Annotated in this window: 84 protein-coding genes and 2 pseudogenes (2 of these 86 cut by a window edge); 58 read left to right on the plus strand and 28 right to left on the minus strand. The window is 46.4% G+C overall.

Going from position 1 to position 115,343, the window contains the following annotated elements:
- On the plus strand, positions 1-485 hold the 3' portion of the coding sequence (locus tag BTJ40_RS04165) for a hypothetical protein (RefSeq protein ID WP_108731913.1). 403 nt of this gene lie to the left of the window's left edge; the window shows 485 of its 888 coding nt (coding positions 404-888); the start codon falls outside the window, past its left edge; the stop codon is at positions 483-485.
- A gap of 66 nt (positions 486-551) precedes the next feature.
- Here the strand turns inward: BTJ40_RS04165 and BTJ40_RS04170 are convergent, their stop codons facing one another.
- The 6 genes from BTJ40_RS04170 to BTJ40_RS04195 all read right to left on the minus strand — a co-directional run bounded on the left by BTJ40_RS04170 (position 552) and on the right by BTJ40_RS04195 (position 2,740).
- Positions 552-806, minus strand: coding sequence for a tyrosine-type recombinase/integrase (locus tag BTJ40_RS04170; protein ID WP_108731914.1), 255 nt, complete (start codon positions 804-806; stop codon positions 552-554).
- A 163-nt stretch (positions 807-969) separates the two neighbouring features.
- Positions 970-1,272 (minus strand): hypothetical protein, encoded by a 303-nt coding sequence (locus tag BTJ40_RS04175; RefSeq protein WP_157953874.1) that lies wholly within the window; start codon positions 1,270-1,272, stop codon positions 970-972.
- A gap of 90 nt (positions 1,273-1,362) precedes the next feature.
- On the minus strand, positions 1,363-1,755 hold the full coding sequence (locus tag BTJ40_RS04180) for a phage integrase Arm DNA-binding domain-containing protein (RefSeq protein WP_108731916.1): 393 nt from the start codon (positions 1,753-1,755) through the stop codon (positions 1,363-1,365).
- A gap of 32 nt (positions 1,756-1,787) precedes the next feature.
- Positions 1,788-2,033, minus strand: coding sequence for a hypothetical protein (locus BTJ40_RS04185; RefSeq protein ID WP_108731917.1), 246 nt, complete (start codon positions 2,031-2,033; stop codon positions 1,788-1,790).
- On the minus strand, positions 2,026-2,262 hold the full coding sequence (locus BTJ40_RS04190) for a hypothetical protein (protein ID WP_108731918.1): 237 nt from the start codon (positions 2,260-2,262) through the stop codon (positions 2,026-2,028). The genes BTJ40_RS04185 and BTJ40_RS04190 overlap by 8 nt, the downstream gene beginning before the upstream one ends.
- A 4-nt stretch (positions 2,263-2,266) precedes the next feature.
- On the minus strand, positions 2,267-2,740 hold the full coding sequence (locus BTJ40_RS04195; RefSeq protein ID WP_108731919.1) for a hypothetical protein: 474 nt from the start codon (positions 2,738-2,740) through the stop codon (positions 2,267-2,269).
- Positions 2,741-3,053: 313 nt separating this feature from the next.
- Here BTJ40_RS04195 and BTJ40_RS22105 point away from each other — a divergent pair, with 313 nt between their 5' ends.
- From BTJ40_RS22105 to BTJ40_RS04225, 9 genes are all read left to right on the plus strand, one after another.
- Positions 3,054-3,197, plus strand: coding sequence for a hypothetical protein (locus tag BTJ40_RS22105; protein ID WP_157953875.1), 144 nt, complete (start codon positions 3,054-3,056; stop codon positions 3,195-3,197).
- A 23-nt stretch (positions 3,198-3,220) separates the two neighbouring features.
- Positions 3,221-3,343 (plus strand): hypothetical protein, encoded by a 123-nt coding sequence (locus BTJ40_RS22885; protein WP_255422850.1) that lies wholly within the window; start codon positions 3,221-3,223, stop codon positions 3,341-3,343.
- Positions 3,344-3,369: 26 nt separating this feature from the next.
- A complete protein-coding gene (locus tag BTJ40_RS04200) occupies positions 3,370-3,615 on the plus strand; it encodes a hypothetical protein (protein ID WP_108731920.1) in 246 nt (81 codons plus the stop codon).
- A 1,086-nt stretch (positions 3,616-4,701) separates the two neighbouring features.
- Positions 4,702-5,529, plus strand: coding sequence for a hypothetical protein (locus tag BTJ40_RS04210; protein WP_108731921.1), 828 nt, complete (start codon positions 4,702-4,704; stop codon positions 5,527-5,529).
- 116 nt (positions 5,530-5,645) lie between these two features.
- On the plus strand, positions 5,646-6,230 hold the full coding sequence (locus BTJ40_RS04215) for an ATP-dependent Clp protease proteolytic subunit (RefSeq protein ID WP_108731922.1): 585 nt from the start codon (positions 5,646-5,648) through the stop codon (positions 6,228-6,230).
- Positions 6,211-6,366 (plus strand): hypothetical protein, encoded by a 156-nt coding sequence (locus BTJ40_RS22110; protein ID WP_157953876.1) that lies wholly within the window; start codon positions 6,211-6,213, stop codon positions 6,364-6,366. Before BTJ40_RS04215 ends, BTJ40_RS22110 begins: the two co-directional genes overlap by 20 nt.
- Before the next feature lie 53 nt (positions 6,367-6,419).
- Entirely contained in the window at positions 6,420-6,752 is a 333-nt protein-coding gene (locus tag BTJ40_RS04220) for a hypothetical protein (RefSeq protein ID WP_108731923.1), read from the plus strand.
- A 16-nt stretch (positions 6,753-6,768) separates the two neighbouring features.
- Positions 6,769-6,906, plus strand: coding sequence for a DUF2190 family protein (locus tag BTJ40_RS22665; protein WP_238152128.1), 138 nt, complete (start codon positions 6,769-6,771; stop codon positions 6,904-6,906).
- Positions 6,907-7,281: a DUF2190 family protein gene (locus BTJ40_RS04225; protein WP_255422851.1), complete on the plus strand. Its 375-nt coding sequence runs from the start codon at positions 6,907-6,909 to the stop codon at positions 7,279-7,281.
- A gap of 138 nt (positions 7,282-7,419) precedes the next feature.
- Here BTJ40_RS04225 and BTJ40_RS04230 read toward each other — a convergent pair whose 3' ends face one another.
- A complete protein-coding gene (locus tag BTJ40_RS04230; RefSeq protein ID WP_108731924.1) occupies positions 7,420-7,779 on the minus strand; it encodes a hypothetical protein in 360 nt (119 codons plus the stop codon).
- Positions 7,780-7,983: 204 nt separating this feature from the next.
- Between BTJ40_RS04230 and BTJ40_RS23010 the strand changes: the two are divergent.
- The 6 genes and pseudogenes from BTJ40_RS23010 to BTJ40_RS04260 form a co-directional block, all read left to right on the plus strand.
- A pseudogene (locus BTJ40_RS23010) lies at positions 7,984-8,214 on the plus strand (phage tail assembly chaperone family protein, TAC); the annotation flags it as partial.
- Positions 8,130-8,588: a hypothetical protein gene (locus BTJ40_RS04240; RefSeq protein WP_238152130.1), complete on the plus strand. Its 459-nt coding sequence runs from the start codon at positions 8,130-8,132 to the stop codon at positions 8,586-8,588. The pseudogene BTJ40_RS23010 and the gene BTJ40_RS04240, both read left to right, overlap by 85 nt.
- 34 nt (positions 8,589-8,622) lie before the next feature.
- Positions 8,623-8,751 carry a hypothetical protein gene (locus BTJ40_RS22890; protein ID WP_255422852.1) on the plus strand — a complete coding sequence of 43 codons (129 nt, stop codon included), beginning with the start codon at positions 8,623-8,625 and terminating at the stop codon, positions 8,749-8,751.
- A gap of 2 nt (positions 8,752-8,753) precedes the next feature.
- Complete coding sequence (locus BTJ40_RS04245; protein WP_108731927.1) at positions 8,754-9,152, plus strand: DUF2460 domain-containing protein; 399 nt, start codon at positions 8,754-8,756, stop codon at positions 9,150-9,152.
- 504 nt (positions 9,153-9,656) lie between these two features.
- Complete coding sequence (locus BTJ40_RS04250) at positions 9,657-10,277, plus strand: Type 1 glutamine amidotransferase-like domain-containing protein (RefSeq protein ID WP_108731928.1); 621 nt, start codon at positions 9,657-9,659, stop codon at positions 10,275-10,277.
- Between the two features lie 2,025 nt (positions 10,278-12,302).
- Positions 12,303-12,593, plus strand: a complete 291-nt coding sequence (locus tag BTJ40_RS04260) for a YciI family protein (protein ID WP_108731930.1) — start codon at positions 12,303-12,305, stop codon at positions 12,591-12,593.
- A 335-nt stretch (positions 12,594-12,928) separates the two neighbouring features.
- On the opposite strand, the pseudogene BTJ40_RS04265 reads toward BTJ40_RS04260, so the two are convergent.
- Positions 12,929-13,991, minus strand: a pseudogene (locus tag BTJ40_RS04265) (IS3 family transposase); the annotation flags it as partial.
- Positions 13,992-14,988: 997 nt separating this feature from the next.
- Here BTJ40_RS04265 and BTJ40_RS04270 point away from each other — a divergent pair.
- The 22 genes from BTJ40_RS04270 (at position 14,989) to BTJ40_RS04375 (ending at position 44,445) form a co-directional block, all read left to right on the plus strand.
- Entirely contained in the window at positions 14,989-15,780 is a 792-nt protein-coding gene (locus tag BTJ40_RS04270; protein WP_108731931.1) for an ABC transporter permease, read from the plus strand.
- Entirely contained in the window at positions 15,777-16,502 is a 726-nt protein-coding gene (locus BTJ40_RS04275) for an ABC transporter ATP-binding protein (RefSeq protein ID WP_108731932.1), read from the plus strand. Before BTJ40_RS04270 ends, BTJ40_RS04275 begins: the two co-directional genes overlap by 4 nt.
- A gap of 9 nt (positions 16,503-16,511) precedes the next feature.
- Positions 16,512-17,756, plus strand: a complete 1,245-nt coding sequence (locus BTJ40_RS04280) for a hypothetical protein (protein WP_108731933.1) — start codon at positions 16,512-16,514, stop codon at positions 17,754-17,756.
- A 57-nt stretch (positions 17,757-17,813) separates the two neighbouring features.
- Positions 17,814-19,481, plus strand: a complete 1,668-nt coding sequence (locus BTJ40_RS04285) for a polysaccharide biosynthesis/export family protein (protein ID WP_157953879.1) — start codon at positions 17,814-17,816, stop codon at positions 19,479-19,481.
- A 288-nt stretch (positions 19,482-19,769) separates the two neighbouring features.
- A complete protein-coding gene (gene rfbA, locus BTJ40_RS04290; RefSeq protein WP_108731935.1) occupies positions 19,770-20,708 on the plus strand; it encodes a glucose-1-phosphate thymidylyltransferase RfbA in 939 nt (312 codons plus the stop codon).
- Between the two features lie 138 nt (positions 20,709-20,846).
- Positions 20,847-21,395, plus strand: coding sequence for a dTDP-4-dehydrorhamnose 3,5-epimerase (gene rfbC / locus BTJ40_RS04295; RefSeq protein ID WP_108731936.1), 549 nt, complete (start codon positions 20,847-20,849; stop codon positions 21,393-21,395).
- Positions 21,396-21,533: 138 nt separating this feature from the next.
- Positions 21,534-22,418: a dTDP-4-dehydrorhamnose reductase gene (gene rfbD, locus BTJ40_RS04300; RefSeq protein ID WP_238152131.1), complete on the plus strand. Its 885-nt coding sequence runs from the start codon at positions 21,534-21,536 to the stop codon at positions 22,416-22,418.
- A 67-nt stretch (positions 22,419-22,485) separates the two neighbouring features.
- Positions 22,486-23,601 (plus strand): dTDP-glucose 4,6-dehydratase, encoded by a 1,116-nt coding sequence (rfbB, locus tag BTJ40_RS04305; protein WP_108731937.1) that lies wholly within the window; start codon positions 22,486-22,488, stop codon positions 23,599-23,601.
- 8 nt (positions 23,602-23,609) lie between these two features.
- On the plus strand, positions 23,610-25,451 hold the full coding sequence (locus BTJ40_RS04310; protein WP_108731938.1) for a glycosyltransferase family 2 protein: 1,842 nt from the start codon (positions 23,610-23,612) through the stop codon (positions 25,449-25,451).
- Between the two features lie 10 nt (positions 25,452-25,461).
- Positions 25,462-26,694 carry a glycosyltransferase family 4 protein gene (locus BTJ40_RS04315; protein WP_108731939.1) on the plus strand — a complete coding sequence of 411 codons (1,233 nt, stop codon included), beginning with the start codon at positions 25,462-25,464 and terminating at the stop codon, positions 26,692-26,694.
- A gap of 27 nt (positions 26,695-26,721) precedes the next feature.
- Positions 26,722-27,579, plus strand: a complete 858-nt coding sequence (locus tag BTJ40_RS04320) for a sulfotransferase (RefSeq protein ID WP_108731940.1) — start codon at positions 26,722-26,724, stop codon at positions 27,577-27,579.
- Complete coding sequence (locus BTJ40_RS04325) at positions 27,576-28,541, plus strand: hypothetical protein (protein WP_108731941.1); 966 nt, start codon at positions 27,576-27,578, stop codon at positions 28,539-28,541. Before BTJ40_RS04320 ends, BTJ40_RS04325 begins: the two co-directional genes overlap by 4 nt.
- A 185-nt stretch (positions 28,542-28,726) precedes the next feature.
- A complete protein-coding gene (locus tag BTJ40_RS04330) occupies positions 28,727-29,509 on the plus strand; it encodes a hypothetical protein (RefSeq protein WP_108731942.1) in 783 nt (260 codons plus the stop codon).
- 735 nt (positions 29,510-30,244) lie between these two features.
- Entirely contained in the window at positions 30,245-30,805 is a 561-nt protein-coding gene (locus BTJ40_RS04335) for a sulfotransferase (RefSeq protein ID WP_108731943.1), read from the plus strand.
- Between the two features lie 153 nt (positions 30,806-30,958).
- Positions 30,959-32,101, plus strand: coding sequence for a glycosyltransferase family 2 protein (locus BTJ40_RS04340; protein ID WP_157953880.1), 1,143 nt, complete (start codon positions 30,959-30,961; stop codon positions 32,099-32,101).
- Between the two features lie 120 nt (positions 32,102-32,221).
- Positions 32,222-34,489: a glycosyltransferase family 2 protein gene (locus BTJ40_RS04345; RefSeq protein WP_108731945.1), complete on the plus strand. Its 2,268-nt coding sequence runs from the start codon at positions 32,222-32,224 to the stop codon at positions 34,487-34,489.
- 225 nt (positions 34,490-34,714) lie between these two features.
- Positions 34,715-36,448 (plus strand): SLC13 family permease, encoded by a 1,734-nt coding sequence (locus tag BTJ40_RS04350; RefSeq protein WP_108731946.1) that lies wholly within the window; start codon positions 34,715-34,717, stop codon positions 36,446-36,448.
- Positions 36,449-36,453: 5 nt separating this feature from the next.
- Positions 36,454-37,386, plus strand: coding sequence for a glycosyltransferase family 1 protein (locus BTJ40_RS04355; RefSeq protein WP_238152132.1), 933 nt, complete (start codon positions 36,454-36,456; stop codon positions 37,384-37,386).
- Positions 37,377-39,419, plus strand: coding sequence for a capsular polysaccharide biosynthesis protein (locus BTJ40_RS04360; protein ID WP_108731947.1), 2,043 nt, complete (start codon positions 37,377-37,379; stop codon positions 39,417-39,419). Before BTJ40_RS04355 ends, BTJ40_RS04360 begins: the two co-directional genes overlap by 10 nt.
- Positions 39,420-39,517: 98 nt before the next feature.
- Complete coding sequence (locus tag BTJ40_RS04365; RefSeq protein WP_108731948.1) at positions 39,518-40,579, plus strand: phytanoyl-CoA dioxygenase family protein; 1,062 nt, start codon at positions 39,518-39,520, stop codon at positions 40,577-40,579.
- 651 nt (positions 40,580-41,230) lie between these two features.
- The gene (locus BTJ40_RS04370) at positions 41,231-42,475 is read left to right on the plus strand and encodes a capsule biosynthesis protein (protein WP_108731949.1); all 1,245 of its coding nucleotides are present in this window, start codon (positions 41,231-41,233) and stop codon (positions 42,473-42,475) included.
- 203 nt (positions 42,476-42,678) lie between these two features.
- The gene (locus tag BTJ40_RS04375) at positions 42,679-44,445 is read left to right on the plus strand and encodes a DEAD/DEAH box helicase (RefSeq protein ID WP_108731950.1); all 1,767 of its coding nucleotides are present in this window, start codon (positions 42,679-42,681) and stop codon (positions 44,443-44,445) included.
- Between the two features lie 91 nt (positions 44,446-44,536).
- On the opposite strand, the gene BTJ40_RS04380 is transcribed toward BTJ40_RS04375, so the two are convergent.
- From BTJ40_RS04380 to BTJ40_RS04385, 3 genes are all read right to left on the minus strand, one after another.
- Positions 44,537-45,076 carry a cytochrome b gene (locus BTJ40_RS04380; RefSeq protein ID WP_108731951.1) on the minus strand — a complete coding sequence of 180 codons (540 nt, stop codon included), beginning with the start codon at positions 45,074-45,076 and terminating at the stop codon, positions 44,537-44,539.
- 19 nt (positions 45,077-45,095) lie between these two features.
- Positions 45,096-45,314: a hypothetical protein gene (locus BTJ40_RS22115; protein WP_157953881.1), complete on the minus strand. Its 219-nt coding sequence runs from the start codon at positions 45,312-45,314 to the stop codon at positions 45,096-45,098.
- Positions 45,315-45,553: 239 nt separating this feature from the next.
- The gene (locus BTJ40_RS04385) at positions 45,554-46,510 is read right to left on the minus strand and encodes a LysR family transcriptional regulator (protein WP_108735167.1); all 957 of its coding nucleotides are present in this window, start codon (positions 46,508-46,510) and stop codon (positions 45,554-45,556) included.
- A gap of 175 nt (positions 46,511-46,685) precedes the next feature.
- Between BTJ40_RS04385 and metE the strand changes: the two genes are divergently transcribed.
- Positions 46,686-48,920 carry a 5-methyltetrahydropteroyltriglutamate--homocysteine S-methyltransferase gene (gene metE / locus BTJ40_RS04390; RefSeq protein WP_108731952.1) on the plus strand — a complete coding sequence of 745 codons (2,235 nt, stop codon included), beginning with the start codon at positions 46,686-46,688 and terminating at the stop codon, positions 48,918-48,920.
- Between the two features lie 81 nt (positions 48,921-49,001).
- Here metE and BTJ40_RS04395 read toward each other — a convergent pair whose 3' ends face one another.
- Both BTJ40_RS04395 and pepQ read right to left on the minus strand, forming a co-directional pair.
- Positions 49,002-51,053, minus strand: coding sequence for an amidohydrolase family protein (locus BTJ40_RS04395; RefSeq protein WP_108731953.1), 2,052 nt, complete (start codon positions 51,051-51,053; stop codon positions 49,002-49,004).
- 205 nt (positions 51,054-51,258) lie between these two features.
- Positions 51,259-52,560, minus strand: a complete 1,302-nt coding sequence (pepQ, locus tag BTJ40_RS04400; protein WP_108731954.1) for a Xaa-Pro dipeptidase — start codon at positions 52,558-52,560, stop codon at positions 51,259-51,261.
- Between the two features lie 83 nt (positions 52,561-52,643).
- Between pepQ and purU the strand changes: the two genes are divergently transcribed.
- The 5 genes from purU to BTJ40_RS04425 all read left to right on the plus strand — a co-directional run bounded on the left by purU (position 52,644) and on the right by BTJ40_RS04425 (position 59,407).
- A complete protein-coding gene (gene purU, locus BTJ40_RS04405; RefSeq protein WP_108731955.1) occupies positions 52,644-53,483 on the plus strand; it encodes a formyltetrahydrofolate deformylase in 840 nt (279 codons plus the stop codon).
- A 70-nt stretch (positions 53,484-53,553) separates the two neighbouring features.
- A complete protein-coding gene (locus tag BTJ40_RS04410) occupies positions 53,554-53,970 on the plus strand; it encodes a hypothetical protein (protein ID WP_108731956.1) in 417 nt (138 codons plus the stop codon).
- 84 nt (positions 53,971-54,054) lie between these two features.
- Positions 54,055-54,786 carry a helix-turn-helix domain-containing protein gene (locus BTJ40_RS04415; protein WP_108731957.1) on the plus strand — a complete coding sequence of 244 codons (732 nt, stop codon included), beginning with the start codon at positions 54,055-54,057 and terminating at the stop codon, positions 54,784-54,786.
- Positions 54,787-55,166: 380 nt separating this feature from the next.
- Positions 55,167-57,974, plus strand: coding sequence for a TonB-dependent receptor (locus BTJ40_RS04420; protein ID WP_108731958.1), 2,808 nt, complete (start codon positions 55,167-55,169; stop codon positions 57,972-57,974).
- A 113-nt stretch (positions 57,975-58,087) separates the two neighbouring features.
- Positions 58,088-59,407: a glycosyl hydrolase family 18 protein gene (locus tag BTJ40_RS04425; RefSeq protein WP_157953882.1), complete on the plus strand. Its 1,320-nt coding sequence runs from the start codon at positions 58,088-58,090 to the stop codon at positions 59,405-59,407.
- A 251-nt stretch (positions 59,408-59,658) separates the two neighbouring features.
- Here the strand turns inward: BTJ40_RS04425 and BTJ40_RS04430 are convergent, their stop codons facing one another.
- The 9 genes from BTJ40_RS04430 to argS form a co-directional block, all read right to left on the minus strand.
- Positions 59,659-60,009, minus strand: a complete 351-nt coding sequence (locus tag BTJ40_RS04430; RefSeq protein ID WP_157953883.1) for a hypothetical protein — start codon at positions 60,007-60,009, stop codon at positions 59,659-59,661.
- A gap of 159 nt (positions 60,010-60,168) precedes the next feature.
- Positions 60,169-63,060, minus strand: a complete 2,892-nt coding sequence (gcvP, locus tag BTJ40_RS04435) for an aminomethyl-transferring glycine dehydrogenase (protein ID WP_108731961.1) — start codon at positions 63,058-63,060, stop codon at positions 60,169-60,171.
- 742 nt (positions 63,061-63,802) lie between these two features.
- On the minus strand, positions 63,803-65,065 hold the full coding sequence (locus BTJ40_RS04445) for an MFS transporter (RefSeq protein ID WP_108731963.1): 1,263 nt from the start codon (positions 65,063-65,065) through the stop codon (positions 63,803-63,805).
- 239 nt (positions 65,066-65,304) lie between these two features.
- Positions 65,305-69,576, minus strand: a complete 4,272-nt coding sequence (locus BTJ40_RS04450) for a non-ribosomal peptide synthetase (protein ID WP_108731964.1) — start codon at positions 69,574-69,576, stop codon at positions 65,305-65,307.
- A 10-nt stretch (positions 69,577-69,586) separates the two neighbouring features.
- The gene (locus BTJ40_RS04455; protein ID WP_108731965.1) at positions 69,587-79,324 is read right to left on the minus strand and encodes a non-ribosomal peptide synthetase; all 9,738 of its coding nucleotides are present in this window, start codon (positions 79,322-79,324) and stop codon (positions 69,587-69,589) included.
- Between the two features lie 3 nt (positions 79,325-79,327).
- Positions 79,328-84,412, minus strand: coding sequence for a non-ribosomal peptide synthetase (locus BTJ40_RS04460; protein WP_108731966.1), 5,085 nt, complete (start codon positions 84,410-84,412; stop codon positions 79,328-79,330).
- A gap of 1,245 nt (positions 84,413-85,657) precedes the next feature.
- Entirely contained in the window at positions 85,658-87,136 is a 1,479-nt protein-coding gene (locus BTJ40_RS04465) for a nucleoside hydrolase (RefSeq protein WP_108731967.1), read from the minus strand.
- A gap of 176 nt (positions 87,137-87,312) precedes the next feature.
- Positions 87,313-88,197 (minus strand): SDR family oxidoreductase, encoded by an 885-nt coding sequence (locus BTJ40_RS04470; protein WP_157953884.1) that lies wholly within the window; start codon positions 88,195-88,197, stop codon positions 87,313-87,315.
- Between the two features lie 162 nt (positions 88,198-88,359).
- On the minus strand, positions 88,360-90,096 hold the full coding sequence (gene argS, locus BTJ40_RS04475) for an arginine--tRNA ligase (RefSeq protein ID WP_108731969.1): 1,737 nt from the start codon (positions 90,094-90,096) through the stop codon (positions 88,360-88,362).
- A 145-nt stretch (positions 90,097-90,241) separates the two neighbouring features.
- Between argS and sbcB the strand changes: the two genes are divergently transcribed.
- The 4 genes from sbcB (at position 90,242) to BTJ40_RS04495 (ending at position 95,248) form a co-directional block, all read left to right on the plus strand.
- A complete protein-coding gene (sbcB, locus tag BTJ40_RS04480) occupies positions 90,242-91,693 on the plus strand; it encodes an exodeoxyribonuclease I (RefSeq protein WP_192879411.1) in 1,452 nt (483 codons plus the stop codon).
- A gap of 111 nt (positions 91,694-91,804) precedes the next feature.
- Entirely contained in the window at positions 91,805-92,821 is a 1,017-nt protein-coding gene (locus BTJ40_RS04485; protein WP_108731970.1) for an aspartate carbamoyltransferase, read from the plus strand.
- Between the two features lie 195 nt (positions 92,822-93,016).
- Entirely contained in the window at positions 93,017-94,429 is a 1,413-nt protein-coding gene (locus BTJ40_RS04490; protein ID WP_108731971.1) for a nodulation protein NfeD, read from the plus strand.
- Positions 94,430-94,483: 54 nt separating this feature from the next.
- The gene (locus BTJ40_RS04495; RefSeq protein ID WP_238152133.1) at positions 94,484-95,248 is read left to right on the plus strand and encodes a slipin family protein; all 765 of its coding nucleotides are present in this window, start codon (positions 94,484-94,486) and stop codon (positions 95,246-95,248) included.
- A 55-nt stretch (positions 95,249-95,303) separates the two neighbouring features.
- On the opposite strand, the gene pgi is transcribed toward BTJ40_RS04495, so the two are convergent.
- From pgi to nhaC, 4 genes are all read right to left on the minus strand, one after another.
- Positions 95,304-96,929: a glucose-6-phosphate isomerase gene (gene pgi / locus BTJ40_RS04500; RefSeq protein ID WP_108731972.1), complete on the minus strand. Its 1,626-nt coding sequence runs from the start codon at positions 96,927-96,929 to the stop codon at positions 95,304-95,306.
- Between the two features lie 319 nt (positions 96,930-97,248).
- Positions 97,249-97,443, minus strand: coding sequence for a hypothetical protein (locus BTJ40_RS22120; RefSeq protein ID WP_157533369.1), 195 nt, complete (start codon positions 97,441-97,443; stop codon positions 97,249-97,251).
- 476 nt (positions 97,444-97,919) lie between these two features.
- Entirely contained in the window at positions 97,920-98,966 is a 1,047-nt protein-coding gene (locus BTJ40_RS04505; protein ID WP_108731973.1) for a DUF3549 family protein, read from the minus strand.
- A 19-nt stretch (positions 98,967-98,985) separates the two neighbouring features.
- A complete protein-coding gene (nhaC, locus tag BTJ40_RS04510; protein ID WP_108731974.1) occupies positions 98,986-100,452 on the minus strand; it encodes a Na+/H+ antiporter NhaC in 1,467 nt (488 codons plus the stop codon).
- A gap of 313 nt (positions 100,453-100,765) precedes the next feature.
- On the opposite strand from nhaC, the gene BTJ40_RS04515 reads away from it, so the two are divergent.
- The 6 genes from BTJ40_RS04515 (at position 100,766) to BTJ40_RS04540 (ending at position 108,086) form a co-directional block, all read left to right on the plus strand.
- The gene (locus BTJ40_RS04515) at positions 100,766-101,935 is read left to right on the plus strand and encodes a 1-acyl-sn-glycerol-3-phosphate acyltransferase (RefSeq protein ID WP_108731975.1); all 1,170 of its coding nucleotides are present in this window, start codon (positions 100,766-100,768) and stop codon (positions 101,933-101,935) included.
- 92 nt (positions 101,936-102,027) lie between these two features.
- Positions 102,028-104,163, plus strand: a complete 2,136-nt coding sequence (gene dinG, locus BTJ40_RS04520; RefSeq protein ID WP_108731976.1) for an ATP-dependent DNA helicase DinG — start codon at positions 102,028-102,030, stop codon at positions 104,161-104,163.
- A 91-nt stretch (positions 104,164-104,254) separates the two neighbouring features.
- The gene (locus BTJ40_RS04525) at positions 104,255-104,578 is read left to right on the plus strand and encodes a YqcC family protein (RefSeq protein WP_108731977.1); all 324 of its coding nucleotides are present in this window, start codon (positions 104,255-104,257) and stop codon (positions 104,576-104,578) included.
- Between the two features lie 232 nt (positions 104,579-104,810).
- A complete protein-coding gene (locus tag BTJ40_RS04530; RefSeq protein ID WP_108731978.1) occupies positions 104,811-105,494 on the plus strand; it encodes a RimK/LysX family protein in 684 nt (227 codons plus the stop codon).
- Positions 105,495-105,549: 55 nt separating this feature from the next.
- Positions 105,550-107,082 carry an inactive transglutaminase family protein gene (locus BTJ40_RS04535; protein WP_108731979.1) on the plus strand — a complete coding sequence of 511 codons (1,533 nt, stop codon included), beginning with the start codon at positions 105,550-105,552 and terminating at the stop codon, positions 107,080-107,082.
- 8 nt (positions 107,083-107,090) lie between these two features.
- Positions 107,091-108,086 carry an alpha-L-glutamate ligase-like protein gene (locus tag BTJ40_RS04540; RefSeq protein WP_108731980.1) on the plus strand — a complete coding sequence of 332 codons (996 nt, stop codon included), beginning with the start codon at positions 107,091-107,093 and terminating at the stop codon, positions 108,084-108,086.
- 152 nt (positions 108,087-108,238) lie between these two features.
- Here the strand turns inward: BTJ40_RS04540 and BTJ40_RS04545 are convergent, their stop codons facing one another.
- Positions 108,239-109,294 carry a fatty acid desaturase gene (locus BTJ40_RS04545; RefSeq protein WP_238152134.1) on the minus strand — a complete coding sequence of 352 codons (1,056 nt, stop codon included), beginning with the start codon at positions 109,292-109,294 and terminating at the stop codon, positions 108,239-108,241.
- 541 nt (positions 109,295-109,835) lie between these two features.
- Between BTJ40_RS04545 and BTJ40_RS04550 the strand changes: the two genes are divergently transcribed.
- Entirely contained in the window at positions 109,836-111,875 is a 2,040-nt protein-coding gene (locus tag BTJ40_RS04550; protein ID WP_108731981.1) for an ATP-binding protein, read from the plus strand.
- A gap of 39 nt (positions 111,876-111,914) precedes the next feature.
- On the opposite strand, the gene BTJ40_RS04555 is transcribed toward BTJ40_RS04550, so the two are convergent.
- Positions 111,915-112,718 (minus strand): inositol monophosphatase family protein, encoded by an 804-nt coding sequence (locus BTJ40_RS04555; protein WP_108731982.1) that lies wholly within the window; start codon positions 112,716-112,718, stop codon positions 111,915-111,917.
- A gap of 135 nt (positions 112,719-112,853) precedes the next feature.
- Here BTJ40_RS04555 and trmJ point away from each other — a divergent pair, with 135 nt between their 5' ends.
- The 3 genes from trmJ to BTJ40_RS04570 all read left to right on the plus strand — a co-directional run.
- Positions 112,854-113,645 (plus strand): tRNA (cytosine(32)/uridine(32)-2'-O)-methyltransferase TrmJ, encoded by a 792-nt coding sequence (gene trmJ, locus BTJ40_RS04560; RefSeq protein WP_108731983.1) that lies wholly within the window; start codon positions 112,854-112,856, stop codon positions 113,643-113,645.
- Between the two features lie 106 nt (positions 113,646-113,751).
- Positions 113,752-114,228 (plus strand): Fe-S cluster assembly transcriptional regulator IscR, encoded by a 477-nt coding sequence (gene iscR / locus BTJ40_RS04565; RefSeq protein WP_108731984.1) that lies wholly within the window; start codon positions 113,752-113,754, stop codon positions 114,226-114,228.
- Between the two features lie 62 nt (positions 114,229-114,290).
- Positions 114,291-115,343, plus strand: the 5' portion of a protein-coding gene (locus BTJ40_RS04570; RefSeq protein WP_108735170.1) for an IscS subfamily cysteine desulfurase. Its footprint extends 162 nt past the window's final position; 1,053 of the gene's 1,215 nt are visible here — the first part of the coding sequence; its start codon is at positions 114,291-114,293; its stop codon lies off the right edge, out of view.

Consider the following 115,343-nt stretch of genomic DNA (forward strand, 5'->3'; position numbering starts at 1 on the left):
AAGAATTTGAAAAATTGCCGGCGAAGAAAGCAATTTATATATCCTTATTGTTTGCAGTAATTTCTTCTTCTTTAATTACGCTTATTATCTGGATGGTTAATGATGAAAGTGAAGTATTTAAAATACTAATTATTTTTTCCTTATATGTTTTTTTTGTGCTGCTCTCGCTATGGAGGAGATTTGTTATGATTTTGATTTCCTTTGTTACAGCTATTGCGTTCTATTTTTTTACGATATCATTACTATTTAATGGTGAGCAATATTCAAAGTTTCTGAGGGTTACAGGTTTTGGTGGGGAGTTGCCAGTTAGTATTGAGGTGAATGACAGGGACAAACCAATAGGGATGACACTGGTACTGCGTTCTAGGGATTGGTTGATTGGTTATGAGGTTGGCTCTCAAAGAGTTATTGAAGTACCTATATCGAGTGTCAGAAATATTCAATATTTATCTGACTCGAAGAGTAAAGAGTTAACTAGGCCGTAGGAAGTGTGGTTCAAAATGAAGCTAAATAAGAATTAAATGCTACTGTAAAACTATGTGCGCTTTCTATTAAAATTCTCTTCCGATTGCTTTCACATCCAAATAGATACTAATCTCCTTATAATCAAAACCGTGTCCCGCCTGATAAGACTGAGTAACCCGCTCATCAGTATGCGCCATCAACTGCTGCACCGACTTAACGTTATACCCCATCCTCTTGAATCGGTCTGATGCGAGACTGCGCACTTCGTGGAAGCTGGGTGGAGTTTGGCTTTTAGGTAAGCCGATGTAAAGTCCGGTAGCGTTGCGAACTTCGGTAAACATATCGCTCAACCGGTCGGGGATTACCTGGCAAACATGCTCTTTAATTTTTCCCGTTCGCTGTTGCTTAGGTGTGTGGCTCAGTATATAGGGGCTGCGGTAATTTCTTAGGCTGAGTTCTCTTGCGCGGTTTATAAATTTGCCAAGTTGTTGGTGGGTTTTTAAATTAAAAATTTAAGTGGCTGGCGGCGAGGCTATCTCGTTGCGCTTCGGATTTATTAATCGTTTTTCGTAGGTGGTCGCCTTGCAGGTGTTTATCAAAGTTCAGCTCGCAGATATCGGCGCGACGCATGGTGGTTAGCATACTGATACCTATGGCAATCTGGAGCGCTTCATAGCCTAATTCCCCAGCCTTTTTATAGATGGTCCAGTAAGCTTCCAGGGTTAAGCGTTGGCGTTTTTTAATGGGCTTTCCTTTTTCCAGTAGGCGCGGACGGTCATCGGCTGTAGTGAATGGGTTGCTTTCCAATTTGCACAACCCTTCAGCCATTAGGAAATTAAAGAATTTATTAAACTCCGCGCGGCATGCGTGCTGTTGGTGATAGGTGAGGGATTTCCACTACTTGCGCAGATCAGCCAGCTTGGCTTTGTGAATGGGGATCACTTCGAAGTCTTCGCCAAATCGTTTGAGTGCGTTACAGCGATTGCGCCAGCTGGCCTTGCTGGGTAAGCGTGGGTCATTCTCCGCTCGCCAGTCCATATATCGCGCAGCATGGAAAGCAAAGCTCGCTCTATCAGGCGCTTTAGCCGGCTTGCGTTCTACCTTTATACCTCGCTGAGCATTAGCCTGCTCAGCCATGCGAATGGCTTCTTCGAGGGATGCAGAGAATACTTTATCCGTTAGATCGGGGCGACGATAGCGCCAATAGTTTTCCCGCCCGCGTGAATCTGGATATAGGTTATCGGGTAATAAAGTATCACCCACCATACGGGGCTTCTTTGGTCTGGCCATTTCCTTGCTCGATTACTTCTATTTAATTGGGGTTAGCCCGCCAGCAGGTCCATCCTGGTCTTGGTCTGGCCATCGTTGGCGGCGGTGTTCTGGGCGGGGGTTTTGCCGGTGTGGTCGCGTATGGCGAACCTGTCGGCATCCACATAGGGTTCACCGGCGATGATCTGGCCGGGGATATGCTCGGCCTCTATCCACTCCAGGATTTTCTCCTTGCCTGGGCGGGAGCTTTTTTCGAATTGCTCTTTGGCCCAAGTGACCCCTTTAACCAGCTTACCCATTGGGCAGCCCTCCCTGACTCGCGAGGAAGTATCCCCGGCCATTTTTATTAAGTGTTCCTGATTGATGCAGTGCTTTGAAAACAGGGTTAACGGTTTCGTAACGAAGGCGTAGATCCTTGATGATATTGCGCATCACTGGCTTCGGGCCGAACTCCCCGGTGCTGATTCGCTGGGCTAGTTGCTGTTGTCCTTCACTGGGGTGGGCGGTGTGTAACGGTTGCTTATCCAATGTTTCAGGCTGTTGCAGCAGCGTTAAACGCGAGTAACGCTACCAGTCCTACGATGTCTGTAATGATTGCTAGCGCGAGGAAACCGATATGCTGAAGCTTTGCCGGGTCTGTGTTAAGGGTGTTGGCCAAGCTGTTGAATGCGCTCTGCGTGCTGGGTGTCTGCTCGATTGTGGATAGTTTTTCTATTAGCTGCGTGCGCTGATCTTCCAATGTGGATAACTGTGCAGCGGTATCAATGGCACGTTGGCGGTAGCCTTTGTTGGTGTCGGTGTTAATCAAGCTATTTAAGGTGTTGCTCTGATGTTCCAGGCTGTTGAGCTGCTGTTGCAACGCTTGGTATTCCTGGTTGCTGCGAGTTCTGCGCTGTTGCTGTTCGTCGCTGTGGGTGGCGATAAACCCAACGGTTTCAGCAATGCTGATCACTACCAGCAGGGGCCAGAGGAAGAGCAGGGCATAGCCGCAAAGAGAGGAATACATTAGAGAATAATATTATTGGAACAAATCCAGATTTTTCGGAAGTTGATCCTATCGAATCCGAATTTGAGCAGCTCTGGAAATCCTACCCCAAGTGTGCAGGTGGTAATCCAAAAGGGGAGGCCTTGAAGGCTTATCGAAACCAACGAAAACACCATCCTCCTGAAGAATTTCAATCAGGGCTAAATCGCTATCGCAACTTCTGCGAGCAATCCCTAAAGACCGGTACCGAATTCGTAATGAAGGCCAAAAGGTTCTTTGGTCGTGGAAAAATTGGCAGGATGAGTACAGCCTTCTAGTGAGTAACCAGTAGGAAGTGAGCAATGAAAACCGTAACTCAGGCGCTGGCAACCAGCTCCAGCAGCACGTACAACTCAACACGGCATTCGCTAGAGCCACAGCACGGGAAGCTGCCGCTGACCCTATGAAGCGAATGGCCCAGCTGTATGGCCGCAAGTAGACATCACAGCACAGGTTGTTTGAATGAGTGAGGAAAGTGACGAGGGCTCATTGGAGGGTGAGGTTTTGGAGGGGGAATACATCCCCGGTGAACCAGAGCCGCAGCTTGGAAGGTGGGAAGAAATGCTTGCAGACACAAGCTGGTAAACGTGAATGTTTAAGGAGCGATAGTTATGACCGTTGTGACACTTACCGAAACGAAAGGGCGAATTATGACTACTGCGGCCAGTAAGCCGTTATCGGTATTCCGCACGGGCAATCCAGGTCAAGTGGACTTGGTGTTTGCTCATACGGTGGTGACCCAAAATAAAATCCGGCAGGTCCATGAGGATTATTTGGAGACTTTTCACCGGGATAATTTACATGTGGCGAGAAAGGTTTTTCAGAAGCATTTCGATAGTTTTCAGGTGGCTGCATAATTGTTCCAGTTGAAGTTACCGTTGTGGGGGAGTGACATGAGATTTGATTCTGCTAGTCAGGCTTGGCACGATGCCTTCGGTGATTCTGCGGCGGCGTTTGATTATGAAGTCATGGGTGGTAGGAGTACGGCTACTTTGAGCACGTGTCGTGAGCGGAAAGTATTAATTCGGGGTGAAGTGCAGAGTAAGGTAGATCAGGTAATTTTCTGGATTGATACGCCGTGAGTGAGTGGTGCTGAAACTGTCGTTGGGAAAGGGAGCGGTAATCGGGCAATAGATTCCTGTGAGAAGGGATTAATCCAGAGTGTAGTTGCCGAGTTGAAGTGTAGTGATCCGTTGGCTTATGCTGGAGTATGGCTGTCTATGCGCCCCCGGCCGTGAGATTTAAAGAGCGGGCGGCACTGTTGCGTCTGAGTTTGATCAGTAGGGTGAGCCGCACCCCAGAGACAAGATGAGTTAGTTAGCGCTGTATTGTATTAATGCGTGTGGGTTGCGCGATGTGAATGGTCGATCTATTGATTTGGCTTATGCATGTAAAATTTTAGGGTGTGATAAAAAAGAGTGAGATAGGGAGTGGGTGAAGATTTGGAAACGCTTGCACCGGCGTTTGGGCTCTTTGACTGCAAGAGCTTTAGGCCCTGTGTCTGAATTGGTGCGGGAGTACAAAAAAACGGTTTAAGATCGCTTGTTGACAGCTTTGTCTTGAGGAGGTACAAATTCCCTAGCATGCAGTTTTTCTGCTTTGTAAAAAAACCGGCCGCTGGGCTGGTTTTTTTGTGATTATAAGTTAATGAGCTTTACTGCCATTGATAAACTTCTGCAGGTCTTTGCCGCACTGAATGTCTTTTTTGAATGGCTATTCCACAAAGTGTGATTAGGTGCTGGGTTTTTGTGCATGCTATTTATATTAATATCCTGTGAGTGAGAAAAGTTCTATTCGTAAAATTTTGAGTTTCTTTACTTGGTAAGATCGTGCCTGGAAAGGATGATAAATTAAATACAGTATAATTTACTTGGTTTAAGGTGTGCTATAAGCTTCACTTTCTCTTTCGCTAGTTAATTCAATATATTTTTTAGTGAGTTTTTATGTTTTTTAGAAATACCGTCAAAACAGTAGCTGTTTCTGTGGCCCTATTAGCCTTCGGCGCGCAAGCTAAAACGTTCAAGTATGAACTCCAAGATCTGCATTCTTCTAACGCTGAAATACAGTATCCTGGCCTAGATTTAAATGATGCTAGCTCTGTGATTTTGACTATCGATCAGGCAGATCACTCAGAACCAGCAATACTTACTTCGTTAGAAATTAATTTTCCTTATGCACCTAGTCTGTCAGTAAGTAATTTCAGAGAAGATGATCAAGATTTGAGGTTTTATGCAACGGTCGATGATGCTTGGGTGTATCGTCAGCTTGATATCACAATAGACGGTTTGGATATTGAAAGCCCAAATAATACAATGGTTCACATTGAGGGTTTTGTCTCTGAAACTGAAAATTTTATTGGGGAAGAGAGTTCACTAAATTTTGACCAAAGACTATTTACTGCTGATGGGAAATTGGTTGATGCGACTCCAAGCAATATTGTTGATGTCAAATCGTTCACAGTTGACGGTAGTCAAGTTGAGTTATCTCTAAGAGATAATCCAACTGTTGATCCAGATTCAGAAAATGGGGATATGGCATTTGTTGTCGAATTACTGTGGTTTGGAGAGGGGAAAGAGGTTTTTTACTTTCACGCACCCTTCGGCGATGAATCTAAGTTTTTTGAGGCATACAAGCTAGAAGTTTCAACAATGTCTGGACCTGATGGAGATGAAACAGCCATAAGCATTCTAGCTAAAGACATGCAAGATAATGAATCTGAAACACATCATATTTATCTGGAAGATATGCTGAGGGATGCTTACGACCTTTAAGCGAATCCATATTTTTGATTTAAGGTTAAAGATGCGCTGATTTTTTAAATCAGTTAAAACGCTTAGCAAAGTCGCTCTGTAGTCATACTCTTTCCATAATATTTAACCCGCCCTGTGTGGGTTTTTTAATTTCTGGCGTTCCCATATTTGATAACGATTATTTGACGAAAGCGGAGTTGTCTTGTAGCTGTTGTGAGAAAAATTATTTCAACGACGAAATGCTCAGATGCTTGATTCGAGTCATAGAGCGTTATCGCAATCCGATGGTTATTAATTCCGGTTACCGTTGTCCAAATCACAACACCAGATTAAATGCGACCATGACCCATGCCACCGGGGATACCGTTCATATTGCTGAAAATACCTATTACATGGTGCACAACCCAAGTGCTGGTGTTCATGGTGATGAACGCGCTCTGGAAAAAACCAAGAACATGTTGGCAAAAGTGAAAACTACTATGATTGGCTTGTATTCCTCGCGCACCGGAATGTCGGATGAGGAAACCAGCCAAGTATTGATGGGCAACCAAAAGGACGGTGATGCAGCAGTGCTTAACATCCGGCCCAAGTTCCTGCTTTGTGATATTGCTGATGAGGGTAGCGCAAAGGTTACTCTGGAACCCGAATTCGAAGTGGGCGAATCCACCAAAAACAACACTACTCCGAATAGCGTGAGCAATATTGCTGAAGCGCATCTCTGATGCCCATCTCAGTGGTCATAACGGCTGGTACCTTAATACAGATCCGGTAATACATGACACTATCAAAGTGCTCTATCTGGATAACGCCGCTAAAGCCTGGGATACTAAGGGAATGGTTAAGACACCAAAGGCCTAAAAAATTGGTGCTCTAGCCCTAGTTATTAAAGTTAATGTTGGTCTGAGGAGACTATGAAAAAATTACCAATCTTCCTTTTATTGTTCCTGGTTTCAAATTTTGTATTCGCTGGGTCCTGTGGTGCTAACTCTTGTTCTGCAAATATCACGACTCTTTATCCACATGGTGGTACAGAGAATATTCATATTGAGCTGGACGCTGATATGTCATCGCTGAACTGCACCCTAAATGAGGGTAAATTTATTACTTTGACAAAAGGTAACGGTCTACACTCAGAGATCTATTCAATGATCTTGTCAGCCGCTATTGCTCAAAAATCCTTAAAATTTAGAATTGAAGAAAATTCCTCTAACTGTGAGGTAGTTTATACGCAGCTTATTTACTAAATTGTAATTAAGTTTCTTGAAGAAGGCCGCACTGCGCGGCCTTCTTTATTTCTACTTCTTTATCGAGAGAAAGAATATGGCTACTAATTTTGTACAAGACGGGCGCATGCTGGATTACACCAATAGCACCAGCGCAGATATTACCTCTGGCTAGGTGGTACCAGTCGGTGTAGTACTGGGTATAGCAATGGATGATATCGCCGTGGGTGAGTTCGGTGTGATTGCAATTGATGGCGTATTCACTGTGCCCAAGGTATCCGCTGCAGAGATCAATCAGGGGGAAACCCTAACCTGGGTGGTTGCCTCCGGCTCATTCGATAACAACGCAGCGACCGCAGTTACTGACGATATCACCGGCGCGACAGCCTTTGCCGATGAGGATGCGGGTTCCAGCGTTACCAGCCTCGCGGTCAAATTCACCGACGTACCATGTACTGTTAAATCCTATGTGAACCATGGATCTGGACCAAAGAGCTGTAGAGCGCGCATTTCGCAAATGGGGCAAGTCCGCTACCTATACAGACGGTAGCGATGCTGAGTCTATCGATTGCCATGTGATAAAAGATTAGGAGGTTAATGAGTTTGAGGAAGATGAGCGTATGCGGGTGCTGCTATTCTCCACTAAAACCCGTGTAGTGGGTTTTAGTGGAGGTTTCGGTGCAGCTATTTAAAAACTTTCTAAATGAGAAATTTGTAAATTGTTACCGTTTCTTTGTCCTTGAACGGTTACTGTGTAGTTATTGGCTAGTTGATTATTTATAACGCCATGGTTTCTAGTGGAAATTAAGGCGTTCTGATCAATCACTACTTGAACATCAACTGCGGATATATCACCACGCTGGGCCACAACGTTGAGTATCGTGGCGCTTAAATTATTAACTGTGTCAATCAGTATTGTTTGTTGACTTCCTATATTTTCGCCACTGTTCCATCGATCTGTAGCTTTTTGCGCCGCCTGGGGTTGGTCATCAGCTTGGTGCCTATTAAGAAAGTTTTGGGTAAAAGTGACTGTATGAATTACGGGCATCGTTTGGTCTCCTTTTGGATTACGATCAAGGACACCTTACGTCCGTATTGGCAACTAATTAATCGAGAATTTTTTCCCCATATAAAGTATCCATAGCCTGGATTCACGAGTTTATTTTCCCAAAATTCATCTTGAGAACTACCAATGAAGAGCGAATTTACATGTGTGATGCGATGCTGAGCACGCTTTTTAGAGCAGGGTGCTTTCTTTGGGGCTCCAGTTAAGCGCAGCATTACTTGGAAACAGGGCAAAGAAGAATTCACGGCAACCGTCCATATACGCCGCCTTTCCTACTTTATCGCCGTCAATGATGTCGCGGCGATGCGCAGTGAGGGGAATGCTTTTCCGGATTGGAAGGTGAAGAGGCGGCCTATATGCGCGCGGCGCTCGCAATCGGTCAGACCTTGCTGGATGAGAAAAAGCGCAATGCTTTAACCAGCATTATCGCCAATACCAATGATGCGGACATGGGCGCATACGGTGTGGTGTATATCACTGGTGGTCTGGCTGCGGCAAAGCTAACTGGTATGGCCCATGACGCTCTTGATGCCGTGCCTGAAACCGGCAATTGGTTGTTGGAAAAAGGTGAGCAGATAACCACTTCTGAAACCAGTGCAAAACTGGATCGAAGACTCAGCATGATTCAAGCTGATATGCACGACGGTGGCCGTGGTGGCTCTTTGGGTGGGGCTGCACCATTTACACAGAATATTAGCTTTACTGATAAGTTGGATAATCGTACCACGAGTCAATTGGCTCGCGAGAGTACTAGCCAGCAACGTATTAACTGCAAGAGGCTTGGTTCTTAAGTTTAATGAGAGTCGCCTGTTAGAGGCGTGGCCTATGACCCCGAATATGGCCACCGCTACCAAACGGATTTATAGAATGGAGCGCCGCAATGCGGAGAGGGAGCGCCCACTGGGTCAATATTCGGGGATGTTCAAAAATCTGGATATGAAGATCACTAGGTAGTCATCGCTGGACACCACGCCTGTGTCGGGAGCCTGGTGGGTTTTCAGTTTAAAGACGCCAGTGAATTTTTTGCCGATGGTGAGGTCATCGGTTACGGTAGTGGCAGTACAGTAACGTACCAGTTGGTAAAAAGCTATGTGTTTGGATCACTGTCTTATCAGCGCGAGATTTATAAACCGGTAAGTGGGGCGGTAAAGATTTTTGCTGATGGTCAGGAGGTAGCTGCCGCTATTGATTACACCACCGGTCAAGTGGAACTCAGTGCGACTTCCGATACAGAAATTACCAAGGAAGGTAAGTTCGATGTGCCGGTGCCCTTTGAGGATGATGTCAGCTTCAGTATTGATAATCGCCATAGGGTTTGTAGTGGGAGTGCCGAACTGATGGAGATTCGCCTGTGAGATATATCGCAGGAGACCTGCAAACTCACTATGACAACGGCGCTGCCGAAGCTGTGTGCGATATAGTTCTTCCATTTTGCTGAAAAGAGTTATTGCTCTTGCTTGTACTTTAGTCTCAATGGAGAGTGCCAGGATAGTGAATTATAAAAAATGATTCTAGTTGCCTGTTATCTCCACCTAACACCAAGATTTATCATTGGCTGTAGTGGCAACTAATATTGAAGCACTTCATAGCCAAGCCCCCTGTTATAAATACTCCTGTAGAAATCAGGGGGGAAGCTTTACCATCTCCTGTTGGATTTACATTTTGCAGTGACGAAGTCGGTTATTCTCAATGTGGAATAGGTTATTAATGAATCTTTCACTAGATAATTAAAAAAATATTGAGCTCTCCATACATTATCCGGTAATGTGATGCACCGCTATTGATGCGATTTTCATTGCGGGTAGACTATATCGATATCAAGTAATTGATTAGCTAGATAGTTTAAAGGATTAAAACATATGACCAAGCTATTCTTGACTTCATATTTTGCTGAGGTTGCTGGCGTAATCGGGGATTTTGATGAGCGGATTGAAGGGAAGAGGGTTACATTTATCCCTACTGCAAGCCTTCCCGAAGAGATTACTTTTTATGTGGAAGATGCCAAGAAGGCACTCGAGCAGTTAGGTCTTATTGTAGATAAATTAGAAGTGTCTACGGCTTCAACGGGTGAGATTGAAGATAAGCTTAAAAACAATGAGTATATCTACGTAACAGGTGGTAATACCTATTTCCTGCTTCAAGAGCTTAGGCGAAGTGGGGCCGACAAAATCCTGCTGGAGCAGATTAGGTTGGGTAAGCCCTATATAGGTGAGTCGGCAGGCACTGTAGTCCTGTCACCGAATATCGCATATATTCAGGAGATGGATAACCCCGATGCAGCGAAGAATCTAGAGTCTTATGAAGGGTTAAACCTTGTGAACTTCTATCCTCTGCCTCACTATGGAAATCAACCGTTTAAGGATTCTGCTGAGCTTGTTATTTCCAAATATTCAAACGAGATAGAATTATCTCCATTCAGTAACAATCAGTTGATCGCTGTAATCGATGGAGAAGTGGAGACCTGGAGTGCAGTGTCTTAGCAAGTTTATGCCCATTGTCTGATATGTATACCTAAAACATACGATCTATATTTCTTCAAGATTATCGCAATTATCTATTGGTGGGAGAAAAGAGAAATCCTAGGAGTTTGTTTCTATAATTGGCGGATAGGAGCAAGGTCTAGAGGTTCTCTCTTCTCCGGAAACCCCCTTTTGGGGAATAGCACAGAAAAATCGCTACTCTAGAAACTGCTCAAAATTGGGATAAACTAGAAATTATAGCTCCATTTGAGCGAAATGATAAAGAAGACCAGCAGAGAGCAAGTAGTAATATTGCTTGCTCTCTGCCGGTGTTAGTGCTTCTTCACTTTTAGCAGCATAGTTATAGGCCTTTGATGTGATTTACGTGCCTGTAACAATCTTAGCCGCCGACACTCCGTTAGGAATATATATCACCAAATTGTGCCATTGAAGCATCCTCACTAACATGGGCTCCTCCTATTCGCACAGTCCTTTTTTGTAATCAATGAGTACAAATATCTCTTTGTTTAATCCTGGTTATTTTGCATGTTACTTCCTCTGCTAGTTCGCATACTTCTAAAGCCTCAGCGTAAGAGAATGCTATTTTTTAATAGACTATATTTCTGGTACTATGCAACAGCAGTTGTAGATATCTCGGGTATTATTAGAAAATACTTTAGGCTAAGTCTTTGGGTTGTATGAGCTAGTTGGAAAAATTTCTCGGGTCGCTTTTCCTAACTTATTTTTTGAATCAATAGGATTATAAAAATTAGCATCTTACATCTATTTTATTCTCTATCAATATTTAGACCATTTATTTTCAGAAAAAATGGCTCAATCTAAACCAAATGATGGAATATTTATTGACTTTTTAGCGGGCTATATAATCCTGTTGCAAAGAGCGAATAAATAATAAATTTAAGATTTAGTACTAAAAAGAAAGTAAATGAAAAGCACAATAGTTTATTTTCTGGATTATTTGGAGTGGTAGTTTCTCTTGGATCCCTAACTGCTTTAGCTGAAGCTGATTCTGAGGGGAATAAAGAGCTATCAGATGATCAGTTAAACGAGTACTTTGCTGCTACTTTATGGCATGTATCTGGAAGGCCATTAAACAAGGGGGAATTCCAGAGAAAACTGTCAGAGTACCCGAGGGGTGGGAAATCGTAGGCGGGGGTGTTGGTAGAACAAGAGGTGAAGCTTTTATGATTCTTTGCCGATAATATTTATTCGCATAATATCATGTTTAGTAATGGGTGAATGCTCTGGCTGATTTATATCAGTATACACAATGTATGCTGACGATTAACTGGCTAATAGAGCAGGTGGAATCAAAGTCTATATCTTCACTATGAAATTACTACCATGGTTAGCTTATATGATTGATTTAACTATTAAGAGTTATCAGATGTCACAGGAATACCAGCGAACAAAGTTGTTTATGAAGAAGTATATAATGGATTTTTGTGCATTTGTGCTTGGTTTTGTTATTTCCAGTTTTTTAAATGCGGAGCACAATTTTTGGAGAATATGGATAGATATAATAGAGAAGCCATATTTATTGATGGCTATTAAAGATTTACACTAACACCTGTAATAGATTTGAGTATGGGCAGAATTATGCTTTTCAAGACCATGTCTTGCAAGATATGGGTTTATTATATCAAATAAAAGTGATTTTCCCTATTATTTGGATCCGAATATTTTAAATCTTCATTATGATGCAAGTATTTACTATCGTGAAAATTGGATTTCAACTAATAAAAAAATAGAAAGCTGTCAATTAATACCTTATTAATACCCGGTCTTATTGTATCTTTATTCGGATTTTGTGCTTAAAGCAATGTTATCTAGAGAGACCCTTCTTTATTAGGCATCAATACTGAGTTATTTGTCTCAATTTGCAGATTACCTGTAGGTACAATAGTCGTCTAAATAAGGTCCAGAGTTATAAATTGACAATCTACGTTTACAAGAGAGTGAATGAAAGATAAATATCCCTTCTCTTTTTTTGATATATTGAGTTGAAAATAGAGGATGATCACTATGTTCATAGTATCTCTAACCTACATAAAGCCCCCTGAAGAGGTGGATAAGTTTAATTTAGAGCATGTTGAATTCTTGAATAAATACTACGAGCTTGGATATTTCCAGCTTTCTGGCCGTAAGGAGCCTCGCACAGGTGGGGTTATCCTGGTGACCATAGATAGTCGGGCCGTGTTAGACCAGATACTTAAACAAGATCCATTCTACCGTGAAGGGTTGGCTAATTATGAAGTGACACAAATTTTACCGACGAAATCCTCACAAGAGCTGGAATTTTTGATTGAGATTTAATCGAAAAAATTAAAAAAGTGATAGTTTTTCGATTACACAGGCCTTCGAGGCTAGTGGGTTATGTTGAATATAATTGAGCTAGTAGGTAAAGTAAGGTGACAGGGAATATGTAGTTGAGGGGCGACCAATGAATCACCTGAAAGTCAAACTACTTTAAGCTGGCGTAGGAACGCTATTATTTTTGGGACTGTATCCTACCGTATGCCTTTTTTCTTTGGCTTTGGTAGAAATGATCGAACTGAGAATAATTTTACCTATGGGTTTGACCAATCGGGTATAAGGGGGGGAATACTGGGAGTTTGGCTATTTCTTAGTTTGCCAAAGAACGGAAATGGTCAACTATTTCCGGACAATAAGATAAGTTTTTCTTCTGCTGTTGCAGGCGGTACTCCGTCATTTTGTTGGTTGATACATTTTCAAGTAATAGCTGATGTATCGCCTTGCTTTTGTGATGGAGGTATAACCAAGAGAGGGTATCCATTCACTTCTCAGGCTCCGAAACAGTCTTTCCATTCTAGCAATTTCCACATCGACTCACGCTCTGGGACGTTCGGTAGCGCCACAGCCGTTGGCAGAATTGATGACGGGTGTACTGACTCCCTTGATCCGAGTAAAACATAACTCCATCGGGTTTTCCTTACTGCTCCCAAGCCATTCCCATCGCTTTATCGTTAATGTGGCATCTGGTTTCCCTGAAGAGGCCGATTCAACTATACGACAGGCGTGAAAACCTATAACGTTAGCTAAGTAACACCAGCTTGAACCAGCCCAGATATAGGTGATATCACCGCTCTAAACTTGATTGGGTTTTTCTATATTGAATCGACAATCGAGTTCATTCGGCATATCTAAGTGCTCAACTATTGCTCGCTTTTACTTTTGAGGACCAGGTTGTTTATACGCCAAGCCCGTCTCACACATTAGCCTTCGGACTTTAAAGCGTCAGACTGATATCCCCTGCTCATAAAGCAAACCTACGATTGTACGGCTCCGTGCAGAGCTACGGCTGTGCTCGAAGAGCTCAATGACTTTGGAGTGATGCTGCACTCCGGATACATCAACGGAGCTCTTCTTTTTCCCGTAAATAACCGCGTTATCTCAAACGCTTTGCAGACCTGTTCTACTGATTCCTGCTCAATCAATCGGTCTATATCAGCGCGTACGATTTATCTCGTTGGACATCAAGAGAGCGGTAGCCTTTGAGTATCTCTTTCTCCCTTTCCGGGCGATTGATACGGGCTTCAAGCTCTTGAATTTTCTTTTGCTCAGTGGTAAGTGTTTTACTTGCAGGCGTCTTTCCACCCCGCTCTGCCTCTAGTTGCCTCACCCAACAGTGGATCGATGTTGACCAGCATCCCGTGACTTGGCTGCCTCTAATTTAAATTTGGGAGAAAAAGATCATCGCTGTCTAATTATTGAACACTTCTATTTTCGGTGGCAAGTTTACCTCCTAAATTGGTAGCCGGGTTTAGTAAGCCTCTACAATTTTCCTGAGGTTCGCGTCTAATTGATCCAGGTTTTAAGTAAGTTTATTGGCCTCTAAAGTGGAAAGTGGTCACTAACCTACTAAGTATTTCTGTGGTTGCCATAACTACTTGCTAAGGCTAATGAGGAGCCATCTGGTGATAAGTATATCTTTTTGATATTAGGTGACACCAAAAGCTCCTATCGGAATGGGTTACCAGGGGAAGTATTGTGGAAGTTGATTATGGCAAGATTTAAGGCACCAGCAAACATGAACGATAATCTTTACTACGAAGCAGGCTTTCGCAGATAAAAACTTGCTTGGATAGTAAGTTATTGCTTACAATTTAAAAGGTAGCACTGTTTTCTGGAGTTGCCATCGTCATCTTTCTTCTTAAGGAAGTCTGGTCAACTACTTTGTATATATCATCTTAAGTTAGGTGGCTAAAATCCGCTCAAAGAGCGGATTTTTTCGTCACTGCCTTAATATATATGTTTGACGCGCGCTATGAGTGTAGAGTGCTAGTATTGGGGTACAAACTGTGGGTCAGGGAAATGTTGGTCCCTGGCAATCTACTTGAGTAATAAAAACTTTTTTCGCTAAATGATGCCTTCTCAAAAAGTATTCTATGAGATAGGTCAGGGGGTAGCGTTGTCCTGCTTCTTTTGAGGGGAGGCGTAATGGCGCGTGATTGATTTGAAAGCGAGCTGAGCTAGGATGCTGCGCCTGTTGTTGTGAGGGGAGTCGCTGATAGTGGTTTTCTTTGCTGCAGGGAAAATCAAGATTAGTTCTCAGGAAGTGGCAGGGTTTGTACGGTAGAGTTCATCATCGCTTGTTCGTTAGCAGTTTACAAATGACCAAATTAATTATCTCAGACACATCATTGGTTCTGTAGTCGACTGGTTCACATATTACAAAAAGTAGATTTTTATGGAGTCCTCTGCCCAACGCTCGGTCTGGCAAATTCAGCGAGACGTGATTTATGCACTGTTAGTGCGTGAGATGAAAACTCGCTTCGGCAAGTGGCGACTGGGATATGCCTGGGTACTGATTGAGCCATCTCTGCACGTGCTGGTGTTGGTTGCTGTGTTTAGTCTAGCTGGGCGAGAATTCTACCCGGGTGTTCCAACAGAACTGTTTATGCTTGGAGGAATAGCCCCATTTCTATATTTCAGTCATTGTTTTAGTAAAGGTTTAGCTGCGGTTGAGTCGAATCGGGGGTTGTTTAACTATCGACAGCTCAGGCCCTTTGATGCGGTATTGAGTCGCGTTTTCCTTGAATTTGTTATCTTCCTGACGACCCTTACCGTATTAATAGTTATCTTTGCATGGTTTGGAGTTTCTACAGAGTTTAATAATTTTTTACTTTTGGTGGCTGTAAATTTACTGTTTTTTTGCTTTTGCCTCGGCCTCAGTTTGGTACTCTGTGTTGTAGGCGTTAAGTTTCCTGAACTGGCAAAGTTGTCCCCAGTAATTGTTCGCCCTTTATATTTCCTGTCCGGAGTATTCTTCTCACTAGAGCAGATCCCAAAAGAGTATCATTCTTATTTGGTATGGAACCCTTTGCTACACGTTATTGAGTTGACTCGAGAGGGCTTGTTTGCCAATTACCAGGGAATGTTTGGCAGCTTGGGATACTTAGGGCTGTCTTCAGTAACGATGTTGGCCTTTGGTTTACTGTGTTACAGGGCAAATTGGCGTGACTTGGTAACTAGCCGGTGATTAAGTTAGAAAATTTAACAAAGTCGTACCGCACTCCCCATGGTCGAAAAGTACTTTTTAAAGATGTTAGTGCAACTTTTCCTGAGGGAAAGAATATCGGCATTTTAGGGCGTAATGGCGCAGGCAAGTCAACATTGTTGCGTATTATGGGGGGGATTGATTACCCGGACTATGGGAAAGTAATCACTGACCAAAGAATCTCCTGGCCTATGGGGTTATCCGGAGGCTTTCAAGGCAGTATGACTGGGCGTGAAAATGTAGCTTTCATCTGCGGCATACATGGTATTTGGGGTGGGGCGCAGAGAAAAGTGATGGATCGGGTCCAGGATTTTGCTGAGATCGGTAACTATTTTGATGTGCCTGTAAAAAGTTACTCTTCTGGGATGCGCTCTCGCTTGGCTTTTGGACTAAGTATATCTGTAGATTTTGATATTTACCTGGTTGATGAAGTTATGTCTGTTGGAGATGCACACTTTAAGAGAAAGTGTGAGGAAGTGATATCTGAGAAACGCAAAGACTCCTCCTTTATAATCGTTGCGCATGCCATGCAAATGCTGAAAAAAAATTGTGATGTTGGTATTTATTTAGACTCTGGTGGTCTGAAAATCTTTGATGCGGTAGAGGACGCTATAGATCTATATAAAGGAGATGGGGCAAGCAAGGCTGAAAAGTTACAGTCTCAATCTAAAAATGATAAAGCCACCTCATCCGTGAAAGTATAAGGGCCGATTATGGATGTTAGAGAACCGTCCGTTGAAGGGCAAAAGAAGAATCAGGATCAAAGCGTGGAAAATTTTCACTCTTTATTTTCTAATTTATTTCATCCCCTTAAGAAGTTAATAAGTGTAACGAGTGAAGGCCAGCGGGGGGCTGCCACCAGATTTTTTCACAAATGGAGGGGGCTTGCTTTAGTAGTTGTACTGCCTATGGTAGTGACCGGATCTTATTATTTGTTTTGGGTATCTGATCGCTATGTTAGTACTACCCAACTAATAGTTAAAGACAGTACTTCATCTCAAGCTGCATCCCCAGCTTTAGGGTTTCTAGTTCCTGGTATTGGTGCTGATACACAAGATGCCTTTTTGGTTGTAAATTATATCCAATCCTTGGATATGGCTTTGTACCTCGATGAAAAACTGAGCCTAGCGGACTATTACAAGAGTTCTCAGCACGATATTTTTTCGCGTTTAGCCAATGATGCCACTCAAGAAGATTATTTGGATTATTACAGAGCGCACACTCATATCACATATGATGAAGTAACCGGTATCATCACTATGGAAATGCAGGCTTTTAATCCTGCTTTTGCCAAGCGCCTAATTGAGACAGCTATTCAAAAATCTGAAGATTTTGTCAATGCGATCAGTAATCAATTGGCGGATAAACAGGTCTCTTTTGTTAAAAATGAAGTTGAGCTGGCACAGGGGAAATTACGAAGTACTAAGCAAGAGATTCTTGACTTTCAAAACAGCCACAAGATTGTTAGTCCTGAAGAGTTAACAAAAGGGATCAGTACAATTATTCAGGGGTTGGAGGCAAGTCTGGCGGAACAGCGGGCGAAGCTTACATCGGCGAAAACTTACCTGAATACCGACTCGTCTCAGATTATTTCCATGAAAGCAGATATTGATGCGTTGGAAAACCAAATTGAGATGGAAAAGGTTCGCCTGGTGGGAGTAGGTGAGGAAGAAGGAGAGCAGAGACTGAACTCGCTGGGAGCGCACTTTCAGAATTTAGAGCTCGATTTGCAATTTGCTACGGATGCGTATGCTGCTTCTCTAAAGGCGTTGGAGACTGCGCGAATGGAGGCATCCGGTAAACTGAAACATTTAATGGTTGTAACTCAACCATCCCTTGCAGAAAAGGCTGAATACCCTCACAAACTGTATAACTTAACAAGTCTTGCCATAGTTTTGCTTATGCTATATGGAATTGGAAGAATGCTAGTAGTGACTATTCGTGATCACCGGATGTAGGTTCAAGCTACAGCTTTCATCAGCTGGTATTACCTGCGAGTACAGTGGCCTCGTTAATTGAACAAAATTATTTTTACGAAGAGTGGACACATGATTACAGGGAAAATAAAACGCTTTAGTTTTAGCCTAGGGTTATTGGTTTCATTTACCTGTGTACAGGCTACAGCGCTGGAGACTCAACTGATAGATGAAGTAGCATCCACTGAATTACCTCAGACGGGAGTACCTGTTTTTGGGCAATCACTTTTTCAAGGGGCTTTTAAAGATCAGCCGTTTAGTGGTTTTAATCCCGATTATAGAATTTCAGTTGGGGATCAGGTTAACTTGCAGCTCTGGGGCGCTTATAGCTTTAGTGCAACATTACCAGTAGATCCTAAAGGTAATATATTTGTGCCAGAAGTGGGTCCTGTTCATGTTGCCGGAGTAAAAAATGGCGTCCTGAATGACTTTGTCCTTCGACATGTGAAGCGTGTATTTAAAAATAATGTACAAGCATATGCCAATTTGGAAGCAAGTCAGCCGGTAAAAGTATTTGTGACAGGCTACGTAAGTAGCCCAGGCCTCTATAACGGATTTAGTTCAGACTCTATTCTCTACTACCTAGATAGTGCTGGTGGTATTGACGAGCTAAGCGGGAGTTTTGTTGATATTAAAGTGATGCGCCAAGGTGCAGAAATCCAAAAAATCAATCTGTATAGCTTTTTGGTAGATGGCATTATGCCAGCACTTCAATTACGGAATGGTGATGTTGTGGTGGTTGGGGCACGCAACGGTTCCGTAACTGTCGAAGGGGCAGTGCAGCAAGCTGCACAAATGGAGTTTACAGGGCCTTATACCCAGCTTGGGGAAATGCTACTTGTGACCAAGCCGGACCCCCAAGCGAATTTCGCCCGAATCACCCAAGTGGTTGACGGGATTCAACAGGCAAAATACATGCCGTTGGCTGATGCAATGACAGCACGCCTATATCCTGGGGCACAGGTTGAGTTGGTAAGGGATAACGACATTCAATCTATTTCTATACGCGTTTCGGGAGAGCTCGACGGCCCGGCGACTTATGTGCTGCCCTATGGTGCGACTTTAGATCAACTTTTGGCTCAGTTGGACTTCCGTGACAATGCCGATAAGGATTCTATTCAGCTGTATCGCAACAGTGTTGCTGAACGTCAGCGAGCAGCCTTGGACCGTTCATTAGATGCTTTACAGATGGAGGTTCTCACTCGTCAGCCAAATACGGATCTGGAGAAAACGGCACAAAAAGACAATGCCATGATGATCCAGAACTTTATTGAGCAGGCTCGCAAAGCAAAACCCAGGGGGCAGGTAGTGATTGCCAATAACCCCAACGCGGCAAGCATGCTACTTGAAGATGGTGATGAGCTTGTGGTGCCTATCAAGTCTTCTACGGTATCGATTGTGGGTGAAGTTATCTTTCCAACCTCTCTGGTCTACAACAAAAAACGTACTTTGGAAGATTATATTGAGCTGGCCGGTGGGTTTGCTAACAATGCCAACCGAGATGAGCTGGTTATTTTACATCTTGATGGCACTATCAGCCGTATTGATGACGGTGATTTTGACAATCGACTGGGGGATCGTTTACGCCCAGGAGATGAAATTATGGTTATGCCGAAGATTCAATCTAGTGAATTGCAAGTTACTAAAGATGTAACGGAAATACTTTATCGCATAGCTGTCGGCACTGCGGCTGTTTTATCATTCTGAATTGGTACGAGCGTATCTCGGTAACGGTTGGGATTGGCTTCTTTTTTGCAGTTACAGCCTAGAGGCTTTCTTTTCTAATTGTACCAGTGGGTAAAAAGTAGGTGTGATGATCTGTAAGGACAGAGTAATACAGATTCTCAGGCTGGTATGTAATTATTTAGATCGAAAATTATTTGCTAGCTATTAAGAGTGAAAGCTGTAATACCTGATAGCCAGCCCGGGTCAGGTTGAGTGTGTCAATAAACGTTCACAGATTAGTAGATTATAAAAGGTTCAAGGGTGGGGGAAATGGTTGTGAAGGGGTCTTCTGAACGGAAAGGAATAATATTAGCTGGAGGTTCTGGCACAAGGTTATACCCGCTGACCAAAGGGGTTAGTAAGCAGTTGATGGCGGTTTATGATAAACCAATGATTTATTATCCATTGACTACTCTTATGTTAGCCGGAATCAGAGATATTCTGATCATCACAACACCTCAAGAACAAGTGCTTTATCAGCGTTTGCTTGAAGATGGAGCACAGTGGGGAATTAACCTCTCCTACGCTGTACAGCCGTCTCCAGATGGGCTAGCTCAAGCTTTTATTATTGGTCGTGATCATGTAGGAAATAACAATAGTGCGCTTGTATTGGGCGACAATATTTTTTATGCCCATAGTTTTAGTCAAACCCTTCAGCAGGCAGATTCCAGATCGGATAAGGCTACTGTCTTTGGATATCGTGTAGCTGACCCCAGAGCTTATGGGGTTGTAGAATTCGATGACAAAGGAAAAGCTATTAGCCTTGAAGAAAAGCCGGATAATCCAAAATCGAATTATGCTGTTACTGGCTTATATTTTTATGACAGGCAAGTCTGTGATATAGCTAAAGATATTGAACCTAGTACGCGTGGTGAGTTAGAAATCACTGACATTAATAAAGTATATCTAGAGCAGGATCTTTTGGAGGTGGAGTGTCTAGGCCGTGGTAGTGCTTGGTTAGATACTGGTACACACGATAATTTACTAGATGCCGCACATTTCGTACAAACTATTGAACGTCGTCAAGGGCAGAAAATAGCCTGCCCAGAAGAAGTAGCCTACCGAAAAGGGTTTATTAACGCAGAAGAGCTAGAGACCCAAATTCAACCATTAATGAAAAGCGGCTATGGTAAGTATTTAATGCAAATATTAGTGGAACATGGCGAAGCCTCCTCAATAAATGAACGTAGGTATGCCTCTGGTTCGTAGATTTTCTGTAACGTTATAATTTGATTCTTCTTAGCCCAAGCATGAGTGGCGCCTAAGGATAGGCGGCTCCAACATTTTGCTTTTGGCCGCAGGTTGGTAGTTAGTTGATCTGTGGCACCAGTAGATAAATAAAGCCGTATGAATATTGTTAGAACAGAAATTCCTGATGTAAAAATCATTGAACCTAGAGTTTTTGGTGACGAAAGAGGATTTTTCTTTGAGTCTTTTCGCGATGATGTATTTAATCAGGAGTGTGCCAAGAGAGTTTTTGTTCAAGATAACCACAGTAAATCCTCCCAAGGGATTTTACGTGGTCTGCACTATCAAACTGAGCAACCACAAGGTAAATTGGTCCGCGTAGTTGAGGGTGAAGTTTTCGATGTCGCTGTAGACTTGCGCAAGAACTCTTCGACTTTTGGAAAGTGGGTTGGTGTTTTCCTTTCAGCCAAAAATAGACGTCAGTTGTGGGTTCCTGAGGGATTTGCACATGGATTTTATGTAACCAGTGATACAGCTGAATTTGTCTATAAGTGCACGGACTATTATGCTCCGCAATATGAACAGTCAATCATTTGGAATGATCCAGACTTAAATATTAATTGGCCTCTTATCGATGGTCATGCACCTCAGCTTTCACAGAAAGACAATGTAGGTAGTCGTTTTCGAGATGCTGTTTACTTTCGTTGATGAAGGTGCAAAGATTCCTTTTAAAGTCAGCGATATTACCCTTCCATCAAGTAGTAACCTAATTCTTAGTTGTCACTCATGTTCTCGATCTTGGCGTTGTGTCAGATGTGCTTTATTGACATTTATGGATTGTAAAGTATGAAAAAAATGAAAATTCTGGTCACAGGAAAAAATGGACAACTTGGGCGTGAGCTTCAAGGTCAATGCCCGACGGAGTTTGAACTGATAGCTCTGTCTCGAGAGGAGCTAGATATTTCAGATATTGATGCAGTTAAGGACGTAGTTGAGCGAAATCATCCTGATGTTATTATTAACGCGGCAGCATTTACTAACGTAGACAATGCTGAGGGAGATCAAGATGCTGCTTTTTTAGTGAATGTAAAAGGTGTGGAAAACCTTGCATTGGTATGTAAGAAATTTTCCATACGCTTTATACATATATCTACAGATTATGTTTTTGATGGGAGGAAATCATCTCCCTATGTTGTTTCGGATAAAGTTAAGCCTCTCAGTGTTTATGGGGCTACTAAGGCAGAAGCTGAATCTGTTATTTCTAAAGTACTTCCGGACGCGGTAATTGTAAGAACATCATGGGTGTACAGTATACACAGCCATAATTTTGTTAATACGATGCTTCGTCTGATGGTGGAAAGAGATCAGCTAGGTGTGATTGCTGATCAGGTCGGTACTCCAACCTGGACTGGAACCATAACACGAATACTGTTTGACCTGGTAAGAAATAAGAGCTCCAAAGGAATTTACCATTGCACTGATCTCGGTGTAGCCAGTTGGTATGATTTTGCATTAGCAATCTATGAAGAGGGGAAGGCTAAAGGTTTACTTCCTGCAGATAAGAGTCTGACGATCAAGGCGATTACTACCCAGGATTATCCAGCTACTGCTGAAAGACCCGCTTATAGTGTTTTGGATAAGAGCCGATTAATGAATGAGCTTGGTGTCGATTTTAAACACTGGCGGGAAATTCTTCGACATGTTTTTGATATCAAAGTACAACAGCTTTGAATTATAGAGTTATCAGGCTCTAACCTAAATTAAACTTTTTAAAATTTTGGCTGATAGTATTATTAAAATGAAACGTTTATTGGTAACTGGTGGTGCCGGCTTTATAGGTTCCAATTTTGTGCATTATTGGATAGATAATTATCCTGAGGATACTGTCATAGTTCTAGATGCGCTTACTTATGCAGGAAACATCGAAAACTTAAATCCAGTTAAAGATAACCCTAGTTTTAAGTTCTATCAGGGTGATATTTGTGACTCGGTTTTAGTCGAGGCCCTATTAAAGGAGCATCAAATTGATACGTTAGTCCACTTTGCGGCGGAAAGCCACGTGGATCGTTCAATCAGCGGACCTGATGCATTTATTCAGACCAATATTATTGGTACCCATAGCTTACTCAAAGCGGCGAAAAAAATATGGCTGGATGAAGGAGTTAATAAAGAAACTCATCGTTTCCACCACGTTTCAACTGATGAGGTATACGGGACCTTAGAGCCAGAAGATCCAGCGTTTTGTGAATCTACCCCATATGCACCTAATAGTCCCTATGCTGCCAGTAAAGCTGCTTCGGATCATCTGGTGCGTGCTTATCACCATACTTATGGACTGAGGGTAACTACGAGTAATTGCTCAAACAATTATGGCCCTTATCATTTTCCAGAAAAGCTGATCCCATTGGTTGTTACCAATATTCTGCGAGATTTGCCATTACCAATATATGGAGATGGTAAACAGATTCGTGATTGGCTCTATGTAGAGGACCATGCCCGAGGGATAGACTTAGTAATCAAGAAGGGTCGGCTTGGAGATTGCTATAACATCGGTGGAGTTAACGAGTGGGCCAATATTGATATTGTCCACTTTATTTGCGAACTAATGAATAATCTGTTTATTGAGAACCCGAAATTTGCAGATAAGTATCCGCAGGCAATATCTGCTATTGCAGGCAAATCTCAAGAGTTGATTACCTATGTGCAAGACAGGGTCGGGCATGATCGGCGTTACGCTATAAATCCAAAAAAGTCCAGCTCAGAGTTAGGCTACATGCCCTTAGAGAGTTTTGAAACGGGTATCCGCAAGACGTTGCGATGGTACTTGAAAAACGACAGCTGGTGGGGCGCTGTGATGGATGGCAGCTACCGGAAATGGATAGAGAAGCAGTACAGTAGCTCTAGACAAGGATGAAATGAAAAATGGACGTCAAGAAAAAAAAGTATTTAGAGAGTACAACAGCTACAGCAGCCAAAGGAATTCCGGAGTTCGCAAAAGTATGGGTAGATGTTTGTGGGGTCATTGGTGAACAGCATCTATTGATACAAGGTTGGGCATTTCACCCTGCACATAAATCTCTAAATTTCAACTTGGAAAATGGCAAAGGCGAAATTCTCAATTACTACACTTTACGAACCACACGGCTGGATGTAAATAGACACTTTAATTTTAAGGGTACAGGTCACTGGGGTTATTGCTTGCTAGTAGAATGGCCCTATGACAAGCCCGTCAACACTGCATCGTTTCGAATGATTGTTAGTGCTGGTAGCCAAAGGAAAGAAGTTAAATTAAAGCCGTTTGTAGATCTGAGTGGCGAAGACATATTTGGCCATTGCATGACTTGGCGGGAAGGGGAAAAAGCAGAGCTCCTAGAAGTCATGTTTAAAAGTATGGGTAATCGAACCTTTGAAATTCCAGGTATTAAAAATCTGAACGAGGGTCAGCTGCGCTCAAAAATCAACTGGCATTGGGATTACATTTTATCTGTACCTGGTCACGGACTATTTTTATCAGGTTGGATACTCGACTGCCAGCAGTATTTGGCAAGCTTGGTTTTACGAACTTCCGATGGCAGCTATAGTGAGAACTTGCTTGAGAGTCCTGTGCGTTTTTCTCGCCCGGATGTATTGGAGGCCTTTCCTGATAAGGCTGAGCAAGGCTATAAAGCAGGCTTTTTCACATGGGTACCCATGCCCCATTTGATTGAACAAGCTAAACTGGAGCTGCTCTTTTTCACCAAAGAGGGAAGCCTGGGAATCATTCAACTACAGCAGACTAATATTCGAGAGGACGTTACTCTGGCCAGCCAGCAGGTACTGGTAAACTTCAACGTGGATGGTCAGGAATATCAGAGGAACATGCGCAAACACATAGCACCAGCCTTGTCCGCGCTATGGTCGAATCGACGCTATCTTCTAGACGCGCCCCAGGTGGAGGTATTGCAGTTTGGGCAAGAAGTGAAGAACCCTAAACGTAGCATAATAGTTCCTTTGTATGGACGTTACGATTTCCTGCTACATCAAGTGGCTCAGTTTATTGATGATATTGATTTTGCAGAAACGGAGCTAATCTACGTTCTAGATGACCCAAGACTTTACGACTCATTTATTCCTTTTTGTTACGACACCAGTATGTTGTTTCCCGTAAGTTTCAAGGTGATTTATGGTGGCCGTAATTTGGGTTATGCCGGCGCTAATAACTTAGGGGCAAGATATGCCACGGCAGATAAATTAGTGTTGCTTAACTCAGATATTATCCCGAGTAGCGGTGGTTGGATTTCGCGTATAGAACAGAAGGCGGCTTCTCTGGAAGACGTCGGCGTGGTCGCCCCGAAGTTAGTGTTTGATGATGGAACTATCCAACATATAGGAATGAGTTTTTCAAAAAGTATACAATTTGGTAATTTATGGCTGAACGAGCACCCAAGTAAGGGTATCCCGGAATGGCTAGTGGATACTGATTCAGTTATGGAATCGCCGGCTGTTACTGGTGCCTGTATGTTTATCAGTAAGACGTTGTATAATTCTGTTGGTGGCCTGGATGAGAGCTATGTACTTGGAGATTTTGAGGATTCTGATCTCTGCTTAAAGTTACGCAAGGCTGGCTACCGTCATTACGTACTCACAGATGAAAAACTCTATCATTTGGAGCGAATGTCGCAGAGCCTTTTCGAAAACCGTGACTGGAAATTTAAGATTACCCTTTACAATGCCTGGCAACATACCGACCGCTGGGGAAGTTTGATTGAGCAGCTAGTGCGTTAGGGAGTTACCGATGACAGAACACAGAATACTAATCGTTTCTCACGGTCACCCTGATCAGAGTAAAGGCGGTGCGGAAGTAGCCGCCTATAATTTGTTTAAGGAATACGAAAGGCAGGGGTTGGATACTGTATTTCTGGCGCGTACCGATCAGCCCTCGCATGGAGGTTCTGCTTTTTCCACTATCAACTCCGATAGGGAAATTCTTTTCCACACCCATATGTCGGACTTTTTCTTGTTTCAGTCGGGCTGTAAGAAGCATGTATGGCAGGAGTTCCGTGCGTTGTTGCAGCGTTATAAGCCGACTGTAGTTCACTTCCATCACTATATTCATATGGGGTTGGAATTAATACGCGAGGTCCGAAATACACTGTCGGATACACGTATTATTATGACTCTACATGAATATTTGGCAATATGCGCAAATAACGGTCAAATGGTTAAGCCGGGTAAACAGATGAAGCTCTGCTATAAATCTTCACCTACCGACTGTGGGCGTTGTTTCCGTGAGCGTTCACCTGCAGACTTCTTTTTGCGTGAGAAATATATTAAGTCCATTTTTGATTTGGTGGATATGTTTGTGTCACCCAGTCAATTCTTGATTGATCGATACAAGGCTTGGGGAATCCCCGAGGAGAAGATGGTTATGATCGAAAATGGCCAGCCAGAGGTTCAAACACTGGCACCTCGCCCACTTACTGAAGGCGAAACACGTAGCCGTTTTGCCTTCTTCGGACAGATCAACCCATTCAAGGGCGTGGATATATTGCTGGAGGCCTTCAAGCTATTGCCGGAAGATACTCGAGAGAGGGTACATCTGGATATTCACGGGACCAATCTGGAAGGGCAGACCGAGGAATTTCAGGAGAAGATTCACAGATTATTGGAGAATCTCGGTGACGTGGTAACCTTACACGGGGCTTATGAGTCCCATGAATTAGGCCGGCTGATGGAGCAAACAGACTGGGTTATTATTCCCTCTGTATGGTGGGAGAACTCACCGATGGTAATTCAAGAGACGTTTAACCACGGCCGCCCAATGATTGGCAGTGATATAGGTGGAATAGTCGAGAAAATTATCGATGGCGTCAATGGCTACTGCTTTCGCAGTGGAAGCAGTAACTCCTTGAAGCAGGCAATATTGAAGGCCTGTGGAGAAAATGAAAACTGGAATCTAGTTACCAGCGATATCTCTAAGCCGCTGAGTATCGATGAATGTTCAAGAATCCATCTGTCGATTTATTAATACGTAGATTTTGAAATAGGCATAATTATGATTACACCAATTATGTTGCGCAGCTTTGGGCGTTCCGGGTCCACTTTGCTTATGCAAGTACTCGGATCATCAAGTAATGTGGTATTTGACCGGGATTATCCTTTTGAAAAGAGGCACTTAACCTATTTACATCGATTGACTACTGTAGCCTCTTCAGAATCCTGTAACGATGAAAATTGGAACGCTGATTCTTTATTTAGTTCTAAGATTAATAGAATTGGGCCTCTACCATATTTTGATACCAATATAATAGATCGCGAAAAACTCCAGTTAGATTTTTTGACACACTTATGGAGTGGATTTTCTGGGCAAATTAAAGATAAATTGAAAGAAGAATTAAATTTAGATAAACCTATTTATTATGCAGAAAAGGTAGTTCATGATATATGTCCAGATGTAAATGCGGCTTTTTATGCAAAAAATTTATTTTTGTTCAGGGATCCCAGGGATGAATTCGTTTCTATAAAAAGTTTCAATGCGAAACGCGGCTTTAACGGTTTTGGGTGGGGAGAATCTGATGATGATGAATCATATGCGTTAAAGTTGTGCCAGATGAGAAAGAGCTTTATGCAGCATATTAGCAGTATTGAGGCAAGTGATCGACGATACGTTGTTAAGTATGAAGAATTTATTAAATCCCCTTATGAGATTACAAGTTTTTTGGGTGATTGGATAGGTTTAGAGCTAGATTATGGAAAAGTTGAAGCTCAGAAGAAATCTGTAGAGCATCATATTACGAGCAGTAATGTCGCAGCATCTGTTGAGCGGTGGAGAACAGAGATGAGCCCTAATGTCGCTCAAATTTTTGAGAAAGAGATAGGCGAAGAGCTGAGTGAATTGGGCTACGGACTATGAGTAGAATAATTCTTCATGCCGGGATGCATAAGACAGGAACATCTTCAATTCAAGCGATTCTGAATTCGAATAGAAGTTCTCTGAAAAACAATGATTGGGAATATGTTTTTCTTCCAAAAGATGCGAAGGCAGCTTATGGCTATATTCATGGTTCTCCAGATTCGTATACATATACTGAAGCTAAGAAAGAGCTTGAGGAAATAGTCTCTGGTTCTGATTGCAAAAATTTTATTTTCTCCAGTGAAGATATGACTGCTGCTTTACAATCTGAAGATTTGTGGATGAGTAAGGGCGAAAGAGTTAGTCAGCTATTTGAATCGCTAGGAAATATAGAGGTCTTGATTTATTATCGTAAGCAAGACTCATTCTATGAGTCTGCGTTTCAGCAGAGGGCGAAGGAAGGGGTTCCTTTAAACTTTAAGGAAACCTTGAAGCGTCTTCCTATTATGAGTTCCATGGACTGGTATTCAAAATTCAAGATTTTTGAGAGTTGTTTTTCAGATTCTAAATTTACCTATATTTCATATGAAAAGGCACATAGTGGAATAGGAATTACAGGTTCATTCCTAAAATACGCGACCCTGAATGATATTATACCCATCGGTCACTCTAAAAGTAATAATGCTTCGAGTAAGATTCTAACAAGAATCTTTGCAGAGTATGGTCCGATACTAGACCCACATGATCAGTCTCTTCTTTCTGATGTTTTATGTAAGTATGAGAGGACGGGGGATTTCCGGCGGTACAAATTGCTTTCTTTGGAAGATAGGTTGTCGATTTTTGAAAATTATTATCAGTCTAATAAGAATCTATACTCTATTTGTGCAAATGCAGATGTTGTCGATCTAGATATTTGGCGCGCTGATCTATTGAGCGAGTATTCAAATAATTGTGAAAATAATATAGATATTAAAGATATTATTAGAGATCTTTTAAAGTTAATTTCTGTTTCTCATAAATAGAGCTCGATCAACTTTTGGAGTGAATTTAGATTGGGGATAAGGTCCTTCGGGTGGCTAGCTAATTATAATAGAGTGGTTTCTTGAAATCATGGCCTGACTTGCTATTTTCTTGGCTAGGCCATAAGCGTAATTTAATGCATGATTAATTCTGGATTAGTTTTTAAGTTTAATGTAGTGGGGCTATTATGAAGGTTTTGTTTTCTAATAGAGATGACTGGAGATCGAATATTGAGAGGCAGCTTAATAAGACAGAATATACTCCTGTCTTTTCTAAGTTTACTAAAAAGGCGGTAGACAATGTTGATCTAGTATTTCCAATTAGTATTGAAGATGTCTTAAAGGCTGGGCAGCTTTGCCCTGATTCAGAAAAGGGCATTTTTCCAAGTTCACCTACAGTGTGCCTGGCGGAAAATAAAGATAAATTTAATGTTTTTTTAGAGGAAAATGGATTTGAAGAATTTCTTCCAAAAGTAGGTTCTTTTAGAGGCGATTTTCCTTACGTTCTAAAGGGTAATGTAGGGAAGTTCGGATTAACTACTTATATTATTAACTCTATTGCGGATGAAGAAATTTACAGAGATAAACTGGATTCTGAAGAATATTTCTGTCAAGAATATGTTTCAGGTAAAGAGGAATATGCTCTTCACTTCATATTTGATGGGGGGAAATTTCTTTTTTCAAAAGAGGTGAAATACGTCTATGATCAGGACCTCTTTGTAAAAGGGAAAGGTCAAGGACCGGTTGATAAAATATGGGGATACGACTGTGTATTTTTAGATCAGTTTGGATCTCTCCTACAGAAATTAGATTATCGCGGGTTTGGTTGTTTCAATTACAAAGTTAATAATGGCCAGTTAAGAATACTAGAGCTGAATGCAAGAATCGGCGGATCTATGGGAAAATTTATTCATGAAGCTGTTGTTGCGTATTCAAATGCAGTGTCAATACTTTCTGCTAAAAGTACGTAAAGTAGACTACTTACTGATAGATAAAATCCTACTGCAGCTTTCAGCTCAAACGGTTAAAAGTACGAGGCAATGTGGGCACAAGCTCTGCCCCAATTGATCTGAACTCTTGAAGAGTTTCGTTGTGTATCCGTACTTATTGAAGTAATGATACGAAAGGGTGTTGTTAACCGGTTGTATTAGTGATTCGCAAATCCCGAAGGATTTGAGAGGCGGTCAATGGCCGAGGGAATTTTCTGCATTGAGGTACAATTTTAATTCTGTTGCCGTATATTATGTTTCTGAGGATGGTGGTGGTCACGTGTGAAGAATTTTTGATTTGTGAGTGCTGTCTCAAGCTAGGCGACAGATCTTTACGGAGCTATCTCCAAATAGTGGGCTTGGCCATCGGGTATGCTCAAGGCCATTGGAATGGCTGGTGGCATATTGTGCGGGTGGTTTAGCTTTCTCGACTGATGCGAGTAGGATAAAACGGGGAGAATTGGTATTGGACGACATTTGGGGTTGGCAAAACTCAATTGGCAAGGTTACTGAATAGTGGGTGTTGAGGATAGGTGGAGCTCAGTATATCGTGGTTAAGCAGTTGTGTAGTGTGCGGCTCGCTCTTTTAGAAAGAGGAATTCCTCATTGGTTTTTCACGATCTCCGCTGTCTGGTCCGGCTTGTAATGAGGTATACTAGGCGGTTTCGAGTGAGTACTGCCTCGTATTAACATGTTTTTTTGGCTTTTGTATTTAGCATGAAAATATTTCAAATAGGCTTTAACAAGTGTGGTACAACAAGCCTGAACCACTTTTTCTTACGTAATGGTTATAAGGCAGTTCATTGGGATTATGGAAACTTGGCGCTAAAGCTTGAGGAGAACTTCCTTCATGGGCGACCACTACTAAGTGAGTATGAGGAGTATAGCTTCTTTAGTGATATGGAGCTGGTTTCTAACCGATGCTTGTATGCCTTTGAAAAATTCTATCAGGAGTTGGATCGACAGTATCCAGGTTCTCTTTTTATATTAAATACACGCCCCTTAGATAAATGGATAAATAGTCGGCTTAAGCATGGGGGGGGGACTTATTTGCAGCGATTTGAAAAAATCTATGGTTGTGATCGTGAGGGGATTATACGTCGCTGGGAGTATGAGTGGTATAGGCATCACTCTAATGTACTTCAATATTTTTACGGTCGTGAAAATTTACTTTTATTTAATATTGAAAAAGATGGTGGGGATAAACTAAAGAGTTTTATTGGTTGTACTAAGATAAATGCTTCATTTTATCGGCACGACCATAGGACTGTCAGTTAGTGATACTAATAAGTTGGTTTTGCCTGACTTGCAATTAGCCTTTTTTCATTGCTATGCATAAGTAGTGTTTTTGAGTTTTTTATATTGTTTTATGGCTTTTTCAATTGCTCTTTGTAATTTATTTTTGATTAGATGTGTCTTCTTGGAGTGCGAATGAAGTTTGGAATTGCCGCAATTTTTAAGAATGAGTATGAGTATATTCTAGAATGGATTGTGTATCACCAGTTAATCGGTGTTGATGCCTTTTATATTGCTGATAATGTCAGTGATGATGGTTCTTCACAACTATTGGAGGCACTTGATTGTCTGGGTGTAATAAATCGGGTGTATTTCCCTAGGGTTGGTGATTGTGGTCCGCAGATGCCAGCTTACAATCATATATTACATCGTTTCGGTGACGAAGTGGATTTGTTGTGCTTTATCGACGCTGATGAATTTCTCGTGAGCACTGAAGACTCCGAGTTAAGAGATCTTTTATCTGACTTTTGTGAGAATGATGACGCGGGGGCTTTAGCGCTTAACTGGAGAAATTTTGGATCTTCTGACCATAAATTCAAGGGAGAAGGACTAGTTATTGAGCGATTTACACGCGCATCGAAACAGGATCACGATTTCAATCGCCATATCAAGACGATTTTGAAGCCCCCGATGACGAAGAAAATGCATATCCATGAGTGTGTACTTCAGTCGGGGCGCTACTATTCCGGGAATCTCCAGCCAGTAGTCTTTGAGAATGGTGAGCCGTGTGAACCCAAGACAAGGAAGGTTCAGTATGAAGGGGTCAGAGTCAATCACTATGTGGTTAAGTCCCGTCACGAGCATGTTATGAAAAAGGAGTGTAAGGGCTCCGGGGCTGGTAGTGCAACTAGGAAAAAGGGCGAAGCATACTTCAAGGCACATGACTTAAATGATGAGTCTGATGAGACATTACTCCGTTATGTCAATGACGTTAAGAGCGGTATTACTACACTGAGGGAGCGTGTGATCGAAGAGACTCCTTACCTCTGCTACGGGAAGGCATTCGTGGATGTAAGGTCGGACCTGATAACCGGTTGGGCTGCGGCTGAGTTTGATGGCCCGATAAAGATTCGTCTGTTGATCAATGGAGAGGAACACCTTGTAGACGTGAATCGTGGACGGCCTGATGTAGTGAATAAAGGGCTCTCCCGGCGTTTAAAGTGTGGGTTTAGCTTTAAACCTAGCAAAGTCATAACCCGCGAGGATAGAATCGAGGCATATATCTACGCTACGACTGTTGAGGCAAAAATTAACTATCGGTTAACTACTACTATATAGTTGCAGGGGGCGTAAAGGTTTGATAAAGGCTCTTATAAGTGCCCGAACCTTAGAGCGTAGATTTTAGGTAGAGTATAAATAGCGCTATGAAGTGCATTTTTACAAATTGGGTTCTTACTAGTGTTTAGATTTCTAAAGTCCCTGCTTCATATTGACTTGGGGCGTAGGCTTAGTTCCCTGCATGCGATTGAGCGGGCCAAGGATGCTGAGGCTGATTTTGACTGGCTTTCTAAGGGTAGGGATCCTCAATTTTTGATCAAGGGGCGGGGACTTGGCTCTGGCTGGTATATGCTAGAAATAGATCTTCGACATGATCAGCCCTCAGCAGATGCGAAGATTTACTTTGATCACGGAAGCGGCTTCAATGAGCCAGATAGTGTATTTATTCCGATAAAATCTGGCAGAGTAACTAAGCGCCTTGTGTATCTATCTTCTCGGGCGCATGCACTCCGTTTTGACCCAATGGAAACTTCGGGGCTTTTCTCAATTAGGCACTTTCACCTGGTCAGATTGCCAGCACAGTTTGCCTATGATCGTTTGTCCCAGCGCTTGGCTAACATGCACTTTAAGTTCCGTGACTTGGGGAAAGCAAATGTATTGCAATATATTCGCGAAGAAGCCCGTGAAACCAATCGCCCTTGGAAAGAGTTGGCTCTGCATCACTACGCAAGAACTTTCACTAAAAGGCGGCAGACGTGTGATTATGCGGAATGGATCGGTAAGGTTGAAGCCATAAAGCTAGCTTCCCGTTCGGATGATGCGTACGGGGAGAAGCTTGACGCGCAGCCCCTGATTTCAATTATCCTCCCAACTTTCAATACTGATCCAGAGTTGCTACGTGATTGTTTAGAGTCTGTACTTGCGCAGAGTTATAACAAATGGCAGCTTTGTATCGCCGATGATGCTTCCTCAAATCAGAAGACCCGGGAATGTCTTTTGGAGTATCAGGCTCAGGATTCTCGTATTCAGGTAGTTTTTCGGAAAGATAACGGACATATTTCTGCTGCTAGTAATACTGCCCTGGAATTGGTAAAGGGCGGATATATTGCACTGTTGGATCATGATGATACCTTGGCGCCACATGCATTGATGACAATGGTGAAGGCGATTGCCGACAACCCTCAGGCACAGCTGCTTTATAGTGATGAAGACAAAATTGATGAGCTGGGTGAGCGCTTCGACCCGCACTTTAAGCCAGGCTGGAATCCAGATCTGTTACTGTCACAAAACTATATTTGTCATTTGACTGTTTTGAAAACAGCACTTGTGGAACAGATCGGGGGCTTTCGTTTAGGGCTTGAGGGTAGCCAGGACCATGATTTACTTCTGCGCTGTGTGCCGTACCTGAATAGTGACAATGTAGTTCATATCCCGGAAATACTATACCACTGGCGGGCAATTAGTGGCTCTACTGCTCTGGAAGGTGGCGCGAAAAATTATGCTGCGACTGCTGGTTTGAAAGCTGTGAATGATTACCTGAGCTCTCAAACTATAAATGCTACTGCGATGCCTGGTACGGCTCCAAATAGCTATAGAGTGCGATGGAATGTGCCGGAGTCGGCTCCTCTAGTGAGCCTATTGGTTCCTACGCGAGATGGCTTTGGTATTTTAAAGCCCTGTGTAGAGGCAATCCTCTCTAGAACTGATTACCCAAATTTTGAATTGTTAATTTTGGATAATCAAAGCACCTGTGAGGCTACGCTGAGCTTTTTGGAGGAGATATGTACTTCTGATCCTCGTGTTTCCGTACACCGCTGGGATTATCCATTCAATTACTCGGCAATTAATAATTTCGGTGCTGGCCTTGCGAAGGGTGAGGTTATTGGGTTGATCAATAATGATATTGAGCCCATCAATAGTGATTGGCTGAGTGAGTTGGTGGGGCAGGCTCTAAGGCCCGAAATTGGCTGTGTTGGAGCCAAACTATATTATCCCAACGATACTATTCAGCACGGTGGAGTAATCTTAGGTATTGGTGGTGTCGCTGGTCATTCCCACAAGTATTTCAGTCGCAATGAATATGGCTACTTTTCACGTCTCCACCTTATTCAAAACCTTTCTGCAGTGACCGCTGCTTGCTTACTATTGCGTAAGGCAGTTTTCGATGAGGTTGGTGGATTGAATGAGGAAGACTTAGCAGTATCCTTTAACGATGTGGACTTATGCTTGAAGGTTCGCGAAGCAGGTTATCGTAATCTGTGGACACCTTACGCAGAGCTATACCACCACGAATCTGTATCCCGTGGAGCGGACAACACTACAGCAAAACGCCGCCGTGCACAGAGGGAGGCCGATTATATGCGTGGCCGGTGGGGAGATTTACTAGATACCGATCCCGCATATAACCCTAATCTGACCTTAATCCATGAGGATTTTACCCTGGCGTGATAGTGATATGGCGCAGTATTTCAATTACTGCGCCATTCGTATTCAGAGCGACATAGCAGGCGTGCCTTACTTTTTGATACCTGGAAGCTGTCTACTCGACTTGTTGGCTTAAAGGTTTGGGAGCCTGGAGGCGCAATCGTATCAGATTTGGCATAATCTACTTACGCTATAAGCGTATAAGTAAACAAGTTCTTGCTCCGGTAGCCCAAGCGACGTCCCAACCTTATGACCTTTTCTCAATTATTTGTAGCCTGTATCTTCGTTCTGGTTATCGTTTCACTGATCTTCACCCGGTTTAGGCCATCCCTGGTCTTCGCTTCGGCCGCTGGGGCTTGCTTTCTAACTGGACTTGTGCCAGCGGAGTCAGCTCTACAGAAGGGGGCCAACCCGGGTCTGGTGACATTGGTCGCGTTACTATTGGTATCTGTGGGACTGGAGAAGGCTCGTTGGTTGCGATTGATTTCAGGTGGGCTAATCAAGGGCTCCCTCAATGCCAGCCTGTTACGGCTTTCTGCTGCTACGGCATTGAGTTCGGCCTTCCTTAACAATACGGCAGTGGTGGCAGCACTTGCATCCAGTGTTAAGGGGCAGCGGCGGCTGCCCGCAGCCAAGCTTTTGATGCCGCTATCATATGCGGCAATACTTGGGGGGACACTGACCCTGATAGGAACTTCCACCAACCTGATTGTCAATAGTTTTGTATTGGATCGCGGCTTGCCAGGACTGGATTTCTTTGCCTTTTTACCGGTAGGGTTGGCCGCAACTTTAGTAGGACTCACTGTACTTCTATTGTGTAATCGTTTGCTACCCGAAGGGAGCGTAGCTGATGAACCGGTGACTGAATACTTGCTAGAGGCCGAGGTAGTGGAGAATTCTCCTCTTGATGGAAAGAGTGTTGAGCAAAATAATCTGCGTCGCCTGGAGACTTTCTACCTAATTGAAATAGTTCGGGGTGATCAAGTAATCAGCCCAGTTGGCCCCTCAGAATTAATCCGTTCTGGCGATAAATTGATTTTCAGTGGCGATGTTCGTGATCTCGGGCGTTTACAGGATATAGAAGGTTTACGCTTATTTGCTTTAGACGATGAGGCATTGGATTTAAATCTTACAGAAGTGGTGATTACTCCAAGCTCCAGTATTCTAGGCCAGTCGCTCAAAAGTTGTAACTTTCGCACTCGTTTTGATGCCGCAGTTGTGGCAATGCGGCGTGGCGGTGACAGGCTGTCGGGTAAGTTGGGAGAGATTGAATTACGAGCAGGAGATGCGCTCTTACTCGCCGTGGGACCTGATTTCCGTCATCATCTTAATATCGACAAAAACTTCTATGTGATCAGTGGTACTGAGGTTAGACGGGACTTGTCCCGACGGGATAATTGGCTATTGGGCTTAGGCTTCACGGCAGTTGTAGCTGGAGCGGCACTTGGTTATTTTTCATTGCTGAAAGGCCTGCTGGTACTACTTGGTGGCATGATCGGCCTCGGTATCCTATCGACTACTGAATTGCAAAGGCGTTTTCCTTTCCAGATATGGCTGATTATTGCCAGTGCTTTGGTGCTTGCGGAAGCTTTTGCCGGTAGCGGCCTGGCTGATGCATTGGCCGAAGGATTGAAGGGGCTCCTTGCTGGTTGGGGACCAATGGCAGGTTTGGTAGGAATCTTTTTACTTACTCTTGCGTTAACTGAACTAATGACAAATAACGCGGCTGCTGCTTTGGCTTTTCCCCTCGCCTGGAGCCTGGCCGATAGTTTTGGAGTCAGTTGGATGCCTTTTGTAATGGCCGTTGCCTATGGAGCAAGTGCAAGCTTTTTAACACCTTTTGGCTACCAAACGAATCTGATAGTGCAAAACCTTGGTGGGTATCATTTTCGCGATTTTCTTCGGGCAGGCCTGCCTCTGACTGTTGCTTATTCTGTTGTTATTTTGGTGTTACTGCCAATCGTATTTCCCTTTGAGGTTTGACCGGTTTGGAAATTGAATTGGAAATGGTCAGTCGCTGGCTAATCGTGGAGGAAGGCCATAACCCCTCTACGGATTATTTTATTTTGCCTTTTCTGAATAAGCTTTCTGCTAATTATGAGCGTTTAAGTTTTGATGCCCCCCCTGAAAAGGAAAAAATACACGATGCATGCATCATATTTGTGCGCTATATCCCTAGACGATGGCAATTATTTCTTAAGAAAAATATTGACTTGATTTCTAAGATATATTTATTTATGGATGATGATTTATTTGATTGGCGAGTGTTTTCAAATTTACCTGTCAAATATAAAGCCAAGTTACTTAGATATAGTTGGTCAAGGCAAAAATGGTTAAAGTCGGTGGAAGCTCAATTATTGGTATCCACCCCTTATCTACAAAAAAAATACAGTGACTGGAAACCAAGTTTATTGCAGCCAGAGCCGGTTAGGGGAGATATAGTAAGTAGCGTAAATGTTTTTTATCATGGCTCTGCATCACATAAAGAAGATATTTTATGGTTGCGCCCAATTGTAGAGGAAGTTCTTAGGCAAAATTTAAGTCTGACCTTTGAAATAATTGGAGATGGTAGAGTAAATCGACTTTTTAATGATCTGCCTAGAGTGCAGGTATTACATCCTATGAAGTGGCCTACTTATTTATCACTACTGCAAAGTCGGCAGAGAGCTATAGGTTTAGCTCCATTATTGGATTTACCGTTTAATAGAGCCAGGTCGCATACCAAGTTCTTCGACATTACACAAAGTGGTGCTGTGGGTGTTTATGCTGCTGGTGATGTTTATGGCAAAGTGATTCGTCATCGTGAAAATGGCCTACTTTTGCCTATGAATCCTTCACAGTGGATCGAAGGAATCCTCTCTTTAGCAGAAGATGAAGTATTACGAGAAAATATGCTGGCTGAGGCGCGAAAATGTCTGTAGTCGGACATTGCTCTCTTGGTTTAAGCAGGCTCAAGGTTCTAGAGAGTTTTCTTGGCGCCCGTTGTCAGTACGTTGCTTTGCAACCCGACAGCTGTATAAATTATATGATTGGCTGGGGACTTAAACCGACTGCGATGAGAGCAAAAAGGGTGTCCTCAAAGGCGGGCCTTCCCTTTGTTTGTATAGAAGACGGGTTTATACGCTCTCTAGGTTTAGGTGTTGATGGGGCTGTGCCCCATAGTTTGGTGCTAGATAAAACTGGAATTTACTATGATGCGTCAAGGCCCAGTGACTTGGAAGCCTTGATATCACATGCGGATTTTACTCCTGCAGAATTGAAACGAGCTGAGAAAGGATTGGAGTTATTACGATCTAACAGGCTTTGTAAGTATAACCAATCATTAGATGCTCCCTTAGGTTGGCCAAAAAATTTAAAACGTGTTTTGGTGGTTGATCAGACATTTGGCGATGTCTCTATTCGAGCAGGTCAGGCTTCAGAAGCGCATTTTAAGAATATGCTTGAAAGTGCTATTGAGGATAATCCTGAAGCGGAGATATGTGTCAAGGTGCACCCCGATGTTATAGCCGGCAAAAAGCGGGGTTACCTATTAGGTCTCGCTTCTGAAAAGGGCTGCCGAATCATTAATGAGGATGTTTCACCTTGGGCTATTTTTGATTGTGTAGAGAAAGTTTATGTGGTCACTAGCCAGCTGGGCTTTGATGCTTTAATCGCTGGAAAAGAGGTGCACTGTTTTGGCATTCCTTTTTATTCTGGATGGGGATTAACCAAAGATAGACAATACTTGCCACGTCGCAATACCAATCGATCTCTTCCACAGTTATTCTGTGCTGCCTATTTGCGATATTGTCGCTATATAAACCCATATACTGGCGATAAATGTGAGTTTGAAGATACACTTGCTTTGATTGCGGAGCAGAAGCGGCAGTGGCTTAGGTTTGAAGGTCCTTGGGTTGGAGTTGGTTTTTCTCCATGGAAGAAGAGATTTATCCCTAACTTTCTTGGCGATAAAAGAAAGGTTAATTTTGTAAAAAACAAAAGCCCTCTTAAACACTGTCCTGAGGGTTCTAATGTTTTTGTTTGGGCAAGCCGAGTTACTGACTCATTGCGCGAAAACGTTGAGCGAGCCAAGGCTCGGCTCTGGAGGGTTGAAGATGGATTTTTACGTTCTGCTGGATTAGGTGCAGACTTGGTTGCGCCCACGTCTCTTGTATTCGATGCTCGAGGTATTTATTTTGATGCCAGGTCACCAAGTGATCTTGAAGTTATTTTAAATGACACAAATTTTAGTGATCTAACGCTTGATAAAGCTAGAGATTTACATTCACTATTATTAAATAAGCGGGTTACAAAATACAATATTAAAGGAAAAGTGAATCTCTCTTTATCTGATAATAAAAAGGTTATTTTAGTTCCTGGGCAAGTTGAAAGTGATGCCTCAATTGCTTGCGGATCGCCAGTAATAAAGAGTAATCATTCTCTTTTAGAGCGCGTAAGAGGGGAGCATCCGAATGCTCATATTATCTACAAGCCTCATCCAGATGTAGTTGCTGGTGCTCGTTTAGGAGACCTACCTCAAGGTTCTCAGTGTTTTTATGACTCGCTTGTCACTGAGGGGGATGTTTCACAACTTTTGGAGCAGGTTGACGAAGTTCACACCTTAAGTTCACTGACAGGTTTTGAAGCCCTGCTTAGAGGAGTCAAGGTTGTCACCTATGGTTTACCTTTTTACTCTGGTTGGGGTTTAACACATGACACGCTGCTTTCCTTGACAAGAGAGGATTGTTCGAATTATGAATTATTTAAGAATCGGCGACACCGTAGATTAACGTTAAACGAATTAATAGCGGGAACTTTATTACTTTATCCTGTTTATACGGATATTAAAACAGGCGATTATGTTGATGCCCAGACGACCGTTAAGTTGCTAGAGAAACAACGCTCTTTATACACCAATAAAAACATTTTATTTAAAGTGTTTTACTGGTACAGAAGGAAGTTTCTGCGTTATTAATGTTTTTTGAAATAGAAATGGTTTTGTAAGCAAAAAGTAGTAACTGCACATCAGTGTACACAAAATAGTATAGGAAATGTATTTTTAGTGGGGGAACAATGCTGAAGCGAACATTTAGCTTGGCCTGGAAAATACCCAAATGGTCTTTTGAATTGGCGAGCTGGGGAAAGAGTTTTAAAAATAATCCTATTATTGGGAATTATTGGCTTAACCTTCTTGGTTTGCATGTTTTTAGGGTAGTAGTAGCCCATGCGCTATTTCGATTTCGTTTAGTGCTTCTCTCACCATTGGTACCATTGGATTACCGGAAGGAGTTTATTAAGAATGGCTATATCTTGAAAAAGAATTTTTTGTCGGAAGAACAGTTTTTAAGGTTAGCCAAGGAACTTAATCAGTTTGAGGGGCCTGTCAGAGAGATTATTGAGGGGACAACCGTGACACAGCGGATCTTTATGGATTATAAGGAGAGAAAGAGGGCTCCAGAGTTCAATGCGCTAGTCGAAAATAAACTTTTAGATAGATTAATGCGGTATTGCTCATCAAAAAACCGTCCCCCGTTATTTTATATAGAGAATCTTTGTAATCACGAGAATGTGAACCCTCGACCAGATCCTCAACGCGATTTACACGCGGATACTTTTCATCCGTGCGTAAAAGGGTGGTTGTACATAGATGAAACAGATAATAGTAATGGTGCTTATGTCTATGTTCCCGGCTCCCATAGCTTGTCTTGGAAAAGGTTGAAATGGGAATATAAAGAAAGTCTTGAAGCTTGTAAAAAAGGTGCTGATCGAGAACCAGGGCGCTACTGGGATGGATCTTTTAGGGTCAGTAGAGAAGATCTGAGTAAAATGGAATATCAAGTAGAGAAGCTATCTGTTCCTGCTAATACATTGGTAATTGGCAATGTGTATGGCTTTCATTGCCGTGGTGAAGCGGTTCAAAAGTCAAAACGTATGACGGTATGGATGCAGGCCAGGGATAATCCATTTAATCCATTATTTACCCCTTTCCCTAAAGTTACTGCAAGGGCGTTTGAGGGAATCTGGAAGAAAGCTTTAGAGCGCCTTGACCAGGGAAAAATAAACAGTGGCGAACAGCGAAATTTTTACGGTAGTTTATCTCGCCCTGATGACAAGGAGGCTGCCGATAAACCTTAGTGTTTATCTCTTTAAAAGGCACCGAGTGACATGTTAAATCCTGTGACCGCTTACGATTGATATAAAAACTGCTTAATTTGTTGGTGACGTGACTAATTGATTTGGAATTACTTAGTCTACTGAGCAGCTATTTATTAGTGAAACTGTGACTTGGTTAATTGATGTGCTTTTTTGCTTGTGTAAAATAATCGCTTTTTTTTGTCGCTTAAAGCCATTTTATGACATGTTTATTAGCTTCGTTTATGGATAAGCATGTATGTATAATAAGGTTCTTAATATAAATAGCTAATTAAGCTTCATTTTTGTGACTTGATATTCTATATATAGAAAAAAGCGCTTTTTGTTTATATTTTGCGCTCTTTTTGGGTGGCTGGCTTTAATATCAAGCAATACCAGAGCTTCTAAAGAGGTGGCGGCTATAGAAGGATATCACTCTGTTTGGTAGAATTTTATGCCAGCTGGTAATCCAATATCTGTTATTTTTCGTTTAGTTGACTATTCCTGTTGAGGCCCGTGGAGCCACAGAATGATGCATACCTATGTATCAAAGAACTGAGTGTCTAAAATGCGGCATGGTTTTTGTTTGATCAATTATTAATATTTGCACAATTTCTAAGCGCAAATAACAAGTTTCTAGGGGTAGGATGAATAATGTCTGTGGCAGTCTTTTTACAGGGGCCCCACGGCCCGTTCTTTGCGAAGTTAGCAAAGAGACTTTCACAACAGGGCATAACTACGCACAAAATTAACTTTAATGGCGGTGATCGCTACTTTGCCTGGGCTGATTTTCAGGTTGATTTCACAGGGAGTGAAAGTGACTGGGCATCCTTCCTTAAGTCTTATTTATCTGAACATGGAGCTGAAGCTGTATTTGTTTATGGTGACTGCCGTCGTTATCACTCTCAAGCTCAAACTGTTTGCGAATCTTTGGGAGTTGCTTTTGGTGTGTTTGAAGAAGGGTATTTACGCCCGGACTTCGTCACGTTGGAGTGGGGTGGTGTCAATGCTTTTTCTCAGAAAGAATGGACTCGGGAGGCGATCGAAAAGTATGAACCTGATCAACGTGAAGTTTGTGTATCGCCGGTAGGACAAACATTTTGGCATCGTGCTTATTATGCAGCGGGCTACTACGCAGCGCTGCGTCTGGCTCGCTCTGAATTTCCAGTTTACCATCACCACCGAAACCGGGATTGGAAGGCAGAGGGATTTTGTTGGCTGAAGAGCTTTGTACGTAAAGGGCTGTATAAAGTAACAGAGCGGAATTTAACTTCTAAGCTCACAGGAGAATTAAGCCAGCGTTTCTTTTTGTTTCCCCTTCAGACTCGCGATGATTTCCAGCTACGAGAACATTCTGACCTCCTCTCAATAGAAAATGCCATTGATCGAGTGCTGCAATCGTTTGCGAAGAATGCTCCGGATGATACTGTGGTTGTTTTAAAGCATCACCCTATGGATCGTGGTTTCTGTAATTACCAGAAATTAATTGACGGTTTAGAGGTTCGTTATGGTATTCAGGGGCGGGTTGTCTATTGTCATGACTTGCACTTGCCTACTCTACTGGACCATGCGCGCGGCGTAGTCACCATTAATAGTACTGTTGGTATCTCAGCCCTTCTCCACGAAGTACCGACAAAGGTGCTCGGACGTGCACTATACGATATCCCAGGCTTAACACATCAAGGCACTTTATCCAGTTTTTGGGTTGGGCCCGAGAGTGTGGATATTCGTTTTTTCAAACGATTTCATACCTACTTGTACGAGCAAACCCAGTTGGATGGTAGCTTCTCAAAGGCAGTCGGCGTCACAATTGATGGTGTGGTTAGGCGCATAGAATCTGCAGCTGTGGGTAGCCCCCAGGCCAAGCTTTCTATTGCTGGCGCAAATGATGCCGGCTGATTGGTCTTGCGGGTTCGAACTGTTGTCTAGAAATTTTGCAGCCTTTACCTCTCGGTTTTAAGCATTTTGTTCTGCTCTCAGCTCTCGCTATTGTTTGTTTAAAAAACAGGCTGATCTGGATCGTCTAACCTGTTAGACTGCGCGGCCTTTTACCCACCGCTCCGGTCCCGCGATAGGGACTTTGGCTTCAAGTGAATTCCGAAATGACCGATACCCCTAAAGCGGCCGGCTTCGACCAGTTGGGTCTGCCGTCTGAAATTCTCAGCGCCATCGAAAAGCTCGGCTATGAGACTCCCTCCCCGATCCAGGCACAAACTATTCCGTCCCTGCTGGAGGGGCGGGATGTGCTAGGCCAGGCCCAGACCGGCACTGGCAAGACCGCAGCCTTTGCGCTGCCGCTACTCTCCCAGCTGGACCTGAACGATCGTCGTCCCCAGGCACTGGTGCTGGCACCGACCCGCGAGCTGGCTATTCAGGTGGCTGAAGCCTGCCAGTCTTACGCATCCAAGTTGAAAGGTTTCCACGTTGCGCCTATCTACGGTGGTGCTGACTACCGTGGCCAGATACAGCAGTTGAAGCGTGGCGTTCAGCTGGTGGTAGGTACTCCCGGACGGGTGATGGACCATATGCGTCGCGGCTCCCTGGATCTGTCCAATCTGCGCACCCTGGTGTTGGATGAAGCGGATGAAATGCTGCGCATGGGCTTTATCGATGATGTGCAGTGGGTATTGGAGCAGATTCCTGAAGAGCGCCAGATTGCGCTGTTCTCCGCCACTATGCCAAAAGAGATTGCCCGCATCGCCCGCGAGCATCTGGATGAGCCGGTTGAAGTAAAAATCCGTGTTAAGACCGAGACTGCGGAAACCATTCGCCAGCGCTACTGGCCGGTTGGCGGCCTGCACAAACTGGATGCACTGACCCGTATTCTTGAAGCGGAGCCGGTGGACGCCACGATTATCTTCGTGCGCACCAAAAACAGCACTGTGGAACTGGCAGATAAGCTGGCCGCCAGAGGCTTTGCCAGTGCCGCCCTGAACGGTGATATGGCGCAGAACCTGCGTGAAGCCGTGATCGACAAGCTGAAAAATGGCAAGCTCGATATTGTTGTAGCCACCGATGTTGCGGCTCGTGGACTGGATGTGAAGCGTATCAGCCACGTGATCAATTACGACATCCCCTACGATACCGAAGCTTATATTCACCGTATCGGTCGTACCGGCCGCGCCGGTCGCGAGGGCGATGCGATCCTGTTTGTGGCGCCCCGCGAGCGCCGTATGTTACGGGTTATCGAGAAAGCGACCAAGAAGCCGATCGAAAAACTCGATTTGCCCAGCGCAGATGCAGTGAACAGCGCCCGTATGCAGCGCTTCCGCGAGCGCATTACCGCGACCCTGGAAGGCCAAACTGATCTGGCGCCCTATCGCCAGCTGGTTGAGGAATTCCTGGCGCAGAATGAAGTTGACCCTCTGGATGTTGCCGCCGCGCTGGCTGCAATGGCCCAAGGTGATCAGCCCCTGCTGATTCAAGAGAAAGAGCAGAGGCCGCGCAAAGAGCGTCGCGAGCGCGATGATGACTTTGACGGTGGCCGTCGCCGCAAGAAGGAAAGCTTCGAGAAAGATCGCAAGCTGCCGCCGCCCGATGAGGGGCTGGAGCGCTTCCGTATCGAGATCGGCCGCGAGCAGGGCGTGCGCCCCGGCAGCATTGTTGGCGCTATTGCCAATGAGGTGGATCTGGACAGCTCCTATATCGGCCGTATCGAAATCTACAACGATTTCACCACGGTAGATCTGCCCCAGGGAATGCCGAAAGAAGTGTTCCAACACCTGAAGAAGGTGCGTGTTTCCGGTAAGCCGATGAAAATCACCCGCTTCGATGAAGCGGCGGTGAAATCGAAAGGGAAGCCCAAGGGTAAGCCTAAGTTCAAGCCCAAAGGTAAGCCTAAAGGTAAGCGCGGCAATAACGACGAGTAAGTCGTACCTATTTAGCAGGTTTATTCCGGGAGAGCGCAGGCCTGCGCTCTCCCATTCAGTTTCCCTTCTTCTATTTCTTCCCTGACTTGAATTAGCGCTGTGGCAACATACGGGTGAGTGTGTTATCGCGGACAATAAAGTGGTGCCACAGGGCTGCGGCGATATGCAGTCCAACCAGTACGAGCAGGGCGGGCCACATTACATCTTTGTGCAGGAAAGCGATTTGCTTGCCCAGATCCGGGTTTTTGGCGAACAGGTTGGGAACGGCAAACAGGCCAAAAAACTCGGTATCGCGCCCAAACAGCTGGCGCATCACGATGCCGGATACCGGCATAGCCAGAATCAACAGGTAGAGTCCACCATGGGTCAGGCTGGACAGCGCCTTCTGCCACTTCTTGCCTTCAATCTGTGGGCGCTTGTGACGCGCACGCCAGTAGAGGCGAAGGGCCAGAAGCATCAGGACACCGACACCCAGGGAGAAGTGCAGCTGCATAAACCAGCCGCGCATGGGGTCGCCGCGCTCGTAAAACTCATGCAGTTCAACCGCTCCCCACACAGAGAGCAGTAGGATTACAAAAAGCCAGTGCAGTCCTTTACTCACTGAGTTCCAACGTTCAACCGGGTTTGACATAGAGAGTCTCCTACAAAGTTCAGGCATTTGGCCGGGTACAGGCCACTGCCGTATATAAGGAGCCTCTGAATAACTCCGTAATGCCTCTGCGGGTCTTGAAGGCCGCAGGTGTTAGACGCAGCTCAGTGCGAATGGTCACAGTCCTTTGCAGACGCTGCCATGCCGCAGATGCGGCCTTCAAGGCCCGCCCTTCGGGGCTTGCAGAGCGGTTCACACTCTGCGTTGCGACTTCTTGCAAGGTCTGGACATTCCTGCGAAGCCGCGTCTTGATTGTGAACCGCTCTGTAAGCCAGAGGTATCACGGAGTTGTTCAGAGGCTCCATCGTTATTTGTGTGATTTTACCGGCCTCTCCGGCCAGACCAAACCACTGATTTGTTCGATCTGAAAATATTCAGTTTGTTTGATAATTGTGCTGAGGTTGAGTGAGTCATTATTTCCGCAAAGGCTTAAGCCTCCCAGTTAACTTTTGTAAGTGGTTAGGCTGGTTCTGCCACACTGGGGCTGGATTTCGCAGCTCTCACACCTTCCAGATTGGCAAAGCTGGTATCCCGTGCGGTTTTGAGGAAGTCTGTGAGATATGGTTGCTCGAGCATATCTTCCCGCACTGCTGTGTAGAGAGTGCTCCAAAGGCCCTCTTTACCCAGCCGGAGTTGGGAAACAAATCCCTTTTGCAGGTACTCGTGCAGTGCCCAATTGGGCAGGGCGCAAACCCCTCGGCCGCTGGCTACTAACTGAACCATCATCACGGTGAGTTCTGCGGTTCGAACTTCTGCGGGTTCAATTCCAGCGGGATCGAGGAAGTGCTGGAAGATATCCAGCCGCTCGCGTTCAACCGGGTAGGTAATCTGGACTTCACCGGCCAATTCCTGCGGTTCTACCCAACGCCGTTTGCTCTCCTGCGCCAGTGGGTGTTTGCGGCTTATGGCAAGACACATTTCAAAGCTGAACAGCGGCTCGTAGTGCAGTCCTTTGAGATCGGGGTCCGGGTTGGAAGTGACAACCAGGTCCAGATCGCCGCGCACCAATGCGGGCAGGGGATCGAAGTGGAAGCCGCTGCACAGGTCCAGTTCCACTTCGGGCCAGCCGTCCCGATAGGTATTCAGTGCGGGCATCAGCCACTGGTAGCAGCTGTGGCACTCGATAGCGATATTGAGCCTGCCCGCTTGCCCAGATGCCAGCCGGGACAGGTCCCGCTGTGCTATAGCTACCTGGGGCAGTATGTCCTCGCCCAACTGCAGCAGTCTCAGACCGGCACTGGTAAATCGCAGAGGCCGGGATTTGCGTATGAACAGTTCTTGGCCGAGCCGGTCCTCCATTTCGCGAAATAAGTGCGAAAGAGCCGACTGGGTCAGGTGAAGGCGCTCTGCTGCGCGTACCAGACTGCCTGTCTCACGCAAAACACTCAGCGCACGCAAATGGCGCAATTCAATCATCATTAAAATTATTCATGTTATTTGCAAAAAATATGAAATTGATTGAACAGTACTGTGCACACACAATCAAGTCAGGACTCTCGCTAATGCGACCGTTACCGAGATCGCAGCAGCGGGGTATTTTTCAATGGGGCAACTTTGTTCCCCTCACAAGAAAGAGCTTGGGAAGGCGGCCATGGTGCAAACACATATCCTCGGCTATCCGCGTATCGGAGCCAATCGCGAACTAAAGAAAGCGCAAGAAGCCTATTGGCGCGGTGATATGCCCCAGCAGCAGTTGCTGCAAGTGGGTGCAGAGATACGACGTGGTAATTGGCAAGCCCAAAGTGAGGCCGGTTTGAGCCGTGTGGCTGTGGGGGATTTCGCCTGGTATGACCAGGTTCTGAATCACTCCCTGATGTTTGGTGTGGTCGGTCAGCGCTTTAAAGAAGGAGCGGCAGACAACAAGCTGGACCAGTATTTCCGCTTGGCCCGTGGTCGCGCTCCATCAGGACAGCCGGTAGCGGCCAGTGCCATGACCAAGTGGTTTGATACCAATTATCACTATCTGGTGCCTGAGTTCTCCAATGATCAGGCGTTCTCCCTGGATAGTGAGTGGTTACTTGACGAGGTGCGGGAAGCCCAATCCCTGGGCTACAAAGCCAAGCCGGTGGTTATCGGACCACTCACTTACCTGTGGCTGGGGCGAGGTGTGGATAGCCCCCTGGATTTAGTGTCAAAACTCCTGCCTTGCTATGCCGAGTTGCTGTCTCAGCTCGCTGACCTCGGAGTTGAATGGGTGCAGTTGGATGAACCCATACTAGGCCTGGATCTGCCGGATGAATGGCGTGGGGCTTTTGATAGCACCTACCAGCAGATTGCGGCAGTAGCCCCGGGGGTGAATACACTGCTGGCTACCTATTTCTCACCTTTGCGCGAGAATTTGGAGCTGGTATTTTCCCTCCCTGTGTCCGGGGTACATATTGACTGTGTACGCGCACTTGAAGAACTTGAAGCTGCGGCCCAGCTGGCAGGTAAGAACAAGGTTCTGTCTGCGGGTGTGATTAATGGGCGCAATGTGTGGCGAGCAGACCTCAACCGCTGGCAGGGCACTTTGCGGCCTTTGGCGAAACAGTTGGGAGATCGCCTGTGGCTATCAGCCAGTTGCTCCCTGCTCCATAGCCCTGTGGATCTGGATACAGAGATCAAGCTGCCCAGTGAGCAAAAACAGAAGCTTGCTTACAGCCGCCAGAAACTTCAGGAGTTGGCTCAATTACAGCAGCTGCTCAATGAGGACACAGAAATCTCTGCCTCAGGCGGAGAGAGTGGCATAGCCGAGGGCTCTATTGCTGATCAATTACGGGATACTTGGCGTCAACAGTGCTTTCAGGATCGCTCTTTAGTACAGGCCAAGCGTTGGAAATTACCACTGCTGCCCACCACCACAATAGGCTCATTCCCACAGACGGATCTTTTGCGCGGTGTGCGCCGCAAGTACCGCAATAGCGAAATTTCTGAAGCGGATTATTTAGAACATCTACGGGCTGAAATTGCTGAAGCTATCCGTCGTCAAGAAATACTCGGTCTGGATGTACTGGTGCATGGTGAGGCTGAGCGCAACGATATGGTGGAATATTTCGGGGAGCAGCTGGATGGTTTTGTACACACCGGTAATGGCTGGGTGCAAAGTTATGGCTCTCGCTGTGTGAAACCCCCGATTATTTTTGGTGATATCTCCCGACCTAACGCTATGACAGTAGAGTGGAGCAGCTATGCCCAGAGCCTTACTAATAAGCCGGTAAAAGGTATGCTCACCGGCCCGGTCACAATTCTCAACTGGTCCTTCCCGAGGGAAGACATCCACCGCAGTGAGAGCTGTCTGCAAATTGCCAAGGCATTGCGGGAAGAGGTGTTGGATCTTGAGGCGGCCGGTATCGGGATTATCCAGATTGATGAACCGGCTTTGCGTGAGGGAGTTCCCCTTCGAGAGTCTGAGCACCAGGATTATTTTGCCTGGGCGGTAGGGTGTTTCCGCTACACCTGTAGCGAAGTAAAAGCGGAAACCCAGATCCACACTCATATGTGTTACAGCAATTTCAATGCAATTATGGATGCCATTGTTTCCCTTGATGCGGATGTAATTACTATTGAATCAGCTCGCTCCGATTTGCGCCTACTCAGCGCGTTTGCAGACAAGGCCGGTGGTTACCCCAATGAAATTGGACCTGGCATTTACGATATTCACTCACCCAATGTGCCGGAAAGGGGGGAGCTGGTTGAGCGACTTAAGAAAATTGCACAGGTGGTGCCGGTTGAGCGACTTTGGGTAAATCCAGACTGCGGCCTTAAAACCCGTAACTGGGCTGAGGTCGGGTCATCCTTGCTGAATATGGTAGAGGCTGCGCGCACTGTGCGCACAGAACTGGCCTAGCCAATTTATAAATAAAAAAACCGGCAATCATTTGGATTGCCGGTTTTTCTTTTCAGTTTTTCCCGCTACTGTTTTTTTCGCTTACTGGGACTTGGTGGCTACTGTAGTAGTGTTATTTAATTCAAATGGCACTGAAGGGTGGAAAGGTTTAATACCCAAGGCAGTGTAAAGCTCATCCGGGCGATACATATTCTGCCCCTCGAGCACCAGTGCAGTGCGACGTAACGCAGTGATATCCTCAAGGGGATTTCCCTCCAGTAAAACCAGGTCTGCATTTTTACCCACCGCAATACTGCCAGTGTACTCGTCGGCCCCCATAACTTGTGCCGGTACCAGTGTGGCCGTGCGCAGCACATCAATATTGGGAATACCGGCTTTGGCATAGAGTTCCAGTTCGCGTAACAGGGTAAATCCGGGGATGCCATCGGAGCCCGCGACCATAGTGACCTTGTGTTCGTGTAGTTTGAGCATCATGGCCAGCAGGGCTTCAGCTGAAAGGTCGTAATCATCCCGGTGTTCCGGCTTCACATCCAGTTCGGCGCCAACAAAAGCGCGCTGGATATTCACTGGAAGGTGGTCGGTAATATCGGCAAATTCAGGATCTACTTTGCCCGGCTGGCGCAGCAACATCGAGCTGAATACGGTGGTGGTTGCGTCTACGACAGTGCCTTTCTTGGCTAGCTTATCCAGGAAAGCAGCCACTTCTTTGCTATCCAGATCCAGCTCGTGAGCGTGTTCCCCGATTTCTGTAAAGCGAAGTCTTTTACGGGTATCTATCTTGCCCATAAAATTCAGGAACAGCATATTGATATGCTGAATTTCATCAAAGCCCGCGTCCACTGCTTCTTCGGCGGTCATAAATGCAGGAATATGACCGGACAAACGCATACCATTTTCGTGGATATGCTTGGCTAAGGGAGCGATCCACTCGGGCTCCATCGAGCTGTAAGTTTTAATTTGCTGATAGCCGCGATCGGCATACCACTCGACAATATCCTTCGCTTCTTCCAGGCTGTCCGCAGTCTTGCCCATTCGCATGGCATTTTCACTTTCCCGGTCCATAAAGCCCGCACGGAAAAGGTCGCCGCCAATGATTTGCTCTGACTCAAACATCCCTTCAATACGCATGATACTTTCATGGGTATTACCGATGTCGCGAACATTGACAATGCCAGCGGCCATATTCAGAACACCATCGGTAGGGGATAAGTGCGCGTGCATATCCCAGAGGCCGGGGATCAGCGTATGGTTACGGGCATCAATGGTGGTTGCCCCGTTGGCTTTGATCGGTTTTTTACTGATTTTTGCGATCTTTCCATCTTTGATCAGAACATGCTGCTTTCTCTGCAGTTTGCCAGATTCAACATCAACCAGGTTGACGTTGCTGATCAGGATGGGTTGGGTTGATGTGTGGGTATGTTTCTTGGCAATACCTTGCAGGTACTGGTCTGCGGCTGCGACTTGCCGGGTTTTCAGTTCTTCGAGGTGAGATTTATCCCAGCCTTTGCGCAGGATGGCGAACCATCCCCCCTCATCGGAGGCAAATAAATCCCCATTGTCATCATACCAGGCGAGATCTGGGGTAAAGCCCAGGCCGCTTACGCCGTAAAGGTGGACCGTTTTCTTTTTCTCGCCTTGTTGCAGGGTCACTTTATCAAGCTTATGGAGGCGTGCTTTTCCTTGCGGCAGTAAATCAATATTTTGATCTGCATCGGCAATCAGTGCTTTTACCAATTGCGTCTGTACGGCAAGGGTGCTGTTCTTGGGAATATAAAATTGAGCTTCGGAAGTTTTTGCACTGCCATGTTCATCGGAACCTTTCCAGCGAGCGATACCATTTTCCAGGGAAAATTCTTCGCTGACTGGAGCACCAAATGGGCTGATTCCTTCAATGGATAATTGCTCGGGCATTGCCGCCTCACCGATAGTGAAGCTCTCCTTGAGGTTTAGGCGACGGTTATTCCAGCCGAGCTTTAATTCACCAGATACTTTTGTGCCATCCTGGTGAATAACTTCAGAGCCGGCAATGCCCTCTTTATCGTAAAAAATATATTCGATTGATTTTGCGTAAGCGGTATTGGCTGCGGCTAGAACTGTGGCTGCGATAAGCGTTGCCAGTGTTTTTTTTCTCATGAATTGTCCCTTTTCTTGTTGTAATACCGGTGATGGACTTTGGCTTCTTTTCGGTGAGGGGGCAAGCAGCTTAGGGGCGCAAGCGGCGGGAGGAAAAGCGGGAGCGGTAGGGCGTTCTTTGATGTTTTAACTTTCGGAGTAAGGTAAAGGTATTGCGAGAGCGCTTACTTGTAAGCACTCTCACAATATTGCTTTAGTCTATGAACTAAGGGTTGCGAGAAAGGTTTTCGTTGCCGGTTGCCTGCACGACAATATTGTCTTCAATACGCACGCCGCCGAAGGGGCGGAAGCTGTCGACCTTATCCCAGTTAACCTCGGCAGCGAGGTCTGAGTCTTTTAGCTCTCCCAATAGGCTATCGATAAAGTAGAGTCCAGGTTCGATGGTAAATACCTGGTTCTCCTCGATAGTTCTGCTGGTACGCAGGAATGGGTACTCGGCCGGTGGGGGTGTCATGCCTCCATCGGGGCCGGTCTGGTGACCGCCGACATCGTGTACCTGGAGGCCGAGGAAGTGACCCAGGCCGTGTGGCAGGAAGGGGCGAGTTAAGCCGGATTCCACGGCATTCTCGGCAGAGGTTTTGATTATGTCAAATTGGGCCAACAGCTCTCCCACATTTAAGTGGCACTGGCGATGTAGTTCCGGGTAAGGCAGGCCAGGTTTGAGGCCGTCTACTAGCTGCAACTGCTTTTCATCCATAGTCGTTACCAGCTCTGCGAACTCATTATCGGCATAGGCGTAGGTGCGAGTGATATCAGAGCAGTAGCCATTGCAGTCAGCACCCGCATCGATCAGGAAGCTTTTCAGCTGCGGCTCAGGCAGGCGCTCAGTAGACAGGTGGGTGTAGTGCAGGATTGCGGCGTGTTCATTCAGGGCAACAATGTTGCCGTAGGGCATACGGTTCTCGCCTTGGCCAGCAGCGCCCAGGTAGGCTTGATTGATCTCAAATTCACTGGCGCCACTGCGGAAAGCCTGTTCGGCGGCGCGGTGCCCATTGACCGCAATGCGGTTCGCCTCACGCAGGCAGGCGACTTCATAAGGCGTTTTATAAGCGCGAGCCCAGTGCAAGCGGTTGATCAGAAGCTCCGGATTTTCCTCTCCCAGTGACCAGCCTTGCAGCTTGTCGCTCTCACCGATAAAAGCGGCATTCTCCGGGCTCAGGAACGCCTGGGCATCGGTCGGCTTGCTCAGTAGTTCGATATCGTAGAAATCGCTCCAGAAGGTCTGGGGTGCCGGCGGTACATAGTGCCAAAAGTCTACTGGACGGTAGAACAAAAGCTTTGGCTTTTGTCCGCGCTGATAGATAACCCAGCTGTGGGGGTTGTCGGTAATGGGAACCAGTGCCTTAAAGTGGGGATTCACCTTAAACGGGTAATAGTTATCGTCCAGGAACTGCACCCTGGGAGCGCCACTGAATACGTTGAGGGTATCAAACCCGCTCTGCTCGAGGATTTCGTCGTAGCGGCGGCACAGGGTGGCCATATGATCGGCGTAAAGGTTTTTATCCATGTTCTCCCCGGAATGGATCGCTGAATCGTAAAGTCGGCATAGTGTATAGTCTGGACTCTGGATATTTGGCCTGAAATTTGACCATGGAAAAGAAGATACTGCTGACCGACTGCCCCGATGATAAGGGCCTGATCGCAAAGATTACCAATATTTGCTACAAGCACCAGCTGAACATCATCAAGAATGATGAGTTTGTGGACCGGGTTGAGGGGCGTTTCTTTATGCGCACTGCCCTGGAGGGTATCTTTAACGATGCCACCTTCCTGGAAGATCTGGATATGACGCTGCCCCAGGGCGCAGAGCGTCGCCTGGTATCCATAGAGCGCAAGAAACGCCTGGTGTTGATGGTTACCCGTGAGCCCCACTGCCTGGGTGATATCCTGATGAAGTGCTATTCCGGCGCTATGGATGTGGAGATCGCGGCTGTTATCGGCAATCACCCGGATCTGGAAGGACTGGTACAGAAGTTTGATATTCCTTTCCACTGTATTTCTGCAGAGGGGATGGAGCGCGGAGCTCACGAGCAGCAAGTGGCCACCTTAGTGGATGAGTACAACCCGGATTATCTGGTACTGGCCAAGTATATGCGCGTACTGACCCCTGATTTTGTTGCTTGCTATAGTGGACGCATTATCAACATCCACCATTCTTTCCTTCCCGCATTTATTGGAGCCAAGCCCTATCAGCAGGCCTACGAGCGTGGAGTAAAAATTATTGGAGCCACAGCGCACTTTGTTACCGATGATCTGGATGAAGGGCCGATCATTGAACAGGATGTGATACATGTGGATCATGCTTATTCGGCAGAAACCATGGCGGATGCGGGTCGGGATGTGGAGAAGCTGGTGTTAACCCGTGCCCTGCAATTAGTGCTGCAAGAGCGGGTGTTTATTCATGGAAATAAGACGGTGGTATTTAAATAGTAACTCTATAAACAATGCTAACCTGGCGCTGGTAGTAAGGGTGCGGGCTGGTATTCAGAGAGGATTTGGAGTGAATAAAAAAAATGTTGGTAGTTTTCAGGTGCGGTTGTTTATTATCGCTGGCCTAGCGTTTCCTATTTTTCTAGGCGCCTGCTCCAATAATAAGCCGATTCCCGGAATGAAAGAGTCATTTATCACTGAGATTGCTCAAAACGGAGCCAAGCGTTTTACATTTACTCTTGAGAGGGATCGGCAGGATCTTCCTCCCCCGGTTTCAAATCAGCCTAATGCTCAACGTCGAATGCAGCGGGATACTATCAGTTTGGGAGGCCGTTCTAGTGACCGTGTAGAACGTTATTTAGACTGGGCACTCGAACAAAAGATGTTGGAAACCGGCTTCTGTGAACGTGGCTATTTTGAAATTGAACGCGTTATTTCCGCAGATGGGGGGGAGGTGCGTGGAGAATGCAGAGAGGGCGCTTTTTAGCGCCTTTCTGAATAGTTGCTGTGCAGTAATCCAAGTAAATATAAAGAGATAGGGGCTCTTTGCCAGCTATTGTAGATAATAATAATGAAGTCTGAATCAATATTGGAAATGGTGTCTACCCAGCAGATTATTGCGGTTTTTGATCTAATATCAGATATTATTTTTTGGGTAAAAGATGAGTCTGGTTACGTAGTACATTGTAACCGAGAGTTTATTGAGCATGTTGGATGTAGGTCCCTTAATCAGGTTGTGGGCCGCTCTGATATGGATTTTTCTCCCTCTTATCTCGCAAAAAACTATATGCGTGATGACCAGCGAGTGATGGAGGGCGAAACGATTACAGATCGACTGGAGTTGAATATAGGAAAAAGTGGAGAGTTGGTTTGGTTTACGACATCTAAGCGTCCACTGAAGAGTCCCACTGGCAAAATCATCGGTACCTATGGCGTAGCTCGTGACCTCAATGAGACTGTTAAAACGCTTTCCAGAATGGATAAGCTGAAAAAGCCCGTTGAATATATTAAAAATAATTACAGTCAGCCGATTACGGTTGAACAGCTGGCAGAAGTGGCCAGTTTGTCTGTTAGCGCCCTTGAGAGACGATTTAAGAAGTATCTGGAGAAAACTCCAATGCAGTTTGTCAGGGAGGTTAGGTTAGAGAACTCCCGTCGTATGTTGGTGGACACTCAGCGGCCAATATCTGAAATCGCATACCGTGTCGGATTTCCATCTCACAGTTACTTCAGTAGACATTTTAAGAGCATGTTTGGGCAGCTTCCTGCCATTTATAGAGAAGAAGTTCAGTCTCAACTTTGAGTACGATAGATAATTCCTGACCTATTTAGAGATGGATAATCAATAGAAGTTTTTTGTTGAAATGGTTTGGTACTGGCATTCTCCCCTATAAATATAATTTATCTATTTGTTGAATATCCTGTAAATCCATAATCGGATTTTGGCTTTTCATACTTTCTAATACCTTTCCCTTGGTGTCCTCAAAAATTCCAAACGCCGATTTTGTTCTATTCCTGTCTCAGTTTCTATTACCCCCTTATCAAGTTTTTTTCTTAGGGTTTTAGTGCTCAACAAGTGGACTGTCATCAAGGGGTTTAGGGTCCCCTGACGGTTTCTCGCCCCTCTCCAATTTGGAGAGGGGATCTTTTAAAAAACTTATAAGAAAAGAAAGTTGGGATACTATGAAAACAGTCAAGAACAATAGACGAACCAAGGTTAAAATCTGGAGTTGGGAGATAAAGCAGAAATCGCTAGTCTCCGCTATCTCATTAGCTATTAGTGGTGTGGCTATTGCTGATGATCTCTCTGAAAAAGACAAGCCGATGGATCATATTGAAGTAATCGGAATTCTAGAGAGTAATACCAGAAACCTGGAAATTAAGCGGGACTCTAATGCTATTGTAGATGCGATAACCGCCGAAGATGTAGGCAAGTTCCCGGATAAGAATGTTGCAGACTCACTTCAGCGCGTGCCTGGAATCACGATCACCCGCACTGGTGGTGAGGGTAGTAGGGTTAGTATTCGCGGCACCAGTACTGAGTGGACCTTGACGCAGTTAAATGGAAACTATATTGCGACGTCTGATGGAGGGGCGCCATCCCGAAGCTTTAATTATACTTTGCTGCCATCAAATATGATTAGCAAAGTAGAGGTTTACAAAAGTCCGGAAGCCAGAATTGATGAAGGGGGAATTGGCGGAACGGTTATTCTTCATAGCCGTAAACCATTGGAAATGAATTCTGGTGAGGGTGTTATTACGACTGAAACCACTTATTCAGATACCAATGAGCAGTGGGAGCCTCAATATAGTGCTTTTTACTCCTGGAAAAATGACAGTGAAACCTTTGGTATCCTGGCTGGCTATACCAAGCAGGACAGAACCGTAACCTCAATCGAAAACTACGCGAGCCATTGGCGATTCCATTCAGATACGGTTGAAGGTGCTGAGCGTCCGGCAATTGTTGACCAGGAAACTGGTGAAGTTTACAACAATGTTTGGGCGCCCAGAGCTATGGGTATTGGTAATCATGAGCAGGATAGGGCCAGGGATGGTTATCAAATTACCACTCAATGGCGGCCAACTGAGCGCTTGGAATTTTCTCTGAACTATTTCGGTTCCCAGTTGGGATACGATACCCGTAGTCAGAGCCTCACCTTAGCTGAATGGAATGATAACCATAACCCCTACTTTGGCGTTGAGCTGGAAGGGGATACCGTAGTTACCTATGGCAACGGTGATAACGGTCTGCTAAATGCTGATAACTGGGGCGATGCTGATGTCAATGGTGGTGTCGAGGTAGAGCGAGGTTTAATGTCTCCGCAATTGACCGGGCAGGATAGCTACGGTGAATCAGAATCTCATACCTTCGACCTCGAAATTCTTTATGAAGGTGACTCTTACACAGCAGCAGTAAATATTGGACGAAGCTCTGCAAAGGGTGGTGTCTCCGAAAGAATCATGGCAAATATGGATGCACGTTATGGTTCCGTAAATAGTTGGTTGTGGTCTATTGCCGACGGGGAACCTAGCTACGAAATCTCTACAGATCTCACCTCGGATCAAGATGCCTATCCATACTATGACTGGTTTAGTTCTGACGCTACCCAAAATCGGGATAGGGAAGATTATTATCAGCTTGACCTGGGATTTGATACCAATTGGGGAATAGTCAACAAAGTCTATGTTGGTACTAAATATCGGGATCATGAAACCAAGTCCCTAAGAGATACTTTCCTGTGGGATGACGGTATCTTGGATAACGGTGGTTATCGTGGGTGGTTGTCGGGTACAGAATGGTTCCACAACCCGGATTTTCATCCAGATACTTCGATCTTACTTGGTAGCGACGTAATCGATAATAGCGCAGGCGATACCGGGGCTATTAACTATCTACCTTTTGATATAGATGCGCTTAAAGCCTACGTTAGTGATAATTTTACCCGGACTGTAGTTCCTGTGTTATCCGGTACTTATACCATCGAGGAGAACATATTTTCACTTTACGCACAGGCGGACTTTGAGTGGGAGGCTTTCCGGGGTAACTTTGGTGTTCGCTATGTTAATACTGACCTAACTACCTCGACGTACGATGACATCATTGGTCAAGAGACAGATATCACCAATGCAAATAACCGAAGTGCTGATAGTGAAAACTTCCTGCCAAGTTTGAATATTGCCTGGGATCTAACTGATGACCTTGTAATACGATTTGCTGCAGCAAAAACCATGTCTCGAGTTAGTTATGCTGATTTGGGGCAGGCTGAGTCTTATGGTCCTCCTGTAAATATTAACTCGCCGGATTCTTGGACTGGCCGTGGGACCGGCACTTCAGCAAATACTGGGCTAGAGGCGATGCTCTCCAACCAATTCGACCTGGGAATTGAATGGTATTACCTTGATGGTTCCGCACTTGGGGCAACACTATTTAGTAAGGATATAAGCAACCTTCCTATAACCACAACTGAAGTTGTATTACGTGAGCACAATTGCTGTAATGGACCCATTGAAGTCGATATGACCACAAAAACGGGTGGCGCTGAGGCAACTTCAAGAGGCGTTGAGCTGTTTGCACAACATGCGTTCGAAAGTGGTTTTGGAGTAATGGCAAATTATACTTACACTGACACCAGTACTTCAGGGGTGTTTGTTAATGGTGAAGAAACTGAGGCAGAAATTCCTGGAACGGCTAAGCACCAGTACAATCTTTCCGGATACTATGAAAATGATTTGTACAGTGTGCGAGCATCTTACAACTGGAAAGATGACCGAGCTGGGGGGCTTCACCAGGGGTATAATTTATACGATAAAGCTTATGGGCAGCTTGATCTTAATGCCAGCTTTACCTTCAATGAAAATCTCAATTTCACGGCATCTATCATTAATTTAACAGAGGAAAAGACAGAGGGGTTCTGGAAGCAGGAAAACAGGATGACTTATTATAATTACTCTGGGCGCCGACTTTATATTGGTGCAAACTATAAATTCTAATACCTCGTTGATCGTAGTATTGGGTGTAGAGTGTAAGCTCTACACCATTTTTTTGACTATCGATATTAGATTATAGAATTCACATAACTACATAATAAAAAATGAGCATAAGTATGAAACAATCGACACGTAGAGCAATGCAGGCTGCTTGTGCCACCATTCTATTTCAGACTGGTGCATACGCAGATATTGAAGTGGTCAATTCGGATGTCTGTCCCTCGGACACTACAACAGTAAGCTATTCTGAAGCGCTTAATTATCCTGATGAATTTTGTGATCTTCTCAAAAATGGTGATTTGGTTGGTTTATCAGAAGGGTCTTCAATAGAACATCTGGGAAATAATTGCCAATTGACGAGTAATGAAGGTCGCCAATTATCCATGACATTATGCAAATCTGAACCTTCAGCGCCTCATGTTGTTAGTGGAAGCAGCTGTGCATCTGATGCAAGTCCGATCACCTATCTTGAGGCTCAAATCTATAAAGATGAGCTGTGTTCCGTTCTGGGGGACTGGGAAATTGCAAATCTTGCCGATAATGCCTCCATGGATGGCAGTGGGTATGGGTGTGGTTCACGCAAAAATGAAATCCGTGAGCTGGGCTCAACTCTGTGTAAATCTGATACTCCTCAGGAAAGTGTGTCAGCGCCTAAAGTTGCTTACGTAGAAATTAATAGTAATAACCTGGGCAATGCAGGCTGCTTTACAGAGAGCGATGGCAGCCAGTTGTTTGATATAGCTGTGATCTTCGCAGCAAATATTAATTACGATGGTCAGAAAGCTGTACTGCATTTTAATGACCAAGTGTCAGACTTGCTCAATAACAATTTGAGTACAGTACAAGACTTGCAAGACAAGGGTACGAAAGTGGTACTCAGCGTTCTCGGAAATCACCAAAATGCAGGTTGGTCTTGTTTTGCCGATGAGCAATCCGCTGATGACTTTGCTCAGCAGTTGAAAGATGCAGTGGATCAATATGGTCTGGATGGTATTGATATTGATGATGAGTACTCACAGTGCAGCCAAACCTATTCTGACTCCCTGGTTAAAGTGACTAGTGCATTGCGAGAGAAAATGCCGAATAAAATCATTTCCAAAGCACTCTGGAGTGATACCGATGCTTTTCAGGCTGAATGGAATGGCAAGAAACTGGGCGATCAACTAACTTATGGTTGGGAGATGAGCTATTGGTTGGGCTCAAGTTGTACTTCAAGAATCCAGAAGTATATCAACCTGGGTGTTGATAAGTCTAAGCTGGGTGTTGGAGCTTCCACTGTGATGAATGGTGCATCTACTGCAAGTGCTTTGGCCTCCTGTAACGAAAATAATAACCTTGGTGGCGGCACTATGATATTTAATGTGACTAAAGATTCTAGCAGCTACCTTTCTACAATATGGCCAGGTACTTCAGAGATCCCTAATTGCCTTAAGTGATTATATAAATCCTGGCTGATAGCCCCGTGGGAATTGGCATTAGTCGATGAAGCGGGGTAGTTCTAATAAAAAATGGATTTTGAAAAGTAGTTCAAGAGAGCGAAAAGGGTGTGCTCAATTATTGATTCTGGTACTTATCTAAAATTACTATTTTGGGCCAACTTTCATTTTTTGAGTTAAGCGGGGATAGCCTGATATATTTTTACACTGGTAAAAGTAATGCTTCCCCTAATCAGTACGTAGAAACAACTTTACGAAGCCATTACTACCTTTCCTCCTTCGCAAACAGATCCATTATTTGGCCGATCATACCAAAACTTAATTGGCTTTCGAGCAGCATGGGCGGCCAGAACTATGCTTTGAATTTGTTTAATTGAATCCTCAGTAACTCCCTGAGAATTCCCGACCTCAACATATATGCGCTTACCGTCTCCATCGGTACATGCGGAATTAATTGCTTGAGGAAAATTGATCTCTAGTCTTCCATCGGGCAAAACGCCTACTGTTTCAGAAACTTGATAACTAGGCATCCCGACACTTGCCGATACTATTGATGAAAAAGAAGTGCACAGAAAGAGTAGGCCAATAGAGGTTTTTTTCATTTGGAAGTCCTTTTGGAGAGGCTTAAGCAAGTTAGATTACTTGCAAGCTATAAGAGGCTAAGTTTGGATGAAGTTAATGTCAATCAACTGGATAGCAAGCCGGGTGAAAAAAGCGGGCATTAAGCCCGCTTTTAAACCCACCTGTGAGAGTGTCGGATTTTACTCAGCGTAGCTCTCAATCGGAGGACAGGAGCAGATCAGGTTGCGGTCGCCGTATACGTTGTCGATACGGTTAGCAGCCGGCCACACCTTGTGCTCTTTTAACCACGCCGCCGGGCGCGCAGCGATATCGCGGGAGTAGCTGTGGGTCCATTCTTCGCTCATTACATCCTCAAGGGTGTGGGGAGCGTTGTGCAGCGGGTTGTCTTCAGGAGTGTACTTACCGCTGGTTACGTCTTCCACTTCCTGGCGAATTGTTGCCATCGCTTCGATAAAGCGATCCAGCTCACCTTTAGATTCACTTTCGGTAGGCTCGATCATCAGGGTGCCGGCTACCGGGAAGGACATGGTGGGAGAGTGGAAGCCAAAGTCCATCAGGCGCTTGGCGATATCCTCTTCAGTGATACCGCTGGCTTCCTTAAGTGGGCGTAGGTCAACCAGGCACTCGTGGGCAACAAAGCCATTGGTGCCGGTGTAGAGTAAGGAGTAGTGCTCACCCAATTTCTTCGCTACGTAGTTGGCGTTCAGGATCGCCATCTCGGTAGCCTGCTTCATACCCTGCTTACCCATCATGCGGATATACATCCAGCTGATCGGCAGGATACTGGCGGAGCCCCAGGGAGCGGCGGAGATGGTGCCGTTAGCTAGGTTGGTTTCCGGTACTTCAGTCACCGGGTGGGCCGCCAGGTAGGGCTTCAGGTGTTCGCCAACAGCGATCGGGCCCATGCCGGGGCCGCCACCACCGTGAGGGATACAGAAAGTTTTGTGCAGGTTCAGGTGGGATACGTCACCACCGAACTGGCCCGGAGCCGCGACGCCGATCAGGGCGTTCATGTTGGCACCGTCGATATAAACTTGGCCGCCAGCCTGGTGTACCAGGTCGCAAACTTCACGGATACCTTCCTCAAACACCCCGTGGGTGGATGGGTAGGTGACCATCAGTGCGGCAACGCGGTCGCCATGCTCTTCGATTTTGGCTTTCAGGTCTTCGATATCCACATTGCCTTTATCATCACAGGCAACCACAACCACTTTCATGCTCACCATCATGGCGGAAGCCGGGTTGGTGCCGTGGGCAGAGGCGGGAATCAGGCAGATGTCGCGCTGGGTTTCGCCCTTCGCTTCGAAGTACTTCTTGATAGCAACCAGGCCAGCGTATTCGCCCTGGGAGCCGGCGTTGGGCTGCAGGCTCACCGCATCGTAACCGGTACAGGCGGACAGCATCTGCTGCAGCTGGCGGAACATTTCCGCGTAGCCTTCCGCTTGATCTACTGGTGCGAAGGGGTGCAGCTTGCCGAACTCTGGCCAGGTGACCGGGATCATCTCGGCGGTGGCGTTCAGCTTCATAGTGCAAGAGCCCAGGGGAATCATGGAGTGATTCAGGGCGATATCCTTGGCCTCCAGAGACTTGAGGTAGCGCAGCATCTCGGTCTCGGAGTGGTAGGTGTTGAACACTGGGTGGGTCAGGAATTCAGTATCGCGCGCCAGGGAGGCTGGTACACCCGGGGAGCCCTTGCTGGCAATTTCGCTGTCCAGGGCGTGAAGGTCAATAGTGTGTTCGGTGCCGATAAAGGCATTGATCAGGTCGGACACATCCTGCAGGGTGGCGGTCTCACTCAGGCTCACACCCAGGGCGTCTTCACCAATTTTACGCAGGTTGATCTCAGCGGCCAGGGCGCGCTGGTAAATCTCTTCCTGCTTGGCGCCAACGGTGACATTCAGTGTATCGAACCAGCTGTCGTGGGCCAGATTGAAGCCTTCCTGCTGCAGGGCGGAAGCGAGAATATCTGCCAGGCGCTGGATGCGGGCAGCGATGGTTTTCAGGCCTTCAGGGCCGTGGTAAATCGCATAGAAAGCGCTCATTACCGCCAACAGTACCTGGGAAGTACAGATATTGGAGTTGGCCTTCTCGCGGCGAATATGCTGTTCGCGGGTCTGCATAGCCATGCGCAGGGCACGCTTGCCTTTGCTGTCGACGGAAACGCCGATAATACGACCCGGTGCGGAGCGCTTGTAAGCTTCGCGGAAGGCGAAGAAACCAGCGTGGGGACCACCGTAGCCCATGGGGATGCCGAAGCGTTGGTTACAGCCAACAACTACGTCTGCACCCATATCACCCGGTGCTCTCAGGGCTACCAGGCTCATCAGATCTGCGGCCACGGTTACCAGGGCGTTGGCTTCGTGCACCTTGGTGATGATATCGGTCAGGTCGCGTACGCGACCGGTGCTGCCGGGGTATTGCAGCAGGGCGCCGAACAGCTCGGCGGGGATATCTTTCTCCACATCGCCTACAACGACCTCGAATCCGAAGTGCTCGGCGCGGGTCTTAACGACGGCGATGGTTTGCGGGTGGCAGTCCTGGTCCACAAAGTAGACGTTGGATTTGTTGCGTTTGACCTGGCGCTTACACATGGCCATGGCTTCAGCTGCTGCGGTACCTTCATCCAGCATGGAGGCGTTTGCCAGTTCCATACCGGTGAGGTCCATAATCATCTGCTGGAAGTTCAACAGGCCTTCCAGGCGGCCCTGGGCAATTTCCGGCTGGTAAGGGGTATAGGCGGTGTACCAACCCGGATTCTCCAGCACGTTGCGCAGGATCACATTGGGGGTAATGGTGTCGTGGTAACCCATACCAATAAAGGTGCGGTAGATCTTGTTGCGCGCCGCGATATCTTTCAGCTCTGCGAGGGCCTCAACTTCATTGATCGCATCGGCCAGATCCAGCTCATCAGTCTTGCGAATGGCTTCGGGCACGGTTTTCTCGATCAGCTCTTTGAGGCTGGCAACTCCGAGGGTTTCCAGCATGGCCTCTACCTGTTTGGCATCGGGGCCAATATGGCGATGGATAAAGGCGTCGTGTTGTTCCAACTGCTGCAGCGATGGTTGGGTCATAAACTTCGTTCCTGTAGTCGCAGGGAGTCGTCGCGGTGCGCTCGCGGTTAAAAATAGCACCTGGCCTCAGTACCGCTTTTCCTGTGGAAAGCCTCGGGCCTCCGCGTTGCGGATAGGCGAGGGTAACGCTTGGGAAAATCGGTTTGCTGGCAGCCCCAGTGTTGCAATACGGAACCAGAGGGGAAGCCGGGCCATAGCGGCAGGCGCGCATCTTAGCAATCGGCGCGAGTAGGGGCAATCTGCGGGTTTTGGGCGGGGAAACTGCTAAATTTTGGCGCAAAAAGTGGGTTAAATCCTGTGAAATGGGGGCTGGGGAGATTTTGTTCTACATATGGCTGAGCAGATTTGAAGTCTGCCTATTTCACTATTAGGCCGCTCACTGCTAATGGAATGCTGAATGCCGTGCTTCTTCCCTACGTTTTTTCTTTTTTTCTCAATAAGCACACCATCTCAGCTCCTTCTACAGATTAGCCAACACCTTATTGAGAGCGACGTATCAGCCACCAAGAATTGCGATATGGGTGTAGTCAAAGCGACCATGGATGCAGCTTATGGAATGAGGCTTGTATTAGATGTCGTTTAGCCCGGGTGCTGAATCTTTAAATCCACGAATGACCGGTTATCTGGGGTGAGATTGAGGAATGTTCAAAATAGAAAGAAGTTTTGACGATATAACCACCTTAAGGAATTCAATCGATTTCCTGCAAGTAGGTAATCCCCCGAAGGGGGATGAGACTGGACGCTAACCTTGCTCTATCATTTGCCTGTCTTTGGCTATTACTTTGGGGTTAAATTCCGGGCTCAAAAATATATAACTGCCACATAGCCCCATGGCTGCTAGCAATAACCAAGTATTGTTCAATCCTATTATGGCTGCGCCAAAACCACAAACTAGTGAACCAATAACACCGCCAAAGCGAGTTGTTAATGAAAAGATGGAATCAACAGTTGACCTGACTTCGTCCTCCACTGCTTCATGTTGTAACTGGGCAGAGGCAGAAAGCCCCAGACCGATACTAAAATTAAACAATAAGAATAAACTTACAAACAGTAACAAATCTCCAGACAGCGCCAGTAACATCACTAAAGATAATTTTATCAGGCTAGCTATCAAAAGTACTTTCCCCAATTGATGGTTCAAAAATTGAGTCATCCAGGTAGTAATTCTCGCTGACAGACTGCCTAATAGCATGATCAATGCCATTAATAATCCGTACAGCCAGCCCACGGACATATCGCCTGATAAGGTCTCTAAGCGTACCGGCCAATATTTTTCGATAGCACTGGCTATTGGAGTCAGTAATATAACAGTCAACAACAAGCGCCATAGTGATGGCGAGTAGCAGGCTTTAATACCTAAACTGAGCTGGCTGGGTATTTGACTGATATTTGAAAGTCGAAAACGATCAAATACACGATTCTCTCTGATCTTTGTCTTGGTGAAGGCGAACAAGAGTAAACTACTTAGCAACGCCAATAATATAAGTCCCCGATATAGATCCAGATCATGATGTCCGAAATATTCCCCGCTTCCTACGACCAAGGCGCAGCATAGTGCACCTAGGGCTCCGATGAGTCCGGCACGAGTTGCGATACGCGCAAAACCCTCCTGTAGACTCATTGTACCTTCAGCTTGGTTAAAGCATTCTACAAACCAGGCATTTAAAGATCCTGAAAATAATGCCTGGCTAGCTCCCCATAAAAACATCGCCACCAAGGCTCCATAGAAACTTTGCCAAACCAATAGCACCACGTAACAAGTCATAGCCATTGTCAAGGAGACTAAGTATACCTTTTTCCGACCGATCTGATCCGCCAAGCTACCAGTAGGTAATTCAAAAAGCATCACTGACAACCCCATGACTGCCAGTATCATCCCCAGCTGCGGCATAGACATACCCATAGCTAAAAACAAAGGCGTTAATATAGGCAATATTAAATAGGTGGAGAAAAAGCCCCATCCCATTTGAAATCCGTATAAACGGATTAATTCTATTCGCTTCATAAACCCATCCTAAGGAACCCCTGAAAAACTCTGTAATACCCCTGAAAGCCCCGGCGGATATCAGTTGTAGGGTAATCATACTTAATGAAACATATTCAAGTATTAGAGAGGTGTTGTAAATAATTTAGAGATTGACTAAATTTAAACATAATTTTAAGGCTCTACCAGAATCATAATTTCCTGTTTAGGGGAATTCGTACTCTGTAAAAGACGAATCCCCCCCCCTGGAAAAATCAGGTTTACATTTCTGTAGTTTGAGCTTCTGGTGCTAGATACTTTTGTTGTCCAGCAGATAATTTACGGTTAATTGCCATGGCTACAGTATTCAGCGTCTCATCTTCGATCATGACCCGCTCGTGTTTGGCTTTAATAGAAATATAATCGCAATTTAATAACAGATCTTCGAACCCATTTTTGGGTGTTGAGAAGCCCTTTTTAAATACGCCTTGAATGTCAATATAGTCATTGATCAAAGCAAGGGTTTGTGTCGGGGTTGCTTCATCAGAGACACTGCTACCTTCAAAGAAAATAGCAGGTCCGCTATAGGGTTGGAGTGATTTAACATATTCGGCATAAAATAGAAATGTATCAACCATTTCCGCTTCAAAACGGCCACATTCGAGTAATCTGGAGTCTTGTTTTATAGTATCAATCATAGTTTGTTCTATGGTGATTACTACAGGATCAATTAAAAACAACATTTCAACTTGCTCTCCTAAAGCTTCCAGCTTTTGAGCAATACCGAGAGAAACCATGGCTCCTTCGCAGTAGCCCCCCAGAAAATATGGTCCACCCGGCTGCTTTTTACGTATCACGGCTAAATAGTAATCAATCAAATGGTTCAATCTAATTTGTCGACCGCTGTACACCTGTATGTTTTCCAATAATTGGACCGGACGATCGATATCAAGCTTTTCCACCAGTGGGATAAAAGTTTCTGGCCCTGCTGCCGCAGGAATCAAAAATAAACCAGTTTTATTACTATCACCATTGAAAGTCATAAATTTCCTAAACTCATTATAATCTTTCAAAAAGTCAACAATTTCATTTTCTGTGCAGGATGAAAAGTTAGGTATAGATTGTGATTTTATCTTTTCTGCCAAGCCCCTAATGGTTGGTTGTTCATTAAGTAATTTAGGCGAAACTCGGATATTACTGCGACTACAGTGATGATAAACTTTAAGTAGCAATATTGAGTCTCCGCCTAAATCAAAGAAATTGTCAAGTACACCTATGGTCTCTACACCTAATAGTTTTTCCCAAATTAAGCACAACTCGCGCTCTAATTCATTTTCTGGTTCAACATATTCTGCTACGGTGGTAAAATTGGGAAGTGGCAGTGCGTTTCGATTTAGTTTTCCGCTAATTGTCAGCGGCAAAACGTCAAGCAGAGTAAAGGTTGTTGGTATCATATAGGCAGGTAAGTGAACCGAAACAAAAGCTTTTAACTCATCAATAGTTGATTCTTGTTTTTCACTTAGAACCACATAAGCAGCAAGGTACTTATTCTCTTCTTGACACCTGTCTATTACTACCACCTGCTGCACCTTGGGATGTTGTGCAATAACAGCTTCAATTTCGCCTAATTCAATGCGATAACCCCGGATCTTCACTTGAGAATCATTTCGCCCCAAATACTCCAGCTCGCCATTAGGTAACCAACGGACTAAATCACCAGTTTTATAAAGTCGAGTATTAACCTCGCCCTCTGGTGAAATAAATGGATTTTTAATAAATTTTTCAGCTGTGAGCTCCGCCCTATTGAGGTACTCCCTGGCCAATCCTGCTCCACCTATATGTAATTCACCCGGGGCACCGATAGGTAAAGGTTTTAATCTACTATTGAGAACATATGCCTTCATATGTTTTAAGGGTCGCCCAATGTTGGAACGGGTGGTATCTTCATCGACTGTCAGCTCTTTGTAAGTTGCAGTCACGGTTGTCTCTGTGAGGCCATACATATTTACCAGCCTAATTGACTTACTACCATTGGTATCCCACCACTCTTTAAGTTGTTCAATATTTAATTTCTCCCCACCCAAAATCACTAAGCGAAGTAATTCAAGAGGTTCACCAGTGAACCTCAACGTATCAACCAGGGCATAAAATGCAGCCGGCGTTTGGTTTAACACCGTCACTTGCTCTTGCTGACACAGGCGGACGAATCCGGGAAGGTCCGTCTTGATTTCGGTTGTCGGTACTACCAGCTTTCCGCCTGTGGTCAGGGCTCCCCAAAGTTCCCAAACACTGAAGTCAAAGGTATATGAGTGATATAAGACCCAGGTATCGTTATCATTGAAGCTCAAATCTGCTTGGGTGCTTTCTAACAGCCGCATCACATTTTCATGAGTTTGTAGCACTCCCTTAGGTTTGCCTGTCGTACCTGAGGTATAAATTACGTAAGCCAAATCTTGAGGCACAATATCACTGACAGGTATGAGGCTGACGTCATCAGCTAAGGGTACAGAGGCATCTGCAAATACTAATACGGGTGTTAGCTTAAGTTCGCCAGAGAGTGCCGTAAAGGTACCAGTGTATTTATTGTCGGTGATGACTATGGGTACTTCAGTATCCTGGAGGATATACAAGGTTCTGCTTGATGGGTAATTGGGAGAGATGGGTACGTATGCGCAACCCGTTTTAAGAATTGCAATAATACTAATCACCATTTCCATGCTATGATCGAGGAAAATACCGATCAGCGTGCCGGATTTAAGATGCTCTCCATATGCTGATTGATAATCAGCCTGGAGCTTTAAAGCGAGTTGGTTAGCTCTTTTATTTAATTGGTCATAACTTAACATTTGCTGCTTAAAAGTTAACGCGGGTTTATCGGCAAATGACCTAGCCTGGATTTCAAACAATTGGTGAAGACATAAATTTTGTGGGGAGCATGGTGTGGTTTTGACCCAGTCAACCAACAAGGTTTTCCTCTCCTGCTCACAAATCAAGTCCATATCGGCAATAGGTTGCTGTACATCAGCAACTATCTCCGCCAGTATTCTTTGATATAAAGTGGAGAATCTAGTAATTGTCTGCAGGTCAAATAAACTAGTAGAAAAATTAATAAAACCGTCAAGTTCAACCTGCCCGTCATTAATATGTAAACTTAAATCAAATTTAGCAGGGGAATACTCTTGATTATACTGCGTGCCCTCTTGTAATTCATCATCTGAAAGTCCTCGGTTAAGCTCGCTTAAGGGCTGCTGAGTAAATGGAAGACTTTTATCTTCTTCGCGGATCTTCGACGAGGTATTCTCTAGGCTGAATACGACCTGAAACAAAGGATGACGGGAAGGGTCCCGCTCCACATTAAGCAGTTTAACTAATCGTTCAAAAGGTAGCTCCTGGTGAACTTTGGCTCCTAGAACAAGCTGATGAACTTTATCTATCCATTGTGCAATTGTGAAGCTCTCATCTATTTCTCCCCTTAACGCTAATAGGTTAACAAAAAAACCTATCACGCCCTGAGTTTGTGCATGGTGACGATTTTCTGACGGTGTGCCGATAACTAAGTCTTTCTGGCCGCTTAAAGTCGAAAGTAACAGATAAAAACCGCTAAGCATTAGACTATACAGTGTTGTCTTCTGTTCTCGGGCTAACAATCTTAATTGCTGTGAAAGTTTTGTATCCAAAGAAAATTTCAAAATCTGCCCACGGTAATCGAGTTGGGGCGGACGTGGTCTATCTGTGAATAAATGAAGTGAGTTGTAACCATTCAGTTGCTCAAGCCAGTAATTCTCTAGATTTCGTAATTCTTCTCCTTGTAAAAATGCTCTTTGCCATACGGCATAATCGCTGTATCGAATGTCTATCTGTGCGAGCTGTGGCTCCTGCCCAAGACAGTAAGAAGAATAGGCATGAGATAATTCGGTAAAAAAAATCTGTGCTGACCAGCCATCAAATGCAATATGGTGCCAGACAAAAAGTACAAAAGCTCCTTGGGGAGAATCAAGTCGAATAACCCTAAACGGTCTTCTTTTGGCCAGGTCAAAGTCCTGCTCTATGGCTTCTTGCAGTCCATTTAACAGAGCAGCATTGTCCTTTTTTGATATACAGCGAATAGTTAAGGGGATATCAAGGACCTGCTGGTAAGCATCACCATTTTCATGAAGGCGATAAATGGTATTGAGTATGGGATGGCGTCTAACCATATACTGAATGGCATCTACTAATGCCGGGTAGTTAATATTATCGGATAGTCGAATCAGGTGCGGGATATGATAGGCATTACTTCCTTGCTGCCACTGATGAATAAATAATAACCTCTCCTGGGCAAAACTAAGTTCAGATTTCTCTTCGGGTACAGAAAATATTATCCTATTGATGAAGTCACTTTTACTGTAAATGTGATTAAATTTTAATAAACGGATTAATGATGACTTGTGTTCTTTGATTGACTCTAATAGATCGCTGTCTGACAAATCTTTTTTACTGTTCAGGCGTAGCTGTTCTCCATCCAGCCAGATTGCGACTTGATTGTTTTTTATTTTACTGATTAATTGATTCACTTTATTATCCCTATAAGATTATCTCAAATTCTTGAGTTTCATCCTGGTTTGATACTGTGCCTTGCTGTAAGGAAGCGCTTAACTTTTCAATTGTTTGATTTGCAAATAACATTGCTAATGGAATGTCTATACCAATTATCTGGCGGCTTTTGGCCCCAAGACTGATGGCTTTGATTGAATCTCCTCCGATACTGAAGTAGTTATCGCGGATACCAACCCGGTCCAATCCCAGGACCTGTTGCCAAACTTCGCACAATTGGCGTTCAAGTTGCGTACGTGGAGCCAGATAATCACTCTGGGAAACAAGCTTGGGAGTTGGCAAGGATTTTTTATCCAGCTTACCGCTTAAATTGACAGGTACTTTATCAATCCAGTTAAAGCTTGTCGGAATCATATAGTCGGGCAATACCGATGTTAATGTAGCTTTTAATAGATCAAGATCTTTGGATTCCTCGGAATCTGGTACTAAATAGGCTGCCAAGTATTTTTGATTTTGATATTCATGATCCGTTACTACCGCTTGCTTAACTCCTTCCAGGTCATTTAAAGCCGCTTCGACTTCACCTAACTCAATACGGAAACCTCTAATTTTGACTTGTAAGTCATTGCGACCGATATAATCCAGCTCACCGCTGGGTAACCATCTGACCAGATCGCCAGTTTTGTAAAGTCTGGTATAACCTCTGGCTCTATCTTCCTCGCTGGCAAAGGGGTTTTTTATAAAACGCTCTGCTGTCAGTTGAGGTTGGTTCAAATAGCCCCGGGCAAGGCCGGCTCCGCCTATGTGCAACTCACCAACGGCCCCTATTCCTAATAACTGACCTGATTTATCGAGGACATAGCTTTTGTTATTGGCGATGGCCCTGCCTATAGGGATCTGGTTGTCTTCTGATTGAGGTGGACAATGATATTGATGGCTACTGATAGTCGCTTCTGTAGGTCCGTAGACATTAATGAGTTTATCCCCCAAATCACTGGCCAGCTTGGTTGAGGTCACTTCGCCACCCGAGATGACTCGCTTCAAGCCATGCTTTTCCCCAAGCTCCAATGCCAGTAGGAGACTGGATGGTGCATCCAGGTGAGTAATGGACTCTTGCTCAATTAGCTGCTCCAGACGGCTAAAAGACTGGATGTCGGCATCACCGGTAATCACTAGCCGAGAACCACTAAGTAATGCGATAAATATCTGCTCTATAGATGCATCAAAAGTGTAGTTAGCCAGTAATAACAAATTTTCATCAGAAGAAATTTGATACGTTTCTAGGTTATGTTGCATCAAATTAACGCAACTGTGATGCTCAATCATCACACCTTTAGGTGTGCCAGTGGTACCGGATGTATAAATCACATAAGCCAGGTCGGATGTTGATGTTAGCGCAGGTAAATTTTCCCCACTTATTGCTTCATTCAAAAGTAACTCTTGGGTTACACACACTATGGATTCTTGATGTTCAATACCGACGATTTTCCGGAGTTTATCTTCGTTACTCTCTCCCGTTAGGATCATCGGACATTGACTGTCAGCTAAGATATAACGCAGGCGCTGTTCAGGGTAATCAGGAGAAAGCGGCAAATAAGCTCCACCGGCTTTTAGCACTGCTAAAATAGCAATGACCATATCGATACCGCGCCCAAAATATAATGAAATAACGGTATCTGGAATTATCGATTGTCCATGAGCTGATTGATATTGTTTTGATAGGATGCGGGCCAAACGGTTGGCTCTTTCATTAAGTTGACGATAAGTAATCCGTTGCTGCTCAAAGGCCAGTGAAATGTGATTTGGCGTTCGCAGGGCTTGCCGTTCAAATAAACCATGTAAGGTTTGTCCCTCAGGGAAGTCAATCCTTGTATCATTCCACTTACCCAGGATTAGTTGACGTTCAATTTCACTAACTCGTTCAATCTGATCTAAGCATAACTTCGGCGTTGCCAACATACTTGTGAGTAGGTGTTGATACAAGTTGGCAATGCGAATGATGGTCTTTTCATCAAATAAGCTGACTGCATAATTAAAAGTTGCGGTAATTTCCTCGCTACCATCATTTAAAAATAGACTTAAATCGAAAATTGCCGGTGAATAAAGAGAAGCTTCTCCATCAAGTTCAGAGGGTAAAAACGGGAAATCGTCATTAACACTTTCTTGCTGAACAAAGCTCTGTACGCCGAACATGACTTGGAAAAGTGGGTGGCGCGAGGTATCACGTTCAACATCAAGTGCCTCGAGCAGGCGTTCAAAAGGCAGTTCCTGGTGTACTTTAGCCTGAGTAACGGTCTGATGCACCTGAGCTATCAAATCCTTTACAGTCATTTTGGTATTGAGAACAGTTCTCAATACTAGAGTGTTAACGAAAAAGCCAATCAAGTCTTGAGTTTGGGCATGGTGACGATTATCTGAGGGTGTGCCTACCAGAATATCTTCCTGCCCGGACAAGGTTGCGAGGCAAAGATAAAACCCAGTTAGTAATAGGGTATATAAGGTAGTACCTTCAGCTCTTGCAAAAGCGCGTAACTGCGCTGACATATTTCTGTCTAGGATAAAGTGATAGTGCTTACCTCTTTGATCAGCCTTTGGCGGCCGTGGATGATCTAGTGGCAGTGCCAAGGGTTCATAACCGGACAACGTTTTTTGCCAGTAATTCAGCAGATTTTCCAGTGTCTCACCTTTGAGATGGGCTCGTTGCCAAACAGCATAATCATGATATTGGATTTCCAGCACCGGTAGTGATGCTTGCTGCCTTTCACAAATAGCATGATAGATTTGTGAAAATTCTTTAATAAAAATGCCAGTAGACCAGCCATCAAAAGCAATATGATGCCAAAGGATCAACAAGTACCGTTGTTCGCCTAACTGGTACATATGTAAGCGGACGGCGCTCTCATGGCTTAGATCAAAGGGGCGATTATTTTCCCTAAGCAGGGCAGCCTTCAATTGGGATTCATCTGTAAGCTGGTGCTTGTTTATTGTTATCTCCCTGGGTTGGACTTCTTGTAGGGTGACACCATTTGTGTCTGTGTAATAGATGCTGTTTAGTATAGTATGACGTCGTACTACCTCATTTATTGCCCGCTCAATATTATTTAGCGATGCCTGAGGCCTGAGCCTAACTAAGTAGGGAATGTGATATGCACTTGCTCCGGAATCGAATTTCTCGATAAAGAATAAACGCTCCTGGGAAAAAGACAGGGGATGAGGGCCGACTTTTACTGAAGGAATTCTCAGTAGAGGCTCCTCCTCAAGACCTTTGGAGAGAGCATCAATATTTCTTTTCTCAAACAGAGTTGCTAAGGAAAGCTCTATACCTAACTCCCTTTGAGTGGTAGCTATGAGTTGTACCGCATTGATCGAATGTCCACCGATTCGAAAAAAGTCATCGGCAATACCTACACGATCAAGTCCCAATATCTGCTGCCAAATCAGGCACAGGTTTTGTTCTAGAATGGTGCGGGGAGGAAGGTAATTATCCTCTATAATCAATTGTGGATTTGGTAACGCACGATAGTCCAATTTTCCATTAGGGGTTAATGGCAATTTTTCTAACAAAGTATAGCTTTCAGGTACCATGTATCCCGGTAAATTAATAGATAGCGTTTGCTTTAGGGTTTCCGGTGAAATTTTCTCTCTTGCCTCTGGTACTATATAAGCAACTAATATTGTATTTTCTTCATGGTGAAAAGTGGTCACTAACGCTTGCTTTACTACTTCGATTTCCTGCAGTGCTGACTCGATTTCTCCTAATTCGATCCTGTAGCCCCGAATTTTAACCTGCTTACCAATACGCTCAAGGTACTCCAAATTTCCGTCTGGTAACCAGCGTACTAAATCCCCAGTTTTATATAGCCGGTCATGTCCCCTTTCTCTATCTTCATCACTGGCATAAGGATTATTAATAAAACTCTTAGCTGTCAGCTCTTCCTGATTAAGGTAGCCGCGAGCAATACCTACACCGCCGATATATAGTTCCCCAGGAGACCCGACAGGTGCCGGTTGGCCATTTTTATCCAAAACATATAATTTTTTATTATGCAATGGGCTGCCAATAGGCAGTTTCCTCATCTTGGTGTTTAAGTGACAGGCAGTAGCAAAAACCACCGTTTCAGTCGGCCCATAAACATGTGTAAACGAAATTTCAGGGTGGTCATTAACTAGCTGGTGTAAAGTTCCAGCATCGGCCTTTTCTCCGCCAAATAAAATATTATTTACCTTCAATCCATTTAATAGGCTCTCTTTGGTCAGGACACTCAGTAATGCAGTTGTGATAAAAAATGAATCAATATGATGGCTATTTAGATAATCTATTAAACTTATAGGAGACCGGATTACGTCCTGCGTAACGAGATGCATACTGCAGCCATTTAGCACACTGTAAAATAAGTCAAATACGAAACCATCAAAAGCATAGGAAGACAAACTGGCAATATTGGTCACCTTGGAGGCTTCCAAATAACGATTATTGCAAGCAAAAGCTGTTACTGCATTATGTTGCACTAAAACGCCTTTGGGCTTACCTGTTGTCCCTGACGTGTAAATCACATAGGCAAGATGATTGCTACTTGATGTTTCTGGTAAGTTATCGTGATGATATGCGGTGACTTCCTTTTTATCATCAACTACAAGGATTGATGGAACTTGGTACTTGCCAGCCTGGGATGCGGGTAGTGCCGATAAGCTCTGTTTATCACTCATTACCAGCGAGATTTGTGCATCATCCAGTATAAATTTGATACGTGCTTGAGGGAGGTCCGGTGTAATTGGCACATAGGCAGCTCCAGCTTTCAGTACCGCCAAAATGGCAACCACCATATCTGCGCTACGTTGAAAACATAATCCTACTAGAGTGTCGGGCTCTATTGTCCTCGCTGTGCTGGCTTCATATTTATTTAAAAGTGCACGTGCGAGGCGATTGGACTTTTGATTAAGCTCCCGATAGCTTAGTCGGCATTGCTCAAAAACCAGGGCAATATGATCAGGTGTCCGGCTGACCTGCTGTTCAAATAGACCATGTATAGTGTTTCTGTCGGGGTAATTAACCTGAGTATCATTCCACTGGTACAAAATTTTCTGTCGATCAGCGGTACTTAGTTTTTCTATTTGCGCTATCGGAAAGTCTGGACCAGAAAGAAGACCGGAAAGCATTCTTTGGTAAAGACGGGATATATGTGCTATAGATTCTTCATCAAAAAGACTTGCCGCATAGTTAAACCCCGCTGTAATTTCATCGTCATAATCATTTAGCGATAAACTTAGATCAAATTTTGCCGGTACATATAAATTACTTTCCTCAATTAATTTTGTAGGAATAAAAGGTAATTTTTCGACATTAATGATTTCCTGCCTGTTATTCTGAAGCCCAAACATTACCTGGAATAAAGGATGGCGAGAATTATCTCGCTCTAACTTTAGCTCTTCAACTAGGCGCTCAAATGGGAACTCCTGATGCACCTTGGCCGAAGTTACGACCTGGTGCACTGTGGCGAGTAGTTCTTTTATCAACATTTCGGGCTTGATTACAACACGTAAAGCCAGGGGGTTAACAAAAAAGCCGATCAAATTTTGAGTCTGGGCATGATGACGATTATCTGACGGTGTGCCCACCAAAATATCTTCTTGCCCAGATAGGGTTGTCAGGCATAGGTAGAATCCACTAAGAAGTACAGTGAATAGAGAGGTTCCTTGATCTCTTGCCAGTGTTCGTAACTGTGCTGAGAGTTGACGACCTAGAGTGAACCGATAGTATTTACCTCGGTGATCAGACACTGTGGGTCTGGGGTAATCAAGTGGTAAAGCCAAAGATTCATATCCGGACAAACGTTGTTGCCAATATTGTAGCTGCTTCTCTAGCTGCTCTCCTTGCAGATAGTCATGTTGCCAGGCAGCATAATCACGATATTGAATATCCAGATCGGGTAAGATAGCCTCTCGCTTTTGGCATATAGCTTGGTAAATTTCTGAAAGCTCTTTGATGAAAATCCCACTAGACCAGCCATCAAAGGCGATGTGGTGCCAGAGTATCAGTAGATAATCTACTTCCCCTAATTGATATATATGAAGTCGAACTGCCCCTTCCTTTTCAAGGTCAAAGGAACGCATACACTCTTTTCTAACTAAGAGCGTTAATTGTTTTTTGTCCGCAGCTTTGTGCATTTGTAAAGTGACAGGAGTAGATAGTACCTCTTGCCGATTAATTCCGGTGTTATCGGTACAATAGATACTGTTAAGCACAGTATGTCTACGAATTACAGCGTTTAGCGCTTGTTCAAGCTTATCCAGCGATGTCTTTGGCTTTAGCCGGGTAAGATATGGTATATGATAGGCACTGCTTCCCGATTCAAATTGCTCAATAAATAGCAGTCTTTTCTGAGCAAAAGACAGTGGAAATACGGTTTCATTTGAGCGTGGAATTGTCAACAGATTCTGTTTTTCTATTCCCGAAACCAGAGTGGCTATATTTTTTCGCTCGAACAAATCTTCCAGTGAAACTTCTATAGCCAGTTCTCGACGAATAGTAGCAGTTAGCTGAACTGCATTAATTGAATGGCCACCTATACGGAAAAAGTCATCCTTAACTCCTATGTGTTCCAGCCCCAGTACACGTTGCCAGATCTGACACATCTGACTTTCTAGTTCAGTTCGGGGTGCAAGGTAGTTATCCTTAGAAATTAGTTCCGGGGTGGGTAAAGCACGGTAGTCTACTTTACCGTTAGTGGTTAGCGGGATCTGATCCAAGTAAGTATAGCTCTCCGGCAACATATACTCAGGTAAGCTTAGAGCCAATGTGTCCCGTAAGACTTCTGATGAAATATCTTGTGCTAGAAGAGGTACTATATAGGCTATTAGCAGGGTATTACCCTGATGATGATAAGTTGTCACCAGTGCCTGTTTTACTGATTCTACGTTGGTGAGCGCAGTTTCAATTTCCCCTAACTCAATTCGGTAACCCCGAACTTTAACCTGCTGTCCTATGCGTTCCAGATATTCCAAGTTTCCGTTGGGTAACCAGCGCACCAAATCGCCGGTTTTATATAGGCGATCATACCCCCTGCTTTTATCTTCATTATTGGCAAAAGGGTTATCGATAAAACTCTGTGCTGTCAGTGCTTCCTGGTTGAGATAGCCTCGGGCGACTCCTGCTCCACCGATATATAATTCCCCTGGAGCCCCGATGGGTACCGGATAACCTTTTTTATTAAGTACGTAAGCCTTAACATTATTGATAGGGCGCCCTATACATCGATTATTATTTTGCTGATAAAAGTTCAGGCTTTGAATGGCTGTTACCGTAGCTTCAGTTGGTCCGTATTCATTAATAAGCTTGTCTTTCCAAATATTTACCAACTCCGGTGAACAAGATTCACCGCCAAATACCACTCTTTTTATTTGCGGTTTGTTTTTGATATCACCTAAAGTCAACAAATGAGCAGGAGATGCTACCAAGTGTGTAACCTGATGTTTGGCTAATAAGCCGATGATTTTTTCCGGTTGTTTTAATATTCCTCTTTCGGGTAATATCAACCTCCCACCATTCAACAGAGCCAAATAAAAGGGCTCAACTGAAGCGTCAAAAACATAAGATAACAGCCAAAGTACACGTTCTTGATTGTCAAAATTAAATGCTTCGCTTTGTGCTTTAATTAGATTAACAACGGATTTATGCTCTACCATTACTCCTTTAGGAGTACCGCTTGTGCCTGAGGTATAGATTAGATACGCCAGGTTGTTTCCTTGCGGACCATGACTTAGGTTTTCGATAGAATACGGCGCAGTTTCTACTTGGTTATCTACTGCAAGCAATAAAGGTGGGGTAGGGATTTCCTCGAGTAAAGAGCGGAGTTTATCTAGCTTGAAACTTTGACTTAATACCAGAGCAGAATTACTGTCTTCTAATTGAAATTTCAGACGTTTTTGAGGTGCATCACAGGCAAGGGGCAGGTAAGCTGCGCCGGCTTTTAGCACAGCTAATATCCCTATTACCATTTCCAGGCTTTGCTCAAAATATAGGGCAACGATAGTATCAGGTCTTATCGTATCTCCGTGTTTATTTTGATAGTTATGCTGTATTGCTCTTGCTAACTGATTAGCTTTTTCATTTAACTCTTGGTAAGTTAATTGTTTTTCTTCAAAACTAACCGCGATTGAATCATGATTTATTAGGGCTTGAGTTTCAAATAGATGTGATAAGCTTAGCTCATTACCACCAGGTGAGCTTGTCTGATTCCAATCAATTAAAACTTTTTGGCGATCCCTATCTGACAAACTATCAAAAGTATTGATAGATCGTGAGGGCTGCTCCAGCATCTGTACCAAAATTTTTTGATAGACTCTACCGATATGAATAATGCTGTCTTCATCAAATAGACTTACGGCATAACTAAATATACCTTTTATCTGGTTCCCACTGTCATCGAGAGTTAGGCGTAAATCCGCTTTTGCAGGCGAATATAATGGATTTTGAGGATCTGTTTCTACCTGGGTAAACGGTAATTCATATAGGTTTGTCAAACCAAAACTTTGTACCGTAAACATTACCTGAAACAATGGATGGCGGGACAAATCCCTTTCCACTTCCAGTGTATCAATGAGAGACTCAAATGGTAGATCTTGGTGAGTTTTAGCCGCAGAGACTACCTGATGTACTTGCCTGATTAATTCATCAGCTGTTATATCTGCATTTAACTTTACTCGTAGCGCCAGTGAGTTGACAAAAAAGCCAATTACGTCTTGGGTCTGGGCATGATGACGATTATCTGACGGAGTACCTATCAGGATATCTTCTTGCCCTGATAGGCTAGACAGTGTTGCAAAAAAAGCACTGAGGAGGACGGTATATAGAGTGGTTTCCCTTGTTTGGGCATAGTGCCGCAATTTCAGGGATAGTCCAGTCTCTAACGTAAAGTAGGTATTTTTTCCTCGGTAATCCATTTTTTTGGGGCGAGGGCGATCTGTTGGTAAAACTAAAAGTTCATAACCGCATAAGGTATTATGCCAGAAAGACTTTAGCTTGGAGAGATTCTCTCCATTTAGGTAATCCCTCTGCCATTGGGCATAATCGCTATATTGGATAGATAGGTCTGGTAAGCGTACTTCCTGACTGTTAAGTAGAGACTGGTAGATGCTAGATAATTCCCGTAAGAAAATATCCATTGACCAGCCATCAAACGCAATATGATGCCACATAATTAGCAAATACAGCTTTTTATTGACCTCATAATATTTCAGGCGCATTGGTGGATCTTGCGACAGATCGAAGGGACGCACTATCTCATCTTTTACCGCCGGTAGTAACTTTTCTTCTGTGCTTAATTGGTTTGTCGAAATTTTAACAGGGTCAGATAATATCTGGCTGATATTTCGGTTATCAGACTCAATATAGACTGAATTGAGCACGGGATGGCGTATTGCCAAATGTGTAAAAGCACTTTGTAGAATATCTAATCGGGCATCTTGGTTCAATTGCACTAAATATGGAATGTGATATGCACAGGTTTCAGGCTGTAAACGTTCAATAAATAATAGTCGCTCCTGAGCAAAAGACAGACGGTATTGTATGAGTTCCTCAAGCTTGGAAAACTTTTTCTGTGAGTCAATTTCTCTTTTTTGTAAATACTTAACTAACTGAGACTTTTCTGCTTTCAATCGTGTTAGTAATTCTTGCGGTATTTCATCACCGCTACTTGCCAATTTAAGAATATCTCCACTGACCCATACAGCCAGTTTATTTTTCTTGAGTTCTTTTAATAACGCCAACATCAACTAAATCTCCATTACAAACTGATTATTAGCCGTAGGCTTATCAGCCAGCTTGGGAATGACCATGCTTTGCTGGTTTTTTAATGCAAGTGCTAATCTGGCAATAGTGCTGTGCTCTAATAGTAGGCGTAAGGGAATATCTATCCCGTTTAACTTTCGGCTGACAGCTGTGAGCTTTACTGCATTGATGGAGTTGCCACCGATACGGAAGAAGTTATCCTCAATCCCGACCTTGTCCAGCTTCAAGACTTCTTGCCAAACTGTACACAAATGTCGTTCAAGCTCATTTCTTGGCGCTTCGTAATTATGCTGCGTGACCAGTTCTGGCTCAGGTAATAGATTGGGGTCAAATTTGCCATTGATATTAAGGGGGATGACATCTATTAAATTATATGAATCAGGCACCATATAATTGGGTAGGCTCGACTGTAGAAATGACTTTATTGCGTCGCAATCCAATACTACATCATGTGTTGAAACCAAATAGGCTGCCAAGACTTGATTACCCTTTAACTCCCGTTTAATAACAACTGCCTGCTTTATTTCAGGGTGAGTGCACAAGGTGTTTTCGATTTCGCTTGTTTCTATTCGATAACCACGGATTTTTATTTGGCTGTCGTTTCGGCCAAAATACTCTAGAGAACCGTCAGGTAGCCAGCGGACCAAATCACCAGTTTTATATAATCTATCGTAACCTTTATCCAGATCTTCCTGTGTTGCAAAATAGTTGGGAATAAATCGTTGTTGCGTTAAGGTTTCTCTATTTAAATATCCGCGAGCCAGGCAAGCTCCACCTATATATAATTCACCAATAACACCAACAGGTGAATAATGTCCATATTCATTTAATACATAAAGCCTCACATTATCGATTGGTTTTCCTATGTTTATTTGGTCAGGTTTCTCTATTTTTTGCTGTGTCACACATACCGTGGCTTCTGTCGGGCCATATTCATTAAATGTGAATTCGGCAGGTAATACTGCTAATGGACTTAAATTGTCACCACCTGTGTGAACTAATGTTAATGTGGAATTCCTTAGTTCTTCCGCAATTTCATTGAGTATTGCAGTTGGAATAAATGCCTGATTAATATTATTCTCATTGATATATGAAATTAGCCTTTCACTCTCAACTCTACATTCATCCGAGGCAATATGGAGTTCCGAGCCAGATAAAAGTGCTGGAAATATTTCAAAAATGCTAGCGTCAAAAACATAGTTAGAGAATTGCAAGATCCGCTTTTCAGTATCCAACTGATGACTTTTGATCATGTATTGAACTAGGTTCACTACACTTTGGTGCTCTATCATCACCCCTTTAGGTGTTCCTGTAGTGCCTGAGGTATAAATCACATATGCCAGGGATTTGGAATCGAGTTTGATACAGGGGGCTGTTGGCGATTGAGTGAATAGCAATTCAGGTATATCAACAGAAATAAGTAATGGAACGCTTTTTAATTCTGACAGTTTTTTATCAATCGCAGTAAAGTGATACTGTTGCGTTAGGATAATGGGAGCTTGACTGTCTTCAAGGATAAATTGAGTACGCTGCTCTGGGTATTCTGGAGAGATAGGTAAAAAGGCGCCACCAGCTTTTAGAACGGCTAACATACTGATAACCATATCCAGGCTACGATCTAAATACAAAGCTATTAGGGTATCTGGCATTAACTCTTGGCCAGTTTGAGCTCGGTGTTGAGAGCGAATAACCTGGGCAAGTTGATTTGCTTTTTTATTAAGTTCCTGATAGCTAATAGTACTATTCTGATACACCAGAGCTGTATTTTGTGGGGTTTTACTCACTTGGGATTCAAATAATTCGACCAAATTACTGGTCGCTGAATATTCGGTATCGGTATTATTCCATCTGGCAAGTTGTTGCTTCAGTTTGGGATCAGCTATAACCAAATCTGAAATTTTACTGGCTTTCCCCAGCAGAATTTGGGTCATTACTGACCTAAATGAGGCCATCATATCCTGAATAAACCAAGGGGCATGTCGTTCCTGATTGAATTCCCATAGTACAGTAACTGGGTTGTCACTTCCTTCCTGTCCCATTCTCGGGATAACCACAATATTTAAATCGAACTTTGCTGATTTGCTGCCGATGGCTTCGACCAATTGCATCTCTGAGATGCCAGGTAATGTCATTTTCGGTAGGGGAGAATCATGAAAACTAAAGCAGACCTGAAATAACGGATTTAGTCCTTTGATACGTTCAGGATTTACCAAATCAACTACAGTTTCAAATGGAAGTTCCTGATTTTTTTGTATTTCTTGTGTCGTATCAAAACAGGTGTGAATAAAATCATTAATTTCTTGTTTTGAGTTTTGTTTTATTCTTGCAACATTGGTTGACACCATCATTCCAATAGTGTTTTCTACTCCTTGGTAATTACGATTCGCAGTACCAGTACCGACGCAAATATCGGTATCGCCGGAATATCGAGATAATACTAAGTTGACGGCCGCAAGCATAAAGGAAAATGGCGTCACTCCCTGTTTCTGGCAATACGTTTGTATCTCATGCCAAAAACCCCGAGAGATCTTCATTTTTTTAGTGTCTCCTCCCTTTAAGTCTCCTGTGGCGGTCTGAGGTAAATTAATTTTAGTTGGGGCATCTTTTAGTTTTTCATACCAAAATAGTTTCTGTTTTTCAGCGGCTTCGCTCGTTAGCCAGTTATTTTGAAAAACAGCAAAATCGGCGTACTGTCCAACATGATTTAGAGTTACATTTTTTCTGCCCTCGAGCCTTTGCTGATAGCAGAAGAATAAATGCTCGAGAAATACATTCGATGACCAACCATCATGGACGAGGTGGTACTCAATGTGAATAAGAATATGTTCTTTGTCTGTTAATTTTACTAACCCCCAGCGTACCAACGGTAATTGGGTAATGTCGAATACCTGATTCAATTCTTCTGCCAATAAATTATCAACCTGCTGCTTAGCCTGTTGATAATTTATGGAGCTAAAATCATATCTGGCTAACTTAACCTGGTAGTCTTCATGGATATATTGATAGGGCTCCTCTAAAGAATAGGAGCTTCGGTAAATCTCATGTGCATCGACTACATCCTGGATAGAGAGAGTAAGAATGTCTGGATTGATTTCACCTTTTAGAATTAATTTGCTTTTTGCATGGTATGCTCTATTTCCTGGATTGGATTTTGTTAAAAACCATATAGCTCGCTGCTGTGAGGATAAAGGTGAAACAGTTCGATATTTTTCATCCCTGGTATTGATGCTAAAACTTTGCTGGCAGCGAGGTAATTCCTGCCAGATATTTTCAGGTGTACGCTCTGTATAAATTAGTTCAACTGGAATGTTTACAGATACTTCTCTGGCGAGTTTGGAGGATAATCTAATGGCTGAGATTGAGTCGCCACCAGCGGCAAAGAAGTCTTCTTTCCATGCCAAAGGCAATGCTGTATATTCATTCATTAAGACTAGAAACGCTGATTGTTCAGAATCAAGATTCTCGTCCACGATAGCGGATGTATCGTCTTTTGCTATTGATAATAAAATCGATTTATCTATTTTTCCATTCTCTGTCAGGGGGAACTCAGGTAAAATTAGATAATGCTCAGGTACCATGTGAGATGGTAAGTGTACCTTTAGGTGTGATACGAGTTGTTGTATATCCAACGAGACTTCTTGCTTGAGTACTGCAAATGCATACAGCGATTGCTTATGTCCCGTATCGCTTACTAGTACACATGCCAAGGCAATGCCATTTAGAGTTTTTAGGCAATTTTCAATCTCCGAAAGCTCTATTCGGTGACCTCGTATTTTTACTTGTGAGTCATTCCTTGCTATAAACTCAAATTCGCCTCCTTCGAGGCGCCGAACTAAATCTCCTGTTTGGTATATTGATTTATAATTGTCGTCACTAATTTCCGGTGGCAATAAACTACTACTGATAAATTTTTCGGCCGTTAAGTCTGGTTTTTTCCAGTAGCCAGCGGCAATGCCTGCACCACCAAGATACAGCTCTCCGATATCTCCGATTGCCACCTGCTGTAAATTGCTATCCAACACCCAAGCTTTAGTATTCTTTAACACTTTGCCGATATTGTTTGCCGAATCTCCATGCGTAAAAAGGTGTGCGGTAGCGCACACAGTAGTCTCTGTTGGTCCATAGGCATTGAAAATCTTGCTTTGCTTGTTGAGCTTTTGCATCATATTAAGGGATGGTGCTTCACCGGCAACAACAATGCTTTGCAAGGAGTGAAGTTTTTCTTCGGGTAATAACGCTAATAGTGATGGTGGTAAAGTGGCAAACTGTATTTGATTGTCTCGGATTAAGTTTGCAAGTTTATTGTGGTCTTTACGTTCTTCTTCACTAGCAATATAAATCGTTTGGCCCAAAAATAGACTGGCAAATATCTCGAATACACTGGCATCAAAAACATAAGATGCAAACTGTAAAGTCCTTTGAAAATTTGCTAGTGAAAATCTTTCAATTTGCGCCGAAGCGAGGTGAAGGATATTCTGATGAGTGATCATAACCCCCTTAGGCTTGCCCGTTGTTCCAGATGTGTAGAGTACGTAGGCAAGATCATTAAGACAGTTCTGATTTACTTCCTCCAATGAAGGACTGGTTTTACTAGTATCTTTATCGTCAGAAAAGATTAAGATTGGAGAGTTACGATTTGAGTTTAGCCAGCTTGTCAGTTGAAATTTATGATGAGCCTGAGTTACAACCACTTTGGTTTTGGTATCCTGGAAAATATATAAAGCTCTCTCCCGTGGATACTCTGTAGAGATTGGGACATAGGCAGCACCAGCCTTTATTACTGCCAACATGGCTATTACCATGTCCAAGCCTCGATCTAAATACAGCGCAACTAAATTTTCTTTTGAGTTTTCTTCTTTAGCTAGCGCCTGGCTGATTAAGGTTGAAAGTGATTTTGAGCGCTCATCAAGATCTTGATAACTAATACTAATCCCTTGATATACAAGAGCTGTTTTATTTGGATTTATATTGATTTGATTTTCTAAGCAGCTATAGATAGATCGTGCTTTTGAATTGAAATTCTCACTTTTGATGTTCGGTGAGTTAACGATTTCATTGATTTCCATCATCAGTATTCCATTTATATTTTTTGTTAACGATCATTATTAAAAGTGATAGTTTTGGATGTTGTCTGCTTTATACTTTTCTTGAATGACCTTTCATGTGTTGTAAATATGATAATTTTATTATTTGTTCTGTAAGTGAAGTGTGTCTTGGGTGAGTAGTTTTTTTTAGATTTTCAAGTTAATAAATTAGATTTTTTTAAGACGGTTAGAGTAGGTGAATGAATTAATATCGTACAATGAAGGTCAAAAAGTTTTAGCTGCGGAAAATGATTCTCTATAGCTGGCTTATAATGAAAAGGCTGGCGGGATGTGTGTTGTTTAGGTTGAGTTTTATTATATTTCGTCTGCCAGTGTTGAAGCGTTGGTGAGGTGATAAATGTGGCTAAGTTATTGGAATAATGTGCGTTTTTCATAGTGCCAACTTCCGTGCCTATCTTTCACTACAATACTGCGCTGGGAAGTTATCAAAAATATTTTTGTGCATCAACAAAAAGGTACTTGCAATATTGATAGTAGATTTTCTGGCGATTATTTATTTGATAAGAGTCTAATAGGGGCGGTTTAGTTTTTTTGAGTTCGGAAGCGTGTAGATAATTCGTTTTTTCTCGGGTTTTAAATTTGTAGGGGCGTTGTTGTTGGTATGTTAGATGTCTTTAGGCTGATTTTAGGTAAGTTTATTGGAATGTTATTTTTAGAGTTTTTAACTGGGTTGGAGTTGAGGATTATTTTGATTGGTTTTGCTTTTATGGTAGGACTGGCTGTATAGGTTGGTAATTCTAATTAAGAAGGTTGTTCTTGTTTTATCGGTGTTTTCTAGGTATATGAAATATTAACTTTAAAGAAATTTTGCAATCGTGGCTGTGAGGAGTGGAATCAGGGTTTTTTGGATATGTATTTAAGATCGTTCGGTAATGAAGTTGTGGCGCTGTATGAACGATTCTCTATCTTGATGGCATAGGGAGTGCCAGCGACATAATATATGCTCAAACTGAGCGTAATCAGTTACTCAAAGATAGGGATGTAGAGCTAGCTCCTACTATATACATGAGAATTTAAAAGAAATTTTTCGATTAGATGTTGAGGGGAATGTGAGTGAGATATTCAATACTCGATATCAATATAAGTTATTTGAATTAAGTTGTTGCAATCTGGTGTGTTTATCGATGTTTTTTGAAAAGAGAACCTTCTTAAATTTCAGTTTCTGAAGAAATGATTTAAGAGGTTCTCTTTTACTAGTTGTAGTAGTAGTTAGTTTAATTTATTCATACATCTAGGTCCCTTCCGCGCAGCATTAAAGCGATCACGCAAGCGCTCAATCATCGCTGAGCGCGCAGCATCGTGGTTAATACCCATAACCACATTTACTGCCAAGCCCTCATCGGCCTCAGTAAAAGTAGTCTTTCCTACTGTTGGATCAAAGGTAATTGGATCATAAGGTGTTGTGCTGTCGGCTAGGCCCGTATCTAGTTGATCGACGGTGATATAGCCGGGCACTAATTCCATTTCCAAGGTTTCAGGCTCCAGTAGTACCAGCGCAGCGATAATATCCCACAGGCGAATAACGGCATCCATGGCGAAGTCACCATTACCCTGGAAATCCCCACCCTCAAATTCACGAATGGAACTGAGGAGTTGGGATGTATAGCAGGCTTCCGGAGTTGCGCGGCGTTCTGCGAGGGCTTCGATGGTGCTGCCTTGTATTTTGGCCATATCGGTTGAGTTGGTCGGAACCAGATAGGTTTCAATACTATTTTCACTCAGGGCGTCGAAGGTCCATTGTGCGCTCAGTGGGTCGAGCAGAATATTGAATTCCTGATGGGTACTGAAGTCGCTGTCACAGCCGAAGCTGGGGTGGGAGAAAATATTGCCGCCCAGATTTCTAGATTTATCGCCAAAGCAAGCTGCTTCGTGATTCTCGGTAAACGGCTCATAATTCTCAAAACCACCACCCATCATAATAACGCGGTCAATTTTAGCCAGCTGCTCTTCGTTGGCTTTGCCAAGTACCCGGGCCAGGGTGGTGAGTTTGCCGGTATTGAAAACTACTGGGCGTTGCTCCAGGTTATCCATCGTTTCCAGGATAATGTCTTCGGCTAGCTCAAAATTGAAGGAGACACCATTGTTACCTTGGTAGCGGTAGTGCTCCTGTTTTGCGCGCGGGATTAAGTGGTCAGTTCCATATAAGGTAGAGCCGTTGTCACGCCAGGGGCCGGGTACATACTGGCCGTAGAGATTAATACCCATGGCGTTGCGGCGCTCCAGGTTCCAGGTGCCGGTGGAGAAATCGGAGGAGTTGGGTAGTTGATAGTCTTCTCTGCCGAGAACGGCCTTATCGTCATTTACCGGAGATACTGAAGCTTTGCCGTTTGCGCCGTAGGCGACTTCTTCTGTGGCAAAATAGGCTCCGCGAATAACCTGGGTATCGTTATTTCCCAGCCATTCGAGGATGTTGTAAACAGTGTTGGCCCCGTGCGCTACGGTATTGAAAGAGTCCTCAACGACAGCCAGCTCCAGGGTATAGCGTGGGTCTTTGGCGATTAGAATCAGTGCTACGGCATCGTCAAAGTTATTGAAGTCGCCAATCCAGATAATGGGTTGGGCGTTTTCAGTCTTGATGGCCTGGTGTGGTTTCTTGCTGTGAGGTCCGCTATCCGCATTGCAAGAAGCCAATGTGGTTAGGCTGCCCAGTACCAGAGCTCCTGCAGAGAACCAGTGTTTCAATTTCATTTATCCTTCCCTAAATATTCGAGTGGTTTTACTCGGCAATCCAATAGCTCCTCCCTGATCTACTCGATTGCCACCTTGTAGCACCGTTTGTTGTATGAGTTAACGGTATTACACAGGTGTGAGCCGGAACATGGCCGGCAGCGATACTTCCCTGTAGCGCTTTGTCTGAAAGCTGTTTAAGCAATAAATGGCTTTAAATTTCGTAACAGCTGTTGCTCCAGGGGTTCGCTACTGCTAATCCCCATATCTGTCAGTTTTGATTTATCCAGCTGGCAATTGTAAGGGCGTGGCACTGTAAAATTGGGTTCAGTTTCAGCGCTCAAGTGTTCGGCATTCAGATTGCAAGCCTTGGCAATAATGTGTGCGAGTTCGTAGCGTGTGCAGGCCGTATCGCCACTCCACTGGTAAATGCCTTCAAAATTTATACCACTACGAATTTTTAGCAGGCATTGCTCCAATACTTCAGCCACTTCCTCAACACTGGTGGGAAAACGAATAGCCCAGTGATCCAACGTGACTGGCTTTTGCTCGCGCAAAGTATCCAGTAGGGCGGTGATACCGGATTCCTCCAGATAGGCAACGGGCCCGAATAACCAGGGCAACCTCAATACCCAGTGGTTTCCGTTATTCAGTACGGCCTCTTCCCCTGCCAATTTACTGCGGCCATAGAAGTTAACCGGGTTGGGATTGTCATCAGCTTTGTAGGGCGGGGTGCTGCCATCAAAAACATAGTCGGTGCTGATATACACTAATTGTGTATCGTTTTCGTTACAGTATTTCGCCAGGAATTCTGTGCTGCTGACATTGAGCTGCCAGGCGGTGTCGGGGCTGTCGGCGCAGCGATCAGGCCAGCGCTCGGCGGCGCAGTGAATGACAATATCGGGATTAACCTGTTGCAAGCAGGTCTTCACCGCTTCGCTATCGGACAAGTCCAGGCGAATTAAATTTTCTCCCGCGCGGGAAAAGGCGGTACCGGTAACAGAAAAAACCGGATTGCTGGAAAGCTGTTTAAATACACTGCGCCCCAATAGGCCGGAGGCGCCGGTAATCAGTATTTTCACGGGTGATTTCCTTTTGTCAGGCTGGCGGGAAACGTGTGGCCTGAGTGGGATAAAAGATGGTGCAGGATGGTTGGGTAGGCCACAACTGAAGGCCGCCTACCCGGGTGCTGCCCGGTTTGCCTATCTGAAAAGTTACAGAAGGTGATACCGGGCTGGAGCAATTTACATCTGCTCCATCACTTCAATGCCAAGCAGATCGAGGCCAGTAGCGATAGTGCTGGCCACTAGATTACATAATTGCAGGCGGCTGTGCTTCTGCTGTTCACTTACGCCTTCTTTCAATACTGGGCAGGCTTCGTAGAAGCTCATATAGGCGCTGGCCAGTTCGTACAAGTAGGTGCAGAGTACGTGCGGGAATGTATCTTTGGCTACCTGGTCCAGTACTTCGCCAAATTGGCTTAGTTTAATTGCCAGGGCGCGTTCCTGCGGGCTTTCCAGTTGGATATCGCCCTTGAGCTCGCTCGGCTCAATACCAGCTTTGCGAAAAATACTGCGTACGCGGGTGTAAGCATACTGCAGGTAGGGGGCGGTATTGCCCTCAAAGCTCAGCATGGATTCCCAGCTGAAGATATAATCGTTAGTGCGGGTCTTGCTTAGGTCCGCATATTTCACCGCGCCGATGCCCACCTTGCGCGCGATTTCTGCACAGGTTTTTTCATCCAGCTCCGGGTTTTTCTCAGCCACCAGTTTCTCTGCACGCTCTACTGCTTCATCCAGGAGGGCTGCCAGTTTTACGGTGCCGCCGGTGCGGGTCTTAAATGGTTTACCGTCGTCGCCCATCATGGTGCCAAAAGCGCAATGCTCAAGAGAAACCGACTCTGGCAGGAAGCTCGCTTTGCGTGAGGCGACAAAGGCCTGCTGTAGGTGCAGGGATTGGCGAGCATCAACAACATATAGGATACGGTCGGCACTGAGTTGGTTGGCACGGTAGCGGATAGCGGCCAGGTCGGTGGTGGCATACAGGTAGCCGCCGCCTTTCTTCTGGATAATCACCGGGCTGGGGTTGCCTTCCTTATCGGCCATCTCTTCCAGGAAAACAACGATCGCGCCCTGGTCTTCAACAGCGATTCCATTATCCAACAGCTCTTTTACCAGCACCGGCAGATCATCGTTGTACTGGCTTTCAGCGTAAACGTCTTCCTGTTTGAGGGTGACATTCAGCTTGGAGTAGATTTCTTCGCAGTGGCTGATAGAGATATCAATAAACTGCTTCCACAGTTTCAGGCACTGCTCATCTCCGCCTTGCAGTTTTACAACGTATTCACGGGCGCGATCGGCAAAGCCTTCTTCGTCATCAAAGCGAACCTTGGCTTCGCGGTAGAAGACTTCCAGATCGGCCAGTGCCACTTCTGCATCACTGTCTGCCAGCTTGTCGGAAAGGTGTGCCAGCAACATGCCGAATTGGGTGCCCCAGTCGCCCATATGATTTTGGCGAACTACTTTGTGACCTTGGAACTCCAACAGTCGTGCCAGGGCATCACCGATAATGGTGGTGCGCAGGTGGCCTACGTGCATTTCCTTGGCCAGGTTGGGGTGGGAATAGTCGATGACTACGGTCTTGGGCTCTTCAGCTGTGGCGATATTCAGGCGCTTGTCGCCTTGGGCGGCCAATAGCTGCTGGCTCAGCCACTGTTCGCTCAAGTGAATATTCAAGAAACCGGGGCCTGCGATCTCGACCTTTTCGATCATATCGCCTTTATCCAGCTGCTCAAGGATCTTGCCAGCCAGCTCGCGCGGGTTGGTGCCCATACGCTTGGCAGCGCCCATAGCGCCATTGGCCTGGTAGTCGCCAAATCCGGCTTTCTTCGCAGGTGCCACAATCGGGCCGCATTCTTCGGGGGTACCGGCGGCGAGCATGGCGGCCTGGAATTTGTCGGTGAGGAGCTGGCGAATATTCATAGAGTGAAGTGCTGTCTTAAATTCGTGGAAACGCCGAATTTTAATGGGCGGTGGCGGCTTTGCAACCAGCGTTGGCAAAGGAGTTGGTCCGGAGTGCTCGAAATCTCGACTTGGGTGTCCAGACGAGGAGGTTCTCGGTGGTATGATGCCGCCAAATTATGGAGGTACCGTGAGTTCTACCACACTTTATTGGCACGATTATGAAACCTGGGGTACAGACCCGGGTGCCGACAAGCCGGCGCAGTTTGCCGGTATCAGGACCGACGAAGAACTGAATATCGTCGGCGAGCCATTGATGATTTATTGCCGCCCTTCAGTGGACTGCCTGCCGCAGCCGATGGCGAGCCTGGTGACTGGCATTAGCCCGCAGAAAGCCCTGGCCAACGGAGTGCCGGAAATAGAGTTTATCCAGCGTATTCTCGCCGAACTGGGTGCGCCGGGCACCTGTGGGGTGGGTTTCAACAGTTTGCGTTTTGATGACGAGGTAACTCGCTACACCCTTTATCGCAATCTGCTCGATCCCTATGAGCGGGAATGGCGCTCCGGCAACAGCCGCTGGGACATTATTGATATGGTGCGCCTCACCTACGCCCTGCGCCCAGAGGGAATCCAGTGGCCCACCCGTAAGGACGGTGCGCCGTCCTTCCGCCTGGAAGAGTTGACCGCTGCCAATGGGATCTCCCACGAAGGCGCCCACGATGCACTGTCGGATGTACACGCCACCATTGATATGGCGAGGCTGATCCGCAAACAGCAGCCAAAGCTGTACGATTATGTGTTCCGCCTGCGCCGCAAGCAGGAGGCCGCCAAGATGATCGATATGCGCGAGCGCCGTCCGCTATTGCATATTTCCGGCAAGGTCTCTGCTAACCATGGTCACTTGACCTATGTGATGCCCTTGGCCAGTCACCCGGTTAATCGCAATGCGGTTATTGTTGCCAACCTGGCGATGGACCCCGAGCCGTTACTCAGCCTGGATGCAGACACTCTGCGAGAGCGCCTATACACCTCCCGCGACAAGCTGGGTGAGGGCGAGTTGCCGGTAGGGCTGAAACTGGTGCATTTGAACAAGTGCCCGGTATTGGCGCCTGCAAATATGCTGGATGACAAGCGCGCCGCTGAGCTGGGTATCGATCGCACAACCTGTGAGGAGAACTGGCAGAAGCTCAAAGATATTGATTTGACGGAAAAGCTGCACAACGTATTCCTGGACCGGGAATTCCCTGAGAGAGATGTGGAAGCGGACCTTTACGGTGGATTCCTCAGCGACTCTGATCGGGATATCTGCCGTGAACTGCACCGTGGACTGGCGGCCCGAGGTCCGGAAGCCTTGGCGGGTGAAGTGCCTTTCGCCGATAAGCGCCTACCCGAGCTGCTATTCCGTATGCGGGCGCGCAATTTCCCCGAGACCCTGTCTGAAGAAGAGCATCAGCGCTGGCAGATCTGGTGTTTCCAGCGCTTAACCGACGCTACCGCTGGGGCTTCAATCACCCTGGAAGATTACTTCCGCCAGCTGTCTGAGCTGCGGGTACAGCACCCGGAGCGCATCTCATTGATTACAGAACTGGAAAACTGGGGCGATAGCTTACTCGCTTAATGTGTCGAATCGCGCCAGCAGCCATTCTTCCACTGGGCTCTGTCGTAGTGCCCGAGTAGAATGCCGCTCGCGAATACCCGGCGCCCATAAGGCGCAACCACTGGAGTAACCATGGACTTTATCGGAGCCAACATTCTGTCCGTCAGCCAATTTGAGCGTGCCGACATAGAGCGCGTGTTTGATGTGGCTGACTCTATGACCCCCTACGCACAGCGCGAAAAGGTAACCCGTGTATTGGAGGGGGCGATTCTCGGTAATATGTTTATGGAGCCGAGCACCCGTACCCGCCTGAGCTTTGGAGCCGCCTTTAACCTGTTGGGCGGTACTGTACGTGAAACGGTAGGAATTACTGCCAGCGCTATGGCAAAGGGTGAATCCCTTTACGACACCGCCCGAGTGCTATCGGGCTATAGCGACGTGATCTGTATGCGCCACCCAAAAGAGGGGTCGGTGGCTGAATTTGCGGAAGCGAGTCGTGTGCCGGTGGTCAATGGCGGTGACGGTGCCAATGAACACCCCACCCAGGCACTGTTGGACCTCTATACGATTCGCAAGGAGCTGGCTGCGCACGGTCGCACCCTGGATGATTTCCGTATCGCCATGATCGGGGATCTAAAACACGGTCGCACCGTACACTCACTGTGTAAACTGTTGTGCTTATTCGGCAAGGTGCAGATTACTCTGGTCTCTCCACCGGAACTGGCTATGCCCGAATCGATTGTGGAGATGTTGCGCGAGGCGGGGCATGAGGTGGTGGTTACAGATCAGTTGGAGTCCTCGATCTCCCATGTGGATATCGTTTACTCCACCCGTATCCAGGAGGAGCGTTTTGCCTCTCAGGAAGAGGCCAACCGCTACCGTGGGCGATTCCGCCTGAACAAGGCAATTTTTACTCGCCACGCAGAGCCTAACACGGTAATCATGCATCCTCTGCCGCGGGATTCACGCGCAGAGGCGAACGAACTGGATACCGACCTGAATGAACATCCGAGCCTGGCGATTTTCCGCCAGACCGACAATGGCTTACTGGTGCGTATGGCCCTGTTTGCCATGTTGCTGGGTGTTGAGAATCAGGTAGATAAATATTCCCGCGATGTGAACTGGTATAGCCGACGCAATCGGGTATAAAACTACTCAACTGGGCGTAAATCCCAGTGGAAATAAACAAGGCCCCGGCTAATTCTGTTAATCTGATGGAATTAGCCGGGGTTTTTTGTTTCCGGTCTAGGGTGCCGTGAATGCTAAAGTGATTTTGCTATTTCGCTGTGGCACTCAATATCCAAATATTGGCGTTGAGCCAGATGTCGCATCAGGGATGGATGCATGTCGAAGCAGAATTCGCCCGTTTTGTTCTTTCGCAGCCTGGTTTCCCTGGCGCTGCTGCTCAGCTTTTTTGTGTGCAAAAGTGCCGCACAGGAAGAGACTTTTCCCCACGTAGCCATACTCAAGATTAACGGTGCTATAGGTCCTGCGACGACGGATTATTTCAAACGGGCAACAAAAGAGGCGATAGAGCAAGGCGCTGAGCTGGTGATCTTGCACCTGGATACGCCCGGCGGTTTAGACGCAGCTTCCAGAGATATTATCCAGCATATTCTCGCTTCCCCAATACCTATTGCCACTTATGTCTACCCTTCCGGTGCCCGTGCAGCCAGCGCGGGAACTTATATTCTCTACGCAAGCCAGATTGCGGCTATGGCTCCTGCGACCACCCTGGGCGCGGCAACGCCGGTACAAATGGGCGGGCCCCAGGGTACACCTATGCCGGGAGGCAAGCAGGAAGAAAAAAAGGAAAAAGAGGAGGATGACGAAGAGGAGGATAAGGAAAAACCTCCTGCCGGGACGGCCATGGAGCGAAAGGTCGTCAATGACTCAGTCGCTTTTATCCGGGGGTTGGCCCAGCGCCACGGTCGCAATGCGGATTGGGCGGAGAAAGCAGTCCGTGAGGCGGCTACCCTGACATCCTCTGAAGCACTAAAAATGAATGTTATCGATATTGTCGCCGATAACGATGCCGATTTATTGCGCCAGGTTGCCGGGCGAAAGGTATTACTTGATTCCGGTGATTTCACGATTCCGGAAAATATTACTGAATTGCAGACAGAGAGTTATGAGCCGGATTGGCGCAACGAATTATTAGCCCTGATCACTAATCCACAAGTGGCCTATATTTTACTACTGGTAGGTATCTATGGATTGATTTTCGAAGGATACAGTCCCGGCGCTTTTGTTCCTGGTATTGTCGGGGTTATCTGTCTTCTCTTGGCATTTTACGCCCTCCAGGTGCTGCCGATTAATTATGCGGGTCTCGCACTAATTATTGTTGGCGCCCTGTTAATTGTTGGAGAAGTGTTCATGCCAAGCTTCGGTGCCTTGGGTATCGGGGGAATTATTGCGCTGGTGATTGGTTCGGTGATGCTGATTGACAGTGATGTGCCGGGAATGCAGGTTTCCAAGCAGCTTATTGGTGCGATTGCCGGGGTTAGCGGCTTATTTTTATTAATGCTGTTAACAGCCGTGGGGCGTAGCCTGCGGCAGCCCAATGTTCCAGCAGATCAAGCTTTTGTGGGACGTTCAGCTGTAGTTTCACAGGTCAAGAATGGGGAAATCCTTGTGCATCTCGATGGAGAGATCTGGCGTGCTACTTGTGATCAGCCGCTGCAAAAAGGGCAGAGGGTTCGCGTAGTGGCTGAGCATGGATTGGTTCTGCATGTAGAGGCTGAAAAAGCACAGTGATAATTTGAGTCACTGAGGGCTCAGTTTTTTTGGCGAAAAATAGGGAGAATTGAAATGATGATCAGTTATTTTTTTGGGATACTGATAGTCGCACTCATACTGCTGCTGATGTATGCCATTCGTATTTTACGGGAGTATGAGCGCGCCGTTGTCTTTTTCCTGGGGCGTTTTCAAACAGTTAAGGGGCCCGGGCTGATCATCATTATTCCCATTATCCAAACCATGGAACGTGTGGATTTGCGCACAGTGGTTATGGATGTCCCCACCCAGGATGTTATCAGCCGGGATAATGTTTCAGTTAAAGTAAATGCGGTTGTTTACTACCGTGTTGTTAATCCGCAGTCTGCGATTATTAATGTAGAGTTTTACCATGAGGCCGTAAGCCAGTTAGCCCAGACTACCTTGCGTTCGGTACTGGGTAAACATGAATTGGACGAAATGTTATGCGAGCGGGATAAGCTCAATGTGGATATCCAAAAGATTCTCGATGAGCAGACAGATGCCTGGGGCGTGAAAGTTACCAACGTTGAGATTAAGCATATCGACTTGGATGAAAGTATGGTGCGGGCTATTGCACAGCAGGCGGAAGCGGAGCGTGCGCGGCGAGCTAAGGTCATACATGCGGAGGGTGAGGCCCAGGCGGCTTTAAAACTGACTGAGGCAGCAAATCAATTGTCGCAAAATGCCAATGCGATTACTTTGCGCTATATGCAAACCATGATAGATATTGCCGGAGAAAATAACAGTTCCACAATTGTGTTCCCGCTGCCCCTGGATTTAATTGAGCCAATGCTTAAACGGGGCTCTGCTTCCAGTTAACGATTTTCCAGCTAATAAAAAAGGCCGCATTTTAAATGCGGCCTTTTTATTGAATCTAGAGTAATTTTTTCATCAGGCTGCGGGTTGAACTATCCCAGTCATCCTGGGGTATTTCTCCCTTGGCGGCCCTATGGATTTTTGAACTAAGCTGTTTGCCAAGTTCGACACCCCATTGATCGAATGGGTTGATACCCAACAGGCAGCCGCCAACGTAAACTTTGTGCTCGTAGAGGGCTAACAGGGAGCCCAGATGGAAAGGATCTAACTTTTCCAGAATAAGGGTGTTACTTGAGCGGTTGCCGGGGATTACTTTATGGGGAGCCAGGGCGTGGGCTTCGCGATGGGTGTGTCCGGCTTCCTCAAGCTCCTGGCGGGCTTCATGCAGACTCTTGCCGCGCAATAATGCCTGGCTCTGGCTAATACAACAGGCTTGCAGCCAGCGGTGCTGTTCGATCAACTCTGATGTCGGCTCCTTGACTGCGATAAAGTCCGCCGGAATAAGGTCTGTTCCCTGGTGCAGCAGCTGATGGAAAGAGTGCTGGCCGTTGGTGCCTTCACTGCCCCAGATAACACTGCCGCTGGGATACCCCAAAGCCTGTCCGTCTTTGTCGACACTTTTACCCAGGCTTTCCATATCCAGCTGTTGTAACCAGGCGGGGAGCCTGGCCAGACGTTGCGCGTAAGGCAATACGACCTGGCTGGTGGTATTCCAGCATTGGCGATACCAGAATTGGGTTAGAGCCATCAGCACAGGAAGGTTGGATTTCAGCGGGGCACTGGCGAAGTGTTGATCCATCGCATTGGCGCCCTGTAAAAGCTGTTGGAAAACCTCATAGCCACAGGCGAGAACAATGGGGGTGCCGATAGCAGACCAGAGCGAGTAGCGCCCACCAACCCAATCCCACATTGGGAAAATATTCTCAGGGGCTATTCCAAAATCCTGTGCAGCGGTAATGTTGCTGCTCACTGCGACAAAGTGTTTGGCCAACTGTGACTCATCACAGCCTGCGGATAACACCCAACGGCGAGCGGACAATGCATTTTCGCGTGTTTCCAGAGTGGAAAAGGATTTGGAAGCAATCACAAAAAGGGTTTCTTCCGCATCGAGACCAGCCAGGGTATCACTGAGGTCTGCGCCATCGACATTTGCTACGAAGTGCACATCAATAGAGTCTTTGTGCCAAGGGCTCAAAGCCTCTACCGCCATGCGTGGACCAAGATCGGAACCGCCAATACCAATATTAACGACTTGGCGGATCGGTTTATCTGAGAAGCCGCGCCAGCTATGATTGTGCACCGACTCGGCAAACTGTTTCATTTGCTCGCGGCAATCTTTTACCGCGCGATCCTGCTCTGTCTGTGGTTTCCCCAGGAACCGTAGTGCGGTATGCAGGGCGGGGCGGTGCTCGGTATTGTTGACACTAGCGCCGCTCAGTAATGCAGCTATTTGGTTGTTCAGGCCCTGCTCTTCGGCATAGTCCAACAGTAGTTTCAGTGTATCTTCACGCAGATGGTTTTTACTGTAATCCAGGTAAATACCGGCTGCCTCTGCACTAAATTTTTCTGTCCGTTGTGGATCAGTTGCAAACAGCTCCCGCAAGGACCACTTATGTTGCTCGAAATGGGACTTCAAACGTGCGATGGCCGCTACACGGCTTAAAGCCAGGGTTTCACTAGTCATAGTATTTGGTTGGGTTCTCTTCTGAGCCTTTTATTGCCATTTGGCTAAAACTTATACAAATCAAATTTTATTCGTTATAGATGGGCGGCAATGCTAACGGCATTTTCTTTACCGGGCCAGCGCCGCGGACATCACAGTCTATTACAGGTGATGTTTGGAGATAAGGAACTGTGTGGGGAAAGACAAATGCCGCTCGTTGGAGCGGCATTTTGTGGTGATTCATACTAAATAAGGCTTTGTAAATCGGGTGTCTGTCAGCAGTGATTTGGTCAAAACTTCATTTAGTATGAATCACCACACTGTCGTGCAAGAAAAGATTTTACTTGACCACCTTCATGCAGCGCACTCTGTCTGAAGCCATCCAGCAGTCGGCATCTGCAGGACAAGCCATGGATAGAGGAATTTGTTCAGCGCCAGGAGGGCAGTAAGCTGGAGGTGCCGGAGGGCTACAGCAACCTGCAAGAACCAGTGCACTGATAATTCCAATTAAGTACTTGGCTGGAGTGAAATTCATCCCCTAACTCCTTTCCGTTGATGTTAGCCATTAGCATAGCCAATAAAACGTCACCTGTTGGTCAGCTTTGTAAAATCTGTTCTACAAAGGTACCGCCTATTTGAGTGTAATAGGCGTTGAGTATAAATGTCTGTCAATGATCAAGTTATGAAAAGAGGCGCGCCAATTTATTTGAAAAAACTACTTAAATAATGGGTTTTTTAAACAATGTGGTTTGTCTCGCCATTTTTCAGTGGTGATTTTTGATGGTTTATTCTACGTGCAAAGATTTGGTGGTGCCGATTACCGGGGAAGCACGCTAAGAATTATTATTTTGGTCGCCAATACAGCTGGATGGGGTGGAGCTTTAATTTTTTGACGTGTAAATAAATCGACTTCGCGACTAAGAATTTTTTCTACAAAAAAATTCTTAGTCGCGAATGTATTTTTTTATTGACGGGGCTGCCCTGGAAGGGGGGTAGTTACTTCCTTCCTCTTTAGTGCGTTGGCTTGGGTCCATGCAGAAAGTTGCCAAACGCTACTGCAAGACTTTCTTTCCTTGCCGGGTCACGCAGCCCGGTTAATAAAGCTGTTCGCACTTGTGGAATGAACATTAAGTCAGAGAGCAACAAATTAAAAGTCTGTTGCTCAGCGATCTCGGCCAGTTTGCCAACCCATAGGCTGGCCAGTTCCGGCAGCTCTAAATCTGCGACGCAGCGGCTGCCCATTGCGGCCAGCAATTCTTTATTCTGGTTGCTGATACTCTCAGCCAAAAGTGACTGTATAAATGCCTGCCTTAACCCAACAGCTGGGGAGTGGGAGATAGCCCTGACTGCAGCTGCAACGACAGATATATCCGGTGTGCTTGCTGACAGCTCCTGTTCAGCCCGCTCAATAATGGCAGTGGCGAGACGGTGGTCGACTGACTGGTTTTCCATGCAATGGCAGAGGTTAATAAACACCGGAGCCGCTACTTTGCCGATCTGGCGCAATAAAAGGGCGCTCTCTTTTTCCCAGCGGGCTGCAAGGTCGGCGATACCTTGCAATGCAAGATTATCCCAGCGGTGATTTTCCGGGTCGCCAAAATAGCGCAGGACAGACTCGTAATGTTCGCTGGGCTGGCGGCCCAGCAGAAGCGCTGTTTGGGAGTGGAATGCTGCCTGCCGCTCAGTTGACGGGGTAAACAGCAAGCCACTTTGCTGCAGCAGCTGGTCCAGTTGCATAGCAGATTCAGAAGCGGGCCCCTGCTTGAGCTCCTGTGCCAGAGCGCGAAGCAATCCATCCCGGGCTTGAAGTTGCAGCTTGCCCTGCTCGTCCAGCGGAAAGCGCAGGAACCAGACGATGGGTTCACCGCCTTCGGCCGGTTGCAGTAGCAGGCCTGTCCAGGCCTGGCGCAAGTATGGGTGTGGCCAGGGAGCCAGACCTGCTTCGAAGGCTGCCGCAGTGGATTTTGAAACCGACTGCAAGCGCCGGCCCAGATCGAACCAGCGCAATTTGAAATCAGCCTGCTCGATCAGGGCGCTTAGGGTACCGCTTTCACTCATAGGGGGTTTATCTATTTCCTTAAGATGCCGTAGCCGCTACAGAAATGGGCTTCTGTTTAAAGTGCAACCAGCCATAGGCGATCGCCAACAGGGGGCAGATAATATTGAATAGGGCAAAAGGTAAATACTGCCAGGTAGCAATACCCAGCGTTGCAGCCATAAAGGCTCCGCAAGTATTCCAGGGAATCAGCACTGAGGTGATGGTGCCAGAATCCTCGAGGGTGCGGGACAAGTTAAGCCCGTGCAGGCCCTTTTCCTTGAAGGCTTCGCGGAACATACGGCCTGGAATAATAATCGCCATGTATTGATCGCCAGCGGCCAGGTTCATGCCAAAGCAGGTGAATACGGTGGCAGTTACCAGGCCGCCCACTGTTTTAACCAGTGACAAAACTCCCTGGACGATGACCTGTAGGAATCCGGCCCGCTCCATAGCTCCGCCGAAGGCCATGGCGGAGGTGATCAGCCATACGGTGTTGAGCATGCTGCTCATACCGCCTTTGGACAGCAATGCAGCCACGTTCTCGTTGGTGGAAGTGGACTTATAGCCGTCGAACAGGCTGTACCAGGCTCCCTTCAGGGGGGCCAGTGCGCCTTCGCCGCCACCGAGGCGACGGGCGGCTTCTGGTTCGAAAATCAGTGCGATGGCACAGCCAACCAGGGAGCCAATGATCAATGTTGGGAAAGCGGGGACTTTGCGCCAAGCCATTGCTAGCAACAAGACCAAAGGCAGCAGGCTAACCAGGGAAATTTTGAACTCGCTGCTAAGGGCGGTGAGCAATGATTCGATATCAGTTGCGGAGGCAGAACTGGCTTCAGAGGTAAAACCCAGGAAAGCGAAAACCGCCAGGGCGATCGCGAAGGCCGGGATCGCTGTGGACATCATATGACGAATATGCTGGAACAGATCATTGGATGTTACCGCTGCGGCCACGTTGGTGGTGTCAGATAGCGGGGACATCTTATCGCCGAAGTAGGCGCCAGAGATTACTGCTCCGGCAGTGACCTCGAGGGATAGGCCCAGTGCGCCGGCGATTCCCATCAGTGCCACACCCAAGGTGCCCGCTGTGGTCCAGCTGGAGCCAATACTCAGGCCTACTACGGCACAAATAATACAGCTGGCGGCGTAGAACCACTGTGGCGACAGAATCTGCACGCCGTAATAGATCATGGAAGGCACTGTGCCGGCCAGAATCCAGCTACCGATAAGTGCACCTACAGACAGTAGGATCAGGATAGCGCCAAATACCAGGCCAATGCCATGGAGCATCCCGCCTTCCATGTCGTTCCAGCTGTGTCCGTTCTTCATTCCCATCAGGGCCACAACGCAGGCACAGAGCAATAGCGCTATTTGATTGGGACCGTAGGAGGAGTCTGCACCGTAGAAATATACGGATAGTGACAACAGGGCGACGAGAATCCCCAGAGGGATCAGGGCGTCCGTTAAGCTGGGAGAGCGCGGCTCTGAGCTGGGGTTGGATTGAGACAAGGTGAACTCCTGCTTGACTGCGTGGCTAGCGCCGTATTCGTTATCGTTGTTTTGCCGTCGGCGACGGTTGTAGCCTTATTCTCATAGCTTGGGGCGGTGAAGTCCACTTTGTATCATCGCACCCGCCATGCATTTTGACGCTGACCTGGTCGTCGAAACTGAATTTATCACTGGGGTCAAGTATCTGGTCGGGTCCGGTGCTGGCAGTTCGTCGACGCTTCCGGTATGTTCTGCGCCCAGTAATCCCGGCTGGTACAGCCGCAAAACAAATAAGTGCGGGCCGCTATCTGGCAGGCTCGACAGGTAGTATTTCATGAGAGCAAGTGAGTTAGACCCCTCTCAATTCGAGGATATGCGCCCCTATCGCGATGATGAAGTGCGCGAGGTTATCAAGAGGCTAATCGCCGATCCGGAAATGTCCCATGCGGCGGCACATTTCCTTGTTCCCAAACTGGCACAACTGGAGGACACCGTAGCCTGGATGGTGCGCCAGTTCCTGCGCTTTGAACTCCGCAACGTTCACAATGTGCGGGATTTCCAGGAAATTGTTGGCAAATACATGGAAAAGGTGATTAGGCGCACTACCTCCGGCCTGAGCATTTCTGGCCTGGATACCCTGCCAAGGGATCGCGCCTGCCTGTTTGTCAGCAACCATCGCGATATCGCTATGGACCCGGCGCTGATGATCCAGGCGATGTTTCGCGAAGGGCACGAGACTTCCCGCATAGCGATTGGTGACAACCTCCTCAGCAAGCAGTTTGCCAGCGACCTGATGAAGCTGAACAAGTGCTTCACCGTGGTTCGCAGCTCCGGTAGTCGTCGTGAGAAGCTTCAGGCGGCAACAAAACTGTCCAATTACATCTATCACTCCATCGTCAATGACAATGAGCACGTGTGGATCGCACAGCGCTCAGGTCGCGCTAAAGACGGTATGGATCGTACCAATCCTGCACTTTGCGCCATGTTTGCCATGACCAAGGATCGGGATACCCCGTTTGCCGACTTTTGGCGTAAGTTGCATATAGTTCCTGTGTCTATCTCCTACGAGTGGGATCCTTGCGATGCGCAGAAGGCCAAAGAGATTTACGTCACCGAGCACAAGGACGAGTACAAGAAGGGTAAAAACGAAGACCTGGCCTCGATCGGTAAAGGCATTATCGGTCACAAAGGCCGCGTACATGCCGCCTTCGGCACGCCGATTGAAGGTGATTTTAACGATGTAAACAGTCTGGCGGAAGAAATAGATCGCCAGGTTATCGGTAACTACTCCCTGCACCCCTCTAATATGATCGCTTACGAGGTGGTCTATGGAGAGACCCCGCAGTTGCCAGTCGGATTCCCGGCTAGACCCTGGGACCCAACCGCTTATAAAGAGGAGCGGGAAAAGTTCGAAGCCCGAATGGCCCACGTTGACGAGCGTTGGCGCGACAAGGCTATTCAGGCCTATGCCAATCCGGTGGTGTCCCGCCTTGCCTACGAGTGAGCCGTGCTGAATCCGGGTGCTGGTGGGGAGAGGGCGCATAGTAGATAATAGCGCCCCCTGCGCCAGCCACTTAGCTAATAGACCTCACCCCAGTGCTCAACGAAAAACACAAAAGCGCCATACAGGGCGCCTATAGTCAATTCCTGTCCGGCCGAGGACTGAAAGCCCGCTATGGGCAGAAGCTGATGGTGGCTGCCATCGCCCGCTCCCTGGGGGCCATTACCCAGAATGCCAGCGGTGAGCGGGATAGCGATAAGACCGATGGAGAGCATATCTGTGTGGTTGAGGCGGGCACCGGTACCGGTAAAACGGTTGCCTACCTTCTCGCCTCTATTCCCCTGGCCCAGGCCCAGGACAAGACCCTGGTGATATCCACCGCCACGGTGGCCCTGCAGGAACAGATTATCCACAAGGACCTGCCAGAAGTTGCGCGTCACAGCGGGCTCAAATTTGAGTTTGCGCTGGCGAAGGGCCGTGGCCGCTATCTTTGCCTGTCCAAGCTGGATCAACTCTTGTCCAGCTTTTCTGCCTCTGGCACCGGTCTTTCCCTTGGCCTCTATGAAGATGAGCTTCCCCAGGTGGAAGCGGAGAGTGTCGCCCTCTACCAGAAGATGACGGATAGCCTGACATCGGGTACCTGGGATGGCGATCGGGATAACTGGCCGGACACCATTGAGGCGGATGATTGGGGTCGGGTTACCACAGACCATCGCCAGTGTAGTGGCCGTCGCTGCCCCCATGTAACCAACTGCAGTTTTTTTCGCGCTCGGGAGAGCCTGGGTAAGACTCAGGTGATCGTGGCTAACCATGACCTGTTGTTGGCGGATCTTGCTCTGGGTGGTGGTGCGATCCTTCCCCCTCCGGAAGAGACCATCTATGTGCTCGATGAAGCCCACCATCTACCAGATAAGGCTCTCAATCACTTCTCTCACCACAGTCGCGTAGGGGCTTCCACCGGTTGGTTGGATCAAGCCAATAAGGCCCTGGGGCAGATGTTGGGTGAGATTGGCGACGGCGCCGAGATCGATCGTTGCGGAGAGCAGCTGCCGGCGGTTCTCACTTCTGCCAAGCAGGGGTTGGAGCAGATGTGGCCGCTGATTGAAGAGCTGTGTGAATTTGAAGATGAGCGGGGCAACACCATCCGCCATCGCTTTGAAGGTGGGGTAATCCCCGATTCCATGTCGCAGCTGGCGGAAAAGCTGCGCGAAGACTTTGATGAGTTGGAAAGCCTGCTCAGCAAGATGTTACAGACCGCACAACGCATGATGGAGGACGGCCACTCGCCGGTACCCCTGGCAGACCTGGAGCGCTGGTATCCCCAGCTGGGCAGCTGGTATGGGCGCGCTGAGGCTAACCTTCTGTTGTGGGCGAACTACGCCCGCGCCGATGCTGATGGCGCATTGCCCCAGGCGCGTTGGGTCACCCTGGTGGATTGGGGCGGCTCTACAGATTTTGAGGTTTGTAGTTCACCGATACTCGCTGGCAAAACCCTGGAGTACAGCTTGTGGCGTCGCTGCTACGGTGCGGTACTGACTTCGGCCACACTCACCGCCCTGGGGAAATTTGATCGTCTGCGAATGCGTGCGGGTACTCCAGACAATGCCAGCTATCAGGTGGTGCCAAGTCCTTTCGACTTTTCCCGTGCAACACTGCAAGTCCCCCCGGAAGCTGTGGACGCAGGCAATGCAGAGCAACACACAGACTCCATTATCGATACGTTGCCAGACCTGCTGAAAGGGGAGGGCGGCGCTCTGGTCCTGTTTTCCTCCCGGCGCCAGATGGAGACGGTTTATGAGGCGCTCCCTGGTACCTGGCGCAATCGAATCCTGATGCAGGGGCAGCAATCCCGCCAGCAACTGCTGGATAGCCACCGCGAGATTATCGATGGTGGCGGCAGCAGTATCCTGTTCGGACTTGCGAGTTTTGCCGAGGGATTGGACTTGCCGGGAGACTACTGCCGCCACGTGGTTATTGCCAAACTGCCCTTCGCGGTGCCCGATGATCCGATTGAGGCAGCGTTGGCGGAGTGGATTGAGGCCAAGGGCGGCAATCCATTTATGCAAATCACGGTACCGGATGCTGCCTTAAAGCTGGTACAGGCCTGTGGGCGCCTGCTGCGGGCTGAAGGGGATAGCGGCACAGTTACCCTGTTGGATCGCAGGGTGGTTACCCGTCGCTATGGCCAGGCAATACTTAACTCACTACCCCCTTTTAATCGAAAAATTTAGAATTTCTTTCGTCGTATTTGCACTGCTGCTCAGATTGAGCAGGGGGCTATTGCGTATTATCACGGCTGTAAACGAAAAGGTTTTATGATTTATGCAACCGATTTATTCTGAAATCGCTGATCAGCTCCTGTTTCTTGAGTCCGAACTGCGCAGCCTGCAGATTTGGCAGGATAATGCGCCGCCCGCAGAGGCTCTGGCCAGCACTGAGCCATTTTGTGTGGATACTTTGACTTTGCCCCAGTGGCTTCAATTTATTTTCCTGCCACGCATGCAGGTGCTGATCGAAAGTGAGACGCCCCTGCCGGGCCAGTGCGGTATCGCCCCGGTTGCCGAAGAATTCTTCAAGGGACGGGATGACGCCGCGGCATTACTGGCCATTCTTGAGACTATCGACCAGCGCCTGCAGCAGGGCTGATCGGCGTCTAGCCCCTTGAGTCCAGAACTCTTGATCACTCTGGGCGGCATGTCACATTGTTAGTGTTGAGTCTGGCGACTCGGCGGACATCGCTGTGCAGTGGCCGCGCTCATGAGCTAATATCGACCTTTTGCCTGAGGCGGGGAGCAATTTCTCCGTCAGATAAGCGAACACCGCGCGTTTGTAGCGGTCCGAATGGCATTGCTAATGGGGCTTGAGGTAATTGGTCGGTATGCAGAGATTTTCCCTTCTGTGGTTAATGTTGACGCTTTCGGTGCTCGCCGGTTGTGAGTCACTGATGTATCCGGGGCGGGACGGGGCCGCTCGACCAGCGGAAGTTGTACCACCGGTAATATCGCCAGATACGGCAATGCAGTGCCCAGAGCCTGCGGAAGTGATTTGTGCGGAACCGGAGGTGAAGGTTGTCGAGCGGGTAATCGAACGAACTGTGGAAAAAGTAGTCGAAGTGCCCGTTGCCAAAGACAAACTGGTTTTGGGATCGGTAGAAGAAGTGGCCATAGAGCCTCCCGGCCTGATTCTGGAATCCGTTGTCGATACAGGTTCACCAACCTCCACACTGCGAGTCAGGAAGCTGACTCCGTTCGAGCGGGATGGCAGGGACTGGATCAGGTTCCAGATTGTACAGTCGAGCAAAATGGACCCGGTATCGGTAGAACTGCCGATCAAACGCCATGTTCGCATTGAGCGCTTGGGTTTTGATGTCCAGCGCAGGCCGGTAGTGGAGCTTAACCTGACTGTTGGGCATGTGACCCACCAAGTTGAAGTTAACCTGACGGATGAGGGCGGCTCTGATTTATTGATGCTGCTGGGACGCAACTTCCTCAAAGATGCCGCTGTTGTCGATGTGAGCCGGCGCAATGTCCAGGGCCAACCCCAAATTGATGGGGTTAAATAGGCCAGTTATCCAATTGGGTTCCTAGTTGGAACCACAGATTTACGGGGAATGGCGAATGTCGCCGCGTGTCCAAGTTTATGTAATTGCGGCATTACTCGCATTGGTGGGAGCTGGGCTTACAGCTTATAAAAATCTCGAATTAGGTTTTCCACTATTGCCAGGCGAGTACCGCACTGTGTGGACTATTGAAGCTAAAGTGGGCTTCGATGCTGATGGCGGTCCCGTAAAGGCCGCTTTGACCCTTCCGCGTGAACAGCGCAATATGGAGATTTTGGGGGAAACTTTCAGCTCCTCCGGATTTGGTTTCTATATCGCTCGGGAAGACGACGCTTATCGGGCCATTTGGTCGCGCCGTGCCGCTCGGGGTCCCCAATCACTCTTTTATCAACTGGACGTCTACCAGCGCCCCGGCGCTGCATTGGCACAGCCACTCGATCTGAGCACTGAGATACAAAAGCCTTTCCTCGGAGCGCGTGAGCAGGAAGCGGTGCGTTTGGCGATCTACTCCCTGGTGGAGCAGGCCCGCGAGCGCTCTTCCGATGTGGAATCTTTAACTACCCAGTTACTGTTCGAATTGAATGATGATGAGAACCAGGATCGCAACCTGATTTTCCGCCACTACGCCGATCGCTCTTTTGTGGATGTCGCCCTCCTGGTATTGGCGACGGCCGATATCCCTGCCCACCGTATTCGCGGTCTCTACCTGGAGGATGATCGCCGTCGATTGTCACCGGAAGATCTGCTTGAGGTCTACGATGGTAAGCGTTGGATCGTCTTTGAGCCCAGCAGTGGCCAGCCCGGTGTGCCGGAGAACTTTTTTATCTGGCAGCGCGGTGGCAAGAGTCTTTTGGATCTTGAAGGCGGTCGCAATTCTCAGGTGACTTTCTCTGTGATTGCCAATGATGTCCCGGCTCGCGATGTCTCCATGCGCAGTACCAAGGATGAGAAAGATGCGCTGGTGGATTTCTCGATCTACAGTTTGCCCATTGAGCAGCAGAGTATTTTCAAGCTGATCCTGCTGGTACCTGTGGGAGCCCTGGTGGTGGTGCTGCTGCGTGTATTTGTAGGCCTGCGTACCTCCGGTACCTTTATGCCGGTACTGCTGGCAATTGCCTTTATCGAAACCCAGCTGATTACCGGTTTAGCTATTTTTACCTTGATCCTGATCCTCGGTCTTTGGGTGAGGTTCTATCTCAGTAGGCTCAATTTGCTATTGGTGTCGAGGATCGCCGCCGTTGTGGTGACGGTGGTGATAATAATGGGGGCAATCAGTGTGGTCAGTTATAAGCTGGGCATTGAGCAAGCCCTCACTGTGACTTTCTTCCCGATGATTATCCTCGCCTGGACTATCGAGCGTATGTCGATTGTGTGGGAGGAGGATGGTCCCTACGAAGTGGTGGTGCAGTCCGGGGGCAGTTTGTTAGTGGCGATACTCGCTTGGTGGGTAATGACCAACCGCTATATTGAGCATTGGACGTTCAACTTCCCCGAGTTACTGTTGGTATTGCTGGCCTTTATTCTGGTGGTTGGCAACTACACCGGATATCGACTCAGTGAGTTGATGCGTTTCCGTCCGCTGGTTCGCTAGGGGGCGTTATGCTGCAGTTTTCAGTTAAGCATATCTTCAATAAAGTTCGCGGCGGCGTGGTATCTCCGCTGACCCTGCGCCGCATGGGGGTGTTAGGGATGAACGCGCGTAATATTGACTATATTGCGCGCTATAACGACCGCAAAAAATATCCCATCGTCGACGACAAGCTAAACACTAAGCGCGCGGCTAAAAAAGCGGGAATTCCTGTGCCCGAGTTGATCGAGGCATTTGAAAGCCCTGCCAGCCGCAAGCGAGTTATGGAGGTGATTGACCCTCTATGGCAGTTTGTAATCAAGCCGGCACGGGGCTCGGGTGGTAAAGGTATTCTCGTTATTGCCGGTCGCAATGGCGATAAATATAAAAAGATATCCGGTGCTGAAATTGATGCGCTGGATATTTTGCGGCACGTGAGCAATATTCACAGCGGCCTCTATAGTCTCGGTGGCAAACCTGACAGGGTGATGGTGGAGGCCTTGGTGGACTTTGACCCGGTCTTCGATCGCTACTCCGTTGAGGGTGTGCCTGATGTGCGGGTTATCGTTTTTCGTGGTTATCCGGTGATGGCCATGTTGCGCTGTTCGACTCATGCCTCAGACGGAAAAGCCAATTTGCACCAGGGTGCTGTGGGCGTGGGTATTGATTTAGCCTCGGGCACAAGCTGTCATGCGGTAATGCGTGGCTTGAGAATCGACCAGCATCCAGATACTGAAGTCCCCTTTGATGCGTTAAAAGTTCCTGGTTGGTATGAGCTGGTGCGTTTGGCAGCGAGCTGTTACGAAATGACCGGGCTTGGTTATCTGGGGTGCGATATTGTCCTGGATCGTGAACGGGGTCCTCTCCTGTTGGAAGCCAATGCGCGTCCAGGATTGGCAATCCAAATTGCTAATGGCGTTGGCCTGCGCAAGCGCTTAGGCTTTATTGAAAATTTCGATGAAGAGATGTTCAGGAAGAATGTTGATGAGCGGGTCGCCTTTTCCATGCGCGAGTTTGCCAGCAGCTAGGACTACCTGTTATTTCCGGTAAGCGCATCATTATGGCGCTCTAAGCAGCGATCCTTAAATTGTCGAGCTGACTCTCTTTAATTAATATTTTCAGCCGTTTACCCTGTATTTTAAGAGTATATCAAGCTCTTTGATTTTGATTTTGGTTTTGATTACTGCGAGTTCCCATTTGCTGGGGGGGGGCCGTGTTTGACTCCATTGCGCGTAAACTGCAGGGATTTCCAGCAGCTCAAGGCACTGGCAAATGCATGAGCCTCTCCGTCCAAAATTTTCTGCCAGTTTTCTTTTTCTTTGGCCTTTTCAATATTTTCTTTAGCCCGTTTGAAAAACTGGTCCAACTTCGCTTTTTTAATTTGTACGCAAGGAGCGACTTTTAAATTGCGGGTGAGACCAGCGAAACTCAATGTCTTGATCAACCACTTGGTTGGATCATATTGGAACCAGTAAATGCCGCTTCGATAATCTATCTGGAAGATGTGGTGGTAATTGTGATAGCCCTCGCCAAAAACAAATAAATTGAGGAAACTGTTATCTCTTGCGCTGATTGCTCCCTTATAGGGTCGACGGCCCCACATATGCCCAAAAGAGTTAATCATAAAAGTGGTGTAATGGTTGACCACAAGACGCAATACTCCGGCCAGCAACATCATGCCGAGAATATCTCCAGTAGTGATGCCCAAAATTATGGGTATACCAAGGTTCATGGCGATAATGATGGGAGCGTAATTATTGTGTTGCCACATGATTAGCTTGTCCCTCTGAAGATCTTTTACATTTTTGTAATCGGGGTAGCTACTGGAGTATTCGCGCATCGTCCAGTCGATATGTGAGAGCCAGAAGCCGCGCCCGGCGGAATAGGGGTCTCGATCGTTATCGTCGATAAATTGATGATGGTGGCGGTGGCTGGCGCACCAATTCAAAGTGGTGTTTTGCATCGCTGCTGCACTGAACAGGATAAACAAGAGACGCAATAACCAATGGGGCTCATAACTTTTGTGGGACCACAGCCTGTGATTACCGGCAGCTACAGAGAAGCTGCAGAGGGCTCCGAATAATGCGAATGCAAGCCATTGGTACCAATGATAACCGTAGACAATGCCGTAAAGTGGCATTGTGGTAAGTGCTAATAAACCTGTGCTGGCAAATAATATCGTGGGAATCCAAAAGCGTTTTCGCTGGTTACAGGAACTCTGAGAAGTGGCGGTCATAGCATGCCCCCCTTACTGGGAGTCGCCCAAAAGTATTGTGAGAGCCTGATGTAAGTAGCCAGTCCGGGCGGTTTTGCAGTTTGCCGATAAGCCCGCTCTGTTATTACTCCAACTAAAAGATCGAGATAAATTGATTTGTTAGTTATTGCAGTTTTTACTCAAACCGAGGTTTGCGCGCATTGTTTTGGTGCGCATGGCTTGTCCGGAGGCTCGCAATGGTTCGCTATTTTCTCGAAGGGCTTGGATATGCTAGCTGGAGTAATCAATAAAGCCGTTTCGAAAGTTGGCATAAGGGTTGCATCAGTTAACTTGCGGGGCAACGGACCCGCACTTCGGGAGAGTTTCTTAGGGTTATGGCAAACCATTAACACTGGGTAACTTCCCGTTTTCTCTCATCATCGCTGATTACGGCCCCGCTTTGCGGGGCCTTTTTTTTGTCCACACTTTGCGCAACGCTCATAATGCTTTAGTTTAGGATCTCCCGTGGCATTCCCAAATATAGAGGCTTCGGGGGCGCGGCTCTCTTTCATGGCAAGGATGCATGAGCCAGGTAATTAATGAGCTAACTTCGATAGTCGAGCCCTGTGTGTCAGAGTCACTAATTTCAAATCTATCCAGCGCAACGTTCCAGCTGGCAACCGATGACGAGCTCCCTTCTCTGGATGCGTCACAGCTGGCCAATCACGCCACCTGTTTGCAGGACTTATTGTTGGACGCGGATTGCGGTTTGTGGGAGTGGCACCCAGGCTCCGGTGTCCAGCGTGCCCAGGGCGAAATTTGGCTTTTATTTGAGGAAACTGCAGAGCTTGCTTTGAGTTCCCTTTGGACTGGTGATGAGTTGCGCTCAGTGCATTCGGATGAGCGGGACCGAATTATCACTTTGCGGCGCCGGCTAACCAATAAAGGTGGGCATTTCGATGCGACTTTTCGGGCCTACGATAGTCTCGGCCAGCTCCGTTGGTTACGACTGCGGGGAAGGGCATTAAACCGTGAGGCTGATAGTGGATTCGTTGTGATCGGGAGTTGCGCTGACTTCAGTGAAACTTTGGCTCAGCGCTACTTATCCAACCTGCCCGGTGAGCGCCCGTTGCAAACACTGTCCGGAGTTGGAGACGGTTTGTGGGAGTGGGATTTACGTGCAGACGAGATGGTTCTTGATGATGCCTGTTGGGGCATTCTCGGTTACGAAGTGAGCCCGATACGCAGTATAGGAATTTCAGCTGCAGAGCAGTGGAAGGCGCGAATTTTAGCGGAGGATTTCCCTCGGGTTGAGCAGGCCATGCGTGATCACGTGCGCGAGGGGCTGCCTCTGGATGTAGAGTTTCGCATCTGGCGCTCCGACAGCAGTGTGGTCTGGGTTCGCTGTCGCGGTAAGGCCCAGTTGAATAGTCGCGGCCAGCCCTTGCGGGTGCTGGGGGTTTTACAGGATGTCAGCCGCAGCCGGGAAAGGCTTTCGCAAATGGAGCGAGAGCTGGAATTACAGAGGGAGGAAAATGCGCACCGGGCAGATTTATTGTTCAGCCTGAGCCATGAGTTGCGCACACCGTTGAATGCAATTTTGGGTTATAGCCAAATTGTGGAACTAGACCAGAGTCTCAATACAGACCAGCGTCAGCGCTTGGCTGAGATTCGCCGCGCAGGGCAGCACCTGTTACACCTGGTTGGAGATGTATTGGAGCTTGCTCGCATCGACAGTCGGCGCCTGGGCCCTTCGATGGAATTAATACGCCCCGCCGAATTAGTCGCTGAATGTAAGCGCTTGTTGGAGCCCCTGGCAGAAACCCGTCGTGTCAGTCTGGTGTTTGAGCCCCTCGGTTGGGAGTCAGCTTATATTTGTGCCGATCCGATGCGCTACAAGCAGGTCGTGTTGAACCTGGCCGGTAATGCGGTGAAATACAACCGTGAAAATGGCCGTGTCATTATCAACTTTACTCCCCAGGCCGATGGTTGGTTGAGGTTGAATATCCTGGATACCGGCAAGGGCATTGCAGCAGAGAAGCGTAAGGAGGTATTTGAACCTTTTAATCGCCTGGGGGAAGAAAAAGGGCATATCGAGGGCACAGGTGTTGGTCTTGCCATCGCCAAACGCCTGGCTGAAGCCATGGGAGGGCGGATAGATTTTGACAGCCAGGAAGGGCAGGGCTCGGTATTCTGGATTGAGTTTCCCATGATTGATGCAGCGGAATCATTTCTATCCTTTGCGAACTCCGTAGATACTCCATCAAAACTGCCGAGTTGCAGTTTGTTGCTGGTGGATAATCGTCCTGAGGAAGTGGCGCGAGTGGAAAAACTTGTGCAGGGGTCGCAGCAAGTACAGCTTTCTGTGGCTGCTGATGTTGTTGAAGCCATATTTATGGCCAGGACCCAGGCACCGGATGTTGTGCTATTTCACAATGCTCTACCGGGAATGTCGGTGGGAGACCTGGTAAAAATTCTTAAACAGGATAGAGCCACTCAGGAGACCCATCTGGTAGTTATTGGAGAGGAAAATTCACCCGGTGTAAAAACTGTATTGCCGGATAAATTTGACCGTTCCCAGCTTGCCCGGGCTTTAGCGGAGTGCTTCAAAGAGGTGAGTTGAGCACTCCGCTGATTTGACCTGCGGAGTGCCGTAAAAAAATTAGCGCACGTGGCCCATATGTTTACCAACAATTTGTACCAGGGGCTTGAAGACTTTAGGGGTAGCGCAAACCAGATTGCCTGAATCCAGGTAATCCTCACCACCACGGAAGTCGCTGATCAGGCCGCCGGCTTCTTTGACCAGCAGGGAGCCCGCTGCGATATCCCAGGTGTTCAGGTACATCTCCCAGAAGCCGTCGAATCGCCCGGCAGCAACATAGGCAAGATCCAGTGCTGCAGCGCCAGGGCGGCGGATTCCCGCAGTTTGCCCAGCGATATCTTTTAGGGCAGCCAGGTAGGCGTCGATGTTATCCAGGGGCAGGCCATTGAAAGGAATACCGGTTCCAATCAGTGCGCCGCGCATGCCTTGCCGGGAGGAGACGCGAATACGACGGCCATTCAGAGCAGCGCCGCGACCGCGGCTCGCGGTAAATTCTTCGCGTTTGATGGGGTCCAGTACGACTGCGTGCTCAATGCGGCCGCGATAGCGACAGGCGATAGAGACAGCGAACTGCGGAACGCCGTGGATAAAATTGGTGGTGCCATCGAGGGGGTCGATAATCCACTCGTAATCGGGCTCTGCGCCCTCTTGCAGGCCGCTTTCTTCAGCGCGGATGCTGTGCTTGGGGTAGGCCTTGCGCAGGTGATAGATAATCTCCTGTTCGCTGGCCTTATCCACTTCAGTAACGAAATCGTTGCGCGTCTTTTCTTCGAATTTCATCAGGTCGCCGCGCTCCCAGGCCCGTTCGATCAGTTCTCCTGCCTTACGCGCCGCGCGCAGGGCAATATTTAGCATGGGTTCCATAACTATTCCGCACAAAGTGGTTAAAGGGGTTAAAAAGCAGGCCGCAGGTTAACTGCGACGGACGCGATTGTAGGGATTCCGATTGGTTTTTGCTACACTCGCGCGCCCCCATGACACCGATTTATTACTTTCAGTATGGCCAAGTCACCTTTAGACACGACTCCACTTGCTGCGCTCGACAATGTGCGCGTGGTTCTGGTTAACAGCGCACACCCCGGAAATATTGGTGGTGCGGCACGCGCGCTCAAGAATATGGGCCTGAGTCAGCTGTACCTGGTAGCGCCTCGGGAATTTCCTGCAGCCAATGCGGTTTGGCGTGCAGCCGGGGCAGCTGAGCTGCTCGATAGCGCCGTTGTGGTGGATACCCTGGAAGAAGCCGTGGCCGATTGTGGTCTTGTTGTGGCCACCAGCGCTCGCGAGCGCCGAATCCCTTGGCCCCTGCTGACCCCGCGCCAGTGTGGAGAGCGTACCGTCGCCGAGGCCGCGTCTCATCCGGTTGCTTTGGTGTTTGGCCGCGAGGACCGAGGGCTTACCAACGAAGAGTTACAGGCCTGTAACTACCATGTGCATATTCCTGCCAACCCGGAATACAGCTCACTGAACCTGGCGACTGCTGTTCAGGTGCTCGCCTACGAAGTGCGCATGGCGGCCTTGGAAGCGGAAAAGGGTGAGCCTGTGAATTACACCGATTGGGATCGCCCACCGGCCAAGGCCAGCGATATGGAGTTGTACTTCGATCACCTGCAGCAGGCGCTGGGCGAGCTGGGCTTTATTGACCCGGATAATCCCCGTCAGACAATGACCCGCCTGCGCCGACTGTATAGTCGGGTGCGCCCCGATGATATGGAGCTGGGTATCCTGCGCGGTATGTTGACCTCAATCCAGAATTACATTCATCGCTCTGGTGGTAAAGGGCGACCCGACTAGTTGAGTACCCGAGTGTCCCGCTAGGTTATATACTTGACTACAGTAGTGGGTTATTCCATACTCGCGCCCCGATCGGAAAAGGGCTGTACATCAGTTGGGAGCTGATATGCGTTTGACAACCAAAGGCCGCTACGCGGTGACTGCCATGCTGGACCTGGCGTTGCACGCTGATCGCGGACCGATCAGTCTGGCAGACATATCCAAGCGCCAGGGTATATCACTGTCCTACCTGGAGCAGTTGTTCTCCCGGTTGCGGCATTCTGGGCTGGTGTCCAGTGTGCGCGGGCCCGGCGGTGGCTATCGCCTGGCGCGGGATGGTAAAGAGATTTTCGTGGCGCAGATCATTGATGCAGTTAATGAGTCTGTAGACGCCACCAGCTGCGGCGGCAATGCGGATTGCGCCAATGGCGAACAGTGCCTGACCCACTACCTCTGGTCAGACTTGAGCGATCAGATTCATAGCTTCCTCAGCAGTATCAGCTTGGCCAACCTGGTTTCCCGAGCTGAGGTGCAGGAAGTAGCGCGTCGGCAGGATATGCGCGAGGCGCCGGAAGAGAGGGTCGCTGTACTCGGCGGCCTGTGATTGAGGCCCAAACGGGCCAGCAGACAGATATTAGAGATTTACTAAGCGGAAACGGTATGACTATGAAGCTTCCCATCTATCTGGACTATTCGGCTACCTGTCCGGTTGACCCACGTGTCGCCAAGAAAATGGCAGAGCAGCTGACGATGGAAGGCAATTTCGGCAATCCGGCCTCCCGCTCCCACCTGTTTGGTTGGAAAGCGGAAGAAGCAGTGGAGAATGCCCGACGCCAGGTGGCGGAGCTGATCAACGCCGATCCGCGCGAAATTGTCTGGACCAGCGGTGCCACCGAGTCCGACAACCTGGGTATCAAGGGTGCGGCCCACTTCTACCAGAGTCGCGGTAAGCACATCATTACCTCCAAAATTGAGCACAAAGCTGTTTTGGATACCTGCCGCCAGCTGGAGCGGGAAGGGTTTGAAGTGACCTACCTGAATCCCCGCGAAGACGGCATTGTCTATCCGGAGCAGGTTGAGGAAGCCATGCGTGAGGACACCACTGTGGTGAGCCTGATGCACGTCAACAACGAGATCGGGGTGATCAACGATATCGCTGCGATCGGCGAACTGTGTCGTTCGCGCAAAGTAATTTTCCACGTGGACGCGGCCCAGAGCGCTGGCAAGCTGCCGATCGACCTTCAGGAAATGAAAATTGACCTGATGTCCTTCTCTGGCCACAAAATTTACGGCCCCAAAGGTATCGGTGCCCTTTACGTACGCCGCAAGCCCCGCGTCCGTCTGGAAGCCCAGATGCACGGTGGCGGCCACGAGCGCGGTATGCGCTCCGGTACCCTGCCGACTCACCAGATTGTCGGTATGGGCGAAGCCTTTGGTATTGCTAAAGAAGAAATGGCTCAGGAAGCCGAGCGTCTGCGCTCTCTGCGCGACCGTTTCTGGGACCAGATCAAGGATATGGAAGAGGTCCATATCAACGGTTCCGCCGAGCAGCGAATTCCGGGCAACCTGAACGTGAGCTTTGCATTTGTAGAAGGTGAGAGCCTGATCATGTCGCTGCGCGACCTGGCGATCTCCTCCGGTTCCGCTTGTACCTCTGCGAGCCTGGAGCCCAGCTACGTACTGCGAGCCCTGGGTGTTAACGATGAACTGGCGCACAGC

This window comes from Microbulbifer sp. A4B17 (assembly GCF_003076275.1).
Lineage (GTDB): Bacteria > Pseudomonadota > Gammaproteobacteria > Pseudomonadales > Cellvibrionaceae > Microbulbifer.

Coding starts and splice junctions, on each gene's coding strand:
- BTJ40_RS04465 (WP_108731967.1), bottom strand. CDS start 87,136: ATGAAATTGAAACACTGGTTCTCTGCAGGAGCTCTGGTACTGGGCAGC.
- rfbD (WP_238152131.1), top strand. CDS start 21,534: ATGAAAAAAATGAAAATTCTGGTCACAGGAAAAAATGGACAACTTGGG.
- BTJ40_RS04485 (WP_108731970.1), top strand. CDS start 91,805: ATGGACTTTATCGGAGCCAACATTCTGTCCGTCAGCCAATTTGAGCGT.
- BTJ40_RS04445 (WP_108731963.1), bottom strand. CDS start 65,065: ATGAAGCGAATAGAATTAATCCGTTTATACGGATTTCAAATGGGATGG.
- pgi (WP_108731972.1), bottom strand. CDS start 96,929: ATGACTAGTGAAACCCTGGCTTTAAGCCGTGTAGCGGCCATCGCACGT.
- BTJ40_RS04325 (WP_108731941.1), top strand. CDS start 27,576: ATGAGTAGAATAATTCTTCATGCCGGGATGCATAAGACAGGAACATCT.
- iscR (WP_108731984.1), top strand. CDS start 113,752: ATGCGTTTGACAACCAAAGGCCGCTACGCGGTGACTGCCATGCTGGAC.
- BTJ40_RS04555 (WP_108731982.1), bottom strand. CDS start 112,718: ATGGAACCCATGCTAAATATTGCCCTGCGCGCGGCGCGTAAGGCAGGA.
- BTJ40_RS04315 (WP_108731939.1), top strand. CDS start 25,462: ATGACAGAACACAGAATACTAATCGTTTCTCACGGTCACCCTGATCAG.
- BTJ40_RS04550 (WP_108731981.1), top strand. CDS start 109,836: ATGAGCCAGGTAATTAATGAGCTAACTTCGATAGTCGAGCCCTGTGTG.
- BTJ40_RS04490 (WP_108731971.1), top strand. CDS start 93,017: ATGTCGAAGCAGAATTCGCCCGTTTTGTTCTTTCGCAGCCTGGTTTCC.
- BTJ40_RS04525 (WP_108731977.1), top strand. CDS start 104,255: ATGCAACCGATTTATTCTGAAATCGCTGATCAGCTCCTGTTTCTTGAG.
- BTJ40_RS04360 (WP_108731947.1), top strand. CDS start 37,377: ATGTCTGTAGTCGGACATTGCTCTCTTGGTTTAAGCAGGCTCAAGGTT.
- BTJ40_RS04460 (WP_108731966.1), bottom strand. CDS start 84,412: ATGATGGAAATCAATGAAATCGTTAACTCACCGAACATCAAAAGTGAG.
- BTJ40_RS04420 (WP_108731958.1), top strand. CDS start 55,167: ATGAAAACAGTCAAGAACAATAGACGAACCAAGGTTAAAATCTGGAGT.
- BTJ40_RS22885 (WP_255422850.1), top strand. CDS start 3,221: ATGAGTGAGGAAAGTGACGAGGGCTCATTGGAGGGTGAGGTTTTGGAG.
- BTJ40_RS04515 (WP_108731975.1), top strand. CDS start 100,766: ATGAGAGCAAGTGAGTTAGACCCCTCTCAATTCGAGGATATGCGCCCC.
- BTJ40_RS04545 (WP_238152134.1), bottom strand. CDS start 109,294: ATGACCGCCACTTCTCAGAGTTCCTGTAACCAGCGAAAACGCTTTTGG.
- BTJ40_RS04350 (WP_108731946.1), top strand. CDS start 34,715: ATGACCTTTTCTCAATTATTTGTAGCCTGTATCTTCGTTCTGGTTATC.
- BTJ40_RS04430 (WP_157953883.1), bottom strand. CDS start 60,009: ATGAAAAAAACCTCTATTGGCCTACTCTTTCTGTGCACTTCTTTTTCA.
- BTJ40_RS04230 (WP_108731924.1), bottom strand. CDS start 7,779: ATGCCCGTAATTCATACAGTCACTTTTACCCAAAACTTTCTTAATAGG.
- BTJ40_RS04540 (WP_108731980.1), top strand. CDS start 107,091: ATGCTGCAGTTTTCAGTTAAGCATATCTTCAATAAAGTTCGCGGCGGC.
- BTJ40_RS04535 (WP_108731979.1), top strand. CDS start 105,550: ATGTCGCCGCGTGTCCAAGTTTATGTAATTGCGGCATTACTCGCATTG.
- pepQ (WP_108731954.1), bottom strand. CDS start 52,560: ATGGATAAAAACCTTTACGCCGATCATATGGCCACCCTGTGCCGCCGC.
- BTJ40_RS04185 (WP_108731917.1), bottom strand. CDS start 2,033: ATGGGTAAGCTGGTTAAAGGGGTCACTTGGGCCAAAGAGCAATTCGAA.
- BTJ40_RS04220 (WP_108731923.1), top strand. CDS start 6,420: ATGAAAAAATTACCAATCTTCCTTTTATTGTTCCTGGTTTCAAATTTT.
- BTJ40_RS04260 (WP_108731930.1), top strand. CDS start 12,303: ATGTTCATAGTATCTCTAACCTACATAAAGCCCCCTGAAGAGGTGGAT.
- rfbB (WP_108731937.1), top strand. CDS start 22,486: ATGAAACGTTTATTGGTAACTGGTGGTGCCGGCTTTATAGGTTCCAAT.
- metE (WP_108731952.1), top strand. CDS start 46,686: ATGGTGCAAACACATATCCTCGGCTATCCGCGTATCGGAGCCAATCGC.
- BTJ40_RS04365 (WP_108731948.1), top strand. CDS start 39,518: ATGCTGAAGCGAACATTTAGCTTGGCCTGGAAAATACCCAAATGGTCT.
- BTJ40_RS04310 (WP_108731938.1), top strand. CDS start 23,610: ATGGACGTCAAGAAAAAAAAGTATTTAGAGAGTACAACAGCTACAGCA.
- BTJ40_RS04370 (WP_108731949.1), top strand. CDS start 41,231: ATGTCTGTGGCAGTCTTTTTACAGGGGCCCCACGGCCCGTTCTTTGCG.
- BTJ40_RS04195 (WP_108731919.1), bottom strand. CDS start 2,740: ATGTATTCCTCTCTTTGCGGCTATGCCCTGCTCTTCCTCTGGCCCCTG.
- gcvP (WP_108731961.1), bottom strand. CDS start 63,060: ATGACCCAACCATCGCTGCAGCAGTTGGAACAACACGACGCCTTTATC.
- BTJ40_RS04200 (WP_108731920.1), top strand. CDS start 3,370: ATGACCGTTGTGACACTTACCGAAACGAAAGGGCGAATTATGACTACT.
- BTJ40_RS04280 (WP_108731933.1), top strand. CDS start 16,512: ATGGATGTTAGAGAACCGTCCGTTGAAGGGCAAAAGAAGAATCAGGAT.
- BTJ40_RS04505 (WP_108731973.1), bottom strand. CDS start 98,966: ATGAGTGAAAGCGGTACCCTAAGCGCCCTGATCGAGCAGGCTGATTTC.
- purU (WP_108731955.1), top strand. CDS start 52,644: ATGGAAAAGAAGATACTGCTGACCGACTGCCCCGATGATAAGGGCCTG.
- BTJ40_RS04455 (WP_108731965.1), bottom strand. CDS start 79,324: ATGTTGGCGTTATTAAAAGAACTCAAGAAAAATAAACTGGCTGTATGG.
- BTJ40_RS04250 (WP_108731928.1), top strand. CDS start 9,657: ATGACCAAGCTATTCTTGACTTCATATTTTGCTGAGGTTGCTGGCGTA.
- BTJ40_RS04270 (WP_108731931.1), top strand. CDS start 14,989: ATGGAGTCCTCTGCCCAACGCTCGGTCTGGCAAATTCAGCGAGACGTG.
- BTJ40_RS04425 (WP_157953882.1), top strand. CDS start 58,088: ATGAAACAATCGACACGTAGAGCAATGCAGGCTGCTTGTGCCACCATT.
- BTJ40_RS04180 (WP_108731916.1), bottom strand. CDS start 1,755: ATGGCCAGACCAAAGAAGCCCCGTATGGTGGGTGATACTTTATTACCC.
- trmJ (WP_108731983.1), top strand. CDS start 112,854: ATGGCCAAGTCACCTTTAGACACGACTCCACTTGCTGCGCTCGACAAT.
- BTJ40_RS04330 (WP_108731942.1), top strand. CDS start 28,727: ATGAAGGTTTTGTTTTCTAATAGAGATGACTGGAGATCGAATATTGAG.
- BTJ40_RS04375 (WP_108731950.1), top strand. CDS start 42,679: ATGACCGATACCCCTAAAGCGGCCGGCTTCGACCAGTTGGGTCTGCCG.
- BTJ40_RS22120 (WP_157533369.1), bottom strand. CDS start 97,443: ATGAATTTCACTCCAGCCAAGTACTTAATTGGAATTATCAGTGCACTG.
- BTJ40_RS04320 (WP_108731940.1), top strand. CDS start 26,722: ATGATTACACCAATTATGTTGCGCAGCTTTGGGCGTTCCGGGTCCACT.
- BTJ40_RS04530 (WP_108731978.1), top strand. CDS start 104,811: ATGCAGAGATTTTCCCTTCTGTGGTTAATGTTGACGCTTTCGGTGCTC.
- BTJ40_RS04380 (WP_108731951.1), bottom strand. CDS start 45,076: ATGTCAAACCCGGTTGAACGTTGGAACTCAGTGAGTAAAGGACTGCAC.
- sbcB (WP_192879411.1), top strand. CDS start 90,242: ATGCCGCCAAATTATGGAGGTACCGTGAGTTCTACCACACTTTATTGG.
- rfbC (WP_108731936.1), top strand. CDS start 20,847: ATGAATATTGTTAGAACAGAAATTCCTGATGTAAAAATCATTGAACCT.
- argS (WP_108731969.1), bottom strand. CDS start 90,096: ATGAATATTCGCCAGCTCCTCACCGACAAATTCCAGGCCGCCATGCTC.
- BTJ40_RS04340 (WP_157953880.1), top strand. CDS start 30,959: ATGAAGTTTGGAATTGCCGCAATTTTTAAGAATGAGTATGAGTATATT.
- BTJ40_RS04170 (WP_108731914.1), bottom strand. CDS start 806: ATGTTTACCGAAGTTCGCAACGCTACCGGACTTTACATCGGCTTACCT.
- BTJ40_RS04495 (WP_238152133.1), top strand. CDS start 94,484: ATGATGATCAGTTATTTTTTTGGGATACTGATAGTCGCACTCATACTG.
- BTJ40_RS04385 (WP_108735167.1), bottom strand. CDS start 46,510: ATGATTGAATTGCGCCATTTGCGTGCGCTGAGTGTTTTGCGTGAGACA.
- BTJ40_RS22890 (WP_255422852.1), top strand. CDS start 8,623: ATGACCCCGAATATGGCCACCGCTACCAAACGGATTTATAGAATGGAG.
- BTJ40_RS04395 (WP_108731953.1), bottom strand. CDS start 51,053: ATGAGAAAAAAAACACTGGCAACGCTTATCGCAGCCACAGTTCTAGCC.
- BTJ40_RS04210 (WP_108731921.1), top strand. CDS start 4,702: ATGTTTTTTAGAAATACCGTCAAAACAGTAGCTGTTTCTGTGGCCCTA.
- BTJ40_RS04335 (WP_108731943.1), top strand. CDS start 30,245: ATGAAAATATTTCAAATAGGCTTTAACAAGTGTGGTACAACAAGCCTG.
- rfbA (WP_108731935.1), top strand. CDS start 19,770: ATGGTTGTGAAGGGGTCTTCTGAACGGAAAGGAATAATATTAGCTGGA.
- BTJ40_RS04415 (WP_108731957.1), top strand. CDS start 54,055: ATGAAGTCTGAATCAATATTGGAAATGGTGTCTACCCAGCAGATTATT.